Here is a 114,904-nt window from a genome sequence, read left to right as displayed (position 1 = left end):
GTAATTTCTTCAAGCCAGGGGATGAAGTGGAGTTTTTTGGACCGGAAATCGAAAACTTCACTCAAAAAATCGGTACGATCTGGGATGAGTCAGGTGAGGAGCTGGAGGCAGCCCGCCATCCGCTTCAAATTGTCCGCATTCAAGTAGATAATAGAGTTCATGTGAACAATATGATGCGGAAGGAGAATTGATATGACAAGAAAGAAACCAGTGGTCATCGGAGTTACCGGAGGGTCGGGATCAGGTAAAACAAGTGTTACCCGTTCCATTTTTGAATTCTTTCAAGGACATTCCATCTTGATGATTGAACAAGATTATTACTATAAAGATCAAAGTCATCTGCCTTTTGAAGAGCGCTTGAAAACGAACTATGATCATCCGCTTGCATTTGATAATGATTTGCTAATCGATCACATTAACGCATTGCTGCGTTATGAAACGATAGAAAAACCGGTTTATGATTATTCAATCCATACGCGCTCAGAAGAAGTCATCACAGTTGAGCCCCAGGATGTCATCATCCTTGAAGGGATTCTTGTGCTGGAGGATGAGCGCCTTCGGGACCTGATGGATATGAAGCTTTATGTTGATACGGACGCAGACTTGCGGATCCTTCGTCGGATGACCCGTGATATTAAAGAACGCGGCCGTTCCATAGATTCCGTCATCGACCAATACATCAGTGTCGTCCGTCCGATGCATAATCAGTTCATAGAACCGACAAAGCGTTATGCCGACATCATCATTCCAGAAGGCGGCCAGAACCATGTGGCGATTGACCTTATGGTGACAAAAATTCAAACAATCCTTGAACAAAAGTCTTTTTTGTAATAACATAGCATAAATAATGATAGGTGCCATTTTCCTCCGTTTATTTAAATAATCCCAATTATTTATTGGGAAAGACTGGACAAATGTTGGAAAACGCAATACTCTATTCTTGATACAGAACGAACCGGCTGCACACCGCAGTCGGTTTATATACTAAGGAACGGATTGTTTCTTAGTATCGAAGCGTGTACTTTTTAAGTCGCGCAATATTATATTTTGACTCGATTTCAGGGTTAAGCACTATATAGTACATAAACTTGTCACAGCGAAAGCTTGCTGTAAAGAATTTGAAGGAGTGAAGGGTTTTGGCAATTGAAAAAGAATATCCAATGACTAAAGAAGGTAAGTTAAAGCTTGAACAGGAGCTGGAACAGTTAAAAACGGTTAAACGTAAAGAAGTGGTGGAAAGAATCAAAATCGCCCGCAGTTTTGGGGACCTTTCCGAGAACTCAGAGTACGATTCCGCAAAAGAAGAGCAGGCTTTCGTTGAAGGACGCATTACAACAATCGAAAACATGATCCGTAATGCAAAAATCATTGAAGGCAATGATTCGAATACAGATACAGTTTCACTAGGGAAGTCGGTAACATTCGTGGAACTTCCAAATGGTGACGAAGAAACATATTCCATCGTAGGAAGCGTTGAAGCGGACCCATTCGAAGGGAAAATCTCCAATGATTCCCCGATCGCGAAAAGCCTGATAGGGAAAAGGGTCGGCGACAAGGTATCGATCATGACACCTGGCGGCGAAATGAGCGTGAAGATCGTATCCATCGACTAAATAAAAGCAAAAGAGGGTGTCCATGGGGCATCCTCTTTTTTATCGGAAAAGTGCCGCGTTAAATTTGTTCATAATTGTTTAAAAATTCGCACCTCGTCAACAATGGTTACGAGGTGTATTTTATGAAAAAGAAACGAATGAGGTTGCTGGCTGTTTTTTTGACCACTTTCATGCTGATGCTCTTAGGCAGGCTTGCCTATATCCAACTTGTATCGACAGAATCTTTTTCAAAGCATGATGTGAACCTGTTAGAAGCAAGCGTGAATCAGCGTTCACAAATATTAAAGATTGATGATGGACGCGGAAAGTTTTATGACAGAAATGGAGAACCGCTTGCACATGAAGAAATCCCGACGCTCGTCCTATTTCCATTTTTAAAAAAAATGACATGGCCCATAGATGAAGTGGCCTCGATAATAGGCAAATCGGAAGCGGAGTTAAAACGGGCGATAGAACAAGCGGATGAACCATTCGTATTTGGCGGAGATGAACCGATAGAGTTGACGTCCAGTCAATCCAAGGCAATCAATGAATTGAAGATTCCCGGGGTCTTTGCCGTGAATGAGAAATTCTATCCTGATCAAACCCCTGCAGCGCAATTAATCGGAACGACGAATATATCAGATGTGGAAAAGAAAAAACGTTATCCGGACATGAATTTATCTCCTGAAACGAAAATAGGCAATACGGGGCTGCAAAGGACCTTCGATGAGTTCTTGCTTTCCGCTGGAGAATCGAAGCTCGTTTTTCACGTGGACGCCAGTGGAGGCCCAATGTTCGGTGTCGATGTTAAATATGTGGAACCTGCAAATCCGCTTTACCCGGTGAAGGTCGTGACGACGATCGATAAAGAAATTCAGGAGAAAGCGGAGAAGCTCGTCGATGAACGCGGGATAAAAAAAGGCGGTCTCGTACTGATCGATATCGAAAAAAGTGAAATCGTCGCAATGGTATCACGTCCGGCACTTAATGTAAAAGATCCGAATGGCGAAGGCGCCGTCAATATGATGCTGACTCAAAAAACGCCGGGTTCCGTCTTTAAAACGGTCACGGCAGCAGCGGCCATCGATTATGAAGCGGCTAGTCCCACCAGGACATTTAATTGTAATTTGACGATAGACGGCAAAACGGATAAACAGAGGGAACTGGGCATGCTTAACTTTGAAAATAGCTTTGCCCAGAGCTGCAACAGGACGTTTGCCGAATTGTCACAGGAAATAGCAGAGAAGGATCCGGAATTTTTGGACAAATATGCAAAAATGTTAGGGCTGGTTGGTGAATCGGGCTGGCAAGGGGACGTCTATCACACTGAAGTCACTCAATTGCATCAAGAACAAACCGGGAAGGTCTGGCATGATGACGATTTAAAAAAAGATCCTAAAATGGTTGCCAAAACAGCAATTGGCCAGCAGGATGTCCAAACGACACCGCTCGCGATAGCGAATATGATGGCAACGATTGCCCGCGGCGGCAAGAAGGAACAGGTCAAAGCCGTTTCCAAGGTCGAATTTAACAATAGTACGACCGTAGTCGATTTTCCCAATCAAACTATTGGCGGCGAGACACTGTCCCCATATACTACGATGAAGATGCAGCATCTTCTTAGGAAGGTCGTGACGGAAGAGAAAGGGACGGGCGCTTCCTTGAGAGATTTGCCTGTGGAGGTCGCTGGCAAGTCTGGAACAGCTCAGACCAATATCAAAAAAGGGCAGCTGAATAAATGGTTTGCGGGCTACTTTCCATATAAAGATCCCAAATATGCTCTTGTTACCGTAAGTTTTGAAACGAAGGAAAACAGTTCCAGCATGACGCCTCTTTTTTCAGATATTGTAAAAGTCCTGTACTCCAAGGACCAGGACAAAAGCGAGAATTGACGAAAAGTGTAGGAAACCCTTCCCTTCTATCTCTGGCTAAATCATGTTAAAATGAGGCAGTAAGAAATGGTAAGGGAGGAATGGAGCTTGGGCTCACGTTTTAATCAGAGAGATCAAAAAAGAAAAGTAAATAAAATATATAATATTGCAATCACCATCGTTTCCATTTTAATCGTCATTGTCGCAGTCACGATTTTCTTGAGTGATGATGGCACCGAAACAAAAAAAGCCACGACTGAACCAAAGCAAATCGCCGATACAGATTCGGGGAAAGTAGCGGACAAGCCTGCTGGCAAAGAAGAAGAAACGGATTCAGAGAAGGAAGACGCAGTAGGAGATAGTGAAGCAAAAGAAGAAGATGCAGTAGAAGAAGATAGTAAAGCAACAGAGGAAGATGCAGAAGCGAAGGCTGAAGATGGTGCAGATTCAGAAAAAGCGGGAGATGCCGAACTTGTTGAAGTGGAAGGCAGCGGAGATGGCAATGTTGCTCAAACATATACGAGTGAGGGCTGGAAACCAGTAGGAACTGAGCAATCCGGGGATCACACTACAAGCTTTGAAAAGGGCTCGGTCGATTGGAATGAAATGAGTAAAGCCATAGCAAGCGGAGCTGGAATCGATAAAGGCAGCATGAAGATATGGTGGCTGCAAAACGGCGGTTCGCCCAGCACGGCAATCGGTACCGTTTCTGAAGGAGATAATCCTAAGACCTACCGCGTTTATATTGAATGGGTGGACGGATCAGGTTGGAAACCTGTAAAAGTCGAAGAGCTGAAGACAAACGATAAAAGGTAATGGTCAAAAATTTATAAATTGAAAACCCCCGAAAGGAATTCCACTTTTCGGGGGTTTTTTCATGGTGATCACTTTTTTGCTTTAAAGTGGACGACTGCACTATAAAAACGTCTGCCTTCTTCACTTACATACATTTGGTGTGACACGGATTCCACCTGAAGCATGATCGCTTTATTGATTTCAATTTGTGATTGGATTTTTTCTTCAAGATTCTTAATGCTTTCTGCCTCGAAAAATTCTATTTTATCTTCGAATAAGTTTAAGTCGAGTTGAAAACTCATGACTGTTCCCCTCCAACATTCAGATACTGTTAGTTTAACACCATTTTGGCCGAATCTGAACCGAATGAATGATTTGCCTAAAAACAAGAACTGTTTCTGTGTTTATTTCATATTATGCTTATAGGTTTTATTATCTTATCATAAAAGGTGATTAAAAATGGGTAGAGAATTTATAGATTTATTTGAAGAGTGGTCGAAATCGTATGATGATACGGTTGGTGGACACGATATTGAGTATCAAGAGGTTTTTAAACATTATGATAACATATTGAACAGCGTCACAGATCGAGCTCATGGCCATGTGCTGGAGTTCGGAGTAGGTACCGGGAATTTGACGGAAAGGCTTTTGGAGAAAGGCCTGAAGGTATCGGGAATAGAACCTTCACCTGCGATGAGGGAAATAGCGGTAAGCAAGCTGGACGGAAAAACAGAAATTGTGGATGGCGATTTTATCGATTTTCCGAAGCCGGAACAGGTTGATTCGATCGTGAGTACGTACGCGTTTCATCATTTAACAGATGAAGAAAAAGAAAAAGCTATAGCCAACTATGGAAAGTTACTGAATACTGGTGGTAAAATAGTGTTTGCGGATACGATGTATCAATCAAGGGAAGCGCATGAACAAGCGATTCAAGATGCAAGGCAGGCAGGCTTTCATAATTTGGCAAACGATTTGCAAACGGAATATTATACTACGATTCCTTTTTTGGGAAAAGTGCTTGAAGCAAATGGATATAAAGTGAACTTCGAGCGCTGCAATCAATTTGTCTGGATTATGGAGGCGGAAAAATTATAGGAAGAGGTTTTTACTAATGAAGGTAGCCATAATCGGAGCAATGGAAGAAGAAGTTACGATTTTACGTGATAAATTGGAAGGTTTGGAGCAGGTGACCATTGCCGGTTCCGAGTTCAATACAGGCACACTGAATGGTGTCGAGGTCATTTTGCTTAAATCGGGAATCGGTAAAGTGAATGCGGCAATGTCCACTGCGATCCTGTTAGAAAAATTCAAACCGGATGCGGTCATCAATACTGGCTCTGCCGGCGGTTATCATCCAGCACTTAATGTAGGGGATGTGGTCATATCCTCGGAAGTGCGCCACCATGATGTCGATGTGACGATTTTCGGATATGAATACGGTCAAGTCCCTCAGCTGCCTGCAGCTTTTATCCCGGATGAGAAGCTTTTCGCAATAGCGGAAGAAGCAGCAAAAGAAATCGAGGATATACAAGTGGCAAAAGGGTTGATCGTGACGGGGGATTCTTTCATGAATGATCCTGACAGGGTTGAATTCGTCAGGGGGAAATTCTCCGATTTATACGCGGTGGAAATGGAAGCGGCAGCCATTGCACAGGTAGCCTTCCAATTCAAGACACCGTTTGTCATCATTCGTTCCCTTTCGGATATCGCAGGTAAGGAGTCCAATATTTCCTTTGATAAATTCCTGGAAACTGCGGCTCTTCATTCAGCGGCACTGATTTTGAAAATGGTTGAAAAAATGAAATGAATGGTAAGTGGTCAGCGGAAGCCTTTCTGCTGATCATTCTTTATTGCATAATCCTTATTAAGTTGGTAGGATAACTATGAAAGGATGGCCGAATATGAAAGTCTTTCAAAACATTCATGAGTTGATAGGGAAAACGCCGATGATGGAAATCACCCATTTCCCGCTTCCTGATGAGGTCCGTATCTTTGCCAAACTCGAATACTTTAATCCGGGAGGCAGTGTGAAGGATCGGCTTGGTCAAGAACTGTTAGCCCAAGCGTTACAGACAGGGAAGGTGAAAAAGGGCGGGACGATCATCGAACCGACTGCCGGAAATACTGGGATTGGCTTGGCGTTGGCTGCGATAAACAGTGGAGTGGACGTGATATTTTGCGTTCCGGAGAAATTCAGTGCCGAGAAACAGGAATTGATGCGTGCCCTTGGAGCGAATGTGATCCAGACCCCGACAGAGGAAGGAATGACAGGAGCCATTGCAAAGGCTAAGGCACTGCTGGCTGAAATTCCGGGTTCATATTGTCCCCAGCAGTTCGCCAACCCATCCAATCCTGATGCATATTATAAAACGCTGGGACCTGAAATATGGGAACAGATGGAGGGCGATGTGGATGTGTTTGTAGCCGGTGCCGGGACGGGCGGGACATTCATGGGAACATCGCGATATTTAAAAGAAAAGGACGCTGCTGTCAAAACGGTCATAGTCGAACCAGAAGGATCGATTTTAAACGGCGGCAAGGCAGGATCCCATAAAACAGAGGGGATCGGGATGGAATTTTTACCTGCCTATATGGATGAAACGTATTTTGACCAAATCCATACGGTAAGCGATTTTGACGCTTTCCATATGGTAAAGGAATTGGCCATTAAAGAAGGCCTCCTTGTCGGCAGTTCTTCCGGTGCGGCATTTGCAGCGGCCATGAAAGAAGCAGCAAAGGCTCCACGGGGGTCGAATATCGTCGTCATATTTCCGGATTCCAGTGAACGATACTTAAGCAAAAAAATATATCAGGGAGGTATATAAAGTGAGAAAAAAAACACAATTGATCCATGGCGGCATTTTTGGTGATGAAAAAACAGGAGCGGTTTCGGTGCCGATTTATCAAGTGAGCACCTATAAACAGGATGGTCCGGGGAACCATCGGGGATATGAATATTCCCGTACGGGCAACCCAACCCGCCATGCCCTTGAAGAATTGATCAAGGATCTCGAAGAAGGAAAAAGAGGTTTCGCCTTCGGATCTGGAATGGCAGCGATGACCGCGGTTATGATGCTGTTCAGTCAAGGTGATCATGTATTGATGACAGATGACGTTTATGGAGGGTCTTTCCGGGTCATCACTAAAGTGCTTAACCGTTTCGGGGTGGAAGCTACGTTCATCAATACGAGTGACATACACTCGATCGAAAAAGAGATAAAGGACAATACGAAGGCATTGTTCATTGAAACACCGACGAATCCATTATTGAAAATCACCGATCTGGAAGAAGTATCGAAAATAGCTAAAGAAAACGGCATCCTCACCATTGTGGATAATACCTTCAGTACGCCATACTGGCAAAATCCGCTTTCACTTGGGGCCGATATCGTGCTTCATAGCGCTACGAAGTACCTGGGGGGACACAGCGATGTTGTAGCGGGTCTTGTCGTGGTGAATGATGAGAATCTTGGCAATGACCTTCATTTCATCCAAAACTCTACAGGAGGCGTGCTAGGGCCCCAGGATTCATGGTTGCTTATGCGAGGCATTAAAACGCTGGGAATCAGGATGGAAGAACATGAAAAAAATACATCTGAAATCGTCCGTTTCCTATCCGGGCATAAAGAAGTATCGAAAATCTATTACCCAGGTCTTGAAAACCACCCAAATCATGATATTGCCAAAAAACAATCGCGTGGATTCGGTGGTATGGTTTCATTTGATGTCGGAAGTGCCGAAAAAGCCGAATCCGTTTTGAATAAAGTGAAATTCTTTACACTTGCGGAAAGTCTGGGGGCAGTGGAGAGCTTAATTTCCATTCCGGCCTTGATGACACATGCTTCCATTCCGGCTGAGCGCCGTGCAGAGCTTGGAATAACGGATGGGTTGATTCGTATTTCAGTAGGTCTGGAAGATGTTGAAGACTTATTGGAAGACTTGGAACAAGCGCTGCAAGGATAATCGGAGAGGGACCGCTTCATAGCTGACTGCCATTATTTACACCCTGTCATTTGGAATAAATATGGTAGAATGAGATATCGATATCTTATTAGCTTGAAAGAAGGTGGAATGGCATGAAAAACCGCAAAAAACAAACGGTTGCATTGCTGCGTTCGAAAATGGTCGATTTTAAAAATTTTGCGATCACTTTGTTATGTGTGGGTTCGTTCTTCTATTTAGGAACCATCCTTCCCTCTGGCGACAAAGCGATGATTGACACATATGTCTATATGGGAGCGACAATAGTGTTCCTGGGCATGTCCATAGTATTTTTCTCATTATCCAAAAAATACAAAAAGATCTTGGCTGAAATGGATGACCAAGACTCTTTACAACAATAGAAGCAAACCTGATTCTTTAATGGAATCAGGTTTTTTTGTTTTTCTAACGTTGTTGCCCAATAGGGGCAAATTTATCATGCTACTTGCCAATTTAGGTAATAATAGCCCTTGAAAATAGGGAAAAAGATGGAAATTTCAAAAAAATAGGCAAAAGCCGTTTACAAAAATCGAATTTATGGATATACTTACCAAGTAATAAAAAATATTCCAAAGGAGGTCGAAGAAAATGACATTGTATCTATATGGAGTCGTCACTATTAGCCGGTCCGTTTCAATTGACAATCACATAACATTCGACCTGTGCCAAGCGGAATATTTCTAAAGCAATTTGGCTTTATTAATCATTCAGACATAGCGGCCGCAGGGAGAAGTGTTTTATCCTGCGGCCTTTTTATATTTTCTAAAAAATCCCGCAGGAGGACGTAACTTTCTGCGGCCTTTTTATGCCTTTTTGTTGGGCCGCTCCCTTAAAGGAGGTGATATTATGACACTGAATATGCTTTTTTTCACAATCACGATTAAAATGAAAAAAATGACTGCCGAGGAATGTTTGCAACAGGAGAGAATCCAAAAGATTCGAGAAGAACATCTAGATAAAGCGTTGAAACATCGTCCTTTTTTCTAAAAAATATACGAGGTTGGTATCCCGTTCAAAAAAAATTAAGAAAGGTGGAGGTTAATATGTTGAACTTGTTATACGTAAAAGGAGAGAAGCGTTGCTTTTGGCAGGAGAAGGATACCGGCTAACGGATCTGCCGGTGAACCCAAGCATTGTCATGGTCTGTATATATATGTACAGCGGAAAAGGCCATTGGAAACATGATATATTGAAGGTATGGTGATTAATGGTCATGACGCTGCTTAACTCGGAACTGCAACGTTGGAAATGAATATGTAAAATAGGAAAACTCGGCACTCGGGCCGAGTTTTTTCTTTGTCTGAATCAGCAGCACGGACCTGATCCTCCACAACCAAATCCACATCCCGGCAACCAGCAAAACCCGAAAATGAGCAATAAAATCAGGAGGACAATAAACAGGCCATAACCAAAGCAGTAACCGGACCCTGCATAATAAGGCGCAGGAGCCGGATAACCATAGCTGCATCCGTATGGTCCATAGTTATATCCCATCGCAAAAACCCCCTTTCCCTAAAAAATTCCCTATCATTATATGAACATTTGCCTCCGTTCGTTTGGGAATTCATCCAGGCTGGTTTGAACATTTAACACTTTCGTGATTTCTTTTAGTGGGACAGGCACGAACAAGCCCACTGTTGCATAGGTATGAATAGGGAAGCCAAAGAAACGGGGGATGAAGCCAATGCCCGGAATACTTACAGTTGTCAGTTATATTATCAAAGAATTTTACTTATTCGTTTCCTATGTGAAAAACAACGCTTTTCCCCAGCCCTTGTCATCTCAGGATGAAAAGAAATATCTGAAGCTTATGAGTGAGGGGGACGGTGATGCTCGTAACATCCTGATCGAGCATAATCTCAGGCTTGTTGCCCATATCGTCAAGAAATTCGAGAATACGGGCGAAGATACAGAGGATTTGATTTCGATTGGGACAATTGGTTTGATAAAGGCCATTGAGAGTTATTCGGATGGGAAGGGTACGAAGCTGGCCACATATGCGGCGCGATGCATCGAGAATGAGATCTTGATGCATTTACGGGCGACAAAGAAAACGAAGAAAGATATTTCCCTGCATGATCCGATCGGTCAAGATAAAGAAGGAAATGAAATCAGTTTAATCGATGTACTGAAATCGGAATCGGAAGATGTCATCGATACGATTCAGCTCAATATGGAAATTGAAAAAGTGAAAAAGTATATTGATATTTTGGATGAACGCGAAAAGGAAGTCATTGTAGGCAGGTTCGGACTGGATTTGAAAAAGGAAAAAACCCAGAGGGAAATCGCTAAAGAGCTTGGCATTTCCCGCAGTTATGTATCAAGGATCGAAAAACGTGCCTTAATGAAGATGTTCCACGAATTTTACAGAGCAGAAAAAGAGAAGGAAAAGAAAGCCAAAGGATAGTAATGTAAAAGGCAAAGAGAGTGCGGGGAATTTCCCCGCACTCTTTTTTTTAATATTTATTTCTGATCATATCTGCAAATGCGTGATAAATCTCGATTCCCTGAAATAGGAACAGACGTGAAGCGGTTAAAGAAAAAACCCCTACCATAATTAATCGAAACCACATATGAATCACTCCTTCATTTTATTTTTTTATAAAATGTCAGAGCGTAAGGCTACGTAATTCGCCTGGAAAAAAACCGGACCGAGATATCGTCGGCGAAGATTTGAGTGAAAATAAAGAAAACCTAAAATCGAAAATTCGAAAAAGAGAATAATGATAAGAGACTGCCAGGAACTAAAGGTAGGCACGAAAGGCTGTTTCTTATCGGCCTTATCCCAATGGTGCACATCGGTATGTTCCTCAATGGTTAGCTGCTGTGCATCATGATGGAACTGTATGGGCAGTGTCCAAAGGAGCAGGATGATGGCAGACATGTGAATAAAGAATTTCATATGAATCAACCACCCCTTTCCAAAGAATATATTCATCATAACATGCTTTTAATCTGGGATATAGAAAAATGTTCTGAAAAAACACTGAAAATTCATTTTAATTAGAAAAATATCGAATTTACCTCTATAATGGGATTAATGATAAAAAGGGGGCAATGCAGGATGGGATATTCTTTGACGTGGGATTTGGATATCTTTTTTAAAGGAGGAAGCTCTTCTAAGGAGTTCCTGATTTTTTTAGATGAAATTAACGACGAGGTAAAAGAATTAGACCGACTTGTAAGCAATATCAATCCAGCAGGAAATGATGAGAGCTGTTTAATCAAGGCATTTGATCATTTTAAAAATACAAATATGAAATCCACGCAGGCACGTGCATTCATTGGCTGCCTGGAAGCGCAAAATGCGCAGGATAAAAAAGCTGGCCAGCTCCGGATCAAACAAATGAAGATAGTCGCTTCACTAAAAATGGTGTTAAGCAAGCTGGATGAAAAGTTGATACAGCTTGATGATGCTTTTTTTATAAAAATCCTCGAAAAAGAACCATTGAATGAATTGAAATTCGTATTGAATGAACGTCGGGAAAAGGCAAAGGAAAAGCTTTCCGTGAAGGAAGAATCATTAATCACCCAATTGGCCATGGACGGTTTCGAAGGTTGGAGCCAAATGTATGATACGATCGTCGGTTCAATGACCATCCCTTATAAGGGTGAAAAGCTTTCTGTTGGCCAAGCGGCGAATAAATTTTCTGATCCTGATGAAAGGAACCGGAAAGAATTATTTACGGCGTGGGAACAGGCTTGGGAGGAAAAAAGTGACCTTTTTGCCCGGACTTTGAACCACTTGGCTGGATTCCGTCTCAGTGTGAATGAAAAAAGGGGCTGGGATGATATTTTGAAAGAGCCTCTTGAAATAGGGAGGATGAAAAAAGAAACCCTCGAAAGCATGTGGAATGTAATTGCCGATCATAAGGAGCCGCTTGTGAGGTTTTTAGAAAGGAAAGCGGAGTTACTGGATTTGGATAAATTAAGTTGGGCGGATTTGGATGCGCCGCTCGCTATTACAGCAGAGTCCAAAGTAATGGATTATCAAGAAGGTGCAGACTTCATCATCCAGCAATTCTCTAAGTTCGGGTCTCAATTAGCAAACTTCACCCAAAAAGCTTTTGAAGACAGCTGGATTGAAGCGGAGGACAGACCAGGTAAGAGACCAGGCGGTTTTTGCACCGGCTTTCCATTAAATAAGCAGTCAAGAATTTTCATGACGTATTCGGGCACCCCATCCAATGTCTCGACATTGGCCCATGAATTGGGACATGCATTCCATTCATATGCGATGAGGGATATCCATCCATTGAATCGGTCATATGCCATGAATGTGGCTGAAACCGCCTCTACTTTTGCTGAAATGGTCGTTGCGGATGCAGCTGTGAAGGAAGCGGCCAGCGAGGAAGAAAAGCTGGTGCTTTTAGAAGATAAAATTCAGCGTTCCGTGGCATTATTGATGAATATCCATGCCCGCTACTTATTCGAAACAAGGTTTTATGATGAGAGGAAACATGGTTATGTCAGTGCCGAACGGTTGAATGAATTGATGGTCGATGCACAAAAAGAAGCTTATGGCGATGCTTTAAGTGATTATAACCCAACTTTCTGGGCTTCAAAGCTCCATTTTTATATTACAGGTGTACCATTTTATAATTTTCCGTACACATTCGGATACTTATTCTCATTAGGCATATACGCGAATGCCCTGAAAGAACCAGCTGGATTCGAAGAAAAATATATCGCTCTATTAAAGGATACCGGTTCCATGAAGGTCGAGGATTTGGCGGAGAAACATTTAGGCGTCGATTTGAAGACACGGGATTTTTGGGAAGAAGCAGTCAATGCCTGTATGGAGGATGTAGAAGAATTCTTGCGTTTGACCGACCCCCTAGTCCGAAAAGCGTAAGATGGGTTTTCGGATGGAATATGAATGAAAAAAGCGGATGTCCGGTATAGGACATCCGCCTTTCTTATTTAAACTTTCTTCAGTTTAAATGGACTGACCATAAGTAATGATAATATAATCATGAGGGATAAGAAAAAGACCGGATGGAAATACGGGATGGCTAGATAACTTAAAGTAGCGATGCAGCCCGCAACCGTAATTGGCACTCCTGTAAAATATCCATTGCTTTCACTTACATTGAAGCGGGCGAGACGAAATGCGCCACAGCCAATATAGAAAACCGTGAAGAGTGTGCCAGGTGCTCCGAATTCTATTAATATTCCTTGGTATAATAATAGAGCTGGTGCGACGCCAAAGGATATGATGTCACACATCGAATCAAGTTGCTTACCCAATTCCGATTCAATGTTGAATTTCCGTGCAACCATACCATCAAAGCGATCTGCAAGGGCAGCCAGGAAAATTAATAGCAGGCTTAAATTCAATTGGCCGTGCATTACGGCAATTATCGCAAATCCACCAAGGGATAAATTAATTAAAGTAAGTATATTTGCTGTTTGTGCTTTCAATTTTTTAATGGTTTGATCTAGGGCGTGTAATAAAAACATCTTTTCACTCCTTTCAAATGAAACAAATTAAAACAAAATATAGTAAACATAAGTATTTATTATATAATAATATTTTATTTAACACAATTTATGCAAGGGATTTTTAGAATAATTTTACAATTTGGAGTGGTTTTATTTGTTTCAGTCTTTGTATCGCATTCTTATTGAACTGACGAATGGTCAGTATTCATCAGGTTTATTAAAGCATTTTAGCCAATCTCGTTGGAGCAGGCCCTTAATTTTATTTTATGTAAAAACATTCAACCTTAATCAACAGGAATTTGGTAAGGAGGTAAAAGCTTATACTAACCTGCACGAGCTATTTACCAGGAAGTTAAAGGCGGATGCCAGGCCAATTACCGCAGTTCCTTCTGCGGTAGCTTGTCCAGTGGACGGTGTTCTTGAGGATTCAGGGGAGATACGCGCTGATAAAAATATCGTCGTTAAGGGAAAGGTATATTCAATGGAGGAAATGCTCGGGGATGAGCTTTTTTTGGAAAAGTACTTAGGGGGAAAATATCTCGTGTTATACTTAAGCCCGAGTCATTACCATAGGATCCATGCACCAATCAAGGGTTCCGTGGTCAAACGTTGGACCCTTGGAAGGAAATCGTACCCCGTTAATAAATGGGGGATGAAATATGGAAAAGAGCCTTTATCAAAAAATTACCGGACAATAACTGAACTTCAAAATGAAGCGGGAAGTCTGGCAATGGTGAAAGTCGGGGCTATGTTCATAAATTCGATCGTTATTACTGATGAATCGGATGAATTGGAAAAAGGACAGGAATTTTCTTATTTCAGCTTTGGGTCCACAGTGGTTCTTCTTTTTGAAAAAGGAAGTTTCGAACTTGAAGAAAACATATCCATTCCCGCAGATGTCCGTGTGGGTGAAACAATTGGATTCATGAGAGCCGTCTAACTTCAAATGAAAATAAGAGGCTGACATTTGATGTCAGCCTATGTATTTCATATTAAAATATTGATCGGATTTTATGTGTTAGGGATCTTCGATGAATTTCCGTTTCTATGAGGCGGATGAAATCGGTACTCAACTTTAAATTCTGTGCTTTAAAATAGGATTCAAGCAACAGGTCATCAGATAGTTTTTGCATCAGAACGCCATTTGCGGCTGCTCACCTCCAATTGGGATTGCGAGTAATAATTTGGTGTTTACTTGCATATACTGATAAGTCTTCCTTGATGTACCCCTACTGTATCAGAAATAAACTTGGAGAACAATCGTTCTGTTATCCACAGTTGAAAGTGGATAACTTGTGGTTAAGTTGTTTACAAGGTGAGCGAAATGGTGCACATCAGTATGGAAAATGTTAGTAAAGTTATCCACAGGTTGAATAAATGAAATTTTTGTCGAAATCTTTTATGAATAATTAGTTCTTTTGTTCTGGTCAGCCTGCAAATTTCCCATTATTTAATGAAAAATGCCTTTCCATATCAGAAAACATACATTATGATGTTTCTTTACCGTCAGCCCTTCTTTCCTAATTTTTTTTGAAAGTGTGCTGAAAATTCGATATGATGGAGACGGTAAATTTTAACGAAAATATAGAGGTGTCAATATGCTTAAATTATTTTTGCCGAGTGAACATGTTAAAAGCATTTTTAATATAGATCCTCAAGAATTGAAAAAAAGAGGCATTAAGGGAGTCATTACCGATTTGGATAATACTCTCGTTGAATGGGACAGACCAACTGCCACCCCCGATTTAATCAAATGGTTCGACAATATGCGGGATCATGGGATTTTAGTGACGATTGTGTCCAATAATAATGAAAATCGGGTTCGGGCTTTTTCCGATCCGCTTCACATTCCGTTTATCTTCCAGGCCAGAAAACCGATGGCAAGAGCTTTCCATAAAGCCCGTAAGGCAATGGGATTGAAATTGGAAGAAACGGTGGTAATCGGCGATCAGTTATTGACGGATGTATTGGGAGGGAACAGAGGCGGGTTTCATACGATCTTAGTGCTCCCTGTAGCACAAACCGACGAATTCAGAACAAGGATCAATCGTTATTTTGAAAGAAAGATCATGGCGTTTTTTAAACGAAAAGGAATGATAGAATGGGAGGATCACAATTGAACAATCATCAAGAATTAGTGTGCATCGGCTGCGGTGTGAAGGTCCAGACTGAAGATCCGAAGGAATTGGGCTTTGCCCCTAAATCAGCTCTGGAAAAGGAGACCATCGTTTGTCAGCGCTGCTTTAAATTGAAACATTATAACGAAGTTCAGGATGTTTCCTTAACAGACGATGACTTCTTGAAAATCTTGAATAAAGTAGGCGAAACCGACTCTTTAATCGTCAAAATCGTCGATATTTTTGATTTCAATGGAAGCTGGCTGCCTGGCCTGCATCGATTTGTAGGAAGAAATGATGTTCTTCTGATCGGAAATAAGGTTGATTTATTGCCTAAATCCGTAAAACCGAACAAGTTGATCAATTGGATGAAGCAATCGTCCAAGGAATTGGGTCTTAACCCGGTTGATGTCCTGCTTGTCAGTGCGGAAAAGGGAAAGCACATACTTGAAGCGGCTGATGCGATTGAGCGGTATCGCAAAGGTAAAGATGTCTATGTGGTGGGCTGTACGAATGTAGGGAAATCGACTTTCATCAACCGTCTTATAAAAGAAGTGAGCGGAGAAGGTGATATCATCACGACTTCCCACTTCCCAGGGACTACCTTGGATATGATCGAAATTCCTTTGGATGATGGACAGGCATTGATCGATACACCTGGTATCATTAATCATCATCAAATGGCTCACTATGTGGACAAACGGGACTTCAAGGTGATTATGCCGAAAAAGGAAATCAAGCCGAGAGTGTACCAACTGAATGAAGCGCAGACGCTATTTTTCGGAGGGCTGGCCCGGTTGGACTATGTCTCAGGCGGAAGGCGTTCATTGACTTGCTACCTTTCGAATGAATTGAATATTCACCGTACGAAACTGGAAAAAGCCGATGAATTGTATAAAAACCATGCCGGGGAATTACTGACGCCCCCACGGCCTGAACAAATCGAGGAGTTTCCGAAGCTGATTCCTCATGAATTCTCCTTGAAAGATGGTAAAATGGATATTGTGTTTTCTGGTCTTGGCTGGGTGACGGTCAATGAGCCAGGAGCGAAGATCGTTGCACATGTTCCAAAGGGCGTCAATGTGATCGTTCGCAAATCATTAATCTAAATATAGGGGTCGTCTAGTCTATGAAAAAGATATATGGGGTAATGGGAGATCCAATTGCACATTCGATGTCACCGGACATTCATAATGATGCATTTGAAAAAGAAAATATAGATGCGGTTTATCATCATTTTCATGTGACGAAAGAAAGTTTGAACGATGCCGTGAAAGGCATGAAAGCCCTTGGTATAGAAGGGTTTAACATCACGATTCCTCATAAGACTTCAATCATCCCTTTCCTTGATGAAGTGGATGAACTGGCCCTTGCAATCGGGGCTGTAAATACGGTTGTTAACAAAAATGGTCGGTTTATAGGGTATAATACAGACGGAAAAGGATTTTTTAAATCTTTATGCGATGAAATATCAGGTGACATCAAGGCTAAAAAAACGTTAGTGATCGGAGCGGGCGGTGCTGCGCGTGCGATTTATTTTACCCTCGTAAAAGAAGGGATAAAGCAAGTTGATATTGCAAACCGGACAAAGGAAAGAGCGGCCCAGCTTGTTTCTGATTGCCCATATGATAAAGTATCGAATGCATTCTCGATTATCGAAGCGGAAGAAAGCTTATCACAATATGATTTAATCATCCAAACGACTTCTTCTGGAATGAGCCCGGAATTGGATCATTCACCGTTAAAGGTCGACCAGCTTAAAACCGGTGCAATTGTCAGTGATATCATTTATAACCCTTTGCAAACCAAACTGCTGCGTGAAGCGGGGGAAAAAGGGGCGAAAACGCAAAATGGTTTGGGGATGTTCATCAACCAGGCCGCGCTCGCATTTGAGATATGGACAGGCATTATGCCGGATACAGCAAGAATGACAGATATTGTCTTGAACAAACTAGGAGGTAACACATGTTAACAGGAAAACAGAAAAGATTTTTACGATCAAAGGCCCATCACCTCAATCCAATTTTTCAAGTTGGTAAAGGCGGCGTCAATGATAATCTCATCAAGCAAATTGGTGAGGCGCTTGAAGTACGTGAATTAATCAAGGTCAGCATCTTGCAAAACTGTGAAGAGGACCGCAATGATGTGGGACTTTCTTTATCAAAAGGTGCACGGGCGGAATTGGTTCAGATTATCGGCAACACAATTGTGCTGTATAAAGAATCAAAAGAAAACAAACAACTTAAATTACCTTAAGGAACCTATCTATGAAAAAAATTGGAATTCTTGGCGGTACATTCAATCCTCCGCATATCGGGCATTTAATTATAGCGAATGAAGTGCTGGATGCCCTTGAGCTAGATGAAATCAGGTTCATGCCAAATCACGTTCCTCCACATAAGGAAAAATCGGAGGAAGTAACCGATATGGACAGGCTGGCCATGTTGGAAAACGCGATAGCCGGAAACCCATCTTTTTATATTGAGGGTATTGAAATAGAAAGAAAAGGCACATCTTATACGTATGACACAATAAAATTGCTGAAAGAACTTGAGCCAACCAATGAGTTCTATTTCATAATTGGCGCAGATATGATTGAGTACTTACCAAATTGGCACCGTATCGACGAGCTGGTGCATATGGTCCATTTTGTCGGGGTGAAGCGCCCTGGATATAACGAAAAGACCGTATACCCAATCACGATGGTGAAAGTCCCCCAGATGTTCATTTCGTCTTCCATGATACGAAGGAAGTTAAGGACAGGGAAAACCGTGAAATATTTAATAGCAGATCCAGTGGTGAAGTATATTAAAGGGAATGGTTTATATGAATCGTGAGAAAGCATTGGCGCTGGTCAAAGAACAAATAACCGAGCGCAGGTACATTCATACCTTGGGTGTGGTCGAGTCAGCGATTGAACTTGCTGGACGGTATGGTGCCGACGTCAAAAAAGCCGAACTGGCTGCCATTTTCCATGATTATGCAAAATTTCGTCCAAAAGAGGAAATGGAGCAAATAATAATCGCCGAAAAAATGGACCCGGCGTTACTTGAATACAATATGGAGCTGTGGCACGCTCCTGTCGGGGCTTATTTGGTGAAAAAGGAAGCTGGCATTCAGGACGTTGAAATCTTGGATGCGATTGCCTATCACACGTCTGGCAGGGTTGGCATGAGCCTATTGGATAAAGTCGTATACCTTGCTGACTATATTGAGCCTGGACGTTCTTTTCCCGGTGTCGACGAAGTCAGGCAGACGGCAAAGCAAAATTTGGATCATGCTGTCATTCAGGCCTTAAGGAATACAGTTGTTTTTTTAATGAAAAGAAATCAGGCAATTTACCCTGACACATTTAAGACATATAATGATTTGATCATGAATTTGAAGGAGAAGATGTAATGACTGAACGTGAACTTCTTGTAATTGCAGCAAAAGCGGCGGACGATAAAAGAGCGGAGGATATCGTGGCATTGAACATGCAAGGTATTTCCCTTGTAGCGGATTACTTTTTGATCTGCCACGGTAATTCTGAAAAACAAGTACAAGCAATAGCTCGTGAAATGAAGAGCAAAGCTGATGAATCAGGAATCAATGTAAAACGTCTTGAAGGTTTTGACGAGGCGAAATGGGTGCTTGTTGATCTTGGCGATGTAGTGGCCCACATTTTCCATAAGGATGAAAGAAATTACTATAACCTCGAACGTTTATGGGGAGATGCACCTTTTGAAGATCTAGAGAGTGAACTGACTTCATGACGTACGAACGCTTTGCCTATGTATACGATGAACTGATGAAGGACGCACCTTATGAAAAATGGCTGATGATCCTTACGGCGAAGCTGGAACAGTACGGAATTGGCGGTAGGAAAGTCCTGGATTTAGCGTGTGGAACCGGAGAAATGACTGTTGAATTGGCGCAACACGGATTCGAAGTCACTGGTGTGGATTTATCTGATGAAATGCTTCTTGTTGCTAATGAAAAAGCGGTTAAGCTTGGATTATCGATTCCGCTTTTCCAGCAGAATATGGCAGAACTCGAGGGACTTGGCCAATTTGATTGTGTCACGATTTTTTGTGATTCGCTGAACTACCTTCGCGATGCGGAGGATATAGTCAAGACGTTCAGCCGGGTTCATGAGCATTTGAAGGATGGCGGATTATTTTTGTTTGATGTCCATTCCATTTATAAAATGGAAGAAATCTTTCGTGATAATACGTTTGCTGTCAATGGTGAAGAAGTATCCTATATATGGGACTGCTTCCCAGGTGTTGAACCTTACAGTGTGGAACATGATTTAAGTTTTTTCGTAAGGGACGATGAAAGCGGTCTGTATGACCGATTTGATGAGTTGCATTACCAACGGACCTATCCGGTTGAACAATATAAAAAGTGGTTGGAGCAAGCAGGTTTTACGGTTTCTGAAGTTCTGGCGGATCTTGAAGAAGCACCGCTTGCAGCGGAAACCGAAAGAATCCTATTTGTAGCCAGTAAATGATAAAGAGGTCAAGAGCCCCCGTTCGTACATCATTCTGTACGAGCGGAGGTCTGACCTCTTCTTTTTTTATACTTTTAAAAGGAGTTAAAGATATTGATTACGAATATTAATAAGGTTGGCCGAACTGCTTTTCAACTTCGTGAAGATCCTCAGCAAACTTTTCATGTGTCGCTTGAAAAAGATGATGGAACATTTCCCCGGTTTCAGCTTCTAAAACCTTGATCCCCTCACCTGTTATTCCACCCTTTACACAAACCTTTTCCTGTAAGGTCGGCAATGTATAAACCCCTTTACCAAGCAGTTCCCCTAAGCCAACAAGCATATTCTCAGTCAAAGTCGTAGCCGTTTCTTTATCTATCTTCGTCGTTTGGCAAGCCGCGTCAATAAAAGCTTGAGCTAAATAGCTGAAAAAGGCAGGACCGCAGCTGACGATATCGGAAGATACCCGGGTGATATCATTTTCAATGATGACCGGTGCCGATATGGCGGAGGCCAAATCAAATAAAGCTGATACTTTCTCCTTACTGCAGCTCTTGCTGAAACTCAGTAGCGATACCCCTGAACCCACACGGTTCGTTATGCTCGGGATAAAACGGGCACAAGGGGCATTCACGGCGGATTCAAGCTGGGAAACTGAAAGCGGGCTTGTGATGGAAATAACCAGCTGATCCCTTTTTATATGATGTTTGATGCCCTGTAATAGGCTGTTAATTTGCAATGGTTTTACACAGAGAAAGATAAAGTCCGCTTGTTGGACGATTTCGGCTGCGCTTTCCGCAACCTTGATACCAGGGTGTTTTTCTTTCAGCACCAATGCTTTGGAAAGCGTGCGATTTGTAATGATTAGATCCGCCGGATTCAATATTTTTGCCTCTAGCCATGCCTCGATTAAAATGGTACCCATATTTCCGGTTCCGATAACACCGATTTTCTTCAATTCCGATCAACTCCTCTCACTTAAAGCGATTGATTCTCCTAGAAACACTATGTATTTTTAATCTGTCCTATGACAATGTATCGTGCGAAATCCAACAAGGAGGTAAAGAAATGGAAGGGATTTTTAAAAGAAAATTGACGATTATAACCGTTGCCGTGGCATTTGTGGCAGCGGGCATTTACTTTTTTTTGCAACATGGGGAGGATCCGGCTGATACGGAAGATATATTTTCCATTACTGCAAAAGAAGCTGAAATTAAACAAAGTGAAGATGAAACGCCTGCCGAACCTAAGATCATTAAAGTGGACGTTAAAGGAGCGGTCAAGTCCCCAGGCATATTCACTGCACAGGCAGGTGACCGGGTGATCGATTTGATTTCGGCTGCGGGCAGTTTTACGGAGAAGGCTGATAAGGATAAAGTGAATTTTGCCCAAATCGTCGAAGACCAAATGGTCATTTATGTTCCGGAAATAGGTGAAGAAGACGAGGGGAAGTTGGAGAATATACAGGTCGGGTCAACTGTTGATGCTGTTTCAGGGGGGAAATCAGGAGGACTGGTGAACTTGAATAAAGCTACACAGGAAGATTTGGAAACCTTGACGGGAATTGGACCATCCAAAGCGAATGCGATCCTGGAATACAGGGAAACGGTAGGGAAATTCAAGGAGGTCGATGACTTGAAGAAGGTAACGGGAATCGGCGATAAAACGTTTGAAAGGTTACGGGATTCCATTTCGGTGAAATGAATGATTGAATATGCTACACAAATGGCCAGGAAGAAGGTAAAATTGAAGAAAATCATTCTAGTGGTAAGGGGATAGGGATAGAACATGAACAGAATTAGTTGGGATCAATATTTCATGGCGCAAAGCCATTTATTAGCTTTAAGAAGCACATGTACACGTCTCACTGTAGGGGCGACCATCGTCAGGGACAACCGAATCATTGCGGGGGGATATAATGGGTCCATCGCGGGAGGGACGCATTGTATTGATGAGGGCTGTTATGTAATTGATAATCATTGTGTCAGAACGATACATGCAGAAATGAATGCACTTTTACAATGTGCGAAATTTGGGGTACCTACTGATCGGGCAGAAATATATGTGACGCATTTTCCGTGTCTTCAGTGCTGTAAATCACTCATCCAAGCTGGCATAAAGGCTGTTTATTATGCAGAGGATTACAAAAATCATCCATATGCCCTGGAATTATTCAAACAGGCTGGTGTCAAGACCGAGAAGGTTGAAGCAAAAGGGGCCATCGATGTTAATGGAAAACAAAAAAAGGACTTTGTATTTTCATTACTGGCTCAACTTGAACGATCAGACTTGGGAAAAGAAGATTTATTGGAGTTGGAAAAGCAGGCCAATCAAATATTTGAAAATTAAATAAGACGGGGGGCAGGCATGGCTAGACATCTTATTTTACTAGCTGTTTCGGCTACATTTGGTGTTACGGCCCATTCTTTTTTAAATGTAAGGCTGCTGATCATTATCCTTATTTTTCTCTGTTTCCTCTATTTTTCGGTGGGGTTAAGCGTGAAGGCCCTTAGTTTTCATTTGGTGATCATGGGGATATTTATAGGGGCCGCCTCCTTCTCCGATCACCGAAACAAAACTGCCTATCATGGAACGGAAAGCCGATTTATCATCACTTTTACCGACCAACCGAATATAGATGGAAATTCATTAAAAGGATTCGTGCGCGGTGAGAAAGGTGAACGGCTAGTGCTTCGTTATAAAATCACAACCGAATTGGAACAGGAAAAGCTGAGTCGGTTTCTGCGAATCGGTTTATCATGTCCGGCAGAAGGGACATTGCAAATTCCCGACAAAAACAGGAACGAAAACAGTTTCGATTACCAGCGTTATCTTTTCCGCCATGGGATCCATTGGATATTCAAAGCGGATTCCATTTCATTTGAAGCATGCAAAAAGGCTGGAAACTCGATTCCAGTTTTGATTCGTAATTGGCGCCTGAAGGGGATTACGTATATTAGGGAACACTTTCCGGAAGAATCGAGCGGTTTTGTCACAGCTCTCATATTCGGCGACCAGTCATATATAGATGAAGGCGACCTTACTAATTATCAGCGGTTGGGTCTGGTTCATTTACTGGCGATTTCCGGTCTCCATGTCAGTTTTTTAACGGGGATGTTATTTTACTTCGGCATCAGGGTTGGGATTACACGGGAAAGAATGATGGTGGCCATCTTAATCTTCCTTCCGGTTTACATGTTACTATCAGGTGCCAGTCCATCTGTGGTGAGATCCTGTTTAATGGCTATGCTTTTATTTCTGCTCCTGCTATTCAAGAAGCGGATCTCGGCGGGTGCCGCAATCGGATCGTCCTATATGGCATTATTGTTTTTTCGGCCTAATATGATCTATGATATAGGTTTTCAGCTTTCATTCGCAGTCACTTTCTCCATTATCATGTCTTCAAGCATTTTCTTACAATATCCTAAGAAAATAACGCAACTATTCATCATCAGTTCCATCTGCCAATTGGCAGCCCTTCCGATTTTGCTTTTTCACTTTTTTGAAGTATCCTTTCTTGGCGTGTTTCTAAACGTATTGTATGTTCCGCTTTATTCCATCATATTGCTGCCGCTTTCACTGATTTCCCTCCTTATTCATTTATTACTGCCTCCCTTGGGGCAACCCCTCATATCATTATTGAATTTCACATTCGTACTCTGCAATAAAGCCGCTGATGCAGCATCGGATTTGCCGCTGGCTTCCATTCCGTTTGGAAAACCATCTTTCATCATGATGGCATTACTTGTGATTTCCCATTTAGGGTTATACCTGACTTGGGATGTATCCTTTGAAAAAAGTAAAATCTGGTGCGGAATAATGATTGTCCTTTTGCTTTTTCAATATAATTTACAAAGATTCTCTCCTTTTGGTGAAGTGCAGATCATCGACGTTGGACAAGGTGACTCCATTTTAATTGTCCTGCCGTTCAATCGCGGCAATTATTTAATCGATACGGGTGGGCAAATTACATTTCCAATCGACACGTGGGCAAAAAAGCGAAAGAAGTTCAACACCGCGGATGATATCATTATTCCATTATTGAAAAGTAAGGGGATCCACCAATTGGACAAACTCATATTAACCCATCCGGATGCAGATCATATGGGAAGTGCAAAAGAATTGATTGAAAATTTTAATGTTGGGGAGATCATCATTGGAGGCTGGAGTGAAGAGCAATATAGGGATATGGATTTTGTGTCCATGGCAAGAGATAAAAAAATGAAAATGACTGTCCTGAGAAGGGGGGACCATTGGGTGGCGGGCGGAGCGCCGTTTGCTGTGCTAAGTCCATATGGGAAAGAAGAAAATAAGAATGATTCATCCATAGTACTATTCACGGAGCTTGGGGGATTGTCATGGTTATTAACCGGTGATTTGGGAGAAGAAGGGGAAAAGGAACTATTGAGCACATTTCCGCAGTTGCATGCGGATATCTTGAAGGTTGGACACCATGGCAGTAAAACTTCTTCTTCCATGGCCTTCCTTGAACAGATACAGCCGAAAGCGGCGCTTATTTCAGTTGGAAAAGATAATGGCTACGGTCACCCTCATGGAGACGTAATTGGGAATCTTGAGACAAATGGCATAAAGGTGTTCAGGACAGACGAGGATGGTTCTATTATTTACAAGTATTACAAAAGCAGTGGAACCTTTCGGAAGACACTCCCATAGTATGTAGTAAATCAAAAAGAAAGAGACTGCAGCGGCAGCCTCCATCAGGAAAAATAAGTGCATGTAGTTAAAGAAATCAGGATCCGACAGCTTTAATGACGACAGCTATGGTGAACATGGCAGCGAAAAATACAAAAGAACCGATGAATCCTATAGCGGAATCAGCGACGTCATCTGTTTTTGACTGAACATTCTTTTCGAATTCGTTCATTATTTACCCCTCCTATTTCTGCTAATAGTATAAAACATTACCAAAAAAAAATCTACAGGCTTCATTCCTTCATTTCCTTTACTGACAAGAGTTGACACAAATAGTTTGGGGTTTTGAGGTCAAAATATAAGTACAAACAAAGTAAGCGAAAGAGAAAAGCTCATTTTTTGTTCTACATGAATACTCTACCCGCTTTCAAGGGAGATTACCCGGGCCTTTCTTGAAAGTGTTCATATAGATCCGGAACTAGCTCTTTTTAGGGCTAGTTCCCTTTATAGCTTGTCAAATGGTCCATCCACCTATACCATTAGAGAAGAATACATAGTAAAGAGGCGGATTCTATTGGTATTAGACGTTTGGAAAAGTATAAAAAAAGGGCAATTCGCGCCAGTATACTTGTTATATGGGACAGAAGCCTATCTAATTAATGAAACGAAGCAGCTATTGATCGAAAATGTCCTTCACGAAGATGAGATGGATTTTAACTTTGCTCAATTTGATTTAGAAGAGACGCCTGTTGAAACTGCGCTTGAAGATGTCGAAACACTCCCGTTTATTGGGGAAAGGCGCCTTGTTTTCATGCAAAACCCATTTTTTTTGACAGCTGAAAAAACGAAGTCAAGAGTTGAACATAATGTGAAAAGACTGGAAGCGTATTTGGCTGACCCGGTCCCTTATTCTATTGTCGTATTGACCGCACCTTATGAGAAACTGGATGAACGGAAAAAAATCACCAAGGAACTGAAGCGTAAGGCGGTTCTCGTTGAAGCGAAGAAGCTTGGTGAGCATGAGTTGAAGGGGTGGGTGAAGGAGAGGGTCGAAGCTTCTTCAGTCCAGATAGATGACCAGGCAACAGAGCTTTTACTTGAACTTGCAGGAACGAACCTGATGATGCTGACGAATGAACTGGATAAAATGGTGCTTTATGCGGAAGCTGATAAACACATTACGGTCGAGATAGTGGAAAAGCTGGTCGCTAAATCCCTTGAACAGAATATCTTCACGCTTGTTGATCATGTGTTACAGCGAAAGATGGAGAGTGCCATGTCGATACTGCACGATCTTCTCAGGCAGAATGAAGAGCCCATCAAGATCTTGAGTGTCATTGCAGGTCAGGTCAGGCTCATGTATCAAGTGAAGGAGCTTTCCCGTCAAGGCTATAGCCAGCAAAAAATTGCGGGTCAACTGAAGGTGCACCCTTACCGGGTAAAGCTGGCACTTGAAAAAACGGGGAAATTCCAGGAACGCGAGCTGTTGAGCATCATGAACAACTTAGCGGAAGCGGATTATAAAATGAAGACCGGCCAAGCAGATAAGGCAATCACGCTTGAGTTGCTGCTTTTGAAAATTAGATGATAAAAAAGGTGGCAGATATCCTGTCATCTTTTTTATGCAAAAAACGGCACAAAAAAAACGATCCAATTGGATCGTTTTTTTTTTGTCATTATGCGTTAAGAGCGTTAAGTCTTTTCGCTAAACGAGATTTTTTACGGGCTGCCGCATTTTTATGGATTAATCCTTTAGATGCAGCTTTGTCTAATTTCACAGCAGCTGTTAAAAGAGCTTCTTTAGCAGCTTCAACGTTTTCACCAGCTAATGCAACTTCAGCGTTTTTCACTGTAGTACGCATAGTTGATCTAACAGTAATGTTATGAACGCGTTTTTTGTCGTTAATTTTCACACGTTTAATAGCAGATTTAATGTTTGGCATTCCGTTCACCTCCTACAAAGAAATCGAGATTATATGAACTCGACTTTTCAAATCCATATCAAATAGCACAAGTGATATTCTATCAGATTGCCCATAAATATGCAATACTTCAGATTGAGAATCGAAAAGAATTATAATTTCGGGAATAAATTCATCTCGTCATCACTCATTGTACCAAAAAAATGAATAATAAAAAAGCAAAAATGACAGAATGTTTAAGAGAGACTATTGAAAATACTAGATTAGATACAATTCAAAACATCAGGAGGCCGTTATGGAAAATAAATTGGACCTTAGTAAATACGGAATTCGTACAGATTTGGCCATAGAGGCAAAGGAAATTGCCCTTGAACATAAAGGTGTTGTAGAGGAAGTTGATGTATCCCGTATCGAAGGGGTCATTATTAAGGAAAAAGAAGTGGATGATCTGAAGGTATCCTTTGTCGAGGTCACGGCTGAGGGTGAAAAAGAAATCGGTAAGAAACAGGGCAGTTATTTGACCATCGAAGTGCAGGGCATCCGCCAGCAAGATACGGAAACGCAGCAACGGGTGGAAAAGGTGTTCGCCAACGAACTGGCTTACTTCTTGAAACGGAATAAAATCACCAAAGAAAGCAGTTGTTTGGTTGTAGGTCTTGGTAATTGGAATGTTACTCCCGATGCTCTGGGACCAGCAGTCGTTGAGAACCTTGTAGTCACAAGACATTTGTTCGAATTGCAGCCGGAGTCCGTCAAGGAAGGCTATCGGCCGGTCAGTGCGATTTCCCCCGGAGTGATGGGGATTACGGGAATCGAGACGAGTGACATCATTAAAGGAGTCATCGAAAAAAGTAATCCTGATTTCCTGATCGTCGTTGACGCATTGGCTGCCCGTTCGATCGAACGGGTGAATTCCACGATTCAAATTACGGATACAGGCATCCATCCAGGGTCTGGTGTTGGAAATAAACGAAAAGAATTGAGTCAGGATACACTGGGAGTTCCTGTTATAGCAATTGGAATACCTACCGTCGTGGATGCCGTATCAATTGCCAGCGATACGATAGATTATATTTTGAAGCACTTTGGCAAGGAACTGAATGAAGGGGATAGACCATCACGATCGCTGGCACCCGCTGGATTCAGTTTTGGGAAACGCACGAAGTTGACCGAAGAGGATATGCCAGGTGAAAAGGAGCGCCAAACCTTCTTGGGAATGATAGGTGTCCTCCCTGATGAAGAGAAACGGAAATTGATTTATGAAGTGCTGTCACCGCTTGGTCAAAATTTAATGGTTACACCGAAAGAAGTCGATGTTTTCATTGAGGATATGGCCAATTTAATAGCCAATGGTTTAAATGCAGCCTTGCATCATTCAATAAATCAGGATAACACCGGCTACTACACCCGTTAAATCACTTTCAGTGCCCAAAAATGGTGTTCTACCCTTTCTAGCAAAGTCATAGGTATTAATAGACAAGCTATAGAGAGGGTGGAAGAATGAAAAGAAGAAATTCCCCAGGAATCATAACAGCCGTTCACGGATCAACAATAATAAAAACTTTTCTAGGTATTCTCGCCTTGCTTCTTTTTGTTTTTTCAGTCAGTGGGGTCATGACTTCCCTGAGACCGGAGTATCGGATATCTTCTAATTCCGTACATACTGTAGCCAACCAATTCTCGGGAAAAATGCTGTTCTCGATGCTGGCCAATGAAAACCATTATCTTTTTAATGCCCTGCCGGAAGGTAAGCAGGAATCGGTGATCACGAATCAATTGATTAAAGTCTCGACAAATATTTCACTCGAGGACCCGCGAAGTTTACTTGGCAGGGAACTACCTGGCTTTTCAATTTTTGATAATGAGATCCTCGTTGCTGGGGAAGGAACGAATTATACGAATATGCCATATGAATCCTCGCCGCCGGTAGACGTCCTGAATGAAGAAAGGGATGCATCCCTGCAAAACCTGGATGAGATTGAAGAACCGGAAAAAGGAGCAGCCAATCAGCCAAAACAAACGACCAATGGACGGAAAGTGGTCGAGATTTACCATAGTCATAATCGGGAGTCATATCTTCCATATTTAAAAGGAGTGACAAATCCGGACCTGGCCTACCATTCTAAAATCAATATTACGAAACTCGGTGAACGGATGGTTGAAGATTTGGCTGATAAAGGGATTGGCTCCTCGCTCGATAAAACGGATATCATGGGGAATCTGAATAATAAAGGCTTAAATTTTACCAAATCCTATCAAGAATCCCGAAGGTCTGTTCAGACGGCATTGGCCAATAATAAAGATTTAGAATATCTGATCGATATTCACCGCGATTCAAAGCGGAAAAAAGATACGACAATTACGATCAGAGGTAAAGAGTATGCCAAAATCGCCTTTGTGATCGGTGGTAATAACCCGAACTTTGAAAAAAATGCGGCGCTTGCCAATAAGCTTCATAAAGCATTGGAGAAAAAATACCCAGGTATTTCACGAGGGGTTATGAAACAGGGCGGATCTAGCCATAATGGTATATATAATCAAGATTTATCAGGCAATGCCATGCTTATTGAAGTTGGCGGTGTTGATAATACTTTCGAGGAAATGTACTTGACCGTTGATGCCTTTACCGATGTTTTCAGTGAATTTTACTGGGATGCCAAAGCAGTGAATAACCCAACCGGGGATTCGGAAGCGAAGTAATTTGAAAGGAGTTCTCTTATCATGGTTCGATTTTGGTTGAAATGTACAGGGATCGTGCTCGTATTATTTTTAGGTGTTCTGATTGGGATGCAGCAAGCGAACGACGGGATGAAAAAAATGAAGGGGTATGAAGATCCCTCTTTGAATAGTGCATTCATGATTAACCAATCGGACCAAGGGGAGATGGAAGCGGATATCCTTGGCGAAAAAGTAACAAGTCATGATTTGGAGACGAAAAAAGAAAAACTTGAAGAAATGAAAGCCTTCAACTTTTTTTCATCGATCGGCAAAACGCTGGGAGAGTCCATATCAGGTGCCTTTCAAGCACTAATTGATATGATTTAGGTATGAAATAAGTTGAGTGTACCCTGCCAAAAGGCTGCATCCGAATCCGGAATGCAGCCTTTTTTTATCCTTTGCCCTGCAATGATGCTTCTTTTGTAACTATTCTGTTGAATCTTGCATTTTCTATTGATATAATAAAAAATAGTGTATTGTGTCGACTAGTGGGAGTGAACGTCATGAATAGAGAAGAAAAATTAAAAAGACAATCAAAAATTCGTAACTTTTCCATCATCGCTCATATTGATCATGGTAAATCTACATTGGCGGATCGTATCATTGAAAAAACGAACGCCATGACTCAGCGTGAAATGAAGAGTCAGCTGTTGGATTCCATGGATTTAGAGCGTGAGCGCGGAATTACGATTAAATTGAATGCGATTCAATTGAAATATAACGCGAAAGATGGAGAAGAATATATCTTCCATCTTATTGATACACCGGGACATGTCGATTTTACGTATGAAGTGTCACGAAGCCTTGCAGCGTGTGAAGGCGCTGTCCTTGTTGTCGATGCGGCACAGGGTATTGAGGCCCAAACGCTTGCAAACGTGTATTTAGCTTTGGACAACAACCTTGAAATCATTCCGGTCATCAATAAAATTGATTTGCCGAGTGCAGATCCGGAACGGGTGCGTGGAGAAATCGAGGAAGTGATCGGATTGGATGCTTCCGATGCAGTCTTGGCTTCGGCTAAAGCCGGAATCGGAATCGAGGAGATTTTGGAACAGGTCGTTGAGTTGGTTCCAGCTCCACAAGGTGATCCAGATGCTCCTTTCAAGGCGCTTATTTTTGATTCACTGTTTGATGCGTACCGCGGTGTAGTTGCCTATATCCGTGTTGTCGAGGGTTCCGTTAAAGTGGGCGACAAAATCAAAATGATGTCCACAGGCAAGGAATTCGATGTTACCGAATTGGGTGTCTTCAACCCTAAGACCCAGCTGTTGGATGAACTGAACGTCGGTGACGTAGGTTTCCTTACGGCATCCATTAAAAACGTTGGTGATACGACTGTTGGTGATACGATTACAGGTGCCGTGAACAGTGCGACAGAACCATTGCCGGGTTACAGGAAGATGAATCCGATGGTATATTGCGGTTTATACCCAATTGACGCATCGAAATTCAATGATTTACGGGATGCATTGGAAAAATTGGAATTGAACGATTCAGCGCTTCAGTTCGAAGCGGAATCATCGCAAGCATTGGGCTTCGGTTTCCGTTGCGGATTCCTTGGACTCCTTCATATGGAAATTATCCAGGAACGGATTGAACGTGAATTCAAAATCGATCTGATCACCACTGCACCTAGTGTTATTTATGATGTGGTCCAAACAGACGGTGCGGTCCTGAAAGTGGATAACCCGTCCAATATGCCTGATGCTCAAAAGATCGAACGGGTCGAGGAGCCATATGTAAAAGCAACGATGATGGCACCGACTGAGTTTGTTGGGACGATTATGGAAATCTGTCAAAATAAACGCGGTAACTTCATTGATATGGAATATATCGATGAGACTCGTGTGAGCATTCATTACGAAATTCCATTATCGGAAATCGTGTATGATTTCTTCGATCAATTGAAATCCAATACAAGAGGCTATGCTTCATTCGATTATGAGTTGATCGGCTACAAACCGTCCAAGCTTGTGAAGATGGATATCTTATTGAATGCTGAAACTGTCGATGCTTTAAGTTTCATCGTTCATAAGGACTTTGCTTATGAACGCGGTAAAGTCATTGTTGAAAAATTGAAGAAGCTGATTCCAAGACAACAATTTGAAGTGCCGATCCAAGCGGCAATAGGGCAAAAAATCATAGCCCGTTCTTCGATTAGTGCAATGCGCAAAAACGTATTGGCTAAATGTTACGGCGGCGATATTTCCCGTAAACGTAAGTTGCTCGAAAAACAGAAAGAAGGTAAAAAGCGGATGAAACAAGTAGGTTCAGTTGAAGTTCCGCAAGAAGCTTTCATGGCTGTTTTGAAAATGGATGACACGACACCCAAAAAATAAATAAAATAAACGATAGTTAGAAAAAAGAGGGTAGAGAAGATCTAGCCTCTTTTTCTATCGACTCATTCGATTAAAAGGTTGTGAACACAATGATCAAAAGCGCCTACCTCCATATACCATTTTGTGAACATATTTGTCATTATTGTGATTTCAATAAAGTATTTTTGCAGGGACAGCCGGTCGACGAATATTTACAGATGATGAAAAGGGAAATGGAGATGCAGCTTTCCAAATACCCGACTGCAGGTTTGGATACGGTTTTTGTCGGTGGAGGGACACCGACCTCTCTAGATGAAAAGCAGCTTGCATTCTTATGTGAAGCAATCAATGAAAACCTGCCCTTTGATCCTAAAAAGGCTGAATATACATTCGAAGCCAATCCAGGGGATCTTTCGAGGGAAAAACTCGAGATACTTTATGATTCGGGGGTCAATAGACTTAGCTTTGGAGTGCAAAGCTTCAATGATGAATTATTAAAACGAATTGGCCGGACTCACCGGGCTCTAGAAGTATATGAAACGATTCATTTGGCTCAAGAGGTTGGCTTTACGAATATAAGCATTGACTTGATTTATGGATTGCCGGGCCAAACGATGGAAGATTTCAAGGATACGCTGGATAAAGCGATTGCCCTTCAATTGCCGCACTATTCCAGCTACTCGTTGATCGTTGAGCCGAAGACGGTTTTTTATAATCAGATGCGAAGGGGTAAATTAAACCTGCCGCCGCAGGAGCTCGAGGCTTCGATGTATGAGAGGCTGATGGAAGAGATGGAGAAGCATGGTATCCACCAATATGAAATCAGTAATTTTGCCCGAGCTGGGTTTGAAAGCAGGCACAACCTGACATATTGGGATAATGTGGAGTATTATGGGATTGGTGCAGGTGCACATGGCTATACTGGAGGTAAAAGGGTGGCCAATCATGGACCTGTGAAGAAATATATCACGCCATTGCTGGTGAACGAGCTGCCTGTGTTGGAAGAACACCCGGTACCGCTTCATGAACGGATGGAAGAGGAGATGTTTTTGGGGCTCCGGAAAACGGAAGGAGTCTCATTGGAAATCTTTAAGAATAAATTTTTTGTTGAAATGACGGAGATTTTCAGGAAACCGCTCGAAGAAGGGTCGGTAAAGGGTCTGCTAAAGGTGGAAGACGGGTTTGTGCGCTTGACTGAGCGGGGCAAACTGCTTGGAAATGAAGTGTTCCAATCATTTTTAGGCGTTATTGATTCCGACTGAAGGAAATCTATGTTATTTTAACGATGAATTAGCGGTTTTCATTGTTGACATCATAAGCTTCATTTGATAATTTATTAGTATATTAGCACTCGATGAGACAGAGTGCTAACAGAGGTGATCATACATGCTAACTGATCGTCAATTATTGATTCTACAAGTGATAATCGAGGATTTCATCCATTCTGCCCAGCCAGTCGGGTCACGAAGCTTGTCGAAGAAAGATGAAATTACGTTCAGCTCTGCCACAATTCGCAACGAAATGTCTGATCTAGAAGAAATGGGATTTTTAGAAAAAACCCATACTTCTTCCGGTAGGATCCCTTCTGAAAAAGGGTATAGATATTATGTGGATCATTTACTTTCTCCTCAAGCTCCGAAAAAGAATGAAATGAAGATATTAAAATCCGTTTTTGTAGAACGAATTTATGAATTGGAAAAGATCGTTCAGAAGTCAGCGAAGATACTTTCGGAACTGACGAATTATACGGCGATTGTACTCGGGCCAAAAGTGAATGAGCATAAGCTGAAAAAAATTCAGATCATTCCTTTAAGTCCTGAAACGGCAATAGCCATCATTATTACGGATACAGGTCATGTGGAAAATCGAATGATTTCCTTACCGCCTTCTTTTGATATAAACGAAATTGAAAAGATGGTAAACATATTGAATTCCCGCTTGGTCGATGTTCCGCTAGTTGATCTAAAGGATAAGATCTATAAGGAAGTTGCAGTTCTATTGAGCCGCCACATTCATAACTATGGATCGATGGTCTCGATCCTTGCGGAGACCCTGACGGACACAAAGCCCGAAAAAATATTTTTCGGCGGGAAAACGAATATGCTGAGGCAGCCGGAGTTCCATGATATAGCCAAAGTAAGCACGCTTTTATCGATGATTGAGCAGGAACAGGGATTTTATGAACTTATTACCCAAAATCCATCGGGCATCCACGTCAAGATCGGCCGTGAAAATCAAAACACAGTGCTCGATGACTGCAGTTTGATTACGGCAACCTACTCAATCGGGCAGGAGCAAGTTGGCACATTGGCCATATTGGGTCCAACGAGAATGGAATATTCGAGAGTGATCAGTTTGCTTTCGTTTTTCTCGAAAGATTTAACGGCCCTGATGACAAAACTGTATCAAAAATAGTAGCAAAGGTAATATTGTTAAGGTGGCGGAGGAGTATTTTCCGCGGCCTGGCATATTACTTTAGCATAAATTGTATTACCCTTTTAGGGAGGTGAGATTGTGACAGAAAATAAAAACGAAGAACAAACATTGGAAAATGAAACAATCGAGGAAAGCGCTGCAGAAGCAGTTTTCGCTGAAGAAGAAATTCCAGCGGAAGAAAACCATGGTCAGGTTGAAAAAGATGAACTTCAATTGGCTCATGAAAAGATTGCCGAACTTGAGGCGAAAATCGAAGAAATGGATAACCGTTATCTTCGTCTGCAGGCCGATTTTGATAATTCAAGACGCCGTGCCAAGCTTGACATGGAGGCGGCTCAAAAATATAGAGTTCAAAGTATTGCTAGTGATTTGGTGGAGGCTCTTGATAATTTTGAAAGAGCTACAAAAATCGAAGCGGATAATGAACAGACAAAATCCTTGCTATCCGGCATGGAAATGGTCTATAAAGCGATTACTGATGCATTGACTAAAGAAGGCATCGAACCGATCAGTTCGGTTGGCGAAGAGTTCGATCCGCGTTTGCATCAAGCGGTCATGCAAGTTCAAGATGAAAACTTCGGTTCGAACATCGTCGTCGAGGAATTCCAAAAAGGATACATCCTTAAAGACCGTGTGATTCGACCTGCAATGGTAAAAGTGAACGAATAAGATTTTTACATATAAATAATTGGGAGGTAGTGAAACTATGAGCAAGATTATTGGTATTGACTTAGGTACAACAAACTCTTGTGTATCTGTACTTGAAGGCGGGGAACCAAAAGTAATCCCGAATCCAGAAGGAAACCGTACAACTCCATCCGTAGTGGCATTCAAAAATGGAGAAAGGCAAGTAGGGGAAGTGGCGAAACGCCAAGCGATTACAAACCCTAACACGATCATTTCCATTAAACGCCATATGGGTACCAACCATAAAGAAGTAATTGAAGGAAAAGAATACTCACCTCAAGAAGTTTCTGCAATCATCCTTCAATACTTGAAATCATACGCTGAAGAGTATCTTGGCGAAAAAGTTACTAAAGCGGTTATCACTGTTCCTGCTTACTTCAATGATGCAGAACGCCAAGCAACTAAGGATGCTGGTCAAATTGCCGGCCTTGAAGTGGAACGTATCATCAACGAACCGACAGCTGCAGCTCTTGCATACGGTTTGGATAAAACGGAAGAAGATCAAACGATCCTTGTATTCGACCTTGGCGGCGGTACATTTGACGTTTCGATCATGGAACTTGGAGACGGCGTTTTCGAAGTTAAGTCCACAGCTGGTGACAACCGTCTAGGTGGGGATGATTTCGACCAAGTCATCATCGATTATCTAGTTGAAGCATTCAAGAAAGAAAACGGAATCGACCTTTCAAAAGATAAAATGGCGGTTCAACGTTTGAAAGATGCAGCTGAAAAAGCGAAAAAAGATCTTTCCGGCGTAACTTCAACCCAAATTTCTTTACCGTTCATCACTGCAGGAGAAGCTGGCCCGCTTCACTTGGATGTAACGATGACTAGAGCTAAATTCGATGAGCTTTCTACAGGACTTGTGGAACGTACTATGGGACCAACTCGTCAAGCATTGAAAGATGCTGGTCTTTCAGCATCTGAAATCGACAAAGTAATCCTTGTTGGTGGATCTACACGTATTCCTGCGGTTGTTGAAGCGATCAAAAAGGAAATCGGTCAAGAACCAAGCAAAGGTGTAAACCCTGATGAAGTAGTGGCTATGGGTGCTGCAATTCAAGGTGGCGTATTGACAGGGGATGTTAAAGACGTTGTCCTTCTTGATGTAACACCACTTTCACTTGGAATTGAAACGATGGGCGGAGTATTTACGAAATTGATTGACCGTAATACTACGATTCCGACAAGTAAATCACAAGTATTCTCGACAGCGGCTGATAATCAAACGGCAGTTGATATCCATGTCCTTCAAGGTGAGCGTCCAATGTCAGCGGATAACAAAACTCTTGGTCGTTTCCAATTGAGTGACATTCCACCGGCACCGCGTGGAGTTCCACAAGTTGAAGTGACATTCGATATTGATAAAAACGGTATCGTGAACGTTCGTGCGAAAGATCTTGGTACGAACAAAGAACAAGCGATCACCATTAAATCATCTTCAGGACTTTCTGATGAAGAGATCGAACGCATGGTACGTGAAGCGGAAGAAAATGCCGATAGCGATAAACAACGTAAAGAAGAAGTCGAACTTCGTAACGAAGCTGACCAATTAGTTTTCCAAACGGAAAAAACGCTTAAAGATCTAGAAGGTAAAGTGGACGAAGCGGAAGTAACAAAAGCGAATGAAGCGAAGGATGAACTGAAAGCTGCAATCGAGAAAAATGAGCTTGAAGAAATCCGCGTGAAAAAAGATGCGCTTAACGAAATCGTTCAAGCTTTGACTATGAAGCTTTATGAAGAAGCAGCAAAAGCTCAGCAAGCTGGCGAAGCCGGTGCTGGCGAGTCTGCTAAAGACGATAATGTGGTTGATGCTGAATACACGGAAGTTAACGAAGAAGAGAAAAAATAAATAGTGGCCCAATCGGGACACTGATATATTGGGCAGTATTTCTGCCTGCCATTGTAAAAAAGTCAAAGTCAGGTTATCTTGACTTTGGCTTTTTTTACAGTGAATGGAATCATTGTCGGAAAGTGTTACAATCACAATCACTGGTGGGGAATCGTTGGATTTTAAAGGGAAATGTGTGCAAATTGGCGCTGGCAATACCATTTGCAAAAATGTGTTAAAGCCGTTTGTACTTTTCTAGTTGATTATTATCTTCGTTCAGTGATAATATTACCTTTATGTGAATCGAATCGGGAGTGGATTTTAGATATGAGTAAACGCGATTATTATGAGGTGTTAGGCCTTTCGAAGAGTGCTTCGAAGGATGAAATCAAAAAAGCGTATCGAAAGCTCTCCAAACAATATCACCCTGATATTAATAAAGCGGACGATGCTGCGGATAAATTCAAGGAAATCAAGGAAGCTTACGAAGTATTGAGTGACGAACAGAAAAAGGCCCATTATGACCAATTCGGACACACAGATCCAAATCAAGGCTTTGGCGGTCAGGACTTTGGCGGTTTCGGCGGTTTTGAAGATATTTTCAGTAGCTTTTTTGGTGGCGGCGGACGCAGGAGAGATCCTAATGCACCGCGTCAAGGGGCGGATTTACAGTATACGATGACGCTATCTTTTGAAGAGGCTGCATTCGGAAAAGATACTGAGATCGAAATTCCGCGTGAAGAGAATTGTGATACTTGTAAAGGATCCGGTGCCAAACCAGGTACAAAAGTGGAAAACTGTTCACATTGCCATGGAACCGGTCAATTGAATGTTGAACAAAACACAGCATTCGGAAGGATTGTGAACCGGAGAGCATGTCACCATTGTCAAGGAACAGGAAAAATCATTCCTAATAAATGTTCAACATGCGGCGGTGACGGAAAAGTCCAAAAACGTAAAAAGATTCAAGTCAAGGTGCCAGCAGGAATTGATGATGGCCAGCAGTTGCGTGTAACCGGCCAAGGAGAGCCAGGAATCAATGGCGGTCCGGCAGGAGACCTATATGTAGTCTTCCATGTGCGCAGCCATGAATTCTTTGAGCGGGATGGCGATGATATTTATTGTGAAATGCCGGTTACTTTTGCCCAGGCAGCATTAGGGGATGAAATAGAAGTTCCGACGCTTCATGGAAAAGTGAAGCTGAAGATTCCTGCAGGTACACAAACAAGCACTCGTTTCCGTTTAAAAAGCAAAGGGGTTCCGAATGTCAGAGGATATGGCCAAGGAGATCAGCATGTGGTCGTATTAGTTGTCACGCCTAAGAAATTAACGGAAAAACAAAAGGACCTGCTTCGTGAGTTCAGTGATATCAGCGGACAAGATGTAGATGAACAAGATGATGGCTTTTTCTCAAAAGTAAAGCGTGCTTTTAAAGATAGGTGAATAAAAGTAAAAGAACAAATTGGGAGTTGGTAGATTATGAAGTGGTCTGAATTTGCAATCCAAACAACGAATGAAGCGGTTGAACCTGTTTCGAATATTCTTCATGAGGCAGGTGCGAGTGGTGTTGTCATTGAGGATCCTCTAGAATTAGTCAAGGAACGAGAAAATGTTTTTGGCGAGATCTACCACTTAAACCCAGATGATTATCCGGATGAAGGTGTAATCATTAAAGCTTATCTGCCTGTTAACAGTTTCCTTGGCGATACTATTGATGCTATTAAGGAATCAATCAATAATCTCCTTCTTTTCGATATAGACCTTGGGAAAAATGTTGTTTCAATTAGTGAAGTGAATGAAGAAGAGTGGGCGACGGCTTGGAAAAAGTATTATAACCCTGTCAAGATATCCGAACGTTTTACTATCGTGCCAACATGGGAAGACTATACTCCAGTAAGCAGTGACGAATTGATCATTGAACTTGATCCAGGCATGGCCTTCGGAACGGGTACACACCCGACGACGGTCATGTGCATCCAAGCGCTGGAGCGTACCGTACAGCCTGGGGATTTAGTGGTTGATGTAGGAACTGGTTCTGGTGTTCTGAGTATTGCAGCTGCATTATTGGACGCAAAACGGATCCAGTCCCTTGATTTGGATGAAGTGGCAGTACAGTCAGCCAAACAAAATGTGGAACTGAATAACGTGCAGGATAAAGTGTCAGTCTCACAAGGCAATTTACTGGATGGTGTGAATGAACAAGCGGATATCGTCGTCGCTAATATTCTTGCCGAAGTGATCATGCGTTTTACGGATGATGTAGCGAAAGTGGTTAAACCTGGCGGATATTTCATCGCTTCCGGAATCATTCAAACTAAGAAGCAAGATGTGAAGGAAGCGATTATAGCATCTGGATTCACCGTTGAGGAAACGATCTTGATGGAAGATTGGGTGGCAATAATCGCGAAAAGAAATGATTAATTGAAAAAGTTACTCTGATTATCGGTTTTTTTGATAGTCAGAGTACCTTTTTTTAGCTTGAATCTTTGCACGGCTTGCATTCTGGATTCCTGACTGTTAGCCTGTGAGTTTTTTAGACTAGACGAAGTAGGTGGCAGTGTGCAGCGGTATTTTCTTAACGAAGTAGACATCAATGGAAACACGGTGAAAATATCAGGCGATGATTTTCACCATATCGCCAGGGTGATGAGAATGGGACCAGGGGAACGGATCATCACGGTGAAAGGTAATGGCATGACAGCTATCGCGGAAATTTCGGAAATTACTGATGATGCTGTTATAGGGACAGTTACCGAATGGAAGAATGAAGAAAAGGAACTTCCTGTAAGGGTTGTGATAGCGAGCGGTCTGCCTAAAGGGGATAAGTTGGAATATATCGTTCAAAAGGGTACTGAACTGGGTGCTGTTGAATTTATCCCTTTTATTGCTGCTCGTTCGGTGGTAAAATGGGACCACAAAAAGGTAGGTAAGAAATTGGAGAGACTCCAGAAGATTTCAAAAGAGGCGGCTGAGCAATCCCACCGCACGGTTATCCCTGCCATCAAGGAACCGATGACGGCAGATCAGCTAGCTGGGTATGCTTCCGGTTTCGATCATAAATTAATCGCTTTTGAAGAAGAGGCAAAACGGGGGGAAACTTCTGTACTCGCTTCTGTCTTGAAAGATATTACCGCTGGGCAATCCATCCTATTCGTATTTGGGCCTGAAGGTGGTTTAGCAGATAAGGAAATTGAAAAACTGACTGATGCCGGTTTTATGGCTTGCGGTCTTGGACCAAGAATATTAAGAACTGAAACAGCACCTTTATATGCACTTTCCGCTGTTTCTTATCATGTAGAACTTTTGAGGTGATGAAAAATGGCAACGGTCGCTTTCCATACATTAGGCTGTAAAGTGAATCATTATGAAACAGAGGCTATATGGCAATTATTCAAAACTGGGGGATATGATCGTGTTGAGTTTGAAAATGCATCGGATGTATATGTCATCAACACATGCACGGTGACAAACACTGGCGATAAGAAAAGCCGTCAGGTCATCCGTCGTGCCATTCGTAAGAACCCGAATGCCGTCATAGCGGTAACGGGATGTTATGCACAGACATCGCCGGCAGAAATCATGGCCATATCAGGTGTGGATATTGTTGTAGGAACACAAGACAGGGTTAAACTCCTTGATTACATTGAGCAATTCAAGGTGGAACGTGAACCAATCAATGCCGTAGGAAATATCATGAAAAACCGTGTCTACGAAGAGTTGGATGTACCTGCTTTTACAGACCGTACACGCGCTTCACTTAAGATCCAGGAAGGTTGCAATAATTTCTGCACTTTCTGCATCATCCCTTGGGCTCGTGGCTTGATGCGTTCCCGCGATCCAAAGGAAGTCATTCACCAAGCTGAACAGCTTGTTGAGGCAGGCTATAAAGAGCTAGTCCTCACCGGAATTCATACTGGCGGCTACGGAGACGATTTAAAAGACTATAATTTGGCGATGCTGCTGCGGGACTTAGAAAAAGTCGATGGGTTGAAGCGTATCCGTATTTCATCCATTGAAGCCAGCCAAATTACAGATGAAATCATTGAAGTGCTGACGAATTCGAAAAAAGTGGTGCGTCATTTGCATATACCAATCCAATCGGGTTCCGATACAGTTCTAAAACGGATGAGACGCAAATATACGATGGATTTCTTCGGTGATCGAATCGAAAAGTTGAAAATTGCACTTCCGGGTCTTGCTGTTACCTCTGATGTCATCGTAGGTTTCCCAGGTGAAACCGAGGAAGAATTCATGGAGACATATAACTTTATCGAAAAATATAAATTCTCCGAACTTCATGTTTTCCCATATTCAAAACGGACAGGGACTCCGGCTGCCCGTATGGAAGATCAAGTGGATGAAGATATCAAAAATGCACGCGTCCACCGCCTTATCGCGTTGTCGGATCAACTGGCAAAAGAGTATGCCTCCCGATTCGAGGGGGAAGTTCTGGAAGTCATTCCTGAAACGAAGTTGGAAAATGGCCTTTATGAGGGCTACTCCGATAATTACATGAAAATCGTCTTTCCGGCTTCGGATGAAATGGTCGGTGAAATCGTCAAAGTGAAGATCACAAAGTCTGGCTATCCATTTAGTGAAGGTCAGTTCGTGACGGTAGTGAAGGATTTTCCGTTGCAACAAGCATCCAATATATAAGACAGCGGTTAATCGCTGTCTTTTTTTTATCCTCTTTTTAATGTGTTTTCTTGGCACTTTCGGGTAAAGACTATATATATCGTCAAAGTGGATAAACTATGGTATCATGAGAGGTACGTACAACTAGTTATAGATTGTTTTTGAGGAGGATTTATTAATGTCACAAAATGTAGCAGGTTTAATTGACCACACGTTATTAAAAGCAGATGCAACTAAAGAGCAAATAAAGGTATTATGCGAAGAAGCAAGAGAGTATAACTTTGCTTCCGTATGCGTAAACCCGACTTGGGTGAAATATGCAAGCGAACTTTTGGAAGGTTCAGAAGTGAAAGTTTGTACGGTCATCGGTTTCCCTCTGGGTGCAACCACACCGGAAACCAAAGCTTTTGAAACGAAAGACGCCATCTCCAATGGCGCTCACGAAGTCGATATGGTGATCAATATCGGCGCATTGAAGGACAAGGATGATGAGTTGGTAGAGCGGGATATTCGTGCTGTGATAGCGGCATCCACTGGTAAGGCTCTTTCAAAGGTGATCATTGAAACTTCTTTATTGACTGATGAAGAAAAAGTCCGTGCATGTGAATTGGCTGTAAAAGCAGGAACGGATTATGTGAAAACATCAACTGGTTTTTCGACCGGCGGAGCGACTGTTGAAGATATCACGCTTATGAGAAAAACGGTTGGCCCGGATATCGGTGTTAAAGCTTCAGGCGGAGTCCGCAATACGAGCGATGCCCAGAAAGTGATTGAAGCTGGTGCAACAAGAATTGGAGCGAGTGCAGGTGTCTCCATCGTAAAGGGCTTAACGGCTGATTCCGATTATTGATTTTGTAAAGGACCGTATAACAAGTCCCTGAAATAAAAAAGGCGGAGAAAAAAATATTATTTTTCTCCGCCTTTTTTTTATTACTTCCATAAATTAATCGGATTGTAATTCAACTGGTGATATCCCATGCGTTTGTGCATTGCGCCTATTTCTTCCATGAAAAAAAAGGCCCCATATCATTTTTGGAACCCATAAATTCAAAAAAGGCTTATTGTGGATTTAATAAATATAGGGGGGATCAAACCGTGAGTAAACTTGCTTATATTAAATGCATGAACATAGGAGGGAAATGAAAAAAGGTTTTTAATTTTTTCATTTATCATTAACACTACTATAGATGTGTGGTGAAATTTTGGATATATGACACTTCAATAACCATTTTATTTATAGGTTTGATTATTTTGATAGTAGCTCCTGTTATATCGAGTGGTTTGAGCTTATTGAATCATAACACTAATTATAAAAAGATTAGCTAAAAAACCTCTCAGTAATCATTTATCCTTTTATATCTGGTGCAGCTACATATGATATCCAATCTTCACACGAAGCTGCCCTAAAAGAAAGTCACTAATGACTTTTGGACAGCTCCTTATTTTTTTAAGTTTGCCCGATGCACCAAAAGAATGAGGTTGGAGAATTGCCGTGAGAATGGCAAGACGGCAAAAGAAGTCAAGATATTGAAAATGACACTGGCATGGGCCAGCTGTGTCCCCTTGTTTTCGGTGAAAAAGGCAGCAGTTCTTTCCAGGATGTCCACAAAAGGCAGGAATGCGGCAACCCCGATGACGTTTAGCCAAATATGTGCATAAGCTGTGAAGGCAGCTTGTCTACCGGAACCGATGCTGGCCATGTATCCGGTGATGCATGTGCCTATATTTGATCCGAGCATGATGATGATTGCGGAAGAGACGGATAACTCCCCATTCATCAAAAAGCTCATGGCTATCCCGATGGTTGCTGAACTGGAGTGAATGAGTGCTGTCAATAATATCCCGGCAAATAGGGCATAGCTCATGTGGAGCTCTATGTAATGGATGAGCGTTTGTATGGATGGATAGGCTGCAATCGGTGTCGAAAGCGTTTTAAAACCACTCATCGCCGTGAAGATGGCCGAGATTCCGATCAGTGACATCCCTATGCTTCTCGGTAATGCTTTTGGCATGAAGCAAAGGAAAGCGCCGCTTACGACACCGGGAATGATCCAACGATTCAGAGAGAAGGTCATGAACTCTGCTGTAAAGGTGGATCCGATATTCGTTCCAAGAATAATCCCGATTGTTTGCGGGAACGTTAAGCTTCCTGCGGAAACGAGGCCGACCGTCATGACCATTACCGCCGAGCTGCTCTGCAGGATCCCGGTAAAGATGGTTCCGGCCATGAAGCCTTTCCATGGCTTATCCGTAACCTTTGAGAGAAAAGTTTTTAATGCTGCACCCGACATATTGAACAGTCCGATTCGTAAAACCGACATACCTGCCAAAAATATCGCAATGAATAAAAGGAATAAAAATAGCTCATGCATGACTGTCACCTCATAGTAAGCTTATGGCCCAATGACGGGAGACATGCTATAAATTGGGTTTCATGCAAGTTGAATCATCGTTTAGTGAAAAATTATGATAATAACATGATGATATTCAAAATAAGTTTGATTTTATTAGTTGACCTGCTAAAGATGATATATTATAATTGTTTAGTACATGTATAACATGTTGACAACTTGAGTTAGTGTGTTGTTTTCGGAGGGAGGGAAAGAGATGTCTAAAACCGTCGTTCGTAAAAACGAATCGCTTGAAGATGCTCTTCGTCGTTTCAAACGTACTGTATCTAAAGCAGGATCGCTTCAGGAAGCTAGGAAGCGTGAATTTTATGAAAAACCAAGCGTAAAACGTAAGAAAAAGTCTGAAGCTGCTAGAAAACGTAAATTCTAAGAGAGGGTGGAAAGATGAGTCTTCTCGAGCGTTTAAATAATGATATGAAACAAGCGATGAAGAACAAGGAAAAGGACAAACTATCTGTTATTCGGATGCTGAAAGCTTCTATTCAAAACGAAGCCCTGAAGCAGAGACAAGAATTAACAGATGATGAAGAATTGACAGTGCTCTCTCGCGAATTAAAACAACGCAAAGACTCCCTCCAGGAGTTTGAAAACGCAGGTCGTTCAGATCTCGTGGATAAAGTCCGCACCGAACTAGTATACGTAGAGGCATATATGCCTGAGCAACTTTCAGAAGAAGACATTTCTAAAATCGTTAAACAAACGATTGAAGAAGTCAATGCAACATCCAAAGCAGATATGGGCCGAGTTATGGGAGCTTTAATGCCTAAAGTTAAAGGTAAAGCGGATGGTTCTCTAGTAAACAAATTAGTACAACAACATCTATCTTAAACTCTAAACTTAAAACTCGAAACCTAACCGCAGGCAAATTGCCTGTGGTTTTTGTGTATTTCATGAATTTTATGCGTATATTATTGAAACGTAGCCCAATATAATGGGGGCACTTTTAATTTTATTTGCTTTTTTTTGAAACCTTTTTCATATACATACGTAATAACTAAAGAACAGAGTAAAGGGTTGCTTCATTTGCTCCTTATTCGAATTTTAGTTGCGTGCTGAATTTACTGGTAGGTTTTCCTCCTGAACATTTGGGGCACCTACCGCGTTTAATACGGGAAAGGGGGCGTTCCGTTGAAAATTTGGCGTTATTTATCTGTACTCTTATTTGGATTGCTGTTCACCATGTCTTCTTTTGGGGGGGCGACGGCATCTGCAAACGAGAAGATTGTTTACCATGTTCCAATTGAAGAAACGGTGGAAAAGGGACTCTCGGCCTTTTTGGAACGCGCGCTGACCACTGCTGAGGCAGCTGATGCAGATCTTGTCATTTTCGAGGTGAATACCCCTGGAGGTGCTGTGGATGCAGCGGGGGAAATTGCAAAGTTACTGTCGGATTCACCAATCAAGACAGTTGCCTACGTCAATAACAGGGCTTTATCTGCAGGGGCATACATTTCTCTAAGTGCAGATGAGATCTATATGGTTCCGAGTGCCACCATGGGATCTGCGGCTGTGATAGATTCAACGGGGAACGCTGCAGGTAAGAAAGCGCAATCTTATTGGTTAGCTGCCATGAAGACTGCTGCAGAACAAAATGGACGTGATCCCATATACGCCCAGGCGATGGCGGATGTTGACATCGATCTACCCGAATATGGAGCGGAAAAAGGGAAGTTGCTGACATTTACAGCTGAACAGGCAAAAAAGGCTGGATATAGTGAAGGCACCGTCTCTGGGAAAGCGGAGCTGTATAGTATACTTGGAGTCGAGGATGCTGATATTCGGTCAATCGAAGAAAGCTTTCCTGAGAAGCTTGCCCGCTTTTTGACCAACCCGATCGTCGTTCCCATATTGTTAACGATAGCGGGAATCGGGATTGTGATGGAATTGTTTTCACCCGGTTTTGGAATTCCGGGGGTCATTGGAATCACCAGTCTTGTCTTATTCTTCTATGGTCATCTTGTCGCCGGTATCACCGGATACGAATCGTTAGCGATGTTCATCATCGGGGTCATTCTCGTACTAATTGAATTTTTTATCCCAGGGGGGATTATCGGGCTGCTCGGATTTACCGCGATAGTGGGGAGTTTATTCCTCGCAACAGGTGATCCGGTCCATATGACGATATCCTTGCTAATTGCGGTTACCGTATCCATTTTGGTATTCATCCTACTTGTAAAGGTGTTTGGAAAACAGATGAAATTTTTCAGGAAAATGATATTAACCGATGCAACAAAAACGGAACAAGGATATGTGAGCAATCCGAATCGTTTGGATTTATTAGGTGTAGAAGGGAAGGCCCTTACAGACTTGAGGCCTTCAGGAACAGCTTTGGTCAAAGAAGAAAGAGTGGATGTCGTGACCGAAGGAAGCTTTATTTCCAAAGGTTCGTCAATCATCATCGTTAAAGTTGAAGGATCAAGGGTAGTCGTCCGGGAAATTCCGGATTCAAATTAAAATTAAAAGATACAGGAAGGATGAATCATTAATTGATAACTTCAGGAACGATATTTATTGTACTGGCAGTGATTGCTGCCATCATCGTATTGGCAGTGTTTTTCACATTCGTACCAGTAATGCTATGGATTTCCGCTTTAGCGGCAGGAGTCAAAATCAGTATATTTACATTAGTTGGGATGAGGCTTCGCCGTGTTATACCAAGCAGGGTCGTCAACCCGCTTATCAAGGCCCATAAGGCTGGAATCAATGTTTCGACGAATCAATTGGAGAGCCATTACCTTGCAGGCGGTAATGTCGATCGAGTAGTGAATGCATTAATTGCTGCAGAACGTGCCAATATCGTGCTGCCTTTCGAACGGGGTGCAGCCATTGACCTTGCAGGCCGTGATGTACTGCAAGCCGTTCAAATGAGCGTTAACCCGAAAGTGATCGAAACTCCGTTCATCTCTGGTGTGGCGATGAATGGTATTGAAGTGAAAGCGAAGGCAAGGATAACGGTCCGAGCCAATATTGAACGCCTGGTCGGTGGTGCCGGTGAAGAGACGATCATTGCCCGTGTAGGTGAAGGGATCGTATCGACGATCGGTGCTTCGAAAATGCATACGGATGTACTTGAGAACCCCGATTTGATTTCAAGAACGGTTTTATCGAAAGGGTTGGATTCAGGAACGGCATTCGAAATCCTTTCCATTGATATCGCTGAAGTGGATATCGGAAAAAATATCGGGGCCATATTACAGACGGACCAAGCCGAAGCCGATAAGAAAATAGCCCAGGCAAAGGCCGAGGAACGCCGTGCGATGGCTGTTGCACTTGAACAGGAAATGGTTGCCCGTGTTCAGGAAATGAGAGCGAAGGTTGTTCAATCCGAAGCGGAAGTTCCATTGGCCATGGCCGATGCACTGAAAAGCGGAAACCTTGGAGTGATGGATTATATGAATATACAAAATATCACGGCCGATACGGATATGCGCGGTTCTATCAGTAAAATTTCAGACAATCCAAAAGATAACAACAATAACCATAATAATAATTAGGTCAGGGAAGGAAGGTCTTTAAATGGGAGATTTTATTGATTTCTTTCTCCGGAACCCATTCCTTATCATTGTCTTGATCGGTATTTTAACGTCCATGTTAGGAAAGAAAAAGCAGGCTCAAAAATTTGATGATCCTAACACGCCTCCGAAAAAGAAATGGCAGGAGGTCATGCGGGAGCTTCAAGGTGAAATGCAGCAAGGGAATCCGCAGCAAAGGCCTGCCCCTGCCCCTGTAAGGAAAGTCGAACAGCAGGCAGCTCAGGCTGTTGAAGTGATCGATGAGACGATGAACGATTCGAACAAAAGGATTGCTGAGCTTAGAAGGCTTCAGCAGAAGTACGATCAGGAGCGTTTATATCAAAAAGCGAAGGCGGATCAACTTACATCAACGATTTCTGATAATAAAAGTCCGGTCTATCGCCAAGGGCCGTCTTTTGGTAAAAAACAGCTGATTGATGGCATCATCATGTCAGAAGTGCTGGGACCGCCAAGGGCGAAGAGAAGTCTTCAGAGGTCCAGAAGGTGATTCGGAGCCCCGGGCTTTTTTAAGCCCGTCTTTAAATGAGCATGAAAAAATAGACTCTCATTCACTTATAATTTTGTGCTAGAACCCTCTTTCATTTCATACATTGAGATGAAAGGGGGTTCTTTTTTATGGCACGCAATTGGGGAAAAAAAGTGAAACAGCTTATGACCAAAACAATGGACCTTCCGCAAGATGTCATGATGGACCTGCCGCGAATTACAATGATCGGACAATTACATATTTATATTGAAAACCATCGTGGCTTATTGGCTTTTACAGACAGCGAAGTGCGATTGATGCTGAAAAATGGGCAGTTACTGATAAAGGGAAATGCCTTTGTCATAAAGACGATTTTGCCGGAAGAAATCATGCTCGAAGGCAAAATCGATAAGGTCTATTTTATCAATGAATGATCCCGGGAGGTCTCCATGAAAAACCAATGGACAAACTATTATACAGGCTATGTAAAGGTGAAGGCTTATGGCAAAGGTGCAGAACGGCTGATTAATATGCTGACGAGAAGGGGGCTTCATATCTGGGATGTGAAGCGTGTCGGAAGTGAAGCCCTGATTTTCCATATGGATATCAGGGATATCCCCAAACTCCGTCAAGTCATGCGTAAGAGCGATTGTAAAGTAAAGTTCATGCAGGGAAAGGGTTTCCCTTTCCTAATGAAGAGAGTCATGAAAAACAGCGGGTTTTTAGCGGGGATGATCGCTTTCCTGCTTTGTATATTTGTACTTTCCAATATGGTTTGGGGCATCGAGGTTCAAGATGCCAAACCCGCAACCGAGCATGCCATCCGGAAAGAATTGGACAAGATGGGCGTGAAGATCGGGAAAGTGCAATTCTTTGTGGATGATGTGGATACGATTCAACGTAAGCTGTCGGACCGGATTGGTGCATTGACATGGGTAGGGGTAGAGCTAAAGGGAACGACATACCATTTTCGGGTTGTAGAAAAACGGCAGCCTAAAGAGGTCGAGAAAACATCTCCGCAAAATTTGGTAGCCTCAAAAAAAGCGATCATTACTGATATGTTCGTTGAAAAGGGACAATCTATTGTTAATGTGAATGATTATGTAGGAAAAGGACAGCTTCTTGTTTCGGGATGGATTGGAAAAGAGGATAAACAGGAAATTGTATCCGCACAGGGAGTAATAAAAGGGAAAACGTGGTATAAAGCGAAAGTGGAAGTTCCGTTAAAAACCAAGTTTTCTGTTTTTAACGGAGATGAAACGAGCAGGCACTTTTTGAAAATGGGGGGCTTTTCCCTTCCGGTATGGGGTTTCAAGGATCCGGGATATGAAAAACAGGAAAAAGAAACGACAGTGAGGCCTTTTCACTTTCTTCAATGGGAACTTCCCATTTCCTATAAACAAGTGACCTTGAGGAGCAAGGAAGATATTGTACGAAGTTATACGGAGAAAGAAGCGGTGAAGGAAGGCAGGAAAATGGCTAAAGCAGAATTGAAAAAGCATTTAGAAGAGGAAGATGAAATCGTCGAGGAAAAAATTTTGCACGAAAGCATGGAGAATGGTAAAGTTAAATTATCTATACATTACCAAGTTATTGAAGATATAGCGATTGGACAGCCAATCATTCAAGGAGACTAACGAATGGCAGATGATGTGAAAGTAATTAAGCTCGAAATAGAATCACCCAATGAAGCGATCGCATTATTGGGCAATGGGGATTCAAATGTAAAAGTGCTCGAAGAGGAGCTTGGCATTTCCGTCATAACCCGAGGTGAAGCGGTGAGTGTTGCCGGGGATATCGAGCGGGTAAAGATGGGGGAGGAAATCCTCAAGGCATTATTGACAGTGGTCAGAAAAGGAATTGCAATCAGTTCCAGGGATGTGCTTTATGCAATTGAATTGGCAAGAAAAGGCACATTGGAGTATTTCGGTGAATTATATGATGAGGAAATCGCTAAAACGGCTAAGGGGAAATCCATTAAAGTCAAAACGATCGGGCAAAGATACTATATCCAGGCTATAAAGAAACAGGATCTTGTATTTGGAATTGGGCCTGCCGGAACCGGGAAGACCTACCTTGCTGTAGTGATGGCCATCAATGCATTGAAAAATGGACATGTTAAACGGATCATCCTGACAAGGCCTGCCGTCGAAGCAGGGGAAAGCCTTGGTTTTCTGCCTGGTGATCTGAAGGAAAAGGTAGATCCTTATCTACGGCCGCTGTATGACGCTCTCCATGACCTTCTAGGGATGGAACAGACGCTAAGGATGATAGAGCGCGGAACGATCGAAATAGCTCCTCTGGCTTATATGAGGGGCCGTACGCTTGAAGATGCCTTTGTCATATTGGATGAAGCCCAGAATACGACGGAAGCCCAAATGAAGATGTTCTTGACCCGGCTTGGTTTCGGATCGAAAATGGTCATTACGGGAGATCGGACCCAGATTGACCTTCCGAAAGGTATGAAGTCAGGTCTGGTCCGGGTAGAAGAGATCTTGAAGAATGTTAAAGGCCTTTCCTTTGTTTATTTTGAACAAAGTGATGTAGTAAGACATCCGCTTGTTGCCAAAATCATTACTGCTTACGAGCAGGCGAAGTCATAAGAAAAAATCCGCCATTTCAATCGGCGGATTTTTCGTGATGTGTCTAAATGACAAACTTTATGGGGAAAAAGTGGATAAGAAGCTTCATTTATCAATACGAAGGTGAAAATTCACATAAAAACTGTTATGATTTTACATATCTAGAATAATAAACATCATTTTTTTAGGAGGACCTTCCTTGAATCGTATCCAGAAATTTTTCACTCAAATAAAAGGGCTGTTGGTCCATCGCTTTTTTCAAGTGCTTTTGTTCATCATACTTGGTTTGTTTGCGTATGGGTTAATGTTCTCCAATGTTAAGCCGGAAAGGGTCCAGGTAGAGCTTTTTAAGCCTGCGGAACAAACAATACGTTCAACCAAGACTGTGGAAGATACCTATAAGACGGAACAGGAAAAAGAAGAGATTTCAAAACAGGTGGCGGATGTTTATTCTTTAAAAAAGGAATATGCCAAAAATAAAGTCGATCTGATTTCATCCATTTTCGATTCAGCAATAGAGGTGAATAAAGAAACGGACCCCGATGGAGATCATAAAGAAGATGAGGAAAAAGATGATAAAAAAGAGCCCGTAAAGACGGATGCTCAAAAAGTTTCCATATTAAAAGAAAAATTGACCGATGAAGTGAATAAGAATATCGAGGAATCCGTTTTCCTGGCATTAGTGCAGGCGGATGAAGATGAGTTGAAAATAGCGAAGGATTCAACCATTACTGCCGTGAATAATGTGATGGGCTCCCGAATCGCTGCAAGTGACGTTGAAAATGCCAAGAAGAAGGTTGTAGAGGAATTGGGTTATATGAGCATTAGTGGCGATATGAAAAAAGCCTCCACTTCCCTTGCACGTACGGCAATCATCCAGAATGTATTTTTCGATAAGGACAAAACCGAGGAACAGCGAAGGAAAGCGGTTGAAAGCGTGGAGCCAATCAGGATCCTTCAAGGTCAAATCATCGTTGAAGAAAATCAATTAGTGGACAGGGATGTATATAGGCAGCTTGAACTGGCAGGATTCTTAAATACGGAGTCTACCATTTACCCTTATATCGGCCTGCTGTTATTCATATTCCTGACTTTTGCCGCTTTTTATTACTATTTCTACTATTCCATTTCCAAAAAGGATAACAAGTACAATCAGTTATTGATCTTCAGTCTTGTCTTTATCCTTTCAATGGCTACCATGAAAACGGTCAGCATTCTGGCAGACCTGAAAAACTCGAACCTGGAATACATTTTTCCGGGTGCCATGGCGGCGATGCTCATCAAGATATTATTGAATGATAAGTTAGCGGTGGCAATGATCATATTGCTAGGTTCGTATGGTACGATTATATTTAATGGCGATACACCTGGAAATCTGGATTTCTCGATGGGGCTTTATATCATTTTCGGGGGATTGACGGCAATCATCATTCTATCTAGGCCAAATTTCAAATCAAAGGTGCTGGTAGCGGGGCTACTATTATCTTTAATCAATATGGCATTTGTTTTTTCGCTCATCTTTATTATGGACAGCCATTATACTAGAATGGAGTACTTATATTATGCTGCTGCTGCCATGGGTTCTGGAGTGGGTTCAGCCGTTTTGACAATGGGCTTGTTACCGTTTTTTGAGGCTGGTTTCGGGATCTTATCATCAATTAAGCTTATCGAGCTCGCGAATCCCAATCATCCGTTATTGCGGAGAATCTTGATTGAGGCACCTGGGACATATCATCACAGTGTAATGGTCGCCAATTTGGCGGAATCCGCTTGTGAAGCCATCGGGTCGAATGGGTTGCTGGCAAGGGTCGGCAGCTATTATCATGATATAGGTAAAACGAAGCGGCCGCACTTCTTCATCGAAAATCAGATGAATGAAGAGAACCCGCATGATCGGCTGCAGCCGGAAACGAGCAGGGATATCATCATTGCCCATGCCGTAGATGGCGGGGAGATGCTGCGCAGTCACAAATTCCCGAAGGAGATTGTGGATATTGCAGAGCAGCATCACGGTACCACTTTATTGAAGTTTTTCTACCATAAGGCAAAAAAACAGGATGAGTCCACCCTCGAAGCGGCCTACCGATATCCCGGGCCGAGGGCGATAATGAAGGAAGTAGCCGTCATCGGCATAGCCGATAGTGTTGAAGCTGCAGTGAGATCGATGAAGCACCCAACTCCAGAGAAGATTGAAGAGCTGGTAAGTTTCATCATTCAGGACAGGATTTCTGATGGTCAATTTGATGAATGTGACATTACTATGAGAGAATTGAGTATCGTGAAGCATTCCTTATGTGAATCGCTGAATGGTATCTTCCACTCCAGGATTGAATATCCGGAGCCGGATAAATTAGGACAGAAGGTGAAAGAATGATTTTAGCTATCGATTTAATGGATGAAACGAATGAAGTAACGGAGGAAGCTCAGCGACTTGTTGAAAGCATTCTGCAATTTGCGGCAGGAAAAGAAAACATAGAAAAAGACACCGAGCTGTCAGTTACATTTGTAGACAATGATAGGATTCGGGAAATCAATAAAGAATATCGACATAAAGATTCAGCTACAGATGTCATTTCTTTTGCACTTGAAGAAATGGGAGAAGATGAAGTGGAAATTGTCGGTGCGGAAATGCCCCGCATGTTAGGGGATATCATCATTTCCATTGAACGCACGAAAGAACAGGCTGAAGAATATGGTCATTCATTTGACCGGGAACTTGGATTTTTAGCACTGCATGGTTTTCTGCATTTATTAGGATTCGACCATATGAATGAAGAAGATGAAAAAGTGATGTTCACTAAACAAAAGGAGATCTTGGAAGAATATGGACTTTCAAGAGAAGGATAAAAAAAGGTATCCTTTATTAAAAAGTTTCTCTTTTGCCTGTCAGGGAATTTTGGAGGCTGTTCGGACTGAACGCAATATCAAGATACATTTCGCGTTAACGGCAATCGTCGTATTCTTTGGCTGGTACTTCTCATTGAATGGGATGGAGTGGCTTTTCATCTTAGCGGCCATAGCCGGTACGATTACGTTGGAGCTCGTTAATTCAGCGATTGAAAGGGTAGTGGACCTGGTAACGGATCAAATCCATCCGCTTGCCAAGCAGGCAAAAGATATTGCAGCCGGAGCTGTATTCATATATGCTATATTTTCTATAATAGTTGGATTGATTATCTTTTTGCCCAAGTTTGGCCTGTAGGTAGCCGAAATGGTACTCAATTTGAAAGGAAGATGTGAATTGAATACAAAAGAATTGATTGAGGAAGCTAAAAAAGCAAGGGATAAAGCATATGTGCCTTACTCCAAATTTAAGGTGGGGGCAGCCCTTTTAACCGCTGATGGAAAGGTCTATCATGGTTGTAATATAGAAAATGCTGCATATAGCATGTGTAACTGCGCCGAAAGGACAGCTTTATTCAGTGCTTATGCCCATAACGATAAAAAATTCACTAAACTTGCAGTCGTGGCAGATACCGATGGTCCCGTTTCCCCATGCGGGGCATGCAGGCAGGTTATTTCGGAACTGTGTGAAAAGGATATGCCGGTCGTTTTGACCAACTTACATGGGGATATAAAAGAACTAACAGTACAGGAATTGCTTCCAGGAGCTTTTTCACCGGAGGATTTAAATGGATAAACTATTTGATGATGCACAAGTAAAAGGTTACAAATCAGGTTTCATTTCGATTATTGGACGACCTAATGTTGGAAAGAGTACATTTCTGAATCGGGTCATCGGTCAAAAGATCGCCATTATGAGCGATAAACCGCAAACTACAAGAAATAAGGTCCAGGGTGTACTTACGCAAAACGATTCACAAATGATTTTCATCGATACACCCGGCATTCATAAACCAAAGCATAAGCTTGGTGACTTCATGATGAAAGTGGCAACGAATACATTGAAGGAAGTCGATTTGATTCTCTTCATGATCAATGCGACTGAAGGATACGGACGCGGTGACGAGTTTATCATCGAAAAACTTCAATCCGTAAAAACGCCTGTTTTCCTGGTTGTAAACAAAATCGATGCGATGCATCCAGATGATTTACTTCCAATCATTGAAAAATACCAACAGCTTTACCCTTTTGCGGCGGTCGTTCCGATTTCTGCGCTTGAAGGAAATAATGTTGATACACTGCTTGGACAAATCAAGGAACATCTGCCAGAGGGTCCCCAGTTTTATCCAGCTGACCAAGTGACCGACCACCCGGAACGTTTTATCATTTCCGAATTGGTCCGCGAGAAGGTACTGCACCTGACACGTGAAGAAATTCCGCATTCAGTGGCTGTTGTCATCGATTCAATAAAAAAAATGGACAACAGTGACACCATTAATGTCATGGCGACGATCGTTGTCGAACGTGATTCACAAAAAGGGATTGTCATCGGAAAGCAAGGGAAAATGCTTAAAGAAGTCGGTAGCCGTGCCAGAGTGGATATCGAAAACTTATTGGGCTCGAAAGTTTTCTTGGAACTATGGGTGAAGGTACAGAAGGATTGGCGGAACAAAGCAAGCCAGCTTCGCGATTATGGCTTCAATGAGAGCGAGTATTAATTAACAAAATTTACGCGTCATGAAAGTTCGGAAAACGGTCAAGCTAACTATATGGTCGGATATTCATATTGCTAGTTAAAAATGAAAGGTGGGCTTTATATGTTGGATTTTACCTGGGAGTTATTTTCTGAAACAGGTAATGTGGACACCTATTTGCTGTTTAAGGAGATAGAAGTCGAGAGACAGGAAAGACACTTGGTATTGAATGATGAGCTAGCAGAAATTGATTTTCCTGTTTCATAGGTTAGCCTTGGCGAGCATGGGTGGTGTCTTGGTATGCTCCAAAAATGTGAAGGCATTGTCATAAGGCGAACTGCATATGGAGAAAATAACAAAATCATTACTATATATACCCGTGAGTTAGGAAAAATTGGCGTGATGGCTAGAGGAGCCAGTAAACCTAACAGCAGGCTTTCTGCCGTCACACAGCTTTTTTGCTCCGGGTATTTTCTTGTAACCACATCAACCGGACTAGGTAGTCTTCAGCAAGGCGAAATGGTCGATTCACTCCGTTTCATAAGGGAGGATCTTTTTGCCACTGCTTATGCTTCATATATTGTTGAATTGCTTGATAAAAGCGTCGAGGATAAGAAACCGAATCCATATTTGTATGAATTGCTTTCGCAAACATTGCATTACATAAACGAGGAATATGACGCAGAGGTTTTGAAATTCATTTTTGAAATGAAGATGCTGCCCGTCAATGGGATTAACCCAGTGCTGAATAAGTGTGCTGTATGTGGTGAAACGGAAGGGGAATTCTCCTTCTCGCTTCGGGAAGCGGGCTTTATCTGTCATCGCTGTCTGGGGAAAGACCCTTATCATTATAAAATTTCACCTGCAGCCGTCAAATTGCTTCGAATCTTTTATTATTTCGATTTATCAAGGCTCGGAAACATTTCCGTTAAGCCTGAAACGAAAAAAGAACTTCGGAAGATCATCGATGCATATTATGAGGAATATTCCGGTCTGCATTTGAAATCAAAAAAGTTCCTGAAACAGATTGATACGATGAAAGATATGTTTTAGGATCTGACCTATTGACATTCCATGCTAGTTTGTATAAAATTCTAAACATCAAAATAAGAAGATTGCGTTGATGGAAAAGAGTATCTGTCATTCTCCATAAAAAGCGAACCCGGGACGGTGGAAGCCGGGATATGGATTTACAGGGAAGGGCGTTTCCGGAGCATGTAGCTTTGAAAAGAGGCCGTTTTATAAACGGCAATTAGGGTGGAACCGCGGGTATACTCTCGTCCCTATGCATTTCGCATAGGGACGGGAGTTTTTTGTTTGCCAAAATGTAATGGGTTCCGATCCTTAATTTTAAAAAGAGCCGTTTTAAATAACCTGGAGGTGTACGATGAATATTCAAAATATGATTTTAACGTTACAAAAGCATTGGTCTGAACAAGGCTGCATATTGATGAATGCTTATGATGTAGAGAAAGGGGCAGGAACGATGAGCCCATACACGTTCCTGAGAGCCATTGGACCGGAGCCTTGGAGCGTTGCTTACGTAGAGCCTTCCCGCCGTCCTGCTGACGGCCGTTATGGCGAGAACCCTAATCGACTGTATCAGCATCATCAGTTCCAAGTGATCATGAAGCCGTCACCTGACAATATCCAAGAGTTATATTTGGATTCATTGCGTGCTTTAGGGATAAATCCGCTTGAGCATGATATTCGCTTTGTGGAGGACAACTGGGAAAATCCATCACTAGGGTGTGCTGGTCTAGGTTGGGAAGTGTGGCTTGATGGAATGGAAATCACTCAATTTACATATTTCCAACAAGTGGGCGGCCTTGAGTGTAAGCCGGTTTCCGTGGAAATTACGTACGGGATCGAACGTCTCGCCTCTTACATTCAAGATAAGGAAAACGTATTTGACCTAGAATGGACAGATGGATTCACAGTTCGGGATATATTTGGTCAGCCGGAATACGAACATTCGAAATATACGTTCGAAACCTCCGACCTTGATATGCTGTTTAAGCTTTTCACGATGTATGAAAAGGAAGCGCATCGCCAAATGGAAGAAGGACTTGTACATCCTGCATATGACTATGTTTTGAAATGTTCACATACATTTAACCTTTTGGATGCCAAAGGTGCCATCTCGGTGACGGAAAGAACGGGTTATATTGCCCGGTGCCGTAACTTAGCGCGTAAGGTTGCCAAAACCTTCTATGAAGAGCGGGAAAAATTAGGCTTCCCGATCCTGAAAGTGAAAGGGGAGAATACAAATGAGCAAGCGTGATTTGTTATTGGAGATTGGATTGGAAGAGCTGCCTGCCCGTTTTGTGACAGCATCAATGAAACAGTTGTCAGATAAAGTACAGCAATGGCTAACGGAAAAAGCGATTGAATTCGGAACGGTTGAAGCTTATTCCACACCAAGACGTTTAGCCATATTGGTGAAAGACGTGGAAGAATCCCAAAAGGATATAGAAGAAGAAGCAAAAGGTCCGGCCAAGAAAATCGCTTTGGACAGTGAAGGCAACTGGTCTAAAGCCGCATTGGGATTCGTCAGGGGTCAAGGCATGACTTCAGAGGACATTTATTTTAAAGAACTCAAGGGTGTGGAATATGCCCATGTGAATAAATTCATAAAAGGAAAGCAGACTGCTCAGCTTTTATCTGAGCTGCAGGAAATCATCAGCGGAATGACGTTCCCGAAAAACATGCGCTGGGCCAATCAGGAGCTCCGCTTCGTCCGTCCGATTAAATGGCTGATTGCCTTATTTGGCAATGACATAGTTCCATTTAGCATTGCTGACGTGGAAACGGGCCGTGAAACGAAAGGACACCGTTTCTTGGGCGATAGCGCAATCATCGAGCAGCCGGAACGGTATGAAGATACACTAAAAGAACAATTTGTAATGGCGGATCCAGATAAACGCCGACAAGTTATATTGGATCAGATTAAAGAGCTTGAGCAGGAGAAAGGCTGGATCATCCCGGTCGATGAAGATCTGCTTGAAGAAGTCAATAATTTGGTAGAGTATCCAACGGTGTTATTTGGCCATTTTGAAGAAGAATTCCTTGAGCTTCCTGCTGAGGTACTTATCACATCAATGAAGGAACACCAACGTTATTTCCCTGTTAAAGATAAGGACGGGAAACTGCTTGCTTACTTTGTAACCGTGCGTAACGGGGATGACCGCCATTTGGATAAGGTTTCTAAAGGTAATGAAAAAGTATTGCGTGCCCGCTTATCGGATGCAGCATTCTTCTATCAAGAAGATCAGAAAAAAGAGATTTCGGATGCTTTGAAAAAGCTTGACAGCATCGTTTATCATGAAGAAATTGGTACATTAGCCGAGAAAACTGCCCGGGTAACTGCAGTGACCGGTGCCCTTGCGGATGCTTTGGATTTAAAAGCGGAAAAAGAAATGGCGCTTCGTACAGCGGCAATTGCCAAGTTCGATTTGGTGAGTCATATGGTTTATGAATTCCCTGAATTGCAAGGGTATATGGGTGAAAAATATGCTCTCTTAAAAGGGGAAGCCAAAGAAGTGGCCGCGGCTATCAATGAACATTATATGCCAAGACATGCAGATGACAATGTACCGCCTTCAGTCATTGGAGCAGTTGTGAGTTTAGCTGAAAAGATTGATACTTTGTCTTCATTCTTCGCTATTGGTGTCATTCCGACAGGTTCCCAGGATCCTTACGCATTAAGAAGGCAGGCGAGCGGGGTCGTCCAAATCCTAGCTGAGAAGAAATGGAATATTTCTTTAGAGGAGCTTATTGTATTAGGCCTTAAAGGACTGGAATCAAAAGGCATCTTAAAACGTGATCTTGAAGAAGTTAAAGCGGATATGTTCACATTCTTTAAAGCCCGTGTCAAACACCTGCTTCAAGAACAGCAAATCCGTTACGATTTGATTGATGCAGTTCTGTTCAATGAGATCGGCTATATCCACTCTATCGTGGAACGTGCACATGTCTTGAATGCGAAAAAAGACGAAGCTGGCTTTAAAGAAAGCCTGGAAGCTTTAAGTCGGGTCATGAACATTGCCGTGAAATGTGACAATAAGGTGACAGTCGACCCTAGTGCCTTTGAAAATGATCAAGAAAATGCGTTATATGTAAAATATCAAAAAGTGGCAATGCGTTATATGGAATCCAAAGATGAGAATGAGCGGTTTGAACAGCTTGTTTCGCTTCAAATGGAAATAGAGTCATATTTCGAGAATACAATGGTCATGGCAGAGGATGAAGCAATCCGTAATAACCGTTTATCCTTAATGAAGGAAATCAGTGATTTGGTTGCAGGTTTTGCTGCTATGAATAAGATTATCCTTACATGATCGAAAGGATGTATGGAAATCGGAAACACTTTAAATAAGGGTTTCCGATTTCTTAAAAAGATAAATGGTCAATAAATAGGACAAAAATGCCCTAATTAAATAATTTAGTATATAATTATTAAATGAATAACTTTTGTTACTTTACTCTGCGAAAGCAGTGGGGTGGTGATTATAATCCAATTGAATAAGCGTCAGGAACAAATTTTACAAATCGTAAAAGAAAACGGACCGATTACTGGAGAACATATTGCGGATAGATTGAACCTTACCAGGGCGACACTTCGTCCAGATCTAGCGATTTTAACGATGGCGGGTTTTCTTGATGCCAGGCCCCGAGTGGGGTATTTCTATACAGGCAGGTCAGGGACACAGCTTTTGACAGATAGCCTCAACCATCTTTATGTACGAGACTACCAATCGATACCTGTCGTTGTTGACGAGGGCATTTCCGTATATGATGCAATAGTCATGATGTTTTTAGAAGATGTCGGAACAATGTTCGTCGTCGATAAGCATGCATTGCTTGTTGGTGTTTTATCAAGGAAAGACTTGTTGCGTGCTAGTATTGGGAAACAAGAGCTTAACTCCATTCCAGTCAATATCATCATGACTAGGATGCCCAATATTACAATGTGTTCAAAAGAAGACCTTTTGATTGATGTTGCCAAAAAATTGATTGATAAACAAATCGACTCATTACCGGTCGTCAAAGACACAGAAAAAGGCTATGAAGTAATTGGAAGGATTACAAAAACCAATATTACGAAAGCATTCGTAGCTTTGGCTGATGAAGGCTATTAGGGGGCTTGCAAAAGGAATGACGGAGAATATGAACGGTTCTATTATATATGTTGTATCGGATTCAGTAGGGGAAACAGCGGAATTGGTTACAAAAGCCGCTGCAAGCCAGTTCTCGGGATCTGCTTTTTCCATAAAGAGGATTCCGTATATTGAAGATGAACAAAATGTGGATGAAGTGATATCACTGGCTAAGTTGGATGGGGCGATCATTGCTTATACTCTTGTCAAGCCAGCCATTAGAGCGTATATGAAAGCACAGGTCGAGAAAGAAAACCTGTCTGCTTATGACATTTTAGGGCCGCTCATGGACATCCTTCAGGAAAGGGCGCCAAAAGGGCCGCTTAATGAACCTGGTCTGGTGAGAAAGCTGGATGATGACTATTTCAAGCGTGTGGAAGCCATTGAATTTGCTGTAAAATATGATGATGGACGTGACCCTCGGGGCATTTTACGTGCAGATATCGTCCTTGTGGGTGTTTCACGCACTTCCAAAACGCCATTATCACAGTATTTAGCCCACAAACGCTATAAAGTGGCGAACGTACCTTTAGTGCCTGAAGTGGAACCTCCAGAAGAGCTGTTCCTGGTACCTCCTGAAAAATGCATTGGTTTAAAGATCAGTCCGGAAAAGCTGAACCATATTCGTAAAGAACGATTAAAGTCACTTGGGCTCAATGATCATGCCATTTACGCAAATGTGGAGCGCATAAAAGAAGAATTGACATACTTTGATACAATCATATCAAGGTTGAACTGTCCTATCATTGATGTAACCAATAAAGCTGTTGAAGAAACAGCCAATTTGATAATCAATATCCTTCAAAACAAAAACCGTTGATCCTTATAATTAAGGCAAATCAAAATGTGAGCTAGACACTCTATGTGTCAGCTCACATTTTAATGCCAAGGCCAAATAAGGGAATAATAAGAATAAGTTCAAAATAATTACATAAAATACCTCTTGGTTTCCAAGTGTGAATCCGTTGATTTGCATGAAAAAACATTCGGAATTTAAATGTTGGCATCTTCTAATCAAATAGACTATAATAAAAAATTGTGAGAAAAAAGTAATCTTAAGGTTTAGACTTAATTAATAAGGAATAAACTAAAGGTTAATGAGATGTCAAGGTTTTTATCATAAAAATAATTCGACATGTTCCGTATAATTCAGGAAGGGCTGGTCTTTTTCAAGGCAAAAGAGGTGCTTTCACTTAAATAAGCAGGTATTCTTTGAAGAATGATGTTTGCCCATTTTAGAGGGAACCCTCTGAATCAATGCTGAAAAATCACCATATTCACCATATCTTCATAAAGTTTAGGGGAGAAAAAGGATTATGCAGAAAGATGTAGAATTAGAAGGTATGAATAATAAACCTACGATACACGTCGATGCCGATGCATGCCCGGTGAAAGACGAAATCCTTCATTGTGCAAGTTTGCACGATGTTGAAGTCTGTTTTGTTGCATCATATAAAAATATGATGAATAACCCTGAAGGTAAATGGGTTTATGTCGATGCAGACAAAGAAGCCGCAGATCTTTATATAGTAAACTCAGTAAAAAAGGGTGATATTGTCGTTACTGCAGATATTGGTTTGGCTGGAACCCTGCTTCCTAAAAGCGTTTATGTCCTTTCACCAAGGGGAAAAGAATACACAGACGAGAATATCTTCATGCTCTTGGATATGCGTTATCAGTCGGCGAAACTCCGCAGGCAGGGTAAGCATACGAAAGGGCCGAAAGCATTCACTAAGGAAGATCGTGCATGTTTTACAAATAAACTTATGAAAACATTGTCGAACTTTGCAGGGAATTAGGAAACAATATCGAATTAGAAACTATCACCAATATTGCAAGGTGGAAAAATGATAAATGGCCGTATAGAAGATGAGAAAATTAATCAAATTCGTGAAGCTGTTGACATTGTTGATTTAATTGGGGAGTATGTCCAGCTGAAGAAGCAGGGGCGCAATTACTTTGGCCTATGTCCTTTTCATGGTGAAAACTCGCCCTCGTTTTCCGTTTCAACGGAAAAACAAATCTTTCACTGTTTTGGTTGCGGGGCAGGCGGAAATATTTTTACCTTCTTGATGGATATAGAAGGCTACAGCTTTGTGGAATCTGCAAAAGTTTTAGCTGAAAAAGGAAATGTTCCTTTGGATGTTGAAATCAATAAGGACTCCAAGCGATCTAACATGCCGGCAGGCTCTCAGCAAATGGTTGAAGCCCATGACCTGCTGAGGAAGTTTTATCATCATCTCCTCGTTAATACGAAAGAGGGGCAGGATGCTCTCGAATATTTACTTAAACGCGGGTTTACTGAAGAGACGATAGAAAAGTTCCAAATTGGCTACTCTTTGGATTCATGGGACTTCGTGTCCAAGTTCCTTTTAAAACGCGGGTTTCCAGCGGAATACATGGAGCAGGCAGGGCTTATTATTTACAGGGAAAAAGACGAGTCATATTTTGACCGTTTCAGAAATAGAGTCATGTTTCCAATTATGGATCATCAAGGAAATACGATTGCGTTTTCAGGAAGAGCGATGGGGGACGATGAGCCCAAATATTTGAATAGTCCTGAAACGCCAATCTTTAATAAAAGTAAAACTTTATATAATTTCCATCATGCAAGACCACACATACGAAAGAAAGAACAAGCAGTCATTTTTGAAGGCTTTGCCGATTGCATTTCAGCAGTTGGCGCAGGTGTGGAGAATGCGGTCGCTACAATGGGTACTGCCCTGACGGACCAGCATATCCAGCTTTTAAAAAGAAATACTGACAAGATACTTATTTGCTACGATTCGGACTCTGCGGGATTGAACGCTGCCAATCGTGCAGTTAATATGCTACAGGACCATGAGTTTTCCGTGAAAGTCGCTCTCATGCCTGATAACTTGGACCCCGATGACTACATAAAGGAATTCGGTGAAAAAAGCTTTGTTTCTGAAGTAATAGGGGCCAGTTTAACCTACATGGCATTCAAAATGCATTATTTGCGTCGAGGGAAAAATGTAAATAATGAAGGAGATCGAATTCAATATATCGAAGAAGTCCTTAAAGAAATTTCGCGATTGCCCAATGCAGTGGAGAGGGATCATTATCTCCGACAGCTATCCTCTGAATTTTCCCTTTCATTGGATGCGCTGGAACAGCAGCAGCGTCAGGTGTTCTTTACGGAACGCAAGAAGGGGACACTGCCGCAGCCAGCAGCTCCAAAGAAAATGGCCCTGCAATATGAGCATAAGTTAAAGCCTGCTCACCATAATGCTGAAACGATGTTGATTGCCCATATGCTAAAAAGCAGGGATATGACTTTCAAAATTCAGCAGTTGCTTGGGCAAACGGTCTTTCATGTAGATGAACATCAGGCAATCATCACCTATTTATATGCGTTCTATGAAGATGGACACGAACCGGATACAAGCTTTTTCCTTACTTATTTACCGGATCCAAACTTGAGAAGGATCGTTTCGGAAATAGAAATGATGTCAGTGAATGAGGAAGTTACAGATAAAGAACTGACCGATTGTATAAATCAAGTGTTGAAATATGAAAAGTTGTTAAAGATAAAAGAAAAACAAGTTGAAGAAAAAGATGCAGTTAGACGAAGTGATTATGTCACTGCTGCACAAATTGCCATGGAAATCATTAAATTGCGTAAAATGTTGTAGTCGTTTAGGTGTAAGTCCTGGAAGGAGGGGAACTAATGGCTGAAAAACCAGCACGTTCCAAACAAGTTGATAATGAATTTAGCCTTGAACAGGTGAAAGAAAAATTACTAGAGCTAGGTAAAAAACGGGGCTCTTTGACTTTAGAAAAAATTGCTGAAATGATTGGCGGTTTTGAGTTGGATTCCGATCAAATGGATGAGTTCTATGAGGTGTTAGCAGAAAACGGCGTCGAAATACTCACTGATGGTGAGGAAGACGAAGATGAAGACGATCCAGATGAGAAGAAACTTGCAAAAGAAGAAGAGTTTGACTTAAATGATTTAAGTGTTCCTCCTGGTGTTAAAATTAATGACCCAGTACGCATGTATTTAAAGGAAATTGGTCGGGTCGACCTTTTATCGGCAGAAGAGGAAATATCTCTGGCGACGAGAATTGAAGATGGAGATGAAGAAGCGAAACGCCGTTTGGCAGAAGCTAACCTTCGTCTTGTTGTCAGTATCGCCAAACGCTATGTCGGACGCGGAATGCTTTTCCTTGATTTGATTCAGGAAGGTAATATGGGACTTATCAAAGCAGTGGAAAAATTTGATTACCGCAAGGGATTCAAATTCAGTACGTATGCAACATGGTGGATTCGCCAAGCGATAACCCGTGCGATTGCCGACCAAGCAAGAACGATCCGGATACCGGTGCATATGGTGGAAACCATCAATAAATTGATCCGTGTCCAAAGACAGCTTCTTCAGGATTTAGGACGTGAACCTTCTCCGGAAGAAATTGCGGAGGATATGGACTTAACTCCTGAAAAAGTTCGTGAAATCTTGAAAATAGCTCAGGAGCCTGTTTCATTGGAAACGCCAATAGGTGAAGAAGACGATTCACATTTAGGTGATTTCATTGAAGATCAGGATGCGACTTCCCCATCGGAACATGCAGCATATGAACTTTTGAAAGAACAGCTTGAAGACGTATTGGATACTCTTACTGACCGTGAAGAGAACGTCTTGAGACTCCGCTTTGGACTTGATGATGGCCGCACCCGCACACTTGAAGAGGTAGGTAAAGTGTTTGGGGTCACCCGCGAGCGTATCCGTCAAATCGAAGCGAAGGCGCTACGTAAACTGAGACATCCAAGCCGCAGCAAACGCTTGAAAGATTTCCTGGAGTAGAATATATATGCCTTACAGAGCCCTCTTTGAATGCCCAGCGTTCGGGAGCGGCTCTTTTTTTCAATTTTGATGTAAAAATATCCTTGTAAGAACAATGTTTATCCATTTTTCCGCATAATGGAAATAAAAATTTACAACAGAAACCATTTTACATAACTAAAAAGCTAGCCGTTAAAAAGAAATGATCACCATGAGGATGTGAAATTCATGGATGAGATGAGAAAGAAAATCATCATTCAAGAAATAAACTCCTGGAAGGAAAGTCGTATGCTTCTGGAGCAATATTGTAATTACCTGCTTGCGTTATACTGTCAAGGCGAACTGCCGCCATCTAAATCGAATAAAACCGAGAGCAAAAAAAAACGACCTCTTTTCCGGGGTGTTGCTTGGGGCTCTTTTTGCATTTATTGTATTTTTGAATTATTTTACTGAAATACCCATAAGAATGCAAATGCTTATGACAACAATTTCAATACTTGTCTTTTGGCTGGCGGTTCCCCGCTTTAACGGCAGGAAAACCATTTTTCAAATGTCGTTGATGGGAATGGCGCTATCATTGCTTTTATTAACTGTCAGTTTTGCGGAATTCATGGCACCCGGCAAAGTGGGTATCCTTTATATTTTCTTGTTCATTAATTGCGGACTCTGGATTTTAATAGGCAATAAACTGAAGCTGCTCCATTTTTCCATTGCGGGGGGCCTGGGAGCACTGGTCACTCTTTACTTTTTATTAATATAACCAGCGGTTTTAAATAATGAATTTAGGGTATTATGAACGTATGTAAGAAAAAGTAAATTGTTTGGAAATATACATAAGTTTTTGACAATTTTAAGAAATTATATAATATCTTCTATTTTTGGGCTTTTACTTGAAACCCTTTTCAAGTAAAATAATATATAGCTGTTTGTATATAATATTAATTATGGTAAGTTTAGGTTCTACATAGGGGAGGAAATACTATGAATCGCAATCCAGTAATGCCTTTTATTATTATCATGGTTTTTGGTATTGGACTTATGTTTTTACTTTCGTTTAAAGGTTTGGGTGATGCCAAAGATCTTGCTAAGGAAAAAGAGGGCGGCGAAAAGACAGAAGAAACAGAAAATGCCTCAGCATCACCTGAGGACATTTATAAGCAAAACTGTATCTCTTGTCATGGTAACGCCTATCAGGGCGGTGTCGGGCCTGCTCTAAAAGGAGTTGGCGATCGTCTGTCGGTGGACGAGGTTAAAAACGTGATCACTAATGGACGAGGTGCAATGCCATCAGGTTTAGTCGAAGAACAGAACATTGACGCCATGGCCGAATATATTCATGGACTGAAATAAGTCATGAAACTGACTCAAGAAATCGTTGGAAAGCGAACTCTTTGAGTCAGTTTTTCATTTTTCGGAAAAGGAAGATTCCAGATGGAAGGTTTCTTTTGCCCTGATAGAAAGGGCCCTATTTCTCCTGTCTGTAATTTTTCGATTGAACTTGGTATAATCGAATGGGAAACTAATTATAGTAAGACATTATTTGAATTAAGAGAGTTGATAAATATGAATCATGAAAAACTATCGATGAGATTAGAACGTGTTGCCATACATATACCAAAAGGAAGCATCCTTGCAGATATAGGTTCAGACCATGCTTACTTGCCGTGCTATGCGGTGACTAACGGCTTGTGTGACAGCGCTATAGCAGGTGAGGTTGTAGAAGGTCCCTATCAGTCAGCACGCAAGCAAGTGGCAATGACGGGGCTTGGGGACAAGATAGAGGTCCGTAAAGGAGACGGTCTTGAAGTATTGAATCCTGATGAAGCGACATGCATTACGATTGCAGGCATGGGTGGGACTTTAATATCAAGTATATTGGAAAGCGGAAAAGGGAAACTCGGCAAGGCAGAAAGGCTTATCCTTCAGCCTAATGTCGGTGCAGCGAATGTTCGCAGCTGGCTAATCGAAAACGGCTGGGAACTTAGTGGAGAGGAAATCCTTGAGGAAGATGGGAAAATATACGAAATCTTAATTGCCAAAAAAGGAGACCCGCTCAACCCTTATGGGGTAAACAAGCAAGCCGGCCTCACTTTCGGTCCATACTTAAGAGAGCAATTCAGTGACATTTTCATAAAAAAATGGCAGCTTGAGAAAAAACATTTGGAAAGAATCATCGAACAATTGGATGAAAGCGGAAGAAGCGGACTGGAAACGAAGCGCAATGAATTAAAATCTCAAATTTCAGTAATTGAGGAGGTGCTTAAAGGGTGAAGACAGTGAATGGCCACGAAATCATTGAAACGTTTGAACAATTCTCCCCAAAGCATTATGCAATGGAGGGAGATCCAATCGGGCTGCATGTCGGTCAGCTCAATAAGCCGGTTACTAAAGTGCTGATTGCCCTTGATGTGCTGGAAGAGGTTGTAGACGAAGCGATAGAACATGGCGTGGAATTGATCATCGCCCACCATCCGCTTATTTACCGACCATTGAAAAGGATCGATACAAACGCGGCTGGAGGCCGGATCATCGAAAAGCTGATCAAACATGATATCGCTGTTTATGCTGCACATACCAATTTGGATGTTGCTAAGGGCGGAGTGAATGATTTACTTGCCGAAGCGCTACAATTGCAGGACACAGAGGTATTGATTCCAACTTACGAGATAGCTCTAAAGAAATTGGTCGTATATGTTCCAAAGACCGACGAACAAAAGGTGAGGGAAGCCCTAGGTAAGGCAGGGGCCGGAGCGATCGGGAACTACAGCAATTGTTCGTTTTCGGGGGAAGGTACCGGACGCTTCTTGCCAGGTGAAGGCAGTGAACCGGTAATTGGCTCTAAAGGAAAGCTTGAAGAAGTAGCTGAAATGCGGGTTGAAACGATATATCCGGAAAATATCGAGAAGAAAGTGCTAGCTGCGATGATTAAAGCCCATCCATATGAAGAAGTTGCTCACGATATATATAAACTGGAGAATAAAGGGGAATCTCTTGGCTTAGGAAAGATTGGTAAACTTACTGAAGAAATGACACTTGAACAATTTTCCGAACATGTGAAGCGGACTCTCGATGTTGAAAAGTTGCGTGTCGTTGGAGATTTGCAAAGTCCGATAAAAAAAGTGGCCGTTTTGGGCGGAGACGGCAATAAATACTTTACGACAGCGAAATTCAAGGGAGCTGATGTTTACGTTACAGGTGATATGTATTACCATACAGCCCATGACGCGATGATGATTGGATTGAATATCGTGGATCCGGGCCACAATGTTGAAAAGGTGATGAAAAAAGGTGTAGCACGAATCCTTGAAAAAATGTGCCGCGAAAAGAACTACAATGTGGAATTCATTCCATCCCGGCTGAATACCGACCCTTTCCGCTTTATTTAACTAACACGAAAAAGGCAGCCTTAGTGGCTGCCTTTGTTTTTGTGCAATCATTTCTTCACTTTAATCTTAGGTAAAATCTTATGCAATGGCGTTTTCTTTTCGGTATTCCAAGTCGATTCATCATTTGCTTCGTATTGATCTAGAAAAGCGATAACTTCCTTCGTGATCGGAGTTGGTGTAGAAGCTCCCGAAGTGACGGCAACCGTTTCTGCATCCTTTAACCATTCAAGGTTCAACTCGGAAATGTCAGCGATTCGATAAGCTCTCGTGCCGGCAATCTCTTGGGATACTTGTGCAAGACGGTTTGAATTATTACTCTTGGGATCTCCGACAACGATTAAAACATCAGCTTCGCCAGCTTGCTCGGCAACCGCTTCTTGGCGAACCTGTGTCGCTAAACAAATTTCTTTATGGACTTCGGCATGCGGGAACTTTTCCTTGACCTTATCCATGATATCCAAAACATCCCATTGGCTCATCGTTGTTTGATTGGTGACAATGATCTTATCACTATTCAAAGTCAAGGCTTCCACATCTTCATCTTTTTGAACCAGGTGAACGACATCAGGAGCAACTCCGACAGCACCTTCTGGTTCCGGATGGCCTTTTTTGCCTATATAAATGATTTGATAGCCTTCCGCTTGTTTTTCCCGAATTAAGTCATGTGTTGCGGTAACATCGGGACATGTTGCATCGAGCGTCACAAGACCTTTTTTCTCAGCGATCTTCCTAATCTCAGGTGAAACGCCGTGAGCAGTAAAGATGACGGTTCCGCTGTCCACCTGTTCGATGATATCGTTGCGGTTGCTTCCGTCCAACGTGATGATGCCTTCTTCTTCGAACGCATCCGTCACATGTTTGTTATGCACGATCATTCCTAAAATGTAAATGGGACGTGGCAAGGTTTTATCTAAAGCCGCATTACGGGCGATGACCATGGCATCGACAACGCCATAACAATAGCCGCGCGGGGAAATTTTAATCACTTTCATCTATGTGTCCTCCTTCAAGGCAAGAAACTCCCACTTTTTATACCTTTCTATTATATAAGACCATAGATGATATTACAAAACATCATATTTACTTAAAATCAGTTATTGGAAAATTTTTGCAGATATTATATATAAAGCTTGGGACCGGATGATCTTTCCCTTTTCGTTTCGGTACGAACTTGGGTGATGGGGCTAGCTTCTTTAGCTTTATCTTTTTTCTTGGAATCCGTTTTTACCTCACTGTTTTTTTGTTCCTCAACCTTTGGCCCGCTTTCAACGGAAGCTCCCTCATCCTCGGTCTCACCGGCTGATGATATGCTCCTGAAAACTTTCCACATGGAAGGCAGATTTTTAATCACTGGCCCGTATTGTTCCACCATAGGCGTGAATTGTTCCGCCGCCTGCAACACTTTTTGCGTGTTGGAAAGCATATTATTAAGCGAATCGGGGTTTTTTAATGTTTCCAAAATACCGCCTCCGCTGCTTCTTGAAGAACTTTTGTTAGTGGAAGCGGCTGGCGCAAACAAATTGGGAGAAGCTCCTTTTTGTTTCGACTTACCGAATATTTTTGACAATAGCCCTTCTTTCTTTGCTGGCGGCATTTCCTGCCGCTGCGGTTGGGTGAAAGGGCCTCGGAAACCTTGAGGTCCCTGTGGCATCTGCGGTCTGTTTTGGACCATCGGCCGCTGCATCTGCTGATAAGGATGGGGAATTTGCCTTGACTGTCCGAATGGAGCAGGGTGCTGCTGCATCCTTCGACCATTGGATGGCTGAAAACCGGGTCCGGGTTGACGATTTCTATTTGGGAACATAGGTTTCACCTCCTCAGTTTTTATATGCGGTGTAATCTTCTATATAAATTATGCAACTCGGCAAAAAAGGTTTGAGGAAAGAGTGACTGGGCAGTTGTGAAGTAACCGGAAAGAAGGTAAGATGGTAACGGTAGTCTTTTAGCTCCATGTCTGCGGGGGATACGCTATGACCAGGACAGGGGCTTTTCGTTTGCAAGAGTCCAATTTAAGAGAACTAACCTCAGCGCATGCGCTTTTGTGATTTAATTAAATGGGTCACAGGGAAAAAAGTAGATGGCCTGACCTATGGGACAATCCCTATTTTCTTCACGAGCAACCCAGGCGCTTGCGCTTTTTGTGTAATCCAGCTTCAGCGCCTAGCTCGATGTGAAAAAGAGGATAGTCCTCACAAGGCAAAAAGCGCCTTATGGGACAATCCCTATTTTCTTCACGAGCAACCCAGGCGCTTGCGCTTTTTGTGTAAAATTTATTATAATAACAGGACATGTCTAATGACTGACAGGATAAAGGAGTTTTTTGATGAAACAAAATCAATTTGAACGATTTAATTTGAAAAGCTACATTCTAGATGCGGTTCGTACTTTAGGGTTCGATAAGCCGACGGAAATTCAAGAGCGCGTGCTTCCGTCGCTTTTAAAGGGAAGTAGCTTAATTGGCCAGTCGCAGACAGGTACAGGAAAGACACATTCCTATTTGCTGCCAATCATGAACAGGCTTGATGCTGGTAAAAATGAGGTTCAAGCGATTATTTCCGCACCAACCCGTGAGTTAGCGAACCAAATCTACAAAGAAGCTTTGAAAATTGCTGACCATTTCCCTGAGGATGAGCAGATTCAAGTCCGTTGTTACATCGGTGGCACTGATAAACAGCGAATGATAGATAAATTGAAGACACAGCCACAATTGGTAATTGGTACGCCGGGCCGGATCAAGGACTTGGTTGAAGCTCAGGCATTACAGGTGTATACAGCTAAAATGCTTGTAGTCGATGAAGCGGACCTTATGCTTGACATGGGATTCCTTGAAGATGTCGATTTATTTGCATCACGTATGGCTGAAAAAATTCAAATGCTTGTTTTCTCGGCAACTATACCAGAAAAATTAAAGCCATTCTTGAATAAATATATGGAGAATCCGAAATATGTTCAAGTGAACCCTAAACAGGCGACTGCTGCAAAAATTGAACATGTCTTAATTCCGCTCCGCCATCGTAACAGAGAGCAGTTACTGCATGATATCATTGTTCGTTATAATCCGTATTTGGCGATTATTTTCACAAACACCAAAAAAATGGCGGATCATGTGGCTAATTCCTTGATTGAAAAAGGGTTGAATGTCGGTCGTATTCACGGAGATTTAACACCTCGTGAGCGTAAAAAAATGATGAAGCAAATCAATGATTTGGAATATCAATTCATCGTTGCGACAGATCTGGCTTCCCGTGGAATCGATATTGAAGGTGTAAGTCATATCATTAACTATGAATTGCCTTCAGATTTGGATTTTTATATCCATAGGACGGGTAGGACGGCTCGTGCAGGATATTCAGGCATTGCCACTACCATTTACGATACTTCTGATGAAGATTCATTGAACCGCCTTGAAAAAATGGGCATTCAGTTCCGTGATGCCGATATCCAAAACGGTGATTGGGTTGATATCGACGAACGTAATAAACGGAAAAACCGTAAAAAACAAAAATCTGATATTGATGTTAAAGCGAGCAGGCACGTCAAGAAGCCAGCTAAAGTCAAGCCAGGATACAAGAAGAAAATTCAACGTGATGTGGAAAACTTTAAAAAACGCGAACGTCGTATACAGAGAAAGAAATAAGGGAGAAATCAGATGCTGAAGATTGGATCGCATGTTTCAATGAGCGGGAAAGGCATGCTTCTTGCTGCGAGTCAAGAAGCGGCTTCGTATGGCTCCAACACATTCATGATCTATACAGGGGCCCCTCAAAACACAAGACGTAAAAAAATCGAGGATTTAAATATCGAAGCCGGAAGACTGCATATGGAGGAGAATGGAATCAGCGATATCGTAGTCCATGCTCCGTATATCATTAATATAGGAAATACCACGAATCCAGCCACATATGAGCTTGGAGTCAACTTTTTACGCAGCGAAATCGATCGGACCGAAGCGATTGGCGCAAGGCAAATCGTACTTCATCCAGGTGCGCATGTTGGTGCAGGCAGTGAACTGGGAATCAAGAGAATCATCGAAGGCTTGAATGAAGTGCTGACTGCCGACGATAAAGTTCAGATTGCCCTTGAAACGATGGCGGGTAAAGGTTCTGAATGTGGCAGGTCTTTCGAGGAGCTGGCGATGATCATTGATGGTGTAACCCATAATGAAAAATTATCGGTATGCTTCGATACTTGCCATACTCACGATGCCGGATATAATATCATCGAGGATTTTGATGGCGTACTGAATGAATTTGATAAATTGGTCGGTGTTGACCGTATCAAGGTCCTTCATGTAAACGATAGCAAAAACGAACGCGGCACCCGTAAGGACCGCCATGAAAACATTGGATTTGGTCATATCGGTTTTAAGGCGTTGAATGATATTGTGCATCATCCTCAATTAAGCAATGTTCCGAAAATCCTGGAAACACCTTATGTAGGGGAAGACAAAAAAGACAAAAGGGCACCTTATAAATTCGAAATTGATATGTTCAAGAATAATCAATTTGAAGAAGATGTATTGGAAAAGATCAGATTCCAACAATAATCATAATAGAAAAGGACGATTCATTGAAATAAAGATGAATCGTCCTTTCATTTTGCATTTGGAGTAAATATGCTCAAATAAAGACTGTCAGCAACAGGCTTAAGATTTTTAAAAAGTGGAAGTAAGGTTGTTGAAGAGGGATTCTATCTCCCTGGCTGTGCTTGCTCCGGCAACTTTTGTAATTTGACCAAGTACGTTCTGTCTTTGACGTATATCAAAAATGTTAATGTTTTTACCGGCTAGAAGTGCAGTGATATCCTGTGCCTGTTTTTGAGTGAGTGCAACCTTATGCTGTTTAGCAAGGGAAAGCAGTTCATCGGGGCGTATATTGTTGATTTTATGATTGACCATCATTTCAAATAATTTCAAACGATCTCCTCCTTTGTTAAAACATATGAAGGAGGAAGACGGATTTGAACATGAAAATCGTTTTGGTTACGGTAAATTGTTTCAGATGACACTTTTTGGTGATTCGGGGCGTTTCGGCACTTGTTAAGAAGACCGGATTCTTTACATCTGGACTTCTTTGATTTATACTAACGATTGTTAATCGTAATGATTCTTAAAAAATAGGTGATCTCTTTGGATAATGTAGTAAACCCCATAGTTAAATTTGAAGATATATCTTACAAATATACAAAAGATCTAGTGCTGGAACATGTTTCACTTGAAATTCCTAGAGGGGCCTTCTTAGCTATCGTCGGGCCGAATGGATCCGGTAAGTCAACGCTTTTGAAGTTGCTGCTTGGTCTGTTCAAGCTTCAAAAGGGCAAAATTGAAATATTCGGGGAAGACATACGACGCTTTAAAGATTGGCAAAAGGTCGGGTTCGTTTCCCAAAAGGCGAATTCCTTCAACTCAGGATTCCCTGCCACTGTTTTTGAAGTGGTTCAGAGCGGTTTGACCAAAAAAATTGGCTTGTTTAAGTTTGCAAGCAAAGAGGATAAGCAAAAGGTGAAGAAGGCTCTGGAATCCGTGGATATGCTTGAATATCAGAACCGTAATATCGGGGAATTGTCCGGAGGCCAACAGCAAAGGGTATTCATTGCCCGTTCACTGGTCAGCGAACCGGAATTGATGATATTGGATGAACCCACGGTTGGCGTTGATTCAAAAAACGTCCATCAATTTTATGAAATGCTTGAGATGCTGAATAAAAAATTAGGAATAACCCTGATTTTAGTAACCCATGATGTTGGTACTGTGACCGATAAAGTCACACATGTCGCCTGCTTGAATAAAAAGCTTCATTTTCATGGGGATGCCCGTGAATATAATGAATTGGATGAAGGTGAGCTCTCGTCCATTTATGGACATGGGGTCCAATTTTTAAATCATGATCATTAATATGTTTTGGAGGATAGCCCAATGATATCGGGGATATTGCAATTTGAATTTTTGCAGAACGCATTCTTGACCGGAATCATCATCGGAGCGATTGCGCCATTAGTGGGCGTTTTTGTCGTGGTAAGGCGGATGTCGATGATTTCCGATGCGCTCAGTCATGTAGCGCTTGCTGGTATAGCGTTTAGTTTATTGCTGCAGAAGAGCTTTCTATCTTTAGCAGGATTGAATCCACTTTATATTGGAATGGCGTTTTCTGTAGGTGGTTCATTATTTATTGAAAAATTAAGAGGGGTGTACAAGCATTACCAAGAGCTTGCAATCCCGATCATAATGTCCGGCGGCATGGGTCTTAGTGTCATTTTCATATCCATTGCAGATGGTTTCAATACCGATTTATATGGTTATTTATTCGGCAGTGTCAGTGCCGTCAGCCGGGCGGACCTGTATGTCATTTTGGCAGTGGGGCTAGTCGTAGCCTTGATGCTTACCTTATTGTATAAAGAATTATTTCTGTTATCTTTTGATGAAGAGCATGCCAAGGCGTCTGGAATACCTTATAAAGTGATTCATTTTATTTTTATTGTCATGGTCGCATTGGTCATTGCGGCTTCCATGAAAATCATTGGCATATTACTTGTTTCTTCGCTAATGACACTCCCGGTAGCAGCTAGTCTCCGCTTTGCGAAGGGCTTTAAGCAGATGATTGGTTATTCAATATTATTCGGTGAAGTTTCTGTCATTGGCGGATTATTCTTATCATACAACCTTGACCTCGCTCCTGGTGGAACCATTGTAATAATAGCTGTACTAATTCTCATCTTGTCAATTTTGTTTGATAAGTGGAAAAATCGATAGATGGGGTGATGTATTTTGAACGTAACTACTGCCATGCAACTTTTAAAAGATAAAGGTTTTAAGCATACAGGAAAGAGGGAAGAAATGCTTCAGCTTTTCTCTTCCAGTGATAAATATTTAACGGCCAAAGATGTATTGGAGAATATGAAACAGGATTATCCTGGTTTAAGCTTCGATACGATTTACAGGAACCTTTCCTTATTTGTCGAACTTGGCATCTTTGAAGCGACCGAGTTGGAAGGGGAAAAGCGTTTTCGTTTTACATGCGGTCATTCTTCCCACCATCACCACTTCATCTGTTTGAATTGTGGAAAAACGAAAGAAATCGAACTGTGCCCGATGCAGGAACTTCAGGAAAGCTTGAAGGACTACGATGTTTCGGGGCATAAATTTGAAATTTACGGACGCTGTCCCGCATGTAGCGTATCTTTGGAAGCATAAAAACCATTGACCTCCAGTCAATGGTTTTTTCTTGTCTCATTTTATAGTCGCCACTTTCCCTGACATCCAATTATTCACCCAGGCTGAGGCTTCTTGCCAATTGTTGACCCGAATCACCCTTTCAGGCACGGGATCTTGATTGTAGGGGGTATTAAATAAAATCACGGGTATTTTACACTCTTCCGAAATCGCTACTGCGTTATCGTGCTTGTCCTCTAAAAAGAGATCGACTTCGAATTTTTTGGCTGCAGCAATCTTATCGTGTGAACCTACAAGTTCTATATGATCATATAGGACTTGATTAGTCGTGAACCAATCCTTCGTTACATCCAATAGACGGGTGCTCCTGGCACTGATGAAATAAAGGTTGGCTTGTTCTGTCCATTTTTCCAATACATCTTTCGCACCCTCAGCCAATAATGATTCGGAATAGATGAGTGGCTCGGTCTCAATGAACCATTTAGTGAAATCCTCTTTTGGAACATTCACGAAAGGGAATAAGTCATATTCGGTAATGTCTTCATAAGCTAAATTCAGCTGAAATGCTTTATTTAAAAAGGGGACCATGGAATCAGGTCTTGTGACAGTCCCGTCTATATCGATGCCAAAACGTTTTTTCATGATGAATCTCTCCTCATTTTCAATACTTGTAATAGTGTAACATATCCCCTCATAGCTTTGGTAAAAACGCATATTTATTTCCAAGACATGAAACCATTTTCACGATGGTTCCTGCAATTTTTACATACACTATAAATGCTCCACAAACGAAAGTGAGGGATGCGCGAATGGAAAAAGATCAATACTCCAGTATTGACGATGAAATGCAATTGGCGAAAGAGGGCAATGAACCATCCGTTGTGGATGATCAGCATCATGAACGGTATTATAATGAAAATACACCTGAAGATGACAGACGATATGAGAGTCGTGGGACCATAACCAATATGGATAACCGGTATCAGGAAGAAACGTCTGCCGAGATTTCAGCACCACCTCAGCGAATCAGGTCATATAGAAATGATGAACCTGCAGAGGATAATGTTTCGGGGGATGTGGCATCAAGAGGAAAAGCGATTGGTGTCATATCATTGATCATCTCCATTTTGTCGTTATTCATGATGCCTTTCATTTTAGGGATTGTAGGTATCATTGTAGGAATAGTGGCCAGAAGCCGGGGATCGAACCTGGGTACATGGGCCATCGGCGTAGGTGCAGTCTCCATCATCGTTGCCATATTCATCCTGCCGTTCTTTTAGCATCATTAAACCCTTTGATGTCATTATGCATCAAAGGGTTTTTCAAACAAAAAAATCCCGATAATGAAAATTCGGGATTTTTTTTGTTTTATTTATTTAGTGTAGCTGCAGCAGCAGCTTCGGCTCTTTGTTTTTCATAGTACTCTTCAGCGATTTTGTCAATTTCCTTTTTCAGTTCCTCGACCATCGTCTCTTCAGGCACTTTACGTACAATTTGACCTTTTCTAAACAATAAACCTTCACCACGTGCCCCGGCAATGCCGATATCAGCCTCACGGGCTTCTCCAGGGCCGTTTACCGCACAACCAAGCACTGATACCTTGATTGGTGCTTTAACCGTCTGGATGTACTCTTCAACTTCATTGGCGATGGAAATCAAATCAATCTCGATTCGACCGCAAGTAGGGCAGGAAATTAAAGTGGCCATGTTAGAAGCAAGGCCAAATACTTTTAGAAGCTCCCTTGCCACCTTCACCTCTTCGACAGGGTCGGCACTTAAGGAAACACGCATCGTGCTCCCAATTCCTTGACTTAGGATGGCACCTAGTCCGGCAGCGCTTTTTACGGTACCGGAGAACAGTGTCCCTGATTCCGTGATCCCAAGATGTAAAGGATAATCGAATGCTTTTGAAGCTTTTTCATATGCTTCGATGGCTAAATTGACATCGGAAGCCTTCATGGAAACGATAATGTCATGAAAATCGAGGTCTTCCAGGATCTTGATATGGTGTAAAGCACTTTCCACCATTCCATCAGCAGTCGGGAAGCCATATTTCTCGATGATTTTCTTCTCGAGAGAACCAGCATTTACCCCTATGCGGATTGGGATTCCTTTAGCCTTTGCAGCTTTCACGACTGCTTCAACCTTTTCACGGCGTCCGATGTTACCAGGATTTATCCTGATTTTATCCGCTCCGCCTTCAATGGCCTTCAGAGCAAGTTTGTAATCGAAATGGATATCGACTACAAGAGGGATGTTTATCCGTTTTTTTATCTCAGAGATTGCATCAGCTGCCCTTTCATCCGGACAGGCGACACGTACGATTTGACATCCCGCTTCTTCAAGACGAAGGATTTCTGCAACCGTTGCTTCAACATCATGTGTTTTTGTCGTTGTCATGCTTTGTACGATAACTTCATTATTGCCGCCAATCGTTAAGTTTCCGACTTTAATTGGCCGCGTCTTGGTGCGATGTATGATTTCACTCAAGTGGAATTCTCTCCTTTAGGAAAAAATCAGTTTTGATTTTTAATTTGCTTCTCTGAAATATTGTATCAATGTACATACCGCTTGACAAGGAAATAGGACGCATAATCTTTTTTCAATATGCGACATTTCCTATTTCAGGATATACCTGGTGCTTGGAAATCCCCTTTAATGGTACTTGTGAAGGCGCAGATTCCTTTTGACAGTTATTTATAAATGGGAATCTTATATGTTTTGCCAATCTGCATATTTTCGGGCTTCAATCCTTCATTCAAACTTTGAAAGTCAGCGATGATCGTTTCGATTGGCTGATTGGATCCGCCTTTTTCAACGATGGATAGTAAGGTATCCCCGGGTTTCATGGTGATTTCTTTATAAGCGGCAGATGGTGCGGATGCAGACTGGCTGGCCGGCACGGCCGGTTCGCCTGTAGAGGCCGGTGGATGGGAAGCCGGCAGGGTACCCGTAGTCAAATCAAAATAAATAATAAATAAAGTGAAACAGAATGAGATAAAAAGCAGTAGCCGTTTCAATTTTCCATCCTCCCAAGCTTGTCTTTAATTCATCATACTTGGAGGGGACAAAAAATATGCCTAAAAATGGGCAATTTTTCAAATGGAATGTGAGAGTGACCTATCAAATTTTCTATTTCGGTTGAGTAACATCCTTATTATTTAATGTGTGCTAAGAAAGGAGCGAATTTCCTTTGGGGTCAGACCACTCTTTTTTGCCTCCATTATGAGTAACAACTACTGTACATCAATATGACTCTCTTTCACGTCTATCACCTCTTAAATACTATTTCAACCATAAGTATAGGAATAACTTGGTGAGTATTTTGTCGAATTAAGTAGATATAAAAAAATCATTATTGTAATCATATGCGGGAAAGGCATGGATTACTCGATTTTATGCAAAAGCAAAAAGATCCGGACCAGGTGGGTCGGATCTTGGTTTGTAGACTAAGTTCTATCTAAATTTACAAGGTTGATTGGGACGGGTGTGCGGGACTCCTGCTTAGAAAAGCGCGTCTAAGTGAGAGCCGACAGGCGAAAAGGACCGCCCGCGTAAAATCAGTGCCCTACGTTCCAATTTTACAAACCCATAAAAGACTGTAGGCAAACTTGATTCTCATCGAGTTTGCCTACAGTCTGAGTTCGAAACTTTTTCATGTCAATTTCCGATCTTATTGGCTGATGTTTCTTTAATGGATAAATATAACATCATCAATGTCACAAACCAGCTAATGATGGAAGCGAATGGCACATTTGCTTGAAAAGCATCCATGATGGTGAAGAATATGGTGGCAAGCGTTATGCTATATGCACCGATTCTCCAAAGATGCCGATAGGAAAGAGGACGGCCAAGAGCATTTTTGAAAAAAAGACCGAGAGCGGCAAGGATTGTCACTTTAATGAAGATTCCGCTAGCAGTAAACAGGTATAATATAAGTAGAAGCAATGGAAGGATGATCGGCAGCACAGATTCAACTGAATCAAGCCAAGTGGATATTTCCTGATTATCCCCCTCCAGAACTGAATATGGAGAGGATTGCACGTTGCCTCCGGATACGAAAACCAGATCAGACTTTAAAAGCGCGACAGCCTCATCAGCTTTTGTAGCTACCTCTTCCGGGGTCAAGGTTCCCGTGCCATCTACAAAAATTTGATATCCGTTTTTATTCAGGCTAAATGGCTCATCTTTTTCAGTCGTCAACGTTCCATTTTTGATTTCAAATGGCGGTAAGTCTTCGGATACTGTTTCGTGCATGGCATCTATCCCGTCAGCTACCATTGTACCGAAATAAAAAGCTGAAGGGAGAAAGGCGATGAGACTTATAAAGAAAACGAATAAAATCGTTTTCCCGATACCTTGGTTTTGAAAGGAAGCGATATCTTTAGGAGAATATAAGCTTACCCACAGTTGTTTGAATATGTTCAATGTTTTCAGCACCTAACTATATAAGATTCCTAACCAATTTTAACTATATGGGAAAAATAAAACAACCTGTATTCCGCTTCATTGGTTTCAACCATCAGGAATGAGGTAATTATGGAGAGATAAAGTCAAATTATAAATGAAATGAGAAAGGGGCGTTTTAGTTATGGATACACTATTTTGGATAATAATTACCCTCATGTTCATAATGGGATTTGTCGGTCTGATTTTTCCAATCATCCCAAGTGTTTTGTTCATTTTCGGCGGAATATTGTTATATGGACTATTTTATACTTTTGAACCATTTGGCTGGTTTTTCTGGACGGTTCAAATTTTATTTGTCATCCTTTTATTCGCAGCTGATTATATTGCGAACATGGTCGGGGTCAAAAAGTATGGCGGCACGAAAGCGGGAATTTGGGGCAGTACGATCGGGCTTCTGGTCGGGCCATTCGTGATTCCATTCGTCGGAATACTAATAGGTCCATTCATCGGGGCATTCCTGGCTGAGATAATAGTACATAAAAAAGACCCGGTTACTGCTTCAAAAATTGGCCTTGGTTCCGTTGTAGGCTTTATAAGCAGCGTAATCACAAAAGGCATCATTCAACTTCTGATGATTGGATATTTTATATTCGTGGTATTCTCATAGGAAATATAATCGAAAAATTGAGGCATAAGGTTTGAAACGGTTACAAAAATTTGATACTCTATTGCTAGCGAGCTTTAGGTATCTTTCGAGAACTGAAGCCCTCAAAAAAACAGCTTACATAGGGAGGAATTTTATTATGGCTTTTGAACTTCCACAATTACCGTATGCATATGATGCATTAGAACCACACATCGACAAAGAAACAATGAACATTCACCACACTAAACATCACAACACATATGTGACAAACCTGAACAATGCTCTAGAAGGCAACCAAGAACTTCTAAGCAAAAGCGTTGAAGAAATCGTCGCTAACCTTGACGCAGTACCTGAAGCTGTTCGTACAGCTGTACGCAACAATGGTGGCGGACATGCTAACCACACTTTATTCTGGGAAATCCTTTCACCTAACGGCGGCGGACAACCAACTGGTGAATTAGCGGATGCTATCACTTCAAAATTCGGAAGCTTTGACAGCTTTAAAGAAGAGTTCGCTAAAGCGGCTACTACTCGTTTTGGATCTGGCTGGGCTTGGCTTGCAGTCAACAATGGCGAGTTGGAAGTAACAAGCACACCGAACCAAGACAATCCATTATCAGAAGGTAAAACACCGCTTCTTGGATTGGACGTTTGGGAACATGCTTACTACTTAAACTACCAAAACCGTCGTCCTGAATACATCAATTCTTTCTGGAATGTTGTAAACTGGGATGAAGTTGCAAAACGTTACAGTGCTGCAAAATAATTTGTAATTAAAAAAGACAGGATTCCTTTTTTGAAAAGGAGTCCTGTCTTTTTTTTTGTTTCTTTTATCCGAACGGGAACATTAAAGAAAAACAATATAAAGGCAACTCGTATTGCTGTTTCGCCAAAAGAAGTGAAAGAAATTCATGAGTAAAAGCTGCGAATTCCAAGTAAAAGCTGCAAATTTACGAGAAACGCACAAATTCACGAGTAAAAGCTCCAAACTCACGAGTAAAAGTCCGAAATTCACGAGTAAAAGCATGGAATTCACGAGTAACGCACAAATTTACGAGTAAACACTCCAAACTCATGAGTAACGAACGAATTCACGAGTAAACACTCCAATTCCTGAGTGAAATCTCGAAACTTACGAGTAAAACCCTAAAACTTACGAGTAAAAGCTGAAAATTCACGAGTAAAAGCTCAAAACTCACGAGTAAAAGCCCGAAATTCACGAGTAAAAGCATGGAATTCACGAGTAACGAACAAATTCACGTGTAAACACTCCAATTCCTGAGTGAAATTTCGAAACTCACGAGTAAAACCCTAAAACTTACGAGTAAAAGCTCCAAACTCACGAGTAAAAGCTCCAAACTCACGAGTAAAAGCCCCAAACTCACGAGTAAAAGCCCGAATTCACGAGTAAACACTCCAAATTCATAAACATCCCCTCTGTCTTCGCCAGTCGAAGAGTTTTCTTTACACTGTTTCTGTAATGGGAAAGTCTATTAAGGAAAACAGTGTAAGTGCAAATACTTCTCTGTCTTCGCCAATCGAAGAGTTTTCTTTACACTGTTTCAGTAATGGGAAAGGCTTTTAAGGAAACCAGTGTAAGTGCAACTACTTCTCTGTCTTCGCCAATCGAAGAGTTTTCTTTACGTTTTTTTACATAAATTCTTTTGTTTTTTCAAACACTAGAGTGGAATTTAAAGGAGAGTTAAAACAATGGGTATTTTAGAGAGATGGTTGGGTGAAGCGGGAGGGAAGAAGGATCTGCACCTCCTTTTGTTTATTGGCGGGCTTTACAGCCTAAGCATTGCTTTATCCAATACATTCGTTAATGTGTACTTGTGGAAACAATCCGGTCAAATTGTTGATATTGCCATATATAATCTAACCGTGGTGCTTTTTCAACCGCTTACTTTTGTCTTTGCTGGCAGGCTGGCGAAAAAGGTTGATCGAATCATTGTTTTGCGTCTGGGTGTTATCTTTTTGGCCCTATTTTATTTATCAGTCCTATTGGTCGGCACACGGGCTACGGATTTTCTTTGGTTGCTTGGAGGACTGTTAGGAATCGGTTATGGGTTTTATTGGCTTGCCTATAATGTATTGACTTTTGAGATAACTGAACCGGAAACAAGGGATTTCTTCAATGGTTTTTTAGGGATATTATCATCACTTGGGGGAATGGTCGGTCCGATTCTTTCAGGGTTCATCATTTCGAGGCTAGAAAAATTCACGGGTTATTCCATTGTATTCGGATTGTCTTTGCTTTTGTTTTCCGTTGCGGTGTTTCTTAGCTTTTCGTTAAAAAGACGTCCAGCGCATGGCAGATACTGTTTCCTTCGGATATTGAAGGAACGGAAAAATAATCGGAATTGGCTCTTGATCACTCGTGCTCACTTTTTTCAAGGGATACGAGAGGGCACATTCATGTTCATCATTTCGATTACCGTTTTCATTCAGACGGATAGTGAACTTGCCTTAGGGAGCTATGGTCTGTTAAATTCGGCCATATCATTCGTTGCGTATTTTTTTGCTTCACGGTATATAAAACAGCCGATGCGAAAAAAAGCAATTCTTATTGGAGGAATCCTGTTGTATGCAGGTGTCTTATTGATTGCATTTGATATCACATTCGGGAAGCTTCTCGTTTATGGGGCAATTGTCGCTACCGCTTATCCTATTCTTTTGGTCCCTTATATATCATTGACTTATGACATTATAGGCCGCGCTTGGAAAGCAGCGGAAATGAGGATTGAATATATCGTTGTCAGGGAACTGTTCGTTCATATTGGAAGGATTGTATCCATATCAGGATTCATAATTTCCGTCATGTTATTCGACCTAAAGCAATTACTGCCGATTTATCTGTTAATCGTCGGTGCAGGTCATACCGTGATATATTGGTTTGTACGGAAAATCGATATCATTGACCAAGATTGAAAAGAGGCCATAGAGGTAGAGGCCTCTTTTCAATATACATGACTTACGGTTTTAGGATTTATGAGCCGTAAGTCACTTTTTATGTAAAGTTCGTTAGATGTTTAATATTTCTAGAACACTAAGGTAGAAAAAAATATAAATGTTCTATAGAATGGTATAGGACCTATTATGACTATGTAAAAAGGATGTGTGGCTTAGTGTGAATAAAAAGAAAAAGAAAAAGACGCATGTGCCTTTCAGATTGAATATTCTTTTCTTTTTAGTGTTTGTTTTGTTTTCCGCTTTAATTTTACGCTTGGGTGTTGTACAGATTGTTTATGGTGATGATTACCGGCGTGAGATTGAAAGAACAGAGGAAGTGACCGTGAATAATTCGGTGCCCCGTGGGAAAATGTATGACCGGAATTTAAAATTGATGGTCGATAACCAACCACTGGATGCAATTACATATACACGAAAGCAAGGTACGAAACAAACAGAAATGGTAGAAACGGCTGAGAAACTCGCGAAGTTAATCGAAAAGGAAACAAACAAAGTGACTGAGCGCGATAAAAAGGATTTTTGGATTTTGAAAAATCCAAAGCTGGCCGAGAAAAAGATTACGGATAAAGAACGGAAAAAAGTGGAAGAGGGCGAAATGGAAGAAAGTGATTTGTATAAGCTTCAGCTTGATCGGATTACTGAAGATGAAACAAAGCTTTCGGAAAATGATCTGGAAGCCCTTGCCATCTACAGGGAATTTGCAAGCGGATATGCCCTTACCCCGCAAATTGTGAAAAACAAGAAAGTAACAAAAGAAGAATTCGCTAGGGTGAGTGAAAACCTTGATTCTCTCCCAGGGGTCGATATATCTACAGATTGGGATCGTTTTTATACTTATAATAAAACACTCAAATCTGTATTGGGTAAAGTTTCCTCATCTGAAGAAGGATTGCCTAGTGAAAGCCTGAACTACTTCCTTGCACGTGATTACAGCCGAAATGACCGTGTAGGAAAGAGCTATATTGAGGCGCAATATGAAGATATCCTCCAAGGGCAGAAAGCGAAAGTAAGGAATGTGACCGATAAATCAGGAAATGTCGTCGATTCCGAAGTGGTTACTGAAGGTTCGCGAGGAAAAGATCTTATATTGACAGTTGATATGGATTTACAGCTTGCAACAGAGGAAATCATTGAAAAGCAATTGATTGCCAAGAAAAAAATGGGTAACACCAAATTCTTGGACAGGGCCTTTGTCGTCATGATGGATCCCGATACTGGGGAAGTATTAACGATGGCTGGGAAGAAATATGAGAAGGACCCAAAAACGGGGAAATCCTCGATTGAGGACTTCGCATTAGGAAATATCACGACTTCCTATACGATGGGTTCTGCGGTTAAAGGTGCTACCGTTTTGACCGGTTATCAGCAAGGTGCGATCCAGCCGGGTACGTCTTTTTATGATACGAAGCTGAAAATCAAAGGTACACCAGCAAAAGGTTCATATAGCAACTTCGGGAACATTAATGATTTGACCGCATTGAAAGTATCTTCGAACGTTTATATGTTCAGAACGGCAATAAATATTGCAGGTGCGCATTATGTGCCGAATGAACCGTTGAATATTAGTTCAAGCGCATTTTCGACCATGCGGAATTCATTCGCCCAGTTTGGCTTGGGAGTCCGCACGGGGATTGATCTTCCGAATGAAATGAGCGGATTCAAAGGTTCCGAAACATCTCCAGGTAAACTGCTTGACCTTGCTATCGGACAGTATGATACGTACACACCAATGCAGCTCGCGCAATATGTTTCAGCCATCGCAAATGGCGGTAACCGCATGAAGCCGCATATGGTTAAGGAAATCCGCGATCCTGTTGATAATAATGAGGAATTGGGACCTGTTGCCGAAGACGTTTCACCGACTGTCCTTAATCGTCTTGATATGAAAGAAGAGTGGATTGAACGTGTTCAGAGCGGTTTCGATAAAGTTGCGATGGAACAAGGCGGAACGGCTTATAAGTATTTTGGGAATAAATCGTATACAGTGGCAGCTAAAACCGGGACGGCGGAAGCATTCTATGACGGCCCGAACCGGTTGGATTATAGCGAGCCCCAAGAAACGATGAACATCACGCTTGTTGGCTATGCCCCAGCCAAAAATCCGGAGGTCGCTTTTGCGGTCGTTGTACCGTGGGCATACCAAGGACATATAGGCCACAGCATGAGTAAAGAGATAGGTGAAGAAATTATGGATACTTATTTCGAACTGAAAAAAGAACGGGCTAAGAAGGATAAGGAAAATACCGAAACCTCGACTGATTTGAAAGTGGAGAATGGTAAAGACGTTCAAAAGGACCAGGCTGAAGTTAGGGAAAGTCAAGAAAATGAATAAAAGGTTAAAACACGTTTTTGGGTAAAACCGAAAACGTGTTTTTTTGCATTTTAAGAACGAGATCAGTACAGTTTTTTCACCTTTACAAATAACACACAATTATTTACTGAATATTTACAAATGCTTTAAACGGAATTTACAGTCTGAAAGTATGATGTGAGAGTAGGACAAAATATTCATATAAAATTCTTAGGGGGATTTACAAATGAGACGTTTTAAAGGTATGGCAATGACTGTAATGATGGGTGGAGTAATTGCAGTAGCGGCAGGTTGTGGATCCGATGACACTAAGACAAGCAGCGGTGAGGGAAAAGGATCTAGCCAACTGCAAGGAGAAGTTATTACGGATGGTTCTTCAACGGTCTTTCCAATCATGGAGGCAGTTGCCGAAGAATATATGGGTACACAGCCTGATGTGAAGGTTTCAGTTGGATCGTCAGGAACAGGTGGGGGATTCAAGAAATTCATTGCTGGTGATACGGACCTAGCCAATGCATCCCGTCCGGTCAAAGAAGAGGAAAGCGCCTTACTTGATGAAAAGGGAGTTAAATATACAGAATTGAAACTGGCATTTGACGGGATATCAATCGTCGCCAATAAAGATAATGAATTCATCGATTCACTAACAGTCGAAGAGCTTCAAAAACTGTGGGTTGATAATGGAAAGGTGAAGAAATGGTCTGATATACGTCCTGAATGGCCGAAGGAAGAAATTAAATTCTACTCTCCGGGAACAGATTCAGGCACATATGATTATTTCAATGAAGTGATCCTTGGAGAAAAACCGATGGTTGAAAATGCTACGCTTTCAGAAGATGATAATGTCCTTGTACAAGGTGTTGAAGGTGATAAAAACGCGATTGGATTCTTCGGTTATGCCTACTATGCAGAAAATAAGGATAAGTTAAAGATCATTTCCATCGACAATGGCAAAGGTGCTGTTGAGCCCACACATGAAACGATCAAAAGTGGGGAGTATGCACCATTATCACGTCCACTTTACACATATGTAGCTAATAAGTCTGTAGCTGAAAAAGAACAAGTCGCAGATTATACTCAATTCGTCATTAAAAATGCAGGAGAGCTTGCTGAAGAAGTGGGTTATATCAGCCTGCCGGAAGAAGAGTACCAGAAAGATCTTGATAAATTAAAAGAACTGGAAAAATAAACGATATTACAGGCTACTGAAATCCCGCCTTGACTCGATTAGGGCGGGGGTAACAGCTTGTAAATCCAAATATTGCTTGTCTGAAATGGAGGATGCAAGTTGGAACTTAGAAAAACAAAAACCTATTCTGTACAGCAAATGATCTTGGAAAAGAAAAGTAAGAAAAAAATAAATATGGAAAAAGTAATACCTAAGCTTTTGTTCCTTACGGCGGCAATTTCCGTTTTTACTACAATCGGGATCATCTTGACGCTTATATTTGAAACATTTATCTTTTTTGACAAAGTATCTATCGTCGAATTTTTTACAGAAGCTAAATGGCTGCCATTTGCATCTACACCTTCCTATGGGATTATGCCCCTTATCGTTGGAACGTTGAAGATAACAGTCATAGCAGCGGTGGTTGCAGTTCCAGTAGGGCTTGCAACAGCCATTTTCTTGAGTGAATATGCATCAGAGAAAACACGGAGAATCATTAAGCCGATTTTAGAAGTTTTAGCTGGGATTCCTACTATCGTTTACGGCTTTTTTGCCTTAACTTTTGTAACACCGGTTTTGCGGGATTTATTTCCTTCCCTTGACATGTTCAATGCCTTGAGTCCCGGGATCGTTGTAGGTATCATGATCATGCCGATGATAGCCTCATTGTCGGAAGATGCCCTTGTATCGGTACCTAAGTCGATTCGCGAAGGTGCGTATGCTTTAGGAGCAACGAAACTCGAAACGACAATTAAAGTGGTATTGCCAGCAGCCATTTCAGGAATTGTGGCATCCATCGTTCTTGCTTTATCAAGAGCGATCGGGGAAACCATGATTGTGAGCGTTGCCGGTGGCTCGACCCCAAATATGAGCATGGATGTCACTTCATCGATTCAAACGATGACTGCTTATATCGTTCAGGTCAGTTCGGGGGATGCAGGATACGGGACAACGATTTACTACAGCATATATGCGGTTGGAATGACACTGTTCGTCTTTACGCTTGTCATGAATTTACTGGCGCAGTTCATCTCTCGCAAGTTCAGGGAGGAATATTAAGACATGAAACTGATAAACAAAAGTCATGTTGCGAAAAAAATGCCTGCTAGGCTGGCTGTTAACACGATTTGTAAAGGATTATTCTTCTTGGCAACATTGGTTGGCCTCCTCGTATTGGCCATCTTATTTTATCGGATATTCACTCAAGGAATTGGCAGTCTGAATGGGGATTTCCTTCAGAATTTCGCTTCCAGGAAACCTGAAGAGGCTGGTATAAAAGCAGCACTGATCGGTTCAATATGGTTGATGGTAGTCGTGGCTCCAGTTTCCCTGCTTCTTGGTGTTGGAACGGCCATTTATTTAGAGGAATATGCCAGGAAGAATTGGATTACCACTTTTATCAAAGTGAATATTTCCAATCTGGCAGGTGTCCCGTCAATAGTATTTGGACTGCTGGGTTTAACGGTTTTCGTTCGTGCTCTAGCCTTGGACCGGTCCATATTGGCAGCAGGCTTGACCATGAGCCTGCTTGTTCTTCCGGTCATCATAGTAGCTGCCCAAGAGGCCATACGTGCCGTACCTCGTGATTTAAGGGAAGCTTCATTTGGAATGGGTGCAACAAAGTGGCAAACCATATTGAAAGTAGTCCTTCCGGCTGCGATACCTGGCATTTTAACTGGAGGAATACTTGCTTTGTCACGGGCAATCGGTGAAACGGCGCCATTGGTGGTGGTTGGTATACCAATGTTCATCGCCTTTTTACCACAATCGGTCATGGATACATTTACAGTGCTGCCAATGCAAATCTATAATTGGACATCTCGTCCGCAGGAGGAATTCCAGCAGGTTGCTGCCGCGGGAATCATCGTATTACTCATCCTGTTAATAATCATGAATTCAATAGCGGTTATAATTCGAAATAAATTCCAGAAAAGATACTGATAGGAGGAAGGAAGCATGAATATGACCTTAACGAGAGAAAAAGAGTCACCGGCAATCGGGATCGAAAATGCCGGATCAGCTGCCTTGACGGAAAAGGTGTATGAAACATCCAATCTCAATTTATGGTATGGAGAAAACCATGCTTTGAAAAATATTAATCTGGATATGCATCAAAATGAAGTGACCGCCATCATCGGGCCTTCAGGATGTGGGAAATCCACATACATCAAAACATTGAACCGAATGATTGAGCTAGTCCCGGATGTGAAAACGACAGGCCAGATTAAATATAGGAACAGAAATATCCTCGATCAGTCCTATAAGGTGGAAGATTTAAGAACACAGGTGGGGATGGTCTTCCAAAAGCCTAATCCCTTTCCTAAATCAATTTATGAAAATGTTGTATACGGACCGAAGATCCATGGAATTAAAAATAAAAAAATTCTTGATGAGATCGTTGAAAAGAGCTTAAAAGGGGCAGCCATTTGGGATGAAGTGAAAGACCGTCTGCATGAAAATGCATATGGACTTTCAGGTGGACAGCAACAGCGCCTTTGTATTGCCAGATGTTTGGCAATCGAACCAGATGTCATTTTAATGGATGAACCGACTTCTGCCCTTGATCCGATATCCACTTTGAAAATAGAAGAACTGGTTCAAGAACTGAAAAAGGATTTCAGCATCATCATCGTTACCCATAACATGCAGCAGGCTGCACGTATCTCTGATCGAACGGCCTTCTTCTTAAATGGGGAAGTCATCGAATATACTGATACAAACACCATCTTCTCTAATCCGAATGATAAAAGAACAGAAGATTACATTACCGGGCGCTTCGGTTAAAGAGAAAGGGAGATGCGATAATGATCGTTCGTGAAAATTTCGAGCTTCAATTGAAAGAGCTACAGGAGAAAATCGTGAAATTGGCTAATTTAGCTTCAGGTGCCATATCGAAATCATATGCCGCACTAGAAAACAATAATGTAGATGATGCTCTTGAAGTTATTGATGATGATACAATAGCTGATTTACTGGAAGAGGAAATTAATGACTTTGCGATTTTACTGATTGCTAAGCAACAGCCGGTTGCGATTGATTTAAGGCGCATCATTGCTGCCATAAAAATCGCCTCGGATATTGAAAGGATGGCGGACTTTGGTGTGAATATCGCTAAATCAGCCATCCGAATCGGTGACCAGCCATTTATTCTGCCTTTAACACCATTAAAGCAGATGCATAATATTACATTAAAGATGATTCAACTTTCAATAGAAGCATTTGAGAAGGAAGATGTTGTCCTTTCAAGGGAAATCATTGAAATGGATGATGAGGTTGATCGCTTTTATGGAGATATGATTCGAAGTCTCCTTCGCCTTTCAGATGAAAAAAACCTGCAGCAGGTTACACAGCTTTCCTTAATTGCTCGATATTTGGAAAGGACAGCGGACCATACAACGAATATCGCAGAAAATATTTACTTCCTTGTAAGAGGGAGATATATCAGCAGGAATGAATGAACCCTTCCTAATTTAAAAAAGAGAGGCTTTTTCTCGGACATCGTCCATTTAAAAGTCTCTCTTATTCATTAATGGGTCAAAGTATTGGCCAATTGTCTATATGTCATATTATTAGTAACAACAAACTCGCCGATTTGTATTTTTTTTGAGAAATCACGGTCATTCATGTAAGCTTCAAATTCAGCAGCATCATCGATGATTTTTTCCTTGGAAAGGCTATCGGCAATTTCGGTTGCGGTCATATCCGTTTTCACTTTAATTGTATAGGTGACGATGGAGGGATTTTTTTGTGAAGCCTCTTTTTCCATTGAATCCTTATCCGGATCCTTTGGTTGGACGGTCTTTTTAGCTTCCTCCATAGGAAGTGTAACGACGAATCCCTTCTTCACGAACAATTCCTTAGCTTCCTCCGCAGTAGGGGGGGGCCTTCGAATAATCCGGTGCCATATAAAAGCCAGCAAAGATTGTTGTGGTAAAAATGATACCGGCGGAAAGACCTTGCAGTCTTGCTTTGTTCATTTTCATTCACCCCGCACTCTTTGCTGCTCGATCACTGAAATGGTTTGTTCCTTCGTTAACGAGGATTGTCTAGCGATCTGGTCCAAAGAAAGACCTTGACTATATAAAGATAGAACCTGGCTTTTTAGAATTTCATGAATGGGTTCGATATCATTGGGATTGACAGTTGATTTATCCTTTACAGGGGGAACAATGTCGTCCTGGATAACGAATTCCTCTTCAAGAATCTTCACCTTCATCTTTAATTGGTAGATATCCTGCATATACGTTAGTGTCATCTGTTCTAAGTCTTCTTCTAATTTGGCAACTTTATCTTTACCGAAAAAGGAAATGATGAGAAGGACGATCGCTAATGAAAAAAGGAGGATGATAAGTGTTTCCATGTTTTCACCTCAAAAGATAAATTTCGACAATATACTTATATTTTACACATATTTTAAAAAAAATTGGAGATTTTCATATTCAAAGTGGGTCGTATATTTCATTTAATGTCTGTTTTTTTAAAAATATTGTCGAAAAGCCTTATGACCGTTGTTGAAGAAAAAAAATTAGGTATTAAAAGGGGAAAAAAACCTTTGAGAGATAACATACATAAAATTCGACAAAAAGTGTTTATTGTCCATCAGCCAATTCAGTGCTAACATAAAGATAGAATAAATCGAAAAAACAAAATATTTTGAATAGTTAAAAATTGGTCGACCTATAAGAAAATGGTGTGCAGATTCTAAAGTGGATTATTTCACTGTCAGCGCCTAACGATAAGTTATATAAGGATAAATAAAGGGGAAGGGATGATTATTATGAATTCGCTATTCGCGTATATGCCGCAGGATAACCAGGATATATTTCGTAAGGGACTAAAGGCTGGACTATGGATGGATGAGAGTTTTGATTGGTATCCTGAGGAAGATATGATGAGTCATCCTAATGGAGAGATCCGGACACTTTCACAAACATATACCCAAGGGAAGGTGACCTTTTCGAAGTTCACGATTAGGAATACCTCATTTGAGACTAAGCGCCCTAAAGTGTTTTTTCACTATGAAAACGCTTTCGAAAGGCAGGCAGTAGCCTTTTACAGCCCGAATGAACGGGCGATTTTACATGTAGCCCCTCAATCGATTGCCTTATTGGGTGGATTGGTGAAAGGAAAAAGCATCTCTCAATATTGCATCCAAGGTAAGGGAAGCCTTTATCAAGAGGGATGCTTCAAATCATTGAAAGAAGGACTCCTGGCTTATTCACCGCTCGCCAAAGGGGAAGTTACCAGCGTATTTACGTTAGAGACGGAAATCTTACCGAAAGAATGTGTGGAAGCTGTGGCTTGGGTCATTCATGCTGAAACGAAAGAAGAAGCGAAAGTTATAAATAATCAGCTCCTCCTGACAATGCAAAACGTAAACAATTAAGAATTCAAAAAAGTTAATGTTGGATTTCCAAAAAACATACTAGCAATTCGCATTGAATAATGATATTATAGAAAAGTCCTATGTGAAAATGTCAATATGTTTGGAGGGAAATACACAATGCGCGTGAATATTACATTAGCTTGCACTGAATGTGGAGACCGTAACTATATTTCTAAAAAAAATAAACGTAACAATCCAGACCGTCTTGAGCTTAAAAAATACTGCTCAAGAGAAAAACGCAGCACGACTCACCGTGAAACAAAGTAAGCAACAGGATTTTTCCTGTTGTTTTTTTTATTCATTTTTTCAATTCCTTCTTTCTCACTTTCCTTTAGTGAATATGTTCAGAAAGACTAATGATTCGGCGATTTCCGACACGGTATTTTCGAAAATGAACAAATATTATGAGATAATGATTGAAGTAGACTAAAGGAGTAGGAAGAGATGAGAGAAAACAAGAATAAGCTCCGTCAAGAAGTTAGGTCCCGTTTAATGGAGCTGACTAAAGAAGAACATGAAGAACTATCGAACAGAATCGCTGAAAACTTATTTTCACTGGAGGAATGGAAAAAAGCTGAAACAATTGGCATCACCATCTCCATCCCGCCTGAAGTTCCAACGGTACGGATCATCGAACAAGCATGGAGTGAAGGAAAAGAAGTGGCTGTACCAAAATGTGATCCTGAAAAAAAGACAATGGAATTCAAAAAAATTTCGTCCTTCAATCAGCTGGAGTCTGTTTATTACGGATTGCTAGAACCAGTGGCTGATACAGCCAAGGCTCGCAAAGAGGAATTGGATGCATTGATCGTACCCGGTCTTGTTTTTACCAAGGAAGGGTATCGCCTAGGCTTTGGAGGGGGCTATTATGACCGTTTCCTATCCTATTACCGGGGAGATACATTGGCCCTTACATACGAGCTTCAATTAATGGATGAACTCCCGATAGAGGTACATGATATAGCGGTCGGCAAACTCATTACCCCATCCAGGGTTATACGCACGTACGCTCATTAAGAAGAAGTTTATTAATTATCACTTTTAGCTCATAAAAATCCTGTCCTGTATCAAACTATTGGTAGGAGGGATTGTTATGCTTCGATTAATTATTCAAATCTTCTTGGTTGGTTTAGTTGTTTATGCAGGTTACCAAAACAGGTACCGCCTGATAAATGTTGCGCTGTCCAATGGCATACTGAGAAGATTTCTAGTGACTAAATCCTTGGATATGCCAATGTTCAGGGATAAAATGATGCAAAGCATGTTCACTCAGACTAAATGAGGATGCCGGCATCTTAAAAAGGAACCTGATCAAGGGTTCCTTTTTTATTTATAAGGATAGGGGAGAGTGGATTTTAAACAGTCTCCTTTTTTACTTTTTACATGATTTCGTCTATAGTTTTAATTAAAGAAACAGGAATTTTAGAAGCTTAAGTTTCATTGGAAAGTGGGGAAGGCATTGGGATTTAAAGAGGATTATTTGTTTTGGGAAACCATAAGGGAGTTGTCTGCCCATTATGATTATCGAATGATCACTGTCACGGAAAACCATCAGGAGATTTGGCTTGAGAGCGATAAGAATAAGGAGTTTCCAGTCATAAGACTCATTCGACATGATTTGGATTGGGCTAATTGGCTGAAACGCGATATCGACCGAACATTGCAGAATGGGGAAAGGATCAGAAGGAAATTATACAAGAAGCCCATAAACATATTAAGTATCTATGTTAGTAAATTCGCCCCGGTGGATGATCATGACTTTAGTTCACGGGTGGCTTCCTTAAAAAAAACGAATGTTAACACGTTTCTTCTAACGTGTGAAAACTTTCATGATTCGTTGCAAAACCTTGAACTTGTTTTGAAAAAGCCACTCTCAATTCAAATTCTTGAGGAAAATGAAATAGATGAGGAAAAGGTCCTCGCAGTAAAGAAGGCCGCCATCTCGGAGTCAGTCAAAAAGGCTAAGGCAGAGCAGAAGGTTTTTCAAAATGCCAATAAGCCGTTCTTTACATATATATTCATGGCGATACAAATAGCTGTGTTCATCTTGATGGAGTTTAATGGTGGCAGCACCAATTCCAAAACGTTGATCGAGTTTGGCGCTAAATTTTCCCCTTATATCATACAAGGGGAATGGTGGCGGTTCTTTACACCGATGATTGTCCATATCGGGTTCATTCATTTACTGATGAATACATTTTCGTTGTATTTAATCGGTGCTGAAGTTGAAAGGATTTACGGTAATGCCAGGTTCCTTATCATCTATATATTCGCTGGTTTCGCTGGAACTCTAGGCAGCTTCATCATGACCCCGAATCTTTCCGCAGGAGCGAGTGGAGCCATTTTTGGCTGTTTTGGGGCACTTTTGTACTTTGGCATCGTCTATCCGAAATTATTCATGCGCTCGATGGGCTCATCGGTGATCGTATTGATCATCATTAACTTAATATATGGTTTCACCGTTTCGGGAATTGATAATGCAGGGCATATCGGAGGTTTGATCGGAGGGTTCTTGGCTGCTGGAGTGGTCCATCTGCCAAAATCCAAGAATATCTTTCGGCAGCTGGCTTTTCTGGTAGGGACGGTAATACTGGCTTATGCCCTGCTGCAATTTGGTTTCAATCATCAGGAAACTGCAGCTATCGATGATAAGACCATGGCCGTGATGGCCCAAAAGTATATAGAGGATGATGAAGAGGACAAAGCGGAAGAGATGCTATTCAATTATGTGGATGCAAACCCTGAAGCACCGCTATCGCTTTTTATGCTGGGAAATTTATCTTTTGATAAAAAGGACATATACAAAGCTAGGGATTATTATGAAAAAGCGATTGAAAGTAATCCGGATTTGCATGAAGCCCATTACAATCTTGCCTTAGTCTACATGAATCTCGAATCATTCGATCAAGCTAAGGAGCAAGCTGATAAGGCTATTGAGCTTGCCCCGGATAATAAGTCATACACTAAACTGCTGGCGGAAATTGAAAAGCAACTATAACTTTTGACGCAACATGATTGGGGTACCGTCTTTCAGGCTAAATAAGACAAGTATTTCACTTTGATTCTTTGCCATTAGCAATAGGGGGGTGGTGCTACCTTGTGGACTCACAGTGGTTCCATCCTCCTTTTTTATTCCCAACACATAATTTTTGTAAAGTCCTTCCCATAGTTTCCCCACAATTTCCTCCCGTTTGAATTGGGGGAAGGCAGCCAGCCATTGATTTTTCTTTGAGGGCAGATCTGTTAAAGAGATGATATTGTACTGTTCCAGATTAACCTGAAAAGCTTGACCAGCTTTCTCCAAACCATTTAGAACCGTTTGATCTGTCAAGCCGTCCAGCGTTTTTTTCCACTGAACCTGTTCTTCTGAAAGGGGACGGTGGAAAAATTGAAAAGCCGGTGTCGTTACTGTATAGAGTTTATCTTTACTGAGCTGCTGGGCACTGGTGAAAATTGTGTCACTCGGATGAACCTCGGCATAATGAAACGTTACCGCTTCATAACGCCCGCTCTCAGATTCTTTAGATTTCGCTTTTTGAGAGAGTTCTTGTTTATTTTGGCGCCAATTTTTTAAAGCTCCTGCCAATTTTCCATTTTTGTATAAAAGCGATACGTCCTGACGTAAGTAAGCAGGCTGGTCCAAAGAAGACTCCACCCGCCAAGTGATGGTATAGGTGGAATCCCCGGTACCCTTCGGTGTCAGATGGGTGGAGGCATGTTCAAAATGGAGCGAGGAATCGATGGGAAAAAAAATGATGGTTTCCTCTGTCTGCTTATGATTTGATAAATAAAGGATGACAAAAATGGTGGTTAAAACCAAAAAGACGGTATACTTCAATTGTACTTTCATTTTTCCCCTCCGTTTTCACGCGTGATGAATGCATTAAAAACATTAAGCTGTTAAATCAAATCGAAAGAGTCCACATTCTTGATACTTCATCATATGAATATAATTGGACATGTATGAGGGGAAATGGGCGCTTGTTACAAAGAGGCTGATTCGATATACTTTTCCTATATAAAAGAGTAAAGAGGTTTACAATGAAAACATATTATGATCTTCAACAGTACTTGAAAAGATTTGGTACATTTATCTATATTGGTGATCGCTTAGCCGAGCTTGAACTGATGGAAGCCGAAATAAGGGAAATCCACCGTATGCAGATGATGGATACGAAAGATTATCAAATGGCGATCCTTTTAATTAGGCAGCAATTGTCTCTTGAAAGGGAAAAACAGAAAAAAAATTGATAAAAAAGGTGAGAATGATGGAAAAGTGGCTGATGGGTGTGGATTTAGGCGGTACAACTACCAAACTGGCTCTGATCAATTTATACGGAGAGATTATTCATAAATGGGAAATCAGCACGGACATCTCCGAAAAGGGAAAATTCATTACGATTAACATAGCCAAAGCAATTGATGCGAAGCTCGTGGAACTTAATGAACCGAAGAGTAAGATAGTAGGGATAGGGATGGGTGCTCCCGGGCCTGTGAAATTTGTTAACGGTTCCATATATGAAGCCGTCAATCTAGGCTGGAAGGACTATCCTTTAAAAGATTTATTGGAGGTGGAGACATCTCTTCCGGCTGTAATTGATAATGATGCCAATATTGCAGCTTTGGGAGAAATGTGGAAAGGTGCCGGCAATGGCGCCAAAGACCTCGTTTGTGTAACTCTAGGAACGGGTGTAGGCGGCGGGATCATCCATAATGGGCAAATTGTCCATGGTACTAGTGGGGCTGCTGGAGAAATAGGGCATATAACGGTCGTAACGGACGGAGGCGCACCATGCAATTGCGGTAAGACTGGTTGTTTGGAAACGGTTGCTTCGGCAACGGGAATCGTCCGTATGGCTTTAGAGGCCTTGAATACCGCCGATGAACAGTCAATGCTTCAGCAGAAAGTCGAAGAGGGAAACGCGGTTACTTCCAAACTGTTATTCCAATGCGCTGCAGCAGGTGATCCTTTGTCCCAAGCTGTCGTAAATAAGGTAGGCAATTACTTGGGGCTGGCACTTTCACATGTTGGGAATGTCATGAATCCGGATAAAATCGTCATTGGTGGGGGCGTTTCGCAAGCGGGAGACATTTTACTTGATCCTGTCCGTTCTGCCTTCGGAAAGTATGCTTTCAAACGGGTTAGTAAATCAACGAAAATAAGCCTGGCCACACTAGGCAATGATGCAGGGGTAATAGGTGCAGCCTGGCTCATTAAAAGCCAACTGAATACGTGATCCCTTGCTGCCCTGTGGCAAACAGGGTTATAAGAAAAAAGATGGAATTTTCAAAAAATACCCCCCTTTTGAGGGGCGGGGGCAATTGTTCCTGCTTTTCCATAGGGGGAGAACCATGACCCATGATTGAGGCGCTCTGCATCATAGCTTCAGCGCTTTTTCGATGAGGAGGGACCAGGATTGAAAAGGGTCTTCAAAAAACAGGGATATTCATTGTTTTGGGTCGTATTGATTTCACTTTGGCTTAAAACATATATTGCTTATAAAACAAGTTTTGAGATAGATATTGATAATTGGATCCAGGAGTTCATACTATTCATCAATCCTGTCAGTTTCCTCTTGCTTACTCTTGGCGTGAATATATTTTTAAAAGGAAATAAAAGGACAGCATACTTATTGATCATGAGTTTTTTCATCACCTTCGTCCTTTTTGCCAACCTTGTTTTTTTTCGCTTTTTCAATGACTTTTTAACCATTCCCGTTCTTTTTCAAACGAGCAATATGAACGACCTTGGAAGCAGTGTACATGAATTGATCAATCCGAGTGACCTTTTGTATTTTGCCGATATTCTGGTCTTGATGATTCTGCTGAAATACAAACCAAAAACATTCCATGAATGTCGATACAATCCCCAGGACCGTAAATTCTTTTTGTTAATGGCTTTGGGAGTGACATTCTTTAACTTAGCTTTAGCTGAAACCGCGCGTCCTGAACTCCTGACAAGAACGTTTGACCGTGAAATCCTCGTTAAGAATATCGGTACGTACCATTATCACCTTTATGATGCAATATTACAGACGAAATCATCAGCTCAACGTGCCCTTGCGGATGGCAGTGAATTGTCGGAAATTGAAAATTATGTCCGTGCGAATCAAAAAGAGGTTAATGAGGACCTTTATGGTCTGGCAAAAGGCAAAAATGTGATCCTAGTATCATTGGAATCCACTCAAAGCTTTGTTATCAATAAAACTGTCAACGGTGAAGAAATCACTCCATTTCTCAACCAATTTATTAAAGAGAGCTATTATTTCAATAACTTTTATCACCAAACTGGCCAGGGGAAAACATCCGATTCAGAATTCATTATTGAGAATTCCCTCTATCCTTTAGGTAGGGGTGCAGTATTTTTCACTCATGCCCAAAATGAATACAAGGCCACCCCCGAAATCTTAACGGAAAAAGGTTACAATACGGCTTCCTTCCATGCCAATAATAAAAGCTTTTGGAATCGTGACATAATGTACGCTTCTCTTGGGTACCAACGGTTTTATGATAGTGATGACTACAAAGTCTCTGAAGGGAATTCCATCAATTGGGGTTTGAATGATAAATCGTTCTTCAAGCAATCAATCTCTCACTTGAAGCGGTTGCCTGAGCCTTTTTATGCCAAGTTCATAACGTTAACCAATCATTTTCCATTCACTTTGAATGAAGAAGACCGGACATTGGAACCATACGATTCGAATTCCAAAACATTGAATCAGTATTTTCCGACCGTACGTTATACAGACGAAGCCTTGGAACAATTTATCGGTGATTTGAAACGTGATGGATTATATGAGGATTCCATTATTGTGCTATATGGGGACCATTATGGAATTTCGGAAAATCACAACTCTGCCATGGGCCAGTTCCTTGGGAAGGAAATCACGCCTTTTGAATCCATCCAACTTCAGCGTGTCCCTCTCATCATACATGTCCCTGGGCAGGAGGGGAAAACGATTTCCACCGTTTCAGGCCAAATGGATGTAAGGCCGACTCTCCTTCATTTATTGGGGATTGAAAATGATGATTATATCGAATTCGGCAAAGATCTTTTTTCTGAAGAAAAATTAGAATTCACCGTTCTTCGCGATAGCAGTTTCATCACAAAGGATTATCTCTATACGATGGATACCTGTTATGATAAAAAAACCGGAGCGGCGACTGCAAAGGATTCATGTGAAAAGTATTTGGATAAGGCTAAGCAGGAGCTTGAGTACTCCGACAAAATCATTTATGGGGATTTGCTCCGATTTTATGAGCAACGTTGAAAAAGGAAACCTGGCGTAATCCAGGTTTTTTTGTTTTTTCAGGAGAATCAGTAGCATTACAATTATGAAACACATGAGACTTCCTGAACATCTTTCTGTTTTTTGCTTCATAAAGATAAAACAATGAAAGGGGCGGAGGCTGAATGAAAGTTGTGAGCAGAAGCGGGGATGATTTGGCATATTACAGTCAATTGTTCCAAATTCCTCAGGTTTTGATTGAGGATGCCAATCCCGCCATTACTAGCGGGGTTTTGCCAAATGGCATGGAAGTACAGATACCTGGGTACATTGTTCAGGAAGAGTCCCGGTTAGATATCGATTTTGCCGAAATCGCTTTTCAATATCACCTGCCTATCGATGGGATAAAATTGTTGAATCAAGATGGACAAAAACCTTTTTTCGTACCCGTCCGGGTGATGAATCCCATGATTGTCACCGACAAGCCCTATGAATATCAATCACTTCTTGACGATCTTGATATTCTATCTTTTCATTACCCCTTTATTAAGGTTGAATCGATCGGGAGGAGTGTATTGGGAAAAGAACTGCTTGAGGTAAGAATCGGTCAAGGTGAAAAGATCATACATTATAACGGTTCATTCCATGCTAATGAATGGATCACTACGTCGGTTTTGATGAAATGGCTGAATGATTTTCTGCTAGCGGTAACGAATGATCGTACACTATGTGGAATGGATTGTATGCCCTTCTATCGGGATATGTCCATTTCGATGGTTCCAATGGTGAATCCGGATGGAGTCGATCTTGTCCTAAAGGGGGAGGAGGCGGCAGAGGGGAAGGTTGATGTTTTAAAAATAAATAATGATAATCCTGCTTTTTATGCTTGGAAAGCCAATATCCGCGGTGTAGACCTGAATAATCAATATCCAGCCAATTGGGAGATTGAAAAGCGCAGAAAGATTCCAAAAGCCCCTGCCCCGAGGGATTTTCCAGGAGAGACCGCGCTATCAGAACCAGAAGCATTGGCCATGAAGGAGCTGGCAATAAGACGGAATTTTGAAAGAGTGCTTGCACTTCACACCCAGGGAAAAGAATTCTATTGGGGATATGAGGGCCATGAACCTGAACAGGCAGCGAATGTTGCGAAGGAGTTCGAGGAGCGCAGCGGATATCGGGCCGTACAATATGTTGACAGCCATGCCGGGTATAAAGATTGGTTCATTCAGGAATTTAAACGCGGCGGATTCACAATCGAACTGGGAAAGGGCATCAATCCGCTTCCGCTATCCCATTTGCCTGGTATATATGAAGATTCTGTCAAGATTTTGATGGCAGGCCTATATATGTAATGCATCCTCCATAAGGAATATACTTCCAAAAAAATATAAGAACATTATCCGCCACATTTGCTCTTTTTTACTTTATAATGAAAGAGAGTAAGGATTCAATTGATCAGTCCTTACTCTCTTTCTAATGTCTCGCTCACATATGCCAGGCGTTTTAGTTTTGAAGTGGGAGGTGTGTGGAGATTAAAGTATCCAAAGCAGCACTTTGTATGCGGCTTTCCATTTGTAAGATGTTGTGTTTCGTCCCATTATTTATCTCCACTATCCTTCTTATCTCGGCTTGTGAGCCTTCCAAGGACCTTAGTAAACCCGTAAATGATACGGAAAAAGAACACTCCCAATCTAGCCTGGAAACTTCAGTAAGCAATTTAAAGGTCCCGACTGCAGAAACGGAAAAAATCGAAGCCATTTATGGATGGCTGGATTCAAAAACCATTTTATATTCTGTGAAGCGGGAGGGTAATGAATTATCCCAGTTGATGACATGGAATTTGGAAACGAATGATACTTCCGTTTTCTATCAGCCGGCTTTGGCGTTTTCTGAAGTATCGATCAGTCCGTCTGGTACGCATATTTTGTTATCGTCCTTCACCTCTTCGGATAAAGCATCAATCACAGTACTCGATAAAACGGGAAATCCATTGTATTCAGTGGCGATCCCAGCCTATGAATTAGCATATGAGTGGAATTCATTTAAAGATGGCCAGTTGTTTGTATCGAGTTTTTATGAAGATTGGACATACAGCAGTTATGTGTTGAATCCAGATGAACAAACTATGGAAACTCTGGACTTTCCGCAGCCCTTTGCACAATGGGCAAGTGAAAATGAATTGATGTTTCTGGATTGGGACAAGGAAGAACCTGCTTTGACGGCCCCCCTAGAAAGAAAAGCGCTGAATGAGGATGGAGCGGACAGTCTTATGCTCGATGTCATTCACTTTAAAAAGATAAAACAAGCGCTGATGACGATTCAAGTGGAGACAGAAAAACAAGATCGGGGTACATATGCATTTTATGATTCTACAAACAAGCCGATCCACTCTTTTTCCGTGCCGCTATTGAAAAGCTTTTCAGATTGGGTGATTCCATCCTATGATTTCATTGAAAAAAACAAGGAATTCATAACGTTCATTCCTAATGAATCAAAAGATGCGGACCAATATGAGGGAAGGTTTACCTTAACTAAATTAAATTGGGAAAAAGGCACACAAGAAGAATTGATGAAGGACATGGAAAATGAACCATTAAGCTGTTCGCTTGATGGCAACTTCTGCTTATATGGATATCAATTTGAGAAAATCATTGATATGAAAACCCATCAAATACAAAGATTGTTCAAACAAACATGATGACCTAAAACAAAAGCTCGCCGGATGGCGAGCTTTTTTCTTCAATGGGCAACAGGAAAACCGCTGTTGATGACAGTCATGACAGTGAACCAGCCAAACACGACTGCACTGCCGGCTGCAAAAATGAATCCTAAGAAGTTTCTCTTTTTTAATGAGGTAAACACAGCCGCTACTCCTAATATAGCCACAAGTCCGAAAACAACCATTAATATCATGTCAAAACCTCCTTTTACATAATGAATACCTAATCCCTAATAATATACCCAGAGAATAAAGCAACTACCAAAAATATGTAGAAAAGATTGCATTTGTTAATATCTTAATATTTTTTCAATTATTTGTCGAGGTTTAATAGGTGACACTTCTATGACTTGAGTAAACTGGATTAACATTAGCAGCTTAATTAGTGTAAGATGAAGATAGAAAATCATATTGGAGTTGATGGAAATGAAATGGAAACAAATTCCTCTAGGCCCGCTGCAAACGAATTGTTATGTAGTTTCCGATGGACAGGATTGCATCATTTTCGATCCGGGTGAAGAGCCACAGAAAATCATACAGTACATACAAACAAAAAATTTAAAGCCTTTGGCGATTTTATTGACACATGCACATTTTGACCATATCGGTGCTCTTGATGCTATTCGGGATCATTATGGGATACCTGCTTATATTCATGAAAAAGAGGCCAAGTGGCTGCTTGATCCCGCGTTGAATGGTTCCCAAAACTGGTTCCCTGAAAATCCGATGCGAATGAAGCCTGCCGATCACATCCTGGCAAATGAGCAGGAGCTTACTATTGGAGGATTCACTTTCGAAGTGTTCGAAACTCCCGGACACTCACCAGGGAGCGTTTCGTATTATGTGAAGGAAGAACGTTTCCTCTTTTCAGGGGACGTCTTGTTCCAAGGAAGCGTTGGCAGAACCGATTTAATAGGCGGAAGCGAGGCAGTGCTGTTAAATAGCATTGAAACGAAGCTGCTGACACTTTCTGATGATGCTATCGTTTTTCCTGGTCATGGGCCTGTCACGACCATTTTGGATGAAAAGAATACTAATCCCTTTTTGAGATAATGACTTTTGCAGGTGCCATATGGCACCTGTTTTATTTTTAGCACTTTATAATGTAAAAATATTGAAATGGGTCATTTCCGCAACTATACTGAATATAAAAAACGTTTTGACACTTACCGTTAAAATTCATAAAGAAATTTCGTGGTCTTCCTTGTGTGGATGACTCTTCTGATTCAGCTCTGAAGTAAGATGCATATTTTAATATTTGCTGGAAGCATTTTTTTTTTTTTATGGTGGCACTTTTAAGAACTGTGAAATGAAAAATTGAACATTTTGTGAACCTTAAATTTGATTTCGTGTATGATTGTCGATAAAAAAACTTATTTATGTGTTTTATTAAGAAAAAGGAAAGTTTAATTTTCAATATGATGGAAGATCACAGAGACGGAGGCTATTGTGTTGAAAAATCACTTGAAGGAATTGGTTGCAGGAAGCCCCCAAAAAAGAATTTCCTATCATGACTATATGGATGCTGTTTTATATACGCCAAATATAGGCTACTATGCACGCGCAAAAGAGAAAATTGGCTCAAGAGGGGATTTTTATACGTCTGGCAATGTTGGGGATGCATTTGGAAGATCACTGGCCAGGTGGTTCGTTTATTTGATAAAAAGGTGCGGAGTTTCACCAAGAATCATCGAGGTCGGCGCAGGGGACGGTAAGCTGGCTTATGACATCCTCGTTTTCATAAAAGAAATGGAACCGCAGATATGGGACTCTCTGACTTATATCCTTGTGGATGGCAGTCCATTTCATAGAAAGGTTCAGCAAGAACGAATAGGGATGTTCAAACAGGCAGTTTCTGCCGCCAGTTTAGAAAAATGGACGAATGTAAATGGAATCGTCTTTTCAAATGAACTTTTCGACGCGTTGCCAGTACATGTTATTGAAAAGCATAAGGGAGCCCTGGTAGAGGTATTTGTCACTGAAAAGGAAGGAGATTTGGTAGAAGTGAGGGAACCTTTGGACAACCCTGACATTCTATCTTACCTTACAGAACGAAATATCACCTTAAATGAAAAACAACGATATGAAGTTCCGCTAAAAATGGTCCGTGAATATGAGAAGATCGTTTCCTGTATCGAATCGGGTATTCTCCTTACGATTGATTATGGCTATACCGAAAGGGAATGGAAGGAGCCAGTTCATCTTCAAGGGAGCTTGAGGGGCTATTATCAGCATCAAATGATTAAAGATGCGCTTATGTATCCTGGTGATATGGATTTGACGACACATATCCATTTTGACACATTAATCGAGATTGGAAAAAGAAAGGAACTTTCCAATCAGGGGCTATTCCTTCAAAATGAATTCTTGCTTAAAGCAGGGATACTAGAGGAATTGAAGGACCATCAAGGAATTGATCCATTCTCGAAAACGGCAAAGCGTAATCGTGCAATTCGGGGGCTAATCGTTCCAGGGGGATTTAGTGAACATTTCAAAGTGTTGCTTCAATCGAAGAATTTAGCAGAAGATGTGAGGATCTTTCCTGAATGGTGACAAGTTAAAACCCATGAATCAAAATTCATGGGTTATGTAATAGTGCTTGTTCTTAATGCGCAGTACCCGGAGTCATCATAAATACGCTCCAGTAGGAAAATCCTGCAAAGAAAACGGTAAGATAGGCGCCAAAAACATAAATATACATGCGCTCAGATAATTTCAAATAACTTAAAAGTACAAAAAAGATCGTTTGTGCAAAGAAAAGCAAAGACGTTTGATGCATATGGCCAAGATAAAAGAAAATTGCCATAATTCCTGTCCAAAATCCACATACTCTGAACATGCGTTCCACCCGAATCCCTCCTTATGTCTAGACGTGTACATTCTAAATAATTATAAATGAAATTGTAAGGTAATGTAAAGGATGCCTTTTGTTTCTATGTGAGAACCGAAGCCTGGTATGAGCATGTTGCACAATTGGACATCATATTTTCTAATTCCACAATATTGAAATTCTCAAACAAGGCTTCGAACATACCTTCTAAAAATGAATTGTGCATGGAGCAGATTGTTCTTGGCTCCACTTCAGCAACTTCCTTAAACGGGCAATTGAAGATACGGAAGTATATTTTATTTTCTTCTTCGCTTGCTTGTATTTCAGGAGATAACCCTGCGATCGTAGCAGCATTTTTAAGCATATTGACCTTTTCCCCAAAACCAAGTCGATCGATCGATGTCGAATTCAGGGCTAGTTGCTGATTGATCAATTCCTCCCCGAATACTTTTCCCGTTTCATAAAGTGCCTGTTTTCCTTGTTCCCCTAATGTCATCATCGTCTGGATGGCAATCCTTGAAAGCAGCTGATAGTTCCTATATGGAAAATGAAGCTGAATGACTTTATCAGATAATCGATAAAGTCTGCTGGGACGACCGCCTTTCCCGGTCTTTCGGGCATCCGAGGTCAACATATCGATATCCTCAAGTTTTGACAAATGCAGACGGGCAACATTTGGATGGATGTTAAAAGAATCGGCGATTTGCTGTACCGATACATCACCATGTTTGTTCACAATATGCTGATATATATAATATCTGGTGGGATCAGCTAACACGTTTGTTATTTTTAACGTTTGTTCCATTACACCCTCCTGTTTCCATAGTTTAACTATGTCCATTATAATGCAGGCAGAAAAAAATGGAATAAGAGAAAGGGCAAACTCCCTTTAGTTTAAAAAATGTTCACAAATAAAGCGGCTTAATAAGCAAAAATATATACAATGATTGTACAAATGTTATACAATCATTATATAGATATTAATGTATACAAAATGTGAACGGGGAGTGACTAATATGGCACAGTTAACTTTCTTTTCGTATCCAAGTTGTACATCTTGCCGCAAAACAAAAAAATGGTTAAGGGCCAATCAAGTTTCCTTCGATGAGCGACATTTATTCAGAGAGACTCCAACTGTAGCAGAGTTAAAAAGAATTCTTGAATTGACATCTGAAGGGCTTGATGAAGTCTTAGCAACAAGAAGTGAAGCATACAAAGACTTACAAGTTAATATTGACGAAATGATGCTTTCTGATGTAATCCAATTATTAACAAAAGAACCGAAGTTATTAAGAAGGCCTATTCTCATAGACGGGCAAAAACTGGTGATTGGTCATAATGTAGACGCATTAAGAAATTTGGTTTCCAAAAGGCTTGATTTGAAAATGAGCATGTGAAATGATTCTCGAAGTTTTTTCGGGAATTTTTTTTTTTTTTTTGAAGCAGGAATTTGTCGTGGATTGTCGAATCCATACAACAAGAATCATAGGAGGTGATGAATGAATTGATATCGATTGAAAAGACCGCAGAAAAAATACTGACCCGTGCTGTACAGGAATCGGCATCGGATATCCACATTTTTTTTCGCAGGGAGGGACCTCTCATCCAATTCAGGATAGACAATAAGCTTGTTCCAAAGGAAACATTATCATTCTTTGAAGCAGAGAGGCTGATCGCTCATTTGAAGTTCCTTGCCTCGATGGATATAGGGGAGAAAAGGAGGCCCCAGAGTGGTGCCATCACCATCAATTTGGCCAACCAGGTGGTCGGACTCCGCCTTTCCACTTTACCCACTGCCCATCTCGAAAGTTTGGTCATCCGCTTAATACCCCAACAGAATATCCTTCCTCTCGAACAGTTATCCTTATTTCCAAGCACCGTTCAAAAATTGATTGCACTCCTGAAGCATTCCCATGGCCTGCTCATATTTACTGGTCCAACCGGCAGTGGAAAAACCACGACACTATATTCCCTGCTTCACCATGCCCATGAGATGATCAATCGAAATATTATTACACTTGAAGATCCCATTGAAAATGTATCCGAAAAGGTATTGCAAGTCCAAATCAATGAAAAGGCGGGCATTACGTATTCTGTCGGTCTAAAAGCTGTTCTGAGGCATGACCCTGACGTGATCATGGTTGGGGAAGTCAGAGATGCAGAAACCGCCAAAATCGCAGTGCGTGCCGCATTGACCGGTCATTTGATACTTACAACCATGCATACCAGGGACGCCCAGGGCGCCATCTCCAGGTTACTGGAATTTGGTGTCAGCTTGCTTGAGGTTGAACAGAGTTTGATTGGCGTGACAGCACAGCGGCTGGTTGAATTGCGATGTCTTCCATGTAAAGGGGACTGTGCTTTAGCTTGCAAGATGACTGCCAGGAATAAAAGGGCAAGTGTATATGAATTGCTATATGGAAAAAGCCTGGCTGAGGTTCTCCGGATAATGGGAGATGAAAAAGGAAAGGCAACGGTCAGCTACCGCCAATTGAAGGATGAAATCGGAAAAGCGGTTGCGATGGGCTATGTGGATTCCGGGGAATATGAACGGCTGGTATACGATGAAACCAAAAAGTAAATGGAAGGTAAAAGAGCAGGCGGTCTTTATTTCGAAGCTAGGTGAATTATTGAATCATGGTTATCCTTTGGCGGACGCTTTACATTTTCTTGAGTTTCAGGAATCAAAGAAGAAAGCGGAAGACTTCACTCAGGCTAAAGCCGATTTAAGGAACGGTTACCCGTTGCACATGGTGCTGACCCATCTTGGTTTTCATCCGCAGCTTGTAAGTTATATATTTTATGGAGAACAATATGGCGACCTGGAACGGGCGTTGAAAGAAGGAGGGCGATATTGGAAGAAAAGAACCGAGGATATGGATAAAGTAAAAAAGTTAATGGTGTATCCCGTATTCTTAGTCTTTTTTGTGAGCATCGTTTTTTATATTCTTCAGAGTGTTCTCCTTCCCAAATTCCAGACAATCTATTTCACGATGGATGTCGATCAGCACACACTCTTAAAATTAATGGCAGCCTCCACATTCATTCTTCCAGCACTCCCCTTCTTTTTACTCGGATTGCTCCTATTCTTGTATATACTCAAACGATTTTGGTTTAACGGTTTGTGCCCATTAAGGCAGCGAAGGATTTTGATGGGAATTCCGATATTCGGGACCTTCATCAAATTATACGAAACTTATTTTTTTGCTAGCCAATTCAGTGGCTTACTTTCCGGAGGGCTATCGATAAACGATAGCATCAAATTATTCTCGGTAAATCAACAGCAGCCTTTTTACCAAAAACTATGCAATATCATTAAGGATGATTTGATCGAGGGCAGATCACTTGAAATGATTTTTCGGGAGCTCCCATATTTTGATGGGAATTTACCGGTGGTCGCTGCAAATGGTCAAAAATACGGCAGACTTGATGCGGAGCTGCTTCATTACAGTCGTTTTTTACTGGAGAAAATTGAAGAGAGAATGAATGCAATCTTGAAAATCATTCAGCCCCTTATGTTTTCACTTATAGGTCTTTTGATCGTATCCATTTATTTGGCAGTTTTGCTGCCGATGTTCTCACTGCTCGAAGGTATATAGGATTTTATTTTTGTATTCCGGAGGTGAAAATGCTCGAAGGTCATCTGGTATTCAGATGGTTTCAGGAGCATGATGATATGTTGAAGAAAGTGATGAATGAACGTGGTTTTACACTAATTGAAATGCTTATTGTTTTACTGGTAATATCCATCCTATTGATTATAACGATCCCCAATATCACGAAGAACCAATCTACGATTCAGTCTAAAGGATGTGAAGCATTCGTGAAGATGGCCCAAGCACAGGTACAGGCTTATGAGATCGACAATGCTAAACTGCCCGGAAGTATCGGTGAATTGGAAAGTCAAGGCTATCTCAAACAGACATCCTGTCCTAATGGGGATGTTATTAGTTTGGATAGTAAAGGAACGATAACGGTCGTTGAGTAGGAGAAAAGTGAATATACGGCATTCCAATGGGGGGTATACATTATCTGAAATCCTCATTGTCCTCGTTATTTTTGTACTCCTGATTTCCATGGGTCCTAATTTATATCCTAGCTTCACCAAAGGAATGGAAAACAGGTTATTCCTTTCTCAATTCCATGAAGATCTTTTCTATGCACAACAGTATGCCATCAGTCATGAGAGTTTGATTTACCTCCATATTGATAATACCAAAAAGGTTTATACCGTTTCGTCTTATAAGGAGGGGATCGTTCTAGAGAGAATCATACCAGAGGATATACAGTTTTCAAGTGGCACTTTGGGGTACAGCTTTCATTTTAATCAGTATGGAAATGCTTCAAAAGCCGGAACGATTATGATTGACACCTCAAAGGGAAAGTACAAGCTGATCCTCAATATCGGTAAAGGGAGGTTCAGGATTGAGAAATTGTAAAGGTTACGTCTACCTTGAGCTGATAGCCGCATTTGCCGTTTGTATATTCCTGGTCCTTGCCATTTTACCCATTTTTGGAGAGTTATTGATGAATCGGAAAGATATTGCCGTAAGGACAGAAGCCCACCATTTATTATATGAAAGATTGACGGCGTTCATGGATGGGGAGATACAAGCAGTTGGTCAGGAAATCATTTACAAAAAAAGATCCTATGAATTGGTTTGGAAAGACGATGGGGCTTTCCCGGGAATGATTGAAGGGTGTGTACGTTATGAAGATGAATCGGGTAATCTGGAATCCATTTGTGATGCTGCGAAAAAATGATGGCTTTACGATGATCGAAATGCTTTTTTCTTTAATGATTTTAATGACGACGTCCCTTTTTGTTCTACAGCTTTTTTCTATCATTCACACCCAAATGGGGTCCGTTGATAAATTGCATCCAAAAGAGTGGGAGGTCTTTACCATGCAAATGAAGCAGGAGGTCCGGAGTTCCAAAGTTCAGGATGTAATGGGAAATAAATTATTTTTGCTTTCAGGTGAGCAATTATCATCGTTTGAACAATATGAAGATAAGGTCCGAAGACGAGTGAATGGAATGGGGCATGAGGTCATCTTGCAGAACATTTCGGAATTCCGGGTTGAGAAGGATGGCGGTGTCATTGTTATAAATATAACGGATAAAGCAGGAACTACTTTCAGTCGAAGATTTCACCCTTTCATAAGGAATGTTACGAAAGTCGATGAATAATCAAAAAGGAGTCGTTTTCCCGATGGTCATGATTGTAGCGAGTGTTTTCATCATGTTCACGATACTAATGATAGACCAGTTTGTCATTGATAAAAAGTTTTATAAAGAAGTGGAAGAATCGCTTGTGGCCGACCATCTTGTCCATCTGGCCATTATGGATGTGACGGCAGAGTGGGGCGAAGAAATCCCAAAAATCATCCAAGGGGAAATTTCATATCCCAATGGTGTGGTGCGGTATTCCTTGATGAAACAAGAAGGTCCTTACGTATATATCGAGTTTTCTTCCACGACTAAAAATGATCGCGAGGGCAGGGTCATCATTCAATACGATAAAGAAGCGGGGAAAGTGAAAGAATGGTTGGAAAAGCAAGCTGTGTAATACGAATAATCAACACTCTTTTAAAACGGAACGCGACAGGTTCACGTGTTCAGGGAACAAGCGAAGGAATAAAAGGAGCGTAAAACGGGCATACTTTGCTTAGGGTGATGATTTTATATGTCTACAAACGCTTATATTAAATATCTGACGCAGCAGCTTGTCGAGTATTTTAATCTGACGAAAAAAGAACGAAAAGAAAAGCGCCGTCACAGAAAAGAGGATAAAAATCATGGTATGTCCCATTGGTTTGGCATTGTCCCTTTTGCTTTGTCGATGTTCGTAAGGAAAAATATCAAAAAGTGAAACAGATGTCCCGAACTTAGGACATCTGTTTCTTTTCGTTTTTTACTTATCCCAACGCCCTATCTGAAAGGTAAAATAATCCTCCGTTGATGATCGATATTCTGATGTTGGGTTCATATTGAGCTTTTAGTGCTTCTTTCTCGGTATAATAACTCTCACTTTTTTCGTCCATATCTTTGTAAAAATGCTCCAATAAATTCAAATCATTCTGCCAGCGCAGCATTGCTTCCTCGGCCCAGGAATGGTCATCATCCTCGAAACTGGTCCTGATGTATGTATCCAGTCTTGCCAATCCACTCTTGGGCATGATCAAAGGTGAAAGCGTAAAGGAGTAATCCGGTATTTTTGGGGTGACCTTTACCGGTAAAACCCGATGGTGAAACCCTTCCATGATTTCACCCGAGATTAAATTCAATCCGATCGACATGAAAGTATCTTTTTTACGGTCACATTGATAGGATATTTTCACATTCAGGGTCAGCCAAGGAAACAAAGGATTATTTCCGCCTCCTTTTGATGGAGGAGTATCCTCAAAAAGTCTAGTATACCCTGCCAGCTTTTTGGTTGATTGAATAATCTGATGAAGGCGCGGGGAGCCAAAATGAATCATTTCTCCCTTTAAATCGGATGGAGCTTGTTCTTTCTCGGTAATGAAAGTCATCTGTGCTGGGTTCGGAACGCCACCTGTTTTTTCTAGATAATGCCAGTAAAAGGGTCTATTCATTAATTCTTTATCCATTTCAATCGTCAATTGGACTGTAAGGTGGGTTGGTGCATTATCCAGTATTTCACAATCGTTGGCCTTAAAGTAAGTTATTAAAAAATCATGAATTTCCCGTTGCTGCATGAACCTCACCTTCCTTCATTGATTGAGCGAATTGGATTAATGATGAAAAATTATCCATCTTGATTTTCATTTCGCCCTCTGTTTTGGACTCGCCGACCACGTCGATTAAATATTCTTCAATGTTGTTAATATCCAGTTTGGTTAGAATATCATCCAATTCTCCAATTACTTTTTCAAATAAATTTATTTTTTCGTATAGTAACTTCAGAATATGTTCTTCTACTGTATTTTGCGTGGCAAAGTTATAAATCATCACATCTTCTTCCTGACCAAGGCGGTGAATCCGTCCAATTCTCTGTTCGAGCCTCATGGGGTTCCATGGCAGGTCAAAATTAATCAAGTTATGGCAAAATTGAAGGTTTATCCCTTCCCCGCCAGCTTCTGTTGCAATTAATACCTGTATATTCTTTTGGAATAATTCTCGCATCCAGTCTTTCTTTCCGCGCTTAAAACCGCCTCGGAAAGGAACCGAAGAAATTCCATTCTGCTGTAGGTACCATTGGAGATATAGCTGAGTCGCCCGGTATTCGGTAAAGATAATCACTTTGTCATCAATTTTCTTGATCAGTTCCAGTGCTTTTTCCGCCTTGGAGTTCTGAACTGTTTCATTCACTTTAGAAAATAAATCATCAAGCTTTGCCAAAAAGTCAGGGGAAGGCTGATCATATTTTTCTTTCATATTCTTTAATGTATAAAAGACCGCCTCTCTGCTGCTGCATGCCTCCCTTTGGAGAGTGAGAGCCGAAAAGGCGCTTCCTTTTGATCCATCCGAAATAGGCTTGAATTTGGAAACAGCATCGTACAATGCCTGTTCCGTTGGAGAAAATTCAATGGTGATGGTTTCCACATGCCGTTTTGTCCATTCAATGCCAGTATCGGCCCGCCGGTTTCGAATCATGACAGTATTGACCAGTTCCTTTAGGTGTTCATCTTCAATGATGTTCCGGCCTTTCCCTTTATACTTTTCCGAAAAGAGTGAGGCATTTCCCAAGTGGCCTGGTTTCAATAACGAAACGAGGTGAAAAATCTCCTCGACTTTATTTTGAATCGGAGTGGCTGTCAGGAGTAAACAAAATTTCTTTTTCAGATTCTGGACGAATTCATAGTTCTTCGTCTTATTGTTTTTAAGTTTATGAGCTTCATCAATAATGATGAAGTCATATTCCTGAGTGAAAATGATATCTCGATGTGGAGCGCGTTTCGCTGTATCAATGGATGAAATGACCACATCACAGGAGTCCCAAACATAACTTTTTCTCTGAACGACTGCCGGTATATGAAACTTGGTATTCAATTCAAAAGCCCATTGTGTGACAAGGGAGGCTGGAACAAGGATCAGTACTTTTTTTACAAGACCCCTAATCATATACTCTTTTAGGATCAAGCCTGCTTCAATTGTTTTTCCGAGCCCCACCTCATCAGCTAAAATGGCCTTTCCATTCATCTTTTCCACCACTTGCTTGGCTGCTTCCAATTGATGGGGAAGCGGGGTTAACTGCGGAAGGTGCTTGGGCGCCTGTAAACCTTCAAAATCAGGGATGATAAGATTTTCCTCCATTTGAACTGCCAACTTATAAAGCTCCCAATTTCCCCATGGACCGTCATTTTCCATTTTTTGCAGAAACTCGTCATTCCATTCAGAATTGAAGGATATATTGATTTTCATAGAAATAACTCCCTCTTAAATCATAATTTCCTTAATAAAAGGTCAAAACCCGAACATTTCGTATGTGAAGTAAGAAAAATATTTCTCTTCAAAAAATATTGCAGAGATAAGTTTCTTAGGGTAGGATATAAGTATATTTAGAAAATTCCAATTTCCAAACGCTACAAAGAATCTTTGTACATCGATTTTGAGTTCGCGTTTTCTTAGTATGGGCTATAGGCTCCTAGTTTATCCAAGATTACTGAAGGAGATCACTCAAACGGTTTCTGAAGTTTTAGGAGAATTGGCAGAGAATGCATTCCATGATGCTCAAAGGTTATACCGATGCTTGGGGCTATTTCGCTTCCTTTCATTGGTAGACCATTCATATGCGGGTGAAGATAAGGGGAGAGACTACGGATGTAGCGCCGAAGGAGCAAACTTAGCAGTGAATCTCTCAGGCAAAAGAACTCTTATTGGACGCAACTCTGGAGAGCGCCGCCCGTTTTGGGACGGCCACCAAAGGGGAAAACCTATTACATAGGTAAACTTTCAGGTTTCAGGACAGAGAAAAAGCTCAAACGGGCTTTCTCTGTCCTTTTTTGTGCTTTTTTCACATCATTAATCAGGATATACCTGATGCGTAATGACAAGAAGCTTTTGATAATGAAGCCAATTAATTTAAAAAAATCTGAAGGGGGTCATTTTTTGACCAATTTAAAAAGAACACCACTATTTGAGGTTTATCGTGAATACGGAGGTAAAACGATTGATTTTGGCGGCTGGGAACTTCCTGTCCAATTTTCGGGCATAAAGGACGAACATGAGGCCGTACGTACAAAAGCGGGGTTATTCGATGTTTCCCATATGGGGGAAGTCGATGTTAAGGGTCCTGGGAGCCTTTCCTTTTTACAGAAGATGCTGACAAATGATATATCAAAGCTGCAACAGGGCGGTGCCCAATATACCGCCATGTGTTATGAAAACGGAGGCACGGTTGATGATCTTATCGTGTATAAAAGGGCTGAGGACGACTATCTGCTCGTGGTCAATGCAGCGAATACAGAAAAAGATTTCAATTGGCTGCAAGCTAATTTAACGGAAGATGTCCAAATTACGAATGTATCTAGTGACTATACACAGCTGGCACTTCAAGGACCATCTGCAGAAAAGATATTACAAAAACTATCAGGAAATACTGACTTAAGTGAAATTGGATTTTTCAAGTTCAAGGAAAATGTCCTGATCAACGGTATCTCCACGTTGGTATCCCGTACTGGATACACTGGTGAAGATGGTTTTGAGATATATAGCGACAGTGAAAATGGTCCTGCCCTTT

General features: G+C 41.5%; 132 protein-coding genes, 2 riboswitches and 1 other annotated feature (2 of these 135 only partly in view). Of the genes, 104 read left to right on the top strand and 28 right to left on the bottom strand.

Going from position 1 to position 114,904, the window contains the following annotated elements; all coding sequences use genetic code 11:
* The 5 genes from J7J00_RS08705 to J7J00_RS08685 all read left to right on the top strand — a co-directional run.
* A protein-coding gene (locus J7J00_RS08705; protein ID WP_214789880.1) for a peptidase U32 family protein crosses the window boundary here: on the top strand, positions 1-191 show its 3' portion. 1,081 nt of this gene lie to the left of the window's left edge; only the last 191 of its 1,272 coding nucleotides appear in the window; the start codon falls outside the window, past its left edge; the stop codon is at positions 189-191.
* Position 192: 1 nt separating this feature from the next.
* On the top strand, positions 193-831 hold the full coding sequence (gene udk, locus J7J00_RS08700; RefSeq protein ID WP_214789878.1) for a uridine kinase: 639 nt from the start codon (positions 193-195) through the stop codon (positions 829-831).
* A 305-nt stretch (positions 832-1,136) separates the two neighbouring features.
* Positions 1,137-1,613, top strand: a complete 477-nt coding sequence (gene greA / locus J7J00_RS08695; protein WP_034308617.1) for a transcription elongation factor GreA — start codon at positions 1,137-1,139, stop codon at positions 1,611-1,613.
* Positions 1,614-1,735: 122 nt separating this feature from the next.
* Positions 1,736-3,487 carry a peptidoglycan D,D-transpeptidase FtsI family protein gene (locus J7J00_RS08690; protein WP_214789876.1) on the top strand — a complete coding sequence of 584 codons (1,752 nt, stop codon included), beginning with the start codon at positions 1,736-1,738 and terminating at the stop codon, positions 3,485-3,487.
* A gap of 87 nt (positions 3,488-3,574) precedes the next feature.
* A complete protein-coding gene (locus J7J00_RS08685) occupies positions 3,575-4,282 on the top strand; it encodes a YrrS family protein (RefSeq protein ID WP_214789874.1) in 708 nt (235 codons plus the stop codon).
* A gap of 68 nt (positions 4,283-4,350) precedes the next feature.
* On the opposite strand, the gene J7J00_RS08680 is transcribed toward J7J00_RS08685, so the two are convergent.
* Entirely contained in the window at positions 4,351-4,563 is a 213-nt protein-coding gene (locus J7J00_RS08680; RefSeq protein WP_048682770.1) for a DUF2536 family protein, read from the bottom strand.
* A 157-nt stretch (positions 4,564-4,720) separates the two neighbouring features.
* On the opposite strand from J7J00_RS08680, the gene J7J00_RS08675 reads away from it, so the two are divergent.
* From J7J00_RS08675 to J7J00_RS27950, 7 genes are all read left to right on the top strand, one after another.
* Complete coding sequence (locus J7J00_RS08675) at positions 4,721-5,359, top strand: class I SAM-dependent DNA methyltransferase (protein WP_214789872.1); 639 nt, start codon at positions 4,721-4,723, stop codon at positions 5,357-5,359.
* Between the two features lie 16 nt (positions 5,360-5,375).
* Positions 5,376-6,071 carry a 5'-methylthioadenosine/S-adenosylhomocysteine nucleosidase gene (gene mtnN, locus J7J00_RS08670; protein WP_214789870.1) on the top strand — a complete coding sequence of 232 codons (696 nt, stop codon included), beginning with the start codon at positions 5,376-5,378 and terminating at the stop codon, positions 6,069-6,071.
* Between the two features lie 94 nt (positions 6,072-6,165).
* On the top strand, positions 6,166-7,089 hold the full coding sequence (locus J7J00_RS08665; protein ID WP_141994178.1) for a PLP-dependent cysteine synthase family protein: 924 nt from the start codon (positions 6,166-6,168) through the stop codon (positions 7,087-7,089).
* Position 7,090: 1 nt separating this feature from the next.
* The gene (locus J7J00_RS08660; protein ID WP_214789868.1) at positions 7,091-8,227 is read left to right on the top strand and encodes a bifunctional cystathionine gamma-lyase/homocysteine desulfhydrase; all 1,137 of its coding nucleotides are present in this window, start codon (positions 7,091-7,093) and stop codon (positions 8,225-8,227) included.
* A 113-nt stretch (positions 8,228-8,340) separates the two neighbouring features.
* A complete protein-coding gene (locus J7J00_RS08655) occupies positions 8,341-8,607 on the top strand; it encodes a YrhC family protein (RefSeq protein WP_214789866.1) in 267 nt (88 codons plus the stop codon).
* A 484-nt stretch (positions 8,608-9,091) separates the two neighbouring features.
* A complete protein-coding gene (locus J7J00_RS08650) occupies positions 9,092-9,232 on the top strand; it encodes a YrzI family small protein (protein WP_144549897.1) in 141 nt (46 codons plus the stop codon).
* A 91-nt stretch (positions 9,233-9,323) separates the two neighbouring features.
* On the top strand, positions 9,324-9,449 hold the full coding sequence (locus tag J7J00_RS27950) for a hypothetical protein (protein ID WP_286201239.1): 126 nt from the start codon (positions 9,324-9,326) through the stop codon (positions 9,447-9,449).
* Positions 9,450-9,550: 101 nt separating this feature from the next.
* Here J7J00_RS27950 and J7J00_RS08645 read toward each other — a convergent pair whose 3' ends face one another.
* Positions 9,551-9,739, bottom strand: coding sequence for a hypothetical protein (locus J7J00_RS08645; RefSeq protein WP_214789864.1), 189 nt, complete (start codon positions 9,737-9,739; stop codon positions 9,551-9,553).
* A 190-nt stretch (positions 9,740-9,929) separates the two neighbouring features.
* Between J7J00_RS08645 and sigK the strand changes: the two genes are divergently transcribed.
* On the top strand, positions 9,930-10,652 hold the full coding sequence (gene sigK, locus J7J00_RS08640) for an RNA polymerase sporulation sigma factor SigK (RefSeq protein WP_214789861.1): 723 nt from the start codon (positions 9,930-9,932) through the stop codon (positions 10,650-10,652).
* Between the two features lie 192 nt (positions 10,653-10,844).
* Here sigK and J7J00_RS08635 read toward each other — a convergent pair whose 3' ends face one another.
* On the bottom strand, positions 10,845-11,129 hold the full coding sequence (locus tag J7J00_RS08635; RefSeq protein ID WP_214789859.1) for a hypothetical protein: 285 nt from the start codon (positions 11,127-11,129) through the stop codon (positions 10,845-10,847).
* A gap of 180 nt (positions 11,130-11,309) precedes the next feature.
* Here J7J00_RS08635 and J7J00_RS08630 point away from each other — a divergent pair, with 180 nt between their 5' ends.
* Positions 11,310-13,100, top strand: a complete 1,791-nt coding sequence (locus J7J00_RS08630; protein WP_214789857.1) for a M3 family oligoendopeptidase — start codon at positions 11,310-11,312, stop codon at positions 13,098-13,100.
* Between the two features lie 68 nt (positions 13,101-13,168).
* Here the strand turns inward: J7J00_RS08630 and pssA are convergent, their stop codons facing one another.
* Positions 13,169-13,708: a CDP-diacylglycerol--serine O-phosphatidyltransferase gene (gene pssA, locus J7J00_RS08625; RefSeq protein WP_214789855.1), complete on the bottom strand. Its 540-nt coding sequence runs from the start codon at positions 13,706-13,708 to the stop codon at positions 13,169-13,171.
* Between the two features lie 136 nt (positions 13,709-13,844).
* Here pssA and J7J00_RS08620 point away from each other — a divergent pair, with 136 nt between their 5' ends.
* Complete coding sequence (locus J7J00_RS08620) at positions 13,845-14,630, top strand: phosphatidylserine decarboxylase (protein WP_214789853.1); 786 nt, start codon at positions 13,845-13,847, stop codon at positions 14,628-14,630.
* A gap of 52 nt (positions 14,631-14,682) precedes the next feature.
* Here J7J00_RS08620 and J7J00_RS08615 read toward each other — a convergent pair whose 3' ends face one another.
* On the bottom strand, positions 14,683-14,823 hold the full coding sequence (locus J7J00_RS08615) for a sporulation histidine kinase inhibitor Sda (RefSeq protein ID WP_034311351.1): 141 nt from the start codon (positions 14,821-14,823) through the stop codon (positions 14,683-14,685).
* Positions 14,824-15,288: 465 nt separating this feature from the next.
* On the opposite strand from J7J00_RS08615, the gene J7J00_RS08610 reads away from it, so the two are divergent.
* Genes J7J00_RS08610 through J7J00_RS08575 form a run of 8 tightly spaced genes read left to right on the top strand, consistent with a single transcriptional unit; the run spans position 15,289 to position 20,302 of the window.
* Positions 15,289-15,810: a YqeG family HAD IIIA-type phosphatase gene (locus J7J00_RS08610; RefSeq protein WP_076365171.1), complete on the top strand. Its 522-nt coding sequence runs from the start codon at positions 15,289-15,291 to the stop codon at positions 15,808-15,810.
* Entirely contained in the window at positions 15,807-16,916 is a 1,110-nt protein-coding gene (yqeH, locus tag J7J00_RS08605; RefSeq protein ID WP_396020511.1) for a ribosome biogenesis GTPase YqeH, read from the top strand. Before J7J00_RS08610 ends, yqeH begins: the two co-directional genes overlap by 4 nt.
* Positions 16,917-16,936: 20 nt before the next feature.
* Entirely contained in the window at positions 16,937-17,779 is an 843-nt protein-coding gene (gene aroE / locus J7J00_RS08600) for a shikimate dehydrogenase (RefSeq protein ID WP_214789849.1), read from the top strand.
* On the top strand, positions 17,773-18,063 hold the full coding sequence (gene yhbY / locus J7J00_RS08595; protein ID WP_098369748.1) for a ribosome assembly RNA-binding protein YhbY: 291 nt from the start codon (positions 17,773-17,775) through the stop codon (positions 18,061-18,063). The genes aroE and yhbY overlap by 7 nt, the downstream gene beginning before the upstream one ends.
* Before the next feature lie 11 nt (positions 18,064-18,074).
* Positions 18,075-18,644 (top strand): nicotinate-nucleotide adenylyltransferase, encoded by a 570-nt coding sequence (locus J7J00_RS08590; protein ID WP_214789847.1) that lies wholly within the window; start codon positions 18,075-18,077, stop codon positions 18,642-18,644.
* Positions 18,634-19,206, top strand: a complete 573-nt coding sequence (yqeK, locus tag J7J00_RS08585; protein ID WP_214789845.1) for a bis(5'-nucleosyl)-tetraphosphatase (symmetrical) YqeK — start codon at positions 18,634-18,636, stop codon at positions 19,204-19,206. The genes J7J00_RS08590 and yqeK overlap by 11 nt, the downstream gene beginning before the upstream one ends.
* Complete coding sequence (gene rsfS, locus J7J00_RS08580; protein ID WP_034308569.1) at positions 19,206-19,562, top strand: ribosome silencing factor; 357 nt, start codon at positions 19,206-19,208, stop codon at positions 19,560-19,562. The genes yqeK and rsfS overlap by 1 nt, the downstream gene beginning before the upstream one ends.
* Positions 19,559-20,302 carry a class I SAM-dependent DNA methyltransferase gene (locus J7J00_RS08575; RefSeq protein WP_214789843.1) on the top strand — a complete coding sequence of 248 codons (744 nt, stop codon included), beginning with the start codon at positions 19,559-19,561 and terminating at the stop codon, positions 20,300-20,302. The genes rsfS and J7J00_RS08575 overlap by 4 nt, the downstream gene beginning before the upstream one ends.
* Positions 20,303-20,408: 106 nt before the next feature.
* Here J7J00_RS08575 and comER read toward each other — a convergent pair whose 3' ends face one another.
* Positions 20,409-21,239, bottom strand: a complete 831-nt coding sequence (gene comER / locus J7J00_RS08570) for a late competence protein ComER (protein ID WP_286201238.1) — start codon at positions 21,237-21,239, stop codon at positions 20,409-20,411.
* A gap of 110 nt (positions 21,240-21,349) precedes the next feature.
* On the opposite strand from comER, the gene J7J00_RS08565 reads away from it, so the two are divergent.
* The 3 genes from J7J00_RS08565 to J7J00_RS08555 all read left to right on the top strand — a co-directional run bounded on the left by J7J00_RS08565 (position 21,350) and on the right by J7J00_RS08555 (position 24,955).
* Complete coding sequence (locus tag J7J00_RS08565) at positions 21,350-21,985, top strand: helix-hairpin-helix domain-containing protein (RefSeq protein ID WP_214789841.1); 636 nt, start codon at positions 21,350-21,352, stop codon at positions 21,983-21,985.
* Between the two features lie 84 nt (positions 21,986-22,069).
* Complete coding sequence (locus tag J7J00_RS08560; protein WP_214789839.1) at positions 22,070-22,630, top strand: ComE operon protein 2; 561 nt, start codon at positions 22,070-22,072, stop codon at positions 22,628-22,630.
* A gap of 18 nt (positions 22,631-22,648) precedes the next feature.
* Entirely contained in the window at positions 22,649-24,955 is a 2,307-nt protein-coding gene (locus J7J00_RS08555) for a DNA internalization-related competence protein ComEC/Rec2 (protein WP_214789837.1), read from the top strand.
* A gap of 76 nt (positions 24,956-25,031) precedes the next feature.
* On the opposite strand, the gene J7J00_RS08550 is transcribed toward J7J00_RS08555, so the two are convergent.
* Positions 25,032-25,166 carry a YqzM family protein gene (locus J7J00_RS08550; RefSeq protein WP_034308559.1) on the bottom strand — a complete coding sequence of 45 codons (135 nt, stop codon included), beginning with the start codon at positions 25,164-25,166 and terminating at the stop codon, positions 25,032-25,034.
* Between the two features lie 342 nt (positions 25,167-25,508).
* Here J7J00_RS08550 and holA point away from each other — a divergent pair, with 342 nt between their 5' ends.
* On the top strand, positions 25,509-26,522 hold the full coding sequence (gene holA, locus J7J00_RS08545; RefSeq protein WP_214789971.1) for a DNA polymerase III subunit delta: 1,014 nt from the start codon (positions 25,509-25,511) through the stop codon (positions 26,520-26,522).
* 88 nt (positions 26,523-26,610) lie between these two features.
* Here the strand turns inward: holA and rpsT are convergent, their stop codons facing one another.
* Positions 26,611-26,877, bottom strand: a complete 267-nt coding sequence (rpsT, locus tag J7J00_RS08540; protein ID WP_034308554.1) for a 30S ribosomal protein S20 — start codon at positions 26,875-26,877, stop codon at positions 26,611-26,613.
* A 274-nt stretch (positions 26,878-27,151) separates the two neighbouring features.
* On the opposite strand from rpsT, the gene gpr reads away from it, so the two are divergent.
* The 13 genes from gpr to deoC all read left to right on the top strand — a co-directional run bounded on the left by gpr (position 27,152) and on the right by deoC (position 42,331).
* Positions 27,152-28,270 carry a GPR endopeptidase gene (gpr, locus tag J7J00_RS08535; RefSeq protein WP_214789835.1) on the top strand — a complete coding sequence of 373 codons (1,119 nt, stop codon included), beginning with the start codon at positions 27,152-27,154 and terminating at the stop codon, positions 28,268-28,270.
* 86 nt (positions 28,271-28,356) lie between these two features.
* On the top strand, positions 28,357-29,556 hold the full coding sequence (spoIIP, locus tag J7J00_RS08530; RefSeq protein WP_214789833.1) for a stage II sporulation protein P: 1,200 nt from the start codon (positions 28,357-28,359) through the stop codon (positions 29,554-29,556).
* Between the two features lie 21 nt (positions 29,557-29,577).
* Entirely contained in the window at positions 29,578-29,901 is a 324-nt protein-coding gene (locus J7J00_RS08525; protein WP_098369759.1) for a YqxA family protein, read from the top strand.
* Positions 29,902-30,077: 176 nt separating this feature from the next.
* On the top strand, positions 30,078-31,913 hold the full coding sequence (gene lepA, locus J7J00_RS08520; RefSeq protein WP_214789831.1) for a translation elongation factor 4: 1,836 nt from the start codon (positions 30,078-30,080) through the stop codon (positions 31,911-31,913).
* An 89-nt stretch (positions 31,914-32,002) separates the two neighbouring features.
* A complete protein-coding gene (hemW, locus tag J7J00_RS08515; protein WP_214789829.1) occupies positions 32,003-33,154 on the top strand; it encodes a radical SAM family heme chaperone HemW in 1,152 nt (383 codons plus the stop codon).
* Between the two features lie 124 nt (positions 33,155-33,278).
* Entirely contained in the window at positions 33,279-34,307 is a 1,029-nt protein-coding gene (hrcA, locus tag J7J00_RS08510; RefSeq protein ID WP_076365204.1) for a heat-inducible transcriptional repressor HrcA, read from the top strand.
* 99 nt (positions 34,308-34,406) lie between these two features.
* The gene (gene grpE / locus J7J00_RS08505) at positions 34,407-34,997 is read left to right on the top strand and encodes a nucleotide exchange factor GrpE (RefSeq protein WP_214789827.1); all 591 of its coding nucleotides are present in this window, start codon (positions 34,407-34,409) and stop codon (positions 34,995-34,997) included.
* A 37-nt stretch (positions 34,998-35,034) separates the two neighbouring features.
* Positions 35,035-36,867, top strand: a complete 1,833-nt coding sequence (gene dnaK, locus J7J00_RS08500) for a molecular chaperone DnaK (protein WP_098369764.1) — start codon at positions 35,035-35,037, stop codon at positions 36,865-36,867.
* A 306-nt stretch (positions 36,868-37,173) separates the two neighbouring features.
* Positions 37,174-38,289 carry a molecular chaperone DnaJ gene (gene dnaJ, locus J7J00_RS08495; protein ID WP_214789825.1) on the top strand — a complete coding sequence of 372 codons (1,116 nt, stop codon included), beginning with the start codon at positions 37,174-37,176 and terminating at the stop codon, positions 38,287-38,289.
* A 36-nt stretch (positions 38,290-38,325) separates the two neighbouring features.
* Positions 38,326-39,267 (top strand): 50S ribosomal protein L11 methyltransferase, encoded by a 942-nt coding sequence (gene prmA / locus J7J00_RS08490; RefSeq protein WP_214789823.1) that lies wholly within the window; start codon positions 38,326-38,328, stop codon positions 39,265-39,267.
* 138 nt (positions 39,268-39,405) lie between these two features.
* A complete protein-coding gene (locus J7J00_RS08485; protein WP_214789821.1) occupies positions 39,406-40,158 on the top strand; it encodes a 16S rRNA (uracil(1498)-N(3))-methyltransferase in 753 nt (250 codons plus the stop codon).
* A 6-nt stretch (positions 40,159-40,164) separates the two neighbouring features.
* The gene (mtaB, locus tag J7J00_RS08480; RefSeq protein WP_214789819.1) at positions 40,165-41,502 is read left to right on the top strand and encodes a tRNA (N(6)-L-threonylcarbamoyladenosine(37)-C(2))-methylthiotransferase MtaB; all 1,338 of its coding nucleotides are present in this window, start codon (positions 40,165-40,167) and stop codon (positions 41,500-41,502) included.
* Positions 41,503-41,659: 157 nt separating this feature from the next.
* Complete coding sequence (gene deoC / locus J7J00_RS08475) at positions 41,660-42,331, top strand: deoxyribose-phosphate aldolase (RefSeq protein WP_214789817.1); 672 nt, start codon at positions 41,660-41,662, stop codon at positions 42,329-42,331.
* 589 nt (positions 42,332-42,920) lie between these two features.
* Here deoC and J7J00_RS08470 read toward each other — a convergent pair.
* Positions 42,921-43,853, bottom strand: coding sequence for a Na/Pi symporter (locus J7J00_RS08470; protein WP_214789815.1), 933 nt, complete (start codon positions 43,851-43,853; stop codon positions 42,921-42,923).
* 235 nt (positions 43,854-44,088) lie between these two features.
* On the opposite strand from J7J00_RS08470, the gene rpsU reads away from it, so the two are divergent.
* From rpsU to J7J00_RS08335, 27 genes are all read left to right on the top strand, one after another.
* Entirely contained in the window at positions 44,089-44,262 is a 174-nt protein-coding gene (gene rpsU, locus J7J00_RS08465) for a 30S ribosomal protein S21 (protein WP_028391853.1), read from the top strand.
* Between the two features lie 14 nt (positions 44,263-44,276).
* Positions 44,277-44,720 (top strand): GatB/YqeY domain-containing protein, encoded by a 444-nt coding sequence (locus tag J7J00_RS08460; RefSeq protein WP_214789813.1) that lies wholly within the window; start codon positions 44,277-44,279, stop codon positions 44,718-44,720.
* 351 nt (positions 44,721-45,071) lie between these two features.
* Positions 45,072-46,346, top strand: coding sequence for an NfeD family protein (locus J7J00_RS08455; protein ID WP_214789969.1), 1,275 nt, complete (start codon positions 45,072-45,074; stop codon positions 46,344-46,346).
* Between the two features lie 50 nt (positions 46,347-46,396).
* Complete coding sequence (gene floA, locus J7J00_RS08450) at positions 46,397-47,386, top strand: flotillin-like protein FloA (RefSeq protein WP_396020514.1); 990 nt, start codon at positions 46,397-46,399, stop codon at positions 47,384-47,386.
* 22 nt (positions 47,387-47,408) lie between these two features.
* Positions 47,409-47,912: a hypothetical protein gene (locus J7J00_RS08445; RefSeq protein ID WP_214789811.1), complete on the top strand. Its 504-nt coding sequence runs from the start codon at positions 47,409-47,411 to the stop codon at positions 47,910-47,912.
* A 128-nt stretch (positions 47,913-48,040) separates the two neighbouring features.
* The gene (gene yqfC / locus J7J00_RS08440; protein ID WP_034308511.1) at positions 48,041-48,325 is read left to right on the top strand and encodes a sporulation protein YqfC; all 285 of its coding nucleotides are present in this window, start codon (positions 48,041-48,043) and stop codon (positions 48,323-48,325) included.
* Between the two features lie 15 nt (positions 48,326-48,340).
* Entirely contained in the window at positions 48,341-49,528 is a 1,188-nt protein-coding gene (gene yqfD, locus J7J00_RS08435; protein WP_214789809.1) for a sporulation protein YqfD, read from the top strand.
* A 3-nt stretch (positions 49,529-49,531) separates the two neighbouring features.
* Positions 49,532-50,494, top strand: a complete 963-nt coding sequence (locus J7J00_RS08430; protein ID WP_214789807.1) for a PhoH family protein — start codon at positions 49,532-49,534, stop codon at positions 50,492-50,494.
* 178 nt (positions 50,495-50,672) lie between these two features.
* Positions 50,673-52,847, top strand: a complete 2,175-nt coding sequence (locus J7J00_RS08425; protein ID WP_214789805.1) for an HD family phosphohydrolase — start codon at positions 50,673-50,675, stop codon at positions 52,845-52,847.
* Positions 52,844-53,320, top strand: coding sequence for an rRNA maturation RNase YbeY (ybeY, locus tag J7J00_RS08420; RefSeq protein ID WP_214789803.1), 477 nt, complete (start codon positions 52,844-52,846; stop codon positions 53,318-53,320). The genes J7J00_RS08425 and ybeY overlap by 4 nt, the downstream gene beginning before the upstream one ends.
* A complete protein-coding gene (locus J7J00_RS08415; RefSeq protein ID WP_063233011.1) occupies positions 53,298-53,675 on the top strand; it encodes a diacylglycerol kinase family protein in 378 nt (125 codons plus the stop codon). The genes ybeY and J7J00_RS08415 overlap by 23 nt, the downstream gene beginning before the upstream one ends.
* Before the next feature lie 39 nt (positions 53,676-53,714).
* Positions 53,715-54,113 carry a cytidine deaminase gene (locus tag J7J00_RS08410; RefSeq protein ID WP_076365241.1) on the top strand — a complete coding sequence of 133 codons (399 nt, stop codon included), beginning with the start codon at positions 53,715-53,717 and terminating at the stop codon, positions 54,111-54,113.
* Entirely contained in the window at positions 54,106-55,035 is a 930-nt protein-coding gene (gene era, locus J7J00_RS08405; RefSeq protein WP_214789801.1) for a GTPase Era, read from the top strand. Before J7J00_RS08410 ends, era begins: the two co-directional genes overlap by 8 nt.
* A 99-nt stretch (positions 55,036-55,134) precedes the next feature.
* A complete protein-coding gene (locus J7J00_RS08400; RefSeq protein WP_101222596.1) occupies positions 55,135-55,278 on the top strand; it encodes a YqzL family protein in 144 nt (47 codons plus the stop codon).
* Positions 55,279-55,311: 33 nt separating this feature from the next.
* Complete coding sequence (gene recO, locus J7J00_RS08395) at positions 55,312-56,064, top strand: DNA repair protein RecO (RefSeq protein ID WP_214789799.1); 753 nt, start codon at positions 55,312-55,314, stop codon at positions 56,062-56,064.
* A gap of 58 nt (positions 56,065-56,122) precedes the next feature.
* Positions 56,123-56,299, top strand: a binding site (T-box leader).
* Positions 56,300-56,398: 99 nt separating this feature from the next.
* Positions 56,399-57,295 carry a glycine--tRNA ligase subunit alpha gene (glyQ, locus tag J7J00_RS08390; protein ID WP_214789797.1) on the top strand — a complete coding sequence of 299 codons (897 nt, stop codon included), beginning with the start codon at positions 56,399-56,401 and terminating at the stop codon, positions 57,293-57,295.
* The gene (glyS, locus tag J7J00_RS08385) at positions 57,282-59,351 is read left to right on the top strand and encodes a glycine--tRNA ligase subunit beta (protein WP_214789795.1); all 2,070 of its coding nucleotides are present in this window, start codon (positions 57,282-57,284) and stop codon (positions 59,349-59,351) included. Before glyQ ends, glyS begins: the two co-directional genes overlap by 14 nt.
* A 165-nt stretch (positions 59,352-59,516) precedes the next feature.
* Positions 59,517-60,152, top strand: coding sequence for a transcriptional regulator CcpN (gene ccpN, locus J7J00_RS08380; RefSeq protein ID WP_161784850.1), 636 nt, complete (start codon positions 59,517-59,519; stop codon positions 60,150-60,152).
* Between the two features lie 28 nt (positions 60,153-60,180).
* Positions 60,181-60,990: a pyruvate, water dikinase regulatory protein gene (locus J7J00_RS08375; RefSeq protein ID WP_076366287.1), complete on the top strand. Its 810-nt coding sequence runs from the start codon at positions 60,181-60,183 to the stop codon at positions 60,988-60,990.
* Between the two features lie 523 nt (positions 60,991-61,513).
* A complete protein-coding gene (locus J7J00_RS08370; protein WP_214789965.1) occupies positions 61,514-61,969 on the top strand; it encodes a YaiI/YqxD family protein in 456 nt (151 codons plus the stop codon).
* Between the two features lie 51 nt (positions 61,970-62,020).
* A complete protein-coding gene (gene dnaG, locus J7J00_RS08365; protein ID WP_214789963.1) occupies positions 62,021-63,826 on the top strand; it encodes a DNA primase in 1,806 nt (601 codons plus the stop codon).
* 35 nt (positions 63,827-63,861) lie between these two features.
* Positions 63,862-64,995, top strand: coding sequence for an RNA polymerase sigma factor RpoD (gene rpoD / locus J7J00_RS08360; protein WP_034308477.1), 1,134 nt, complete (start codon positions 63,862-63,864; stop codon positions 64,993-64,995).
* Positions 64,996-65,202: 207 nt separating this feature from the next.
* Positions 65,203-65,427 carry a hypothetical protein gene (locus tag J7J00_RS08355; protein WP_214789793.1) on the top strand — a complete coding sequence of 75 codons (225 nt, stop codon included), beginning with the start codon at positions 65,203-65,205 and terminating at the stop codon, positions 65,425-65,427.
* Between the two features lie 25 nt (positions 65,428-65,452).
* Positions 65,453-65,734: a hypothetical protein gene (locus J7J00_RS08350; protein ID WP_214789791.1), complete on the top strand. Its 282-nt coding sequence runs from the start codon at positions 65,453-65,455 to the stop codon at positions 65,732-65,734.
* Between the two features lie 221 nt (positions 65,735-65,955).
* Positions 65,956-66,324 carry a cytochrome c550 gene (gene cccA / locus J7J00_RS08345; RefSeq protein WP_214789789.1) on the top strand — a complete coding sequence of 123 codons (369 nt, stop codon included), beginning with the start codon at positions 65,956-65,958 and terminating at the stop codon, positions 66,322-66,324.
* A gap of 213 nt (positions 66,325-66,537) precedes the next feature.
* A complete protein-coding gene (locus tag J7J00_RS08340; protein ID WP_214789787.1) occupies positions 66,538-67,245 on the top strand; it encodes a tRNA (adenine(22)-N(1))-methyltransferase in 708 nt (235 codons plus the stop codon).
* Positions 67,242-68,360: a Nif3-like dinuclear metal center hexameric protein gene (locus J7J00_RS08335; RefSeq protein WP_214789784.1), complete on the top strand. Its 1,119-nt coding sequence runs from the start codon at positions 67,242-67,244 to the stop codon at positions 68,358-68,360. The genes J7J00_RS08340 and J7J00_RS08335 overlap by 4 nt, the downstream gene beginning before the upstream one ends.
* 47 nt (positions 68,361-68,407) lie before the next feature.
* On the opposite strand, the gene J7J00_RS08330 is transcribed toward J7J00_RS08335, so the two are convergent.
* A complete protein-coding gene (locus J7J00_RS08330) occupies positions 68,408-69,352 on the bottom strand; it encodes a 4-hydroxy-3-methylbut-2-enyl diphosphate reductase (RefSeq protein ID WP_214789782.1) in 945 nt (314 codons plus the stop codon).
* A 125-nt stretch (positions 69,353-69,477) separates the two neighbouring features.
* Positions 69,478-70,164, bottom strand: coding sequence for a YqfQ family protein (locus tag J7J00_RS08325; protein ID WP_214789780.1), 687 nt, complete (start codon positions 70,162-70,164; stop codon positions 69,478-69,480).
* A 519-nt stretch (positions 70,165-70,683) separates the two neighbouring features.
* On the opposite strand from J7J00_RS08325, the gene J7J00_RS08320 reads away from it, so the two are divergent.
* Positions 70,684-71,997: a DEAD/DEAH box helicase gene (locus tag J7J00_RS08320; RefSeq protein WP_214789778.1), complete on the top strand. Its 1,314-nt coding sequence runs from the start codon at positions 70,684-70,686 to the stop codon at positions 71,995-71,997.
* A 12-nt stretch (positions 71,998-72,009) separates the two neighbouring features.
* Positions 72,010-72,906: a deoxyribonuclease IV gene (locus tag J7J00_RS08315; RefSeq protein WP_214789776.1), complete on the top strand. Its 897-nt coding sequence runs from the start codon at positions 72,010-72,012 to the stop codon at positions 72,904-72,906.
* A 108-nt stretch (positions 72,907-73,014) separates the two neighbouring features.
* On the opposite strand, the gene J7J00_RS08310 is transcribed toward J7J00_RS08315, so the two are convergent.
* Positions 73,015-73,275 (bottom strand): DUF2624 family protein, encoded by a 261-nt coding sequence (locus J7J00_RS08310; RefSeq protein ID WP_076365270.1) that lies wholly within the window; start codon positions 73,273-73,275, stop codon positions 73,015-73,017.
* 213 nt (positions 73,276-73,488) lie between these two features.
* Here J7J00_RS08310 and J7J00_RS08305 point away from each other — a divergent pair, with 213 nt between their 5' ends.
* The 3 genes from J7J00_RS08305 to J7J00_RS08295 are packed head-to-tail and all read left to right on the top strand — an operon-like array spanning position 73,489 to position 75,549.
* A complete protein-coding gene (locus J7J00_RS08305; RefSeq protein WP_214789774.1) occupies positions 73,489-74,253 on the top strand; it encodes a metal ABC transporter ATP-binding protein in 765 nt (254 codons plus the stop codon).
* Positions 74,254-74,274: 21 nt separating this feature from the next.
* Positions 74,275-75,108, top strand: a complete 834-nt coding sequence (locus J7J00_RS08300; protein ID WP_214789772.1) for a metal ABC transporter permease — start codon at positions 74,275-74,277, stop codon at positions 75,106-75,108.
* Positions 75,109-75,123: 15 nt separating this feature from the next.
* On the top strand, positions 75,124-75,549 hold the full coding sequence (locus tag J7J00_RS08295) for a Fur family transcriptional regulator (RefSeq protein WP_034308449.1): 426 nt from the start codon (positions 75,124-75,126) through the stop codon (positions 75,547-75,549).
* Between the two features lie 36 nt (positions 75,550-75,585).
* Here the strand turns inward: J7J00_RS08295 and J7J00_RS08290 are convergent, their stop codons facing one another.
* Entirely contained in the window at positions 75,586-76,170 is a 585-nt protein-coding gene (locus tag J7J00_RS08290; protein ID WP_214789770.1) for a 5' nucleotidase, NT5C type, read from the bottom strand.
* A gap of 167 nt (positions 76,171-76,337) precedes the next feature.
* Between J7J00_RS08290 and J7J00_RS08285 the strand changes: the two genes are divergently transcribed.
* Positions 76,338-76,808 carry a DUF4190 domain-containing protein gene (locus tag J7J00_RS08285; protein WP_286201234.1) on the top strand — a complete coding sequence of 157 codons (471 nt, stop codon included), beginning with the start codon at positions 76,338-76,340 and terminating at the stop codon, positions 76,806-76,808.
* Positions 76,809-76,896: 88 nt separating this feature from the next.
* On the opposite strand, the gene ispG is transcribed toward J7J00_RS08285, so the two are convergent.
* The 4 genes from ispG to J7J00_RS08265 form a co-directional block, all read right to left on the bottom strand.
* Positions 76,897-78,018, bottom strand: coding sequence for a flavodoxin-dependent (E)-4-hydroxy-3-methylbut-2-enyl-diphosphate synthase (gene ispG, locus J7J00_RS08280; protein WP_098369791.1), 1,122 nt, complete (start codon positions 78,016-78,018; stop codon positions 76,897-76,899).
* Positions 78,019-78,221: 203 nt separating this feature from the next.
* On the bottom strand, positions 78,222-78,548 hold the full coding sequence (locus tag J7J00_RS08275) for a LysM peptidoglycan-binding domain-containing protein (RefSeq protein ID WP_214789768.1): 327 nt from the start codon (positions 78,546-78,548) through the stop codon (positions 78,222-78,224).
* Positions 78,549-78,689: 141 nt separating this feature from the next.
* A complete protein-coding gene (gene sinI / locus J7J00_RS28850) occupies positions 78,690-78,764 on the bottom strand; it encodes a DNA-binding anti-repressor SinI (RefSeq protein ID WP_396020513.1) in 75 nt (24 codons plus the stop codon).
* Between the two features lie 424 nt (positions 78,765-79,188).
* On the bottom strand, positions 79,189-79,956 hold the full coding sequence (locus J7J00_RS08265) for a DUF1189 domain-containing protein (protein ID WP_214789766.1): 768 nt from the start codon (positions 79,954-79,956) through the stop codon (positions 79,189-79,191).
* A gap of 163 nt (positions 79,957-80,119) precedes the next feature.
* On the opposite strand from J7J00_RS08265, the gene J7J00_RS08260 reads away from it, so the two are divergent.
* Positions 80,120-80,605, top strand: a complete 486-nt coding sequence (locus J7J00_RS08260) for a DUF456 domain-containing protein (RefSeq protein ID WP_214789764.1) — start codon at positions 80,120-80,122, stop codon at positions 80,603-80,605.
* 136 nt (positions 80,606-80,741) lie between these two features.
* Positions 80,742-81,350: a superoxide dismutase SodA gene (gene sodA, locus J7J00_RS08255; protein ID WP_034308436.1), complete on the top strand. Its 609-nt coding sequence runs from the start codon at positions 80,742-80,744 to the stop codon at positions 81,348-81,350.
* A gap of 184 nt (positions 81,351-81,534) precedes the next feature.
* Here sodA and J7J00_RS27945 read toward each other — a convergent pair whose 3' ends face one another.
* Genes J7J00_RS27945 through J7J00_RS08245 form a run of 3 tightly spaced genes read right to left on the bottom strand, consistent with a single transcriptional unit; the run spans position 81,535 to position 81,999 of the window.
* Entirely contained in the window at positions 81,535-81,660 is a 126-nt protein-coding gene (locus J7J00_RS27945) for a hypothetical protein (protein WP_286201233.1), read from the bottom strand.
* 15 nt (positions 81,661-81,675) lie between these two features.
* Positions 81,676-81,825, bottom strand: coding sequence for a hypothetical protein (locus tag J7J00_RS08250; protein ID WP_214789762.1), 150 nt, complete (start codon positions 81,823-81,825; stop codon positions 81,676-81,678).
* Between the two features lie 15 nt (positions 81,826-81,840).
* A complete protein-coding gene (locus tag J7J00_RS08245; RefSeq protein ID WP_214789760.1) occupies positions 81,841-81,999 on the bottom strand; it encodes a hypothetical protein in 159 nt (52 codons plus the stop codon).
* 295 nt (positions 82,000-82,294) lie between these two features.
* Here J7J00_RS08245 and J7J00_RS08240 point away from each other — a divergent pair, with 295 nt between their 5' ends.
* From J7J00_RS08240 to phoU, 7 genes are all read left to right on the top strand, one after another.
* A complete protein-coding gene (locus tag J7J00_RS08240; protein WP_214789758.1) occupies positions 82,295-83,515 on the top strand; it encodes an MFS transporter in 1,221 nt (406 codons plus the stop codon).
* A 199-nt stretch (positions 83,516-83,714) separates the two neighbouring features.
* The gene (locus tag J7J00_RS08235; protein ID WP_214789756.1) at positions 83,715-85,889 is read left to right on the top strand and encodes a peptidoglycan D,D-transpeptidase FtsI family protein; all 2,175 of its coding nucleotides are present in this window, start codon (positions 83,715-83,717) and stop codon (positions 85,887-85,889) included.
* Between the two features lie 205 nt (positions 85,890-86,094).
* Positions 86,095-87,057 (top strand): PstS family phosphate ABC transporter substrate-binding protein, encoded by a 963-nt coding sequence (locus J7J00_RS08230; protein WP_214789754.1) that lies wholly within the window; start codon positions 86,095-86,097, stop codon positions 87,055-87,057.
* Between the two features lie 138 nt (positions 87,058-87,195).
* The gene (gene pstC, locus J7J00_RS08225) at positions 87,196-88,095 is read left to right on the top strand and encodes a phosphate ABC transporter permease subunit PstC (protein ID WP_214789957.1); all 900 of its coding nucleotides are present in this window, start codon (positions 87,196-87,198) and stop codon (positions 88,093-88,095) included.
* A gap of 3 nt (positions 88,096-88,098) precedes the next feature.
* Complete coding sequence (gene pstA, locus J7J00_RS08220) at positions 88,099-88,977, top strand: phosphate ABC transporter permease PstA (RefSeq protein WP_063233045.1); 879 nt, start codon at positions 88,099-88,101, stop codon at positions 88,975-88,977.
* Positions 88,978-88,992: 15 nt separating this feature from the next.
* On the top strand, positions 88,993-89,820 hold the full coding sequence (pstB, locus tag J7J00_RS08215) for a phosphate ABC transporter ATP-binding protein PstB (RefSeq protein WP_214789752.1): 828 nt from the start codon (positions 88,993-88,995) through the stop codon (positions 89,818-89,820).
* A gap of 20 nt (positions 89,821-89,840) precedes the next feature.
* Positions 89,841-90,494, top strand: coding sequence for a phosphate signaling complex protein PhoU (gene phoU, locus J7J00_RS08210; RefSeq protein ID WP_214789750.1), 654 nt, complete (start codon positions 89,841-89,843; stop codon positions 90,492-90,494).
* Positions 90,495-90,562: 68 nt separating this feature from the next.
* Here phoU and J7J00_RS08205 read toward each other — a convergent pair whose 3' ends face one another.
* Positions 90,563-90,889: an endolytic transglycosylase MltG gene (locus tag J7J00_RS08205; RefSeq protein WP_214789748.1), complete on the bottom strand. Its 327-nt coding sequence runs from the start codon at positions 90,887-90,889 to the stop codon at positions 90,563-90,565.
* A gap of 126 nt (positions 90,890-91,015) precedes the next feature.
* Positions 91,016-91,396: a hypothetical protein gene (locus J7J00_RS08200; RefSeq protein WP_214789746.1), complete on the bottom strand. Its 381-nt coding sequence runs from the start codon at positions 91,394-91,396 to the stop codon at positions 91,016-91,018.
* A 417-nt stretch (positions 91,397-91,813) separates the two neighbouring features.
* Between J7J00_RS08200 and J7J00_RS08195 the strand changes: the two genes are divergently transcribed.
* The 5 genes from J7J00_RS08195 (at position 91,814) to J7J00_RS08175 (ending at position 95,420) form a co-directional block, all read left to right on the top strand.
* Positions 91,814-92,422, top strand: a complete 609-nt coding sequence (locus J7J00_RS08195; protein ID WP_142323937.1) for a hypothetical protein — start codon at positions 91,814-91,816, stop codon at positions 92,420-92,422.
* A gap of 117 nt (positions 92,423-92,539) precedes the next feature.
* Positions 92,540-92,689: a 50S ribosomal protein L33 gene (gene rpmG / locus J7J00_RS08190; RefSeq protein ID WP_028391797.1), complete on the top strand. Its 150-nt coding sequence runs from the start codon at positions 92,540-92,542 to the stop codon at positions 92,687-92,689.
* 177 nt (positions 92,690-92,866) lie between these two features.
* Positions 92,867-93,439: a 5-formyltetrahydrofolate cyclo-ligase gene (locus J7J00_RS08185; RefSeq protein WP_214789744.1), complete on the top strand. Its 573-nt coding sequence runs from the start codon at positions 92,867-92,869 to the stop codon at positions 93,437-93,439.
* Between the two features lie 76 nt (positions 93,440-93,515).
* Positions 93,516-93,704, top strand: coding sequence for a hypothetical protein (locus J7J00_RS08180; RefSeq protein ID WP_063233052.1), 189 nt, complete (start codon positions 93,516-93,518; stop codon positions 93,702-93,704).
* 177 nt (positions 93,705-93,881) lie between these two features.
* A complete protein-coding gene (locus J7J00_RS08175; protein ID WP_214789742.1) occupies positions 93,882-95,420 on the top strand; it encodes a rhomboid family intramembrane serine protease in 1,539 nt (512 codons plus the stop codon).
* On the opposite strand, the gene J7J00_RS08170 is transcribed toward J7J00_RS08175, so the two are convergent.
* The gene (locus J7J00_RS08170; protein ID WP_214789740.1) at positions 95,415-96,272 is read right to left on the bottom strand and encodes a hypothetical protein; all 858 of its coding nucleotides are present in this window, start codon (positions 96,270-96,272) and stop codon (positions 95,415-95,417) included. The genes J7J00_RS08175 and J7J00_RS08170 overlap by 6 nt on opposite strands.
* 191 nt (positions 96,273-96,463) lie before the next feature.
* Between J7J00_RS08170 and J7J00_RS08165 the strand changes: the two genes are divergently transcribed.
* The 5 genes from J7J00_RS08165 to J7J00_RS08145 all read left to right on the top strand — a co-directional run bounded on the left by J7J00_RS08165 (position 96,464) and on the right by J7J00_RS08145 (position 102,349).
* Positions 96,464-96,673, top strand: a complete 210-nt coding sequence (locus tag J7J00_RS08165; protein ID WP_076365307.1) for a YqgQ family protein — start codon at positions 96,464-96,466, stop codon at positions 96,671-96,673.
* Between the two features lie 14 nt (positions 96,674-96,687).
* Positions 96,688-97,659 (top strand): ROK family glucokinase, encoded by a 972-nt coding sequence (locus tag J7J00_RS08160; RefSeq protein WP_214789955.1) that lies wholly within the window; start codon positions 96,688-96,690, stop codon positions 97,657-97,659.
* Between the two features lie 180 nt (positions 97,660-97,839).
* Entirely contained in the window at positions 97,840-99,693 is a 1,854-nt protein-coding gene (locus J7J00_RS08155; protein ID WP_214789738.1) for an LTA synthase family protein, read from the top strand.
* Positions 99,694-99,836: 143 nt separating this feature from the next.
* On the top strand, positions 99,837-101,003 hold the full coding sequence (locus J7J00_RS08150) for a M14 family metallopeptidase (RefSeq protein ID WP_214789736.1): 1,167 nt from the start codon (positions 99,837-99,839) through the stop codon (positions 101,001-101,003).
* Positions 101,004-101,176: 173 nt separating this feature from the next.
* On the top strand, positions 101,177-102,349 hold the full coding sequence (locus J7J00_RS08145; RefSeq protein WP_214789734.1) for a YqgU-like beta propeller domain-containing protein: 1,173 nt from the start codon (positions 101,177-101,179) through the stop codon (positions 102,347-102,349).
* A gap of 41 nt (positions 102,350-102,390) precedes the next feature.
* On the opposite strand, the gene J7J00_RS08140 is transcribed toward J7J00_RS08145, so the two are convergent.
* The gene (locus tag J7J00_RS08140) at positions 102,391-102,564 is read right to left on the bottom strand and encodes a DUF2759 domain-containing protein (RefSeq protein ID WP_034308396.1); all 174 of its coding nucleotides are present in this window, start codon (positions 102,562-102,564) and stop codon (positions 102,391-102,393) included.
* A gap of 232 nt (positions 102,565-102,796) precedes the next feature.
* Here J7J00_RS08140 and J7J00_RS08135 point away from each other — a divergent pair, with 232 nt between their 5' ends.
* A complete protein-coding gene (locus J7J00_RS08135; protein WP_076365315.1) occupies positions 102,797-103,423 on the top strand; it encodes an MBL fold metallo-hydrolase in 627 nt (208 codons plus the stop codon).
* Between the two features lie 399 nt (positions 103,424-103,822).
* A complete protein-coding gene (locus J7J00_RS08130) occupies positions 103,823-104,923 on the top strand; it encodes a class I SAM-dependent methyltransferase (RefSeq protein ID WP_214789732.1) in 1,101 nt (366 codons plus the stop codon).
* 52 nt (positions 104,924-104,975) lie between these two features.
* On the opposite strand, the gene J7J00_RS08125 is transcribed toward J7J00_RS08130, so the two are convergent.
* The gene (locus J7J00_RS08125; protein WP_076365317.1) at positions 104,976-105,218 is read right to left on the bottom strand and encodes a DUF2626 domain-containing protein; all 243 of its coding nucleotides are present in this window, start codon (positions 105,216-105,218) and stop codon (positions 104,976-104,978) included.
* Between the two features lie 85 nt (positions 105,219-105,303).
* On the bottom strand, positions 105,304-106,005 hold the full coding sequence (locus J7J00_RS08120; RefSeq protein WP_214789729.1) for a helix-turn-helix transcriptional regulator: 702 nt from the start codon (positions 106,003-106,005) through the stop codon (positions 105,304-105,306).
* A gap of 211 nt (positions 106,006-106,216) precedes the next feature.
* Here J7J00_RS08120 and J7J00_RS08115 point away from each other — a divergent pair, with 211 nt between their 5' ends.
* The 9 genes from J7J00_RS08115 to J7J00_RS08075 all read left to right on the top strand — a co-directional run bounded on the left by J7J00_RS08115 (position 106,217) and on the right by J7J00_RS08075 (position 111,073).
* Positions 106,217-106,597 carry a Spx/MgsR family RNA polymerase-binding regulatory protein gene (locus tag J7J00_RS08115; RefSeq protein ID WP_098369816.1) on the top strand — a complete coding sequence of 127 codons (381 nt, stop codon included), beginning with the start codon at positions 106,217-106,219 and terminating at the stop codon, positions 106,595-106,597.
* Positions 106,598-106,695: 98 nt separating this feature from the next.
* Positions 106,696-107,781 carry a competence type IV pilus ATPase ComGA gene (gene comGA / locus J7J00_RS08110; RefSeq protein WP_396020510.1) on the top strand — a complete coding sequence of 362 codons (1,086 nt, stop codon included), beginning with the start codon at positions 106,696-106,698 and terminating at the stop codon, positions 107,779-107,781.
* Complete coding sequence (comGB, locus tag J7J00_RS08105; protein WP_214789727.1) at positions 107,699-108,799, top strand: competence type IV pilus assembly protein ComGB; 1,101 nt, start codon at positions 107,699-107,701, stop codon at positions 108,797-108,799. Before comGA ends, comGB begins: the two co-directional genes overlap by 83 nt.
* Positions 108,800-108,876: 77 nt before the next feature.
* Positions 108,877-109,188 carry a competence type IV pilus major pilin ComGC gene (gene comGC / locus J7J00_RS08100; protein WP_286201253.1) on the top strand — a complete coding sequence of 104 codons (312 nt, stop codon included), beginning with the start codon at positions 108,877-108,879 and terminating at the stop codon, positions 109,186-109,188.
* Between the two features lie 7 nt (positions 109,189-109,195).
* On the top strand, positions 109,196-109,639 hold the full coding sequence (gene comGD / locus J7J00_RS08095; protein ID WP_214789718.1) for a competence type IV pilus minor pilin ComGD: 444 nt from the start codon (positions 109,196-109,198) through the stop codon (positions 109,637-109,639).
* Positions 109,626-109,964, top strand: a complete 339-nt coding sequence (locus tag J7J00_RS08090; protein ID WP_214789716.1) for a hypothetical protein — start codon at positions 109,626-109,628, stop codon at positions 109,962-109,964. Before comGD ends, J7J00_RS08090 begins: the two co-directional genes overlap by 14 nt.
* The gene (gene comGF, locus J7J00_RS08085) at positions 109,912-110,391 is read left to right on the top strand and encodes a competence type IV pilus minor pilin ComGF (protein ID WP_098369820.1); all 480 of its coding nucleotides are present in this window, start codon (positions 109,912-109,914) and stop codon (positions 110,389-110,391) included. The genes J7J00_RS08090 and comGF overlap by 53 nt, the downstream gene beginning before the upstream one ends.
* Entirely contained in the window at positions 110,384-110,770 is a 387-nt protein-coding gene (comGG, locus tag J7J00_RS08080; RefSeq protein ID WP_214789714.1) for a competence type IV pilus minor pilin ComGG, read from the top strand. Before comGF ends, comGG begins: the two co-directional genes overlap by 8 nt.
* 117 nt (positions 110,771-110,887) lie before the next feature.
* Complete coding sequence (locus tag J7J00_RS08075; RefSeq protein ID WP_063233067.1) at positions 110,888-111,073, top strand: YqzE family protein; 186 nt, start codon at positions 110,888-110,890, stop codon at positions 111,071-111,073.
* A 46-nt stretch (positions 111,074-111,119) separates the two neighbouring features.
* On the opposite strand, the gene J7J00_RS08070 is transcribed toward J7J00_RS08075, so the two are convergent.
* Together J7J00_RS08070 and J7J00_RS08065 are read right to left on the bottom strand one after the other, a co-directional pair.
* Positions 111,120-111,920 carry a YqhG family protein gene (locus J7J00_RS08070; RefSeq protein ID WP_214789712.1) on the bottom strand — a complete coding sequence of 267 codons (801 nt, stop codon included), beginning with the start codon at positions 111,918-111,920 and terminating at the stop codon, positions 111,120-111,122.
* A complete protein-coding gene (locus J7J00_RS08065) occupies positions 111,898-113,586 on the bottom strand; it encodes a DEAD/DEAH box helicase (protein WP_214789710.1) in 1,689 nt (562 codons plus the stop codon). Before J7J00_RS08065 ends, J7J00_RS08070 begins: the two co-directional genes overlap by 23 nt.
* Positions 113,587-113,960: 374 nt before the next feature.
* Positions 113,961-114,048, top strand: a riboswitch (glycine riboswitch).
* Between the two features lie 3 nt (positions 114,049-114,051).
* Positions 114,052-114,135, top strand: a riboswitch (glycine riboswitch).
* Positions 114,136-114,273: 138 nt separating this feature from the next.
* On the opposite strand from J7J00_RS08065, the gene gcvT reads away from it, so the two are divergent.
* A protein-coding gene (gene gcvT, locus J7J00_RS08060; protein ID WP_214789708.1) for a glycine cleavage system aminomethyltransferase GcvT crosses the window boundary here: on the top strand, positions 114,274-114,904 show its 5' portion. It continues 476 nt past the right edge of the window; the window shows 631 of its 1,107 coding nt (coding positions 1-631); it begins with the start codon at positions 114,274-114,276; the stop codon falls past the right edge of the window.

The organism is Bacillus sp. ISL-4 (assembly GCF_018613275.1).
GTDB classification, from domain to species: Bacteria; Bacillota; Bacilli; order Bacillales; family DSM-1321; genus Peribacillus; species Peribacillus simplex_E.
This window is presented reverse-complemented; position numbering and strand designations above follow the sequence as displayed.

Coding starts and splice junctions, on each gene's coding strand:
- udk (WP_214789878.1), top strand. CDS start 193: ATGACAAGAAAGAAACCAGTGGTCATCGGAGTTACCGGAGGGTCGGGA.
- J7J00_RS08690 (WP_214789876.1), top strand. CDS start 1,736: ATGAAAAAGAAACGAATGAGGTTGCTGGCTGTTTTTTTGACCACTTTC.
- J7J00_RS08680 (WP_048682770.1), bottom strand. CDS start 4,563: ATGAGTTTTCAACTCGACTTAAACTTATTCGAAGATAAAATAGAATTT.
- J7J00_RS08675 (WP_214789872.1), top strand. CDS start 4,721: ATGGGTAGAGAATTTATAGATTTATTTGAAGAGTGGTCGAAATCGTAT.
- mtnN (WP_214789870.1), top strand. CDS start 5,376: ATGAAGGTAGCCATAATCGGAGCAATGGAAGAAGAAGTTACGATTTTA.
- J7J00_RS08665 (WP_141994178.1), top strand. CDS start 6,166: ATGAAAGTCTTTCAAAACATTCATGAGTTGATAGGGAAAACGCCGATG.
- J7J00_RS08655 (WP_214789866.1), top strand. CDS start 8,341: ATGAAAAACCGCAAAAAACAAACGGTTGCATTGCTGCGTTCGAAAATG.
- J7J00_RS08650 (WP_144549897.1), top strand. CDS start 9,092: ATGACACTGAATATGCTTTTTTTCACAATCACGATTAAAATGAAAAAA.
- J7J00_RS08645 (WP_214789864.1), bottom strand. CDS start 9,739: ATGGGATATAACTATGGACCATACGGATGCAGCTATGGTTATCCGGCT.
- sigK (WP_214789861.1), top strand. CDS start 9,930: ATGCCCGGAATACTTACAGTTGTCAGTTATATTATCAAAGAATTTTAC.
- J7J00_RS08635 (WP_214789859.1), bottom strand. CDS start 11,129: ATGTCTGCCATCATCCTGCTCCTTTGGACACTGCCCATACAGTTCCAT.
- J7J00_RS08630 (WP_214789857.1), top strand. CDS start 11,310: ATGGGATATTCTTTGACGTGGGATTTGGATATCTTTTTTAAAGGAGGA.
- pssA (WP_214789855.1), bottom strand. CDS start 13,708: ATGTTTTTATTACACGCCCTAGATCAAACCATTAAAAAATTGAAAGCA.
- J7J00_RS08615 (WP_034311351.1), bottom strand. CDS start 14,823: ATGCAAAAACTATCTGATGACCTGTTGCTTGAATCCTATTTTAAAGCA.
- J7J00_RS08610 (WP_076365171.1), top strand. CDS start 15,289: ATGCTTAAATTATTTTTGCCGAGTGAACATGTTAAAAGCATTTTTAAT.
- aroE (WP_214789849.1), top strand. CDS start 16,937: ATGAAAAAGATATATGGGGTAATGGGAGATCCAATTGCACATTCGATG.
- yhbY (WP_098369748.1), top strand. CDS start 17,773: ATGTTAACAGGAAAACAGAAAAGATTTTTACGATCAAAGGCCCATCAC.
- J7J00_RS08590 (WP_214789847.1), top strand. CDS start 18,075: ATGAAAAAAATTGGAATTCTTGGCGGTACATTCAATCCTCCGCATATC.
- yqeK (WP_214789845.1), top strand. CDS start 18,634: ATGAATCGTGAGAAAGCATTGGCGCTGGTCAAAGAACAAATAACCGAG.
- rsfS (WP_034308569.1), top strand. CDS start 19,206: ATGACTGAACGTGAACTTCTTGTAATTGCAGCAAAAGCGGCGGACGAT.
- J7J00_RS08575 (WP_214789843.1), top strand. CDS start 19,559: ATGACGTACGAACGCTTTGCCTATGTATACGATGAACTGATGAAGGAC.
- J7J00_RS08565 (WP_214789841.1), top strand. CDS start 21,350: ATGGAAGGGATTTTTAAAAGAAAATTGACGATTATAACCGTTGCCGTG.
- J7J00_RS08560 (WP_214789839.1), top strand. CDS start 22,070: ATGAACAGAATTAGTTGGGATCAATATTTCATGGCGCAAAGCCATTTA.
- J7J00_RS08555 (WP_214789837.1), top strand. CDS start 22,649: ATGGCTAGACATCTTATTTTACTAGCTGTTTCGGCTACATTTGGTGTT.
- J7J00_RS08550 (WP_034308559.1), bottom strand. CDS start 25,166: ATGAACGAATTCGAAAAGAATGTTCAGTCAAAAACAGATGACGTCGCT.
- rpsT (WP_034308554.1), bottom strand. CDS start 26,877: ATGCCAAACATTAAATCTGCTATTAAACGTGTGAAAATTAACGACAAA.
- gpr (WP_214789835.1), top strand. CDS start 27,152: ATGGAAAATAAATTGGACCTTAGTAAATACGGAATTCGTACAGATTTG.
- spoIIP (WP_214789833.1), top strand. CDS start 28,357: ATGAAAAGAAGAAATTCCCCAGGAATCATAACAGCCGTTCACGGATCA.
- J7J00_RS08525 (WP_098369759.1), top strand. CDS start 29,578: ATGGTTCGATTTTGGTTGAAATGTACAGGGATCGTGCTCGTATTATTT.
- lepA (WP_214789831.1), top strand. CDS start 30,078: ATGAATAGAGAAGAAAAATTAAAAAGACAATCAAAAATTCGTAACTTT.
- hemW (WP_214789829.1), top strand. CDS start 32,003: ATGATCAAAAGCGCCTACCTCCATATACCATTTTGTGAACATATTTGT.
- hrcA (WP_076365204.1), top strand. CDS start 33,279: ATGCTAACTGATCGTCAATTATTGATTCTACAAGTGATAATCGAGGAT.
- dnaK (WP_098369764.1), top strand. CDS start 35,035: ATGAGCAAGATTATTGGTATTGACTTAGGTACAACAAACTCTTGTGTA.
- dnaJ (WP_214789825.1), top strand. CDS start 37,174: ATGAGTAAACGCGATTATTATGAGGTGTTAGGCCTTTCGAAGAGTGCT.
- prmA (WP_214789823.1), top strand. CDS start 38,326: ATGAAGTGGTCTGAATTTGCAATCCAAACAACGAATGAAGCGGTTGAA.
- mtaB (WP_214789819.1), top strand. CDS start 40,165: ATGGCAACGGTCGCTTTCCATACATTAGGCTGTAAAGTGAATCATTAT.
- deoC (WP_214789817.1), top strand. CDS start 41,660: ATGTCACAAAATGTAGCAGGTTTAATTGACCACACGTTATTAAAAGCA.
- J7J00_RS08470 (WP_214789815.1), bottom strand. CDS start 43,853: ATGCATGAGCTATTTTTATTCCTTTTATTCATTGCGATATTTTTGGCA.
- rpsU (WP_028391853.1), top strand. CDS start 44,089: ATGTCTAAAACCGTCGTTCGTAAAAACGAATCGCTTGAAGATGCTCTT.
- J7J00_RS08460 (WP_214789813.1), top strand. CDS start 44,277: ATGAGTCTTCTCGAGCGTTTAAATAATGATATGAAACAAGCGATGAAG.
- J7J00_RS08455 (WP_214789969.1), top strand. CDS start 45,072: ATGTCTTCTTTTGGGGGGGCGACGGCATCTGCAAACGAGAAGATTGTT.
- J7J00_RS08445 (WP_214789811.1), top strand. CDS start 47,409: ATGGGAGATTTTATTGATTTCTTTCTCCGGAACCCATTCCTTATCATT.
- yqfC (WP_034308511.1), top strand. CDS start 48,041: ATGGCACGCAATTGGGGAAAAAAAGTGAAACAGCTTATGACCAAAACA.
- yqfD (WP_214789809.1), top strand. CDS start 48,341: ATGAAAAACCAATGGACAAACTATTATACAGGCTATGTAAAGGTGAAG.
- J7J00_RS08430 (WP_214789807.1), top strand. CDS start 49,532: ATGGCAGATGATGTGAAAGTAATTAAGCTCGAAATAGAATCACCCAAT.
- ybeY (WP_214789803.1), top strand. CDS start 52,844: ATGATTTTAGCTATCGATTTAATGGATGAAACGAATGAAGTAACGGAG.
- J7J00_RS08415 (WP_063233011.1), top strand. CDS start 53,298: ATGGACTTTCAAGAGAAGGATAAAAAAAGGTATCCTTTATTAAAAAGT.
- era (WP_214789801.1), top strand. CDS start 54,106: ATGGATAAACTATTTGATGATGCACAAGTAAAAGGTTACAAATCAGGT.
- J7J00_RS08400 (WP_101222596.1), top strand. CDS start 55,135: ATGTTGGATTTTACCTGGGAGTTATTTTCTGAAACAGGTAATGTGGAC.
- recO (WP_214789799.1), top strand. CDS start 55,312: ATGCTCCAAAAATGTGAAGGCATTGTCATAAGGCGAACTGCATATGGA.
- glyQ (WP_214789797.1), top strand. CDS start 56,399: ATGAATATTCAAAATATGATTTTAACGTTACAAAAGCATTGGTCTGAA.
- glyS (WP_214789795.1), top strand. CDS start 57,282: ATGAGCAAGCGTGATTTGTTATTGGAGATTGGATTGGAAGAGCTGCCT.
- J7J00_RS08375 (WP_076366287.1), top strand. CDS start 60,181: ATGAACGGTTCTATTATATATGTTGTATCGGATTCAGTAGGGGAAACA.
- J7J00_RS08370 (WP_214789965.1), top strand. CDS start 61,514: ATGAATAATAAACCTACGATACACGTCGATGCCGATGCATGCCCGGTG.
- rpoD (WP_034308477.1), top strand. CDS start 63,862: ATGGCTGAAAAACCAGCACGTTCCAAACAAGTTGATAATGAATTTAGC.
- J7J00_RS08355 (WP_214789793.1), top strand. CDS start 65,203: ATGGATGAGATGAGAAAGAAAATCATCATTCAAGAAATAAACTCCTGG.
- J7J00_RS08350 (WP_214789791.1), top strand. CDS start 65,453: ATGACAACAATTTCAATACTTGTCTTTTGGCTGGCGGTTCCCCGCTTT.
- cccA (WP_214789789.1), top strand. CDS start 65,956: ATGAATCGCAATCCAGTAATGCCTTTTATTATTATCATGGTTTTTGGT.
- J7J00_RS08340 (WP_214789787.1), top strand. CDS start 66,538: ATGAATCATGAAAAACTATCGATGAGATTAGAACGTGTTGCCATACAT.
- J7J00_RS08330 (WP_214789782.1), bottom strand. CDS start 69,352: ATGAAAGTGATTAAAATTTCCCCGCGCGGCTATTGTTATGGCGTTGTC.
- J7J00_RS08325 (WP_214789780.1), bottom strand. CDS start 70,164: ATGTTCCCAAATAGAAATCGTCAACCCGGACCCGGTTTTCAGCCATCC.
- J7J00_RS08320 (WP_214789778.1), top strand. CDS start 70,684: ATGAAACAAAATCAATTTGAACGATTTAATTTGAAAAGCTACATTCTA.
- J7J00_RS08315 (WP_214789776.1), top strand. CDS start 72,010: ATGCTGAAGATTGGATCGCATGTTTCAATGAGCGGGAAAGGCATGCTT.
- J7J00_RS08300 (WP_214789772.1), top strand. CDS start 74,275: ATGATATCGGGGATATTGCAATTTGAATTTTTGCAGAACGCATTCTTG.
- J7J00_RS08290 (WP_214789770.1), bottom strand. CDS start 76,170: ATGAAAAAACGTTTTGGCATCGATATAGACGGGACTGTCACAAGACCT.
- J7J00_RS08285 (WP_286201234.1), top strand. CDS start 76,338: ATGGAAAAAGATCAATACTCCAGTATTGACGATGAAATGCAATTGGCG.
- J7J00_RS08260 (WP_214789764.1), top strand. CDS start 80,120: ATGGATACACTATTTTGGATAATAATTACCCTCATGTTCATAATGGGA.
- sodA (WP_034308436.1), top strand. CDS start 80,742: ATGGCTTTTGAACTTCCACAATTACCGTATGCATATGATGCATTAGAA.
- J7J00_RS27945 (WP_286201233.1), bottom strand. CDS start 81,660: ATGAGTTTGGAGTGTTTACTCGTAAATTTGTGCGTTACTCGTGAATTC.
- J7J00_RS08240 (WP_214789758.1), top strand. CDS start 82,295: ATGGGTATTTTAGAGAGATGGTTGGGTGAAGCGGGAGGGAAGAAGGAT.
- J7J00_RS08230 (WP_214789754.1), top strand. CDS start 86,095: ATGAGACGTTTTAAAGGTATGGCAATGACTGTAATGATGGGTGGAGTA.
- pstC (WP_214789957.1), top strand. CDS start 87,196: ATGATCTTGGAAAAGAAAAGTAAGAAAAAAATAAATATGGAAAAAGTA.
- pstA (WP_063233045.1), top strand. CDS start 88,099: ATGAAACTGATAAACAAAAGTCATGTTGCGAAAAAAATGCCTGCTAGG.
- pstB (WP_214789752.1), top strand. CDS start 88,993: ATGAATATGACCTTAACGAGAGAAAAAGAGTCACCGGCAATCGGGATC.
- phoU (WP_214789750.1), top strand. CDS start 89,841: ATGATCGTTCGTGAAAATTTCGAGCTTCAATTGAAAGAGCTACAGGAG.
- J7J00_RS08200 (WP_214789746.1), bottom strand. CDS start 91,396: ATGGAAACACTTATCATCCTCCTTTTTTCATTAGCGATCGTCCTTCTC.
- J7J00_RS08195 (WP_142323937.1), top strand. CDS start 91,814: ATGAATTCGCTATTCGCGTATATGCCGCAGGATAACCAGGATATATTT.
- rpmG (WP_028391797.1), top strand. CDS start 92,540: ATGCGCGTGAATATTACATTAGCTTGCACTGAATGTGGAGACCGTAAC.
- J7J00_RS08185 (WP_214789744.1), top strand. CDS start 92,867: ATGAGAGAAAACAAGAATAAGCTCCGTCAAGAAGTTAGGTCCCGTTTA.
- J7J00_RS08180 (WP_063233052.1), top strand. CDS start 93,516: ATGCTTCGATTAATTATTCAAATCTTCTTGGTTGGTTTAGTTGTTTAT.
- J7J00_RS08170 (WP_214789740.1), bottom strand. CDS start 96,272: ATGAAAGTACAATTGAAGTATACCGTCTTTTTGGTTTTAACCACCATT.
- J7J00_RS08165 (WP_076365307.1), top strand. CDS start 96,464: ATGAAAACATATTATGATCTTCAACAGTACTTGAAAAGATTTGGTACA.
- J7J00_RS08160 (WP_214789955.1), top strand. CDS start 96,688: ATGATGGAAAAGTGGCTGATGGGTGTGGATTTAGGCGGTACAACTACC.
- J7J00_RS08150 (WP_214789736.1), top strand. CDS start 99,837: ATGAAAGTTGTGAGCAGAAGCGGGGATGATTTGGCATATTACAGTCAA.
- J7J00_RS08140 (WP_034308396.1), bottom strand. CDS start 102,564: ATGATATTAATGGTTGTTTTCGGACTTGTGGCTATATTAGGAGTAGCG.
- J7J00_RS08135 (WP_076365315.1), top strand. CDS start 102,797: ATGAAATGGAAACAAATTCCTCTAGGCCCGCTGCAAACGAATTGTTAT.
- J7J00_RS08120 (WP_214789729.1), bottom strand. CDS start 106,005: ATGGAACAAACGTTAAAAATAACAAACGTGTTAGCTGATCCCACCAGA.
- J7J00_RS08115 (WP_098369816.1), top strand. CDS start 106,217: ATGGCACAGTTAACTTTCTTTTCGTATCCAAGTTGTACATCTTGCCGC.
- comGA (WP_396020510.1), top strand. CDS start 106,696: ATGAATGAATTGATATCGATTGAAAAGACCGCAGAAAAAATACTGACC.
- comGB (WP_214789727.1), top strand. CDS start 107,699: ATGAAATCGGAAAAGCGGTTGCGATGGGCTATGTGGATTCCGGGGAAT.
- comGC (WP_286201253.1), top strand. CDS start 108,877: ATGTTGAAGAAAGTGATGAATGAACGTGGTTTTACACTAATTGAAATG.
- comGF (WP_098369820.1), top strand. CDS start 109,912: ATGAAGATGAATCGGGTAATCTGGAATCCATTTGTGATGCTGCGAAAA.
- comGG (WP_214789714.1), top strand. CDS start 110,384: ATGAATAATCAAAAAGGAGTCGTTTTCCCGATGGTCATGATTGTAGCG.
- J7J00_RS08075 (WP_063233067.1), top strand. CDS start 110,888: ATGTCTACAAACGCTTATATTAAATATCTGACGCAGCAGCTTGTCGAG.
- J7J00_RS08070 (WP_214789712.1), bottom strand. CDS start 111,920: ATGCAGCAACGGGAAATTCATGATTTTTTAATAACTTACTTTAAGGCC.
- J7J00_RS08065 (WP_214789710.1), bottom strand. CDS start 113,586: ATGAAAATCAATATATCCTTCAATTCTGAATGGAATGACGAGTTTCTG.